The 114,755-nt window shown below is 59.0% G+C and carries 110 protein-coding genes (1 of these 110 cut by a window edge); 58 read left to right on the top strand and 52 right to left on the bottom strand.

Annotation, left to right across the window (positions count from 1 at the left end):
* On the top strand, nt 1–1,368 hold the 3' portion of the coding sequence (locus V8J84_RS05825) for a hypothetical protein (protein WP_339928919.1). Its footprint begins 702 nt before the window's first position; 1,368 of the gene's 2,070 nt are visible here — the last part of the coding sequence; its start codon lies beyond the left edge, outside the window; it ends in the stop codon at nt 1,366–1,368.
* Nucleotides 1,369–1,519: 151 nt separating this feature from the next.
* Here the strand turns inward: V8J84_RS05825 and V8J84_RS05820 are convergent, their stop codons facing one another.
* Together V8J84_RS05820 and V8J84_RS05815 are read right to left on the bottom strand one after the other, a co-directional pair.
* Nucleotides 1,520–1,876 (bottom strand): hypothetical protein, encoded by a 357-nt coding sequence (locus tag V8J84_RS05820; RefSeq protein ID WP_339928917.1) that lies wholly within the window; start codon nt 1,874–1,876, stop codon nt 1,520–1,522.
* Nucleotides 1,873–2,571 (bottom strand): DUF599 domain-containing protein, encoded by a 699-nt coding sequence (locus tag V8J84_RS05815; protein WP_339928915.1) that lies wholly within the window; start codon nt 2,569–2,571, stop codon nt 1,873–1,875. The genes V8J84_RS05820 and V8J84_RS05815 overlap by 4 nt, the downstream gene beginning before the upstream one ends.
* An 85-nt stretch (nt 2,572–2,656) precedes the next feature.
* On the opposite strand from V8J84_RS05815, the gene V8J84_RS05810 reads away from it, so the two are divergent.
* From V8J84_RS05810 to V8J84_RS05790, 5 genes are all read left to right on the top strand, one after another.
* On the top strand, nt 2,657–4,102 hold the full coding sequence (locus V8J84_RS05810) for an FAD-linked oxidase C-terminal domain-containing protein (protein ID WP_339928913.1): 1,446 nt from the start codon (nt 2,657–2,659) through the stop codon (nt 4,100–4,102).
* Between the two features lie 70 nt (nt 4,103–4,172).
* On the top strand, nt 4,173–5,297 hold the full coding sequence (locus tag V8J84_RS05805; protein WP_339928911.1) for an FAD-binding protein: 1,125 nt from the start codon (nt 4,173–4,175) through the stop codon (nt 5,295–5,297).
* Nucleotides 5,297–6,694 carry a glycolate oxidase subunit GlcF gene (gene glcF / locus V8J84_RS05800; protein WP_339928909.1) on the top strand — a complete coding sequence of 466 codons (1,398 nt, stop codon included), beginning with the start codon at nt 5,297–5,299 and terminating at the stop codon, nt 6,692–6,694. The genes V8J84_RS05805 and glcF overlap by 1 nt, the downstream gene beginning before the upstream one ends.
* Before the next feature lie 68 nt (nt 6,695–6,762).
* Nucleotides 6,763–7,566 carry a trypsin-like serine peptidase gene (locus V8J84_RS05795; RefSeq protein WP_339928907.1) on the top strand — a complete coding sequence of 268 codons (804 nt, stop codon included), beginning with the start codon at nt 6,763–6,765 and terminating at the stop codon, nt 7,564–7,566.
* A gap of 142 nt (nt 7,567–7,708) precedes the next feature.
* Nucleotides 7,709–8,179: an Hsp20 family protein gene (locus V8J84_RS05790; RefSeq protein WP_339928905.1), complete on the top strand. Its 471-nt coding sequence runs from the start codon at nt 7,709–7,711 to the stop codon at nt 8,177–8,179.
* 55 nt (nt 8,180–8,234) lie between these two features.
* Here the strand turns inward: V8J84_RS05790 and V8J84_RS05785 are convergent, their stop codons facing one another.
* The 3 genes from V8J84_RS05785 to polA form a co-directional block, all read right to left on the bottom strand.
* A complete protein-coding gene (locus V8J84_RS05785) occupies nt 8,235–8,714 on the bottom strand; it encodes a pyridoxamine 5'-phosphate oxidase family protein (protein ID WP_339928903.1) in 480 nt (159 codons plus the stop codon).
* Nucleotides 8,715–8,784: 70 nt separating this feature from the next.
* Nucleotides 8,785–9,084: a cupin domain-containing protein gene (locus tag V8J84_RS05780; protein ID WP_339928901.1), complete on the bottom strand. Its 300-nt coding sequence runs from the start codon at nt 9,082–9,084 to the stop codon at nt 8,785–8,787.
* Nucleotides 9,084–11,897 (bottom strand): DNA polymerase I, encoded by a 2,814-nt coding sequence (gene polA / locus V8J84_RS05775; protein WP_339928899.1) that lies wholly within the window; start codon nt 11,895–11,897, stop codon nt 9,084–9,086. The genes V8J84_RS05780 and polA overlap by 1 nt, the downstream gene beginning before the upstream one ends.
* A gap of 41 nt (nt 11,898–11,938) precedes the next feature.
* Here polA and V8J84_RS05770 point away from each other — a divergent pair, with 41 nt between their 5' ends.
* Complete coding sequence (locus tag V8J84_RS05770) at nt 11,939–12,400, top strand: hypothetical protein (RefSeq protein ID WP_339928897.1); 462 nt, start codon at nt 11,939–11,941, stop codon at nt 12,398–12,400.
* Here V8J84_RS05770 and V8J84_RS05765 read toward each other — a convergent pair.
* On the bottom strand, nt 12,397–12,576 hold the full coding sequence (locus tag V8J84_RS05765; RefSeq protein ID WP_339928895.1) for a zinc-finger domain-containing protein: 180 nt from the start codon (nt 12,574–12,576) through the stop codon (nt 12,397–12,399). The genes V8J84_RS05770 and V8J84_RS05765 overlap by 4 nt on opposite strands.
* 84 nt (nt 12,577–12,660) lie before the next feature.
* Here V8J84_RS05765 and V8J84_RS05760 point away from each other — a divergent pair, with 84 nt between their 5' ends.
* Nucleotides 12,661–13,587: an ABC transporter ATP-binding protein gene (locus tag V8J84_RS05760; protein ID WP_339929095.1), complete on the top strand. Its 927-nt coding sequence runs from the start codon at nt 12,661–12,663 to the stop codon at nt 13,585–13,587.
* Between the two features lie 48 nt (nt 13,588–13,635).
* On the opposite strand, the gene V8J84_RS05755 is transcribed toward V8J84_RS05760, so the two are convergent.
* Both V8J84_RS05755 and V8J84_RS05750 read right to left on the bottom strand, forming a co-directional pair.
* The gene (locus V8J84_RS05755) at nt 13,636–13,998 is read right to left on the bottom strand and encodes an HIT domain-containing protein (protein ID WP_339928893.1); all 363 of its coding nucleotides are present in this window, start codon (nt 13,996–13,998) and stop codon (nt 13,636–13,638) included.
* Nucleotides 13,999–14,005: 7 nt separating this feature from the next.
* Nucleotides 14,006–15,583, bottom strand: a complete 1,578-nt coding sequence (locus tag V8J84_RS05750) for a DUF5928 domain-containing protein (RefSeq protein ID WP_339928891.1) — start codon at nt 15,581–15,583, stop codon at nt 14,006–14,008.
* A gap of 151 nt (nt 15,584–15,734) precedes the next feature.
* Here V8J84_RS05750 and V8J84_RS05745 point away from each other — a divergent pair, with 151 nt between their 5' ends.
* The 4 genes from V8J84_RS05745 (at nt 15,735) to V8J84_RS05730 (ending at nt 20,275) form a co-directional block, all read left to right on the top strand.
* The gene (locus tag V8J84_RS05745) at nt 15,735–16,553 is read left to right on the top strand and encodes a sulfotransferase family protein (RefSeq protein ID WP_339928889.1); all 819 of its coding nucleotides are present in this window, start codon (nt 15,735–15,737) and stop codon (nt 16,551–16,553) included.
* 575 nt (nt 16,554–17,128) lie between these two features.
* Complete coding sequence (locus V8J84_RS05740) at nt 17,129–18,097, top strand: ABC transporter substrate-binding protein (protein WP_339928887.1); 969 nt, start codon at nt 17,129–17,131, stop codon at nt 18,095–18,097.
* Nucleotides 18,098–18,173: 76 nt separating this feature from the next.
* Nucleotides 18,174–19,202, top strand: a complete 1,029-nt coding sequence (locus V8J84_RS05735; RefSeq protein WP_339928885.1) for an ABC transporter permease — start codon at nt 18,174–18,176, stop codon at nt 19,200–19,202.
* A gap of 14 nt (nt 19,203–19,216) precedes the next feature.
* Nucleotides 19,217–20,275, top strand: a complete 1,059-nt coding sequence (locus tag V8J84_RS05730) for a quaternary amine ABC transporter ATP-binding protein (RefSeq protein WP_339928883.1) — start codon at nt 19,217–19,219, stop codon at nt 20,273–20,275.
* A gap of 36 nt (nt 20,276–20,311) precedes the next feature.
* On the opposite strand, the gene V8J84_RS05725 is transcribed toward V8J84_RS05730, so the two are convergent.
* A complete protein-coding gene (locus V8J84_RS05725) occupies nt 20,312–20,689 on the bottom strand; it encodes a GFA family protein (protein WP_339928881.1) in 378 nt (125 codons plus the stop codon).
* A complete protein-coding gene (locus V8J84_RS05720; protein ID WP_339928879.1) occupies nt 20,686–21,528 on the bottom strand; it encodes a 3-keto-5-aminohexanoate cleavage protein in 843 nt (280 codons plus the stop codon). The genes V8J84_RS05725 and V8J84_RS05720 overlap by 4 nt, the downstream gene beginning before the upstream one ends.
* Before the next feature lie 51 nt (nt 21,529–21,579).
* Between V8J84_RS05720 and V8J84_RS05715 the strand changes: the two genes are divergently transcribed.
* From V8J84_RS05715 to nagA, 4 genes are read left to right on the top strand one after another with little or no spacing between them, the layout of a single operon-like run.
* Nucleotides 21,580–22,311 carry a glutathione S-transferase gene (locus tag V8J84_RS05715; protein WP_339928877.1) on the top strand — a complete coding sequence of 244 codons (732 nt, stop codon included), beginning with the start codon at nt 21,580–21,582 and terminating at the stop codon, nt 22,309–22,311.
* A 57-nt stretch (nt 22,312–22,368) separates the two neighbouring features.
* Complete coding sequence (locus tag V8J84_RS05710; protein ID WP_339928875.1) at nt 22,369–23,370, top strand: SIS domain-containing protein; 1,002 nt, start codon at nt 22,369–22,371, stop codon at nt 23,368–23,370.
* Nucleotides 23,367–24,308: an ROK family protein gene (locus V8J84_RS05705; RefSeq protein ID WP_339928873.1), complete on the top strand. Its 942-nt coding sequence runs from the start codon at nt 23,367–23,369 to the stop codon at nt 24,306–24,308. The genes V8J84_RS05710 and V8J84_RS05705 overlap by 4 nt, the downstream gene beginning before the upstream one ends.
* A complete protein-coding gene (gene nagA, locus V8J84_RS05700; RefSeq protein ID WP_339928871.1) occupies nt 24,305–25,420 on the top strand; it encodes an N-acetylglucosamine-6-phosphate deacetylase in 1,116 nt (371 codons plus the stop codon). Before V8J84_RS05705 ends, nagA begins: the two co-directional genes overlap by 4 nt.
* Before the next feature lie 11 nt (nt 25,421–25,431).
* Here the strand turns inward: nagA and V8J84_RS05695 are convergent, their stop codons facing one another.
* From V8J84_RS05695 to V8J84_RS05655, 9 genes are all read right to left on the bottom strand, one after another.
* A complete protein-coding gene (locus tag V8J84_RS05695) occupies nt 25,432–28,662 on the bottom strand; it encodes an efflux RND transporter permease subunit (protein WP_339928869.1) in 3,231 nt (1,076 codons plus the stop codon).
* Between the two features lie 6 nt (nt 28,663–28,668).
* Nucleotides 28,669–29,913 (bottom strand): efflux RND transporter periplasmic adaptor subunit, encoded by a 1,245-nt coding sequence (locus V8J84_RS05690; protein WP_339928867.1) that lies wholly within the window; start codon nt 29,911–29,913, stop codon nt 28,669–28,671.
* Between the two features lie 175 nt (nt 29,914–30,088).
* Entirely contained in the window at nt 30,089–30,544 is a 456-nt protein-coding gene (locus V8J84_RS05685; protein WP_339928865.1) for a CIA30 family protein, read from the bottom strand.
* 3 nt (nt 30,545–30,547) lie between these two features.
* Nucleotides 30,548–30,937: a monovalent cation/H(+) antiporter subunit G gene (mnhG, locus tag V8J84_RS05680; RefSeq protein WP_339928863.1), complete on the bottom strand. Its 390-nt coding sequence runs from the start codon at nt 30,935–30,937 to the stop codon at nt 30,548–30,550.
* Nucleotides 30,934–31,221, bottom strand: coding sequence for a K+/H+ antiporter subunit F (locus V8J84_RS05675; protein ID WP_339928861.1), 288 nt, complete (start codon nt 31,219–31,221; stop codon nt 30,934–30,936). Before V8J84_RS05675 ends, mnhG begins: the two co-directional genes overlap by 4 nt.
* Nucleotides 31,218–31,718 carry a Na+/H+ antiporter subunit E gene (locus V8J84_RS05670; RefSeq protein WP_339928859.1) on the bottom strand — a complete coding sequence of 167 codons (501 nt, stop codon included), beginning with the start codon at nt 31,716–31,718 and terminating at the stop codon, nt 31,218–31,220. The genes V8J84_RS05675 and V8J84_RS05670 overlap by 4 nt, the downstream gene beginning before the upstream one ends.
* 1 nt (nt 31,719) lies before the next feature.
* Entirely contained in the window at nt 31,720–33,264 is a 1,545-nt protein-coding gene (locus tag V8J84_RS05665; protein ID WP_339928857.1) for a monovalent cation/H+ antiporter subunit D, read from the bottom strand.
* The gene (locus tag V8J84_RS05660; protein WP_339928855.1) at nt 33,261–33,671 is read right to left on the bottom strand and encodes a Na+/H+ antiporter subunit C; all 411 of its coding nucleotides are present in this window, start codon (nt 33,669–33,671) and stop codon (nt 33,261–33,263) included. Before V8J84_RS05660 ends, V8J84_RS05665 begins: the two co-directional genes overlap by 4 nt.
* A complete protein-coding gene (locus tag V8J84_RS05655) occupies nt 33,671–36,553 on the bottom strand; it encodes a monovalent cation/H+ antiporter subunit A (protein WP_339928853.1) in 2,883 nt (960 codons plus the stop codon). Before V8J84_RS05655 ends, V8J84_RS05660 begins: the two co-directional genes overlap by 1 nt.
* Nucleotides 36,554–36,830: 277 nt before the next feature.
* On the opposite strand from V8J84_RS05655, the gene V8J84_RS05650 reads away from it, so the two are divergent.
* The gene (locus V8J84_RS05650) at nt 36,831–37,538 is read left to right on the top strand and encodes a hypothetical protein (RefSeq protein ID WP_339928851.1); all 708 of its coding nucleotides are present in this window, start codon (nt 36,831–36,833) and stop codon (nt 37,536–37,538) included.
* Here V8J84_RS05650 and V8J84_RS05645 read toward each other — a convergent pair.
* On the bottom strand, nt 37,516–38,505 hold the full coding sequence (locus V8J84_RS05645; RefSeq protein ID WP_339928849.1) for an adenosine kinase: 990 nt from the start codon (nt 38,503–38,505) through the stop codon (nt 37,516–37,518). The two genes, V8J84_RS05650 and V8J84_RS05645, sit on opposite strands and share 23 nt — an antisense overlap.
* On the bottom strand, nt 38,502–39,146 hold the full coding sequence (gene nth, locus V8J84_RS05640; RefSeq protein ID WP_339928847.1) for an endonuclease III: 645 nt from the start codon (nt 39,144–39,146) through the stop codon (nt 38,502–38,504). Before nth ends, V8J84_RS05645 begins: the two co-directional genes overlap by 4 nt.
* A 78-nt stretch (nt 39,147–39,224) precedes the next feature.
* Between nth and V8J84_RS05635 the strand changes: the two genes are divergently transcribed.
* From V8J84_RS05635 to V8J84_RS05620, 4 genes are all read left to right on the top strand, one after another.
* Nucleotides 39,225–40,079: a bifunctional helix-turn-helix domain-containing protein/methylated-DNA--[protein]-cysteine S-methyltransferase gene (locus tag V8J84_RS05635; protein WP_339928845.1), complete on the top strand. Its 855-nt coding sequence runs from the start codon at nt 39,225–39,227 to the stop codon at nt 40,077–40,079.
* Between the two features lie 118 nt (nt 40,080–40,197).
* Nucleotides 40,198–40,845 carry an OmpA family protein gene (locus tag V8J84_RS05630; protein ID WP_339928843.1) on the top strand — a complete coding sequence of 216 codons (648 nt, stop codon included), beginning with the start codon at nt 40,198–40,200 and terminating at the stop codon, nt 40,843–40,845.
* Between the two features lie 112 nt (nt 40,846–40,957).
* Nucleotides 40,958–41,725, top strand: a complete 768-nt coding sequence (locus V8J84_RS05625) for a FadR/GntR family transcriptional regulator (protein ID WP_339928841.1) — start codon at nt 40,958–40,960, stop codon at nt 41,723–41,725.
* Between the two features lie 62 nt (nt 41,726–41,787).
* Entirely contained in the window at nt 41,788–42,288 is a 501-nt protein-coding gene (locus V8J84_RS05620; protein WP_339928839.1) for an aggregation factor core, read from the top strand.
* A gap of 72 nt (nt 42,289–42,360) precedes the next feature.
* On the opposite strand, the gene V8J84_RS05615 is transcribed toward V8J84_RS05620, so the two are convergent.
* From V8J84_RS05615 to V8J84_RS05595, 5 genes are all read right to left on the bottom strand, one after another.
* Nucleotides 42,361–42,918 (bottom strand): F0F1 ATP synthase subunit B, encoded by a 558-nt coding sequence (locus tag V8J84_RS05615; RefSeq protein ID WP_339928837.1) that lies wholly within the window; start codon nt 42,916–42,918, stop codon nt 42,361–42,363.
* Nucleotides 42,919–42,922: 4 nt separating this feature from the next.
* Nucleotides 42,923–43,450, bottom strand: coding sequence for a F0F1 ATP synthase subunit B' (locus V8J84_RS05610; RefSeq protein WP_339928835.1), 528 nt, complete (start codon nt 43,448–43,450; stop codon nt 42,923–42,925).
* A gap of 80 nt (nt 43,451–43,530) precedes the next feature.
* Nucleotides 43,531–43,755, bottom strand: coding sequence for a F0F1 ATP synthase subunit C (locus tag V8J84_RS05605; RefSeq protein WP_339928833.1), 225 nt, complete (start codon nt 43,753–43,755; stop codon nt 43,531–43,533).
* 58 nt (nt 43,756–43,813) lie between these two features.
* The gene (locus tag V8J84_RS05600) at nt 43,814–44,569 is read right to left on the bottom strand and encodes a F0F1 ATP synthase subunit A (protein WP_339928831.1); all 756 of its coding nucleotides are present in this window, start codon (nt 44,567–44,569) and stop codon (nt 43,814–43,816) included.
* A complete protein-coding gene (locus V8J84_RS05595; protein ID WP_339928829.1) occupies nt 44,559–44,900 on the bottom strand; it encodes an AtpZ/AtpI family protein in 342 nt (113 codons plus the stop codon). Before V8J84_RS05595 ends, V8J84_RS05600 begins: the two co-directional genes overlap by 11 nt.
* A 209-nt stretch (nt 44,901–45,109) precedes the next feature.
* Between V8J84_RS05595 and V8J84_RS05590 the strand changes: the two genes are divergently transcribed.
* Together V8J84_RS05590 and V8J84_RS05585 are read left to right on the top strand one after the other, a co-directional pair.
* A complete protein-coding gene (locus V8J84_RS05590) occupies nt 45,110–45,439 on the top strand; it encodes an ArsR/SmtB family transcription factor (protein ID WP_339928827.1) in 330 nt (109 codons plus the stop codon).
* A 268-nt stretch (nt 45,440–45,707) separates the two neighbouring features.
* Complete coding sequence (locus tag V8J84_RS05585; protein WP_339928825.1) at nt 45,708–46,364, top strand: hypothetical protein; 657 nt, start codon at nt 45,708–45,710, stop codon at nt 46,362–46,364.
* Here the strand turns inward: V8J84_RS05585 and V8J84_RS05580 are convergent, their stop codons facing one another.
* Both V8J84_RS05580 and V8J84_RS05575 read right to left on the bottom strand, forming a co-directional pair.
* Nucleotides 46,365–47,246, bottom strand: coding sequence for a DMT family transporter (locus tag V8J84_RS05580; RefSeq protein ID WP_339928823.1), 882 nt, complete (start codon nt 47,244–47,246; stop codon nt 46,365–46,367).
* The gene (locus V8J84_RS05575) at nt 47,246–48,121 is read right to left on the bottom strand and encodes a LysR family transcriptional regulator (RefSeq protein WP_339928821.1); all 876 of its coding nucleotides are present in this window, start codon (nt 48,119–48,121) and stop codon (nt 47,246–47,248) included. The genes V8J84_RS05580 and V8J84_RS05575 overlap by 1 nt, the downstream gene beginning before the upstream one ends.
* 110 nt (nt 48,122–48,231) lie before the next feature.
* On the opposite strand from V8J84_RS05575, the gene V8J84_RS05570 reads away from it, so the two are divergent.
* The 13 genes from V8J84_RS05570 to trmD all read left to right on the top strand — a co-directional run bounded on the left by V8J84_RS05570 (nt 48,232) and on the right by trmD (nt 57,201).
* Nucleotides 48,232–48,774, top strand: a complete 543-nt coding sequence (locus tag V8J84_RS05570; protein WP_339928819.1) for an FMN-dependent NADH-azoreductase — start codon at nt 48,232–48,234, stop codon at nt 48,772–48,774.
* Between the two features lie 51 nt (nt 48,775–48,825).
* Nucleotides 48,826–49,746 carry an alpha/beta hydrolase gene (locus V8J84_RS05565; RefSeq protein WP_339928817.1) on the top strand — a complete coding sequence of 307 codons (921 nt, stop codon included), beginning with the start codon at nt 48,826–48,828 and terminating at the stop codon, nt 49,744–49,746.
* A complete protein-coding gene (locus V8J84_RS05560) occupies nt 49,743–50,216 on the top strand; it encodes a hypothetical protein (RefSeq protein ID WP_339928815.1) in 474 nt (157 codons plus the stop codon). The genes V8J84_RS05565 and V8J84_RS05560 overlap by 4 nt, the downstream gene beginning before the upstream one ends.
* Nucleotides 50,195–50,689 carry a hypothetical protein gene (locus V8J84_RS05555; RefSeq protein WP_339928813.1) on the top strand — a complete coding sequence of 165 codons (495 nt, stop codon included), beginning with the start codon at nt 50,195–50,197 and terminating at the stop codon, nt 50,687–50,689. The genes V8J84_RS05560 and V8J84_RS05555 overlap by 22 nt, the downstream gene beginning before the upstream one ends.
* Nucleotides 50,690–50,846: 157 nt before the next feature.
* A complete protein-coding gene (ffh, locus tag V8J84_RS05550) occupies nt 50,847–52,346 on the top strand; it encodes a signal recognition particle protein (protein WP_339928811.1) in 1,500 nt (499 codons plus the stop codon).
* 164 nt (nt 52,347–52,510) lie between these two features.
* Nucleotides 52,511–53,041, top strand: coding sequence for a GNAT family N-acetyltransferase (locus tag V8J84_RS05545; RefSeq protein ID WP_339928809.1), 531 nt, complete (start codon nt 52,511–52,513; stop codon nt 53,039–53,041).
* Nucleotides 53,038–53,619, top strand: a complete 582-nt coding sequence (locus V8J84_RS05540; protein WP_339928807.1) for a GNAT family N-acetyltransferase — start codon at nt 53,038–53,040, stop codon at nt 53,617–53,619. The genes V8J84_RS05545 and V8J84_RS05540 overlap by 4 nt, the downstream gene beginning before the upstream one ends.
* Nucleotides 53,619–54,122, top strand: coding sequence for a GNAT family N-acetyltransferase (locus tag V8J84_RS05535; protein ID WP_339928805.1), 504 nt, complete (start codon nt 53,619–53,621; stop codon nt 54,120–54,122). Before V8J84_RS05540 ends, V8J84_RS05535 begins: the two co-directional genes overlap by 1 nt.
* Nucleotides 54,119–54,415, top strand: coding sequence for a chorismate mutase (locus tag V8J84_RS05530; protein WP_339928803.1), 297 nt, complete (start codon nt 54,119–54,121; stop codon nt 54,413–54,415). The genes V8J84_RS05535 and V8J84_RS05530 overlap by 4 nt, the downstream gene beginning before the upstream one ends.
* 51 nt (nt 54,416–54,466) lie before the next feature.
* Nucleotides 54,467–54,871: a 30S ribosomal protein S16 gene (rpsP, locus tag V8J84_RS05525; RefSeq protein ID WP_339928801.1), complete on the top strand. Its 405-nt coding sequence runs from the start codon at nt 54,467–54,469 to the stop codon at nt 54,869–54,871.
* A 98-nt stretch (nt 54,872–54,969) separates the two neighbouring features.
* Nucleotides 54,970–55,491: a ribosome maturation factor RimM gene (gene rimM / locus V8J84_RS05520; RefSeq protein ID WP_339928799.1), complete on the top strand. Its 522-nt coding sequence runs from the start codon at nt 54,970–54,972 to the stop codon at nt 55,489–55,491.
* 63 nt (nt 55,492–55,554) lie between these two features.
* Nucleotides 55,555–56,358: a hypothetical protein gene (locus tag V8J84_RS05515; protein WP_339928797.1), complete on the top strand. Its 804-nt coding sequence runs from the start codon at nt 55,555–55,557 to the stop codon at nt 56,356–56,358.
* A 36-nt stretch (nt 56,359–56,394) separates the two neighbouring features.
* Nucleotides 56,395–57,201, top strand: a complete 807-nt coding sequence (trmD, locus tag V8J84_RS05510; RefSeq protein WP_339928795.1) for a tRNA (guanosine(37)-N1)-methyltransferase TrmD — start codon at nt 56,395–56,397, stop codon at nt 57,199–57,201.
* A gap of 100 nt (nt 57,202–57,301) precedes the next feature.
* Here the strand turns inward: trmD and V8J84_RS05505 are convergent, their stop codons facing one another.
* On the bottom strand, nt 57,302–57,577 hold the full coding sequence (locus V8J84_RS05505) for a hypothetical protein (RefSeq protein WP_339928793.1): 276 nt from the start codon (nt 57,575–57,577) through the stop codon (nt 57,302–57,304).
* A gap of 485 nt (nt 57,578–58,062) precedes the next feature.
* Here V8J84_RS05505 and rplS point away from each other — a divergent pair, with 485 nt between their 5' ends.
* From rplS to V8J84_RS05490, 3 genes are all read left to right on the top strand, one after another.
* Nucleotides 58,063–58,437: a 50S ribosomal protein L19 gene (gene rplS, locus V8J84_RS05500; RefSeq protein WP_339928791.1), complete on the top strand. Its 375-nt coding sequence runs from the start codon at nt 58,063–58,065 to the stop codon at nt 58,435–58,437.
* 11 nt (nt 58,438–58,448) lie between these two features.
* Entirely contained in the window at nt 58,449–58,670 is a 222-nt protein-coding gene (gene rpmE / locus V8J84_RS05495; protein WP_339928789.1) for a 50S ribosomal protein L31, read from the top strand.
* Nucleotides 58,671–58,844: 174 nt separating this feature from the next.
* Nucleotides 58,845–59,516, top strand: coding sequence for a hypothetical protein (locus V8J84_RS05490; RefSeq protein ID WP_339928787.1), 672 nt, complete (start codon nt 58,845–58,847; stop codon nt 59,514–59,516).
* An 86-nt stretch (nt 59,517–59,602) separates the two neighbouring features.
* On the opposite strand, the gene V8J84_RS05485 is transcribed toward V8J84_RS05490, so the two are convergent.
* On the bottom strand, nt 59,603–60,931 hold the full coding sequence (locus tag V8J84_RS05485; RefSeq protein ID WP_339928785.1) for a DEAD/DEAH box helicase: 1,329 nt from the start codon (nt 60,929–60,931) through the stop codon (nt 59,603–59,605).
* A 354-nt stretch (nt 60,932–61,285) separates the two neighbouring features.
* On the opposite strand from V8J84_RS05485, the gene V8J84_RS05480 reads away from it, so the two are divergent.
* Nucleotides 61,286–62,095 (top strand): division plane positioning ATPase MipZ, encoded by an 810-nt coding sequence (locus V8J84_RS05480; protein WP_339928783.1) that lies wholly within the window; start codon nt 61,286–61,288, stop codon nt 62,093–62,095.
* Between the two features lie 129 nt (nt 62,096–62,224).
* Nucleotides 62,225–63,835, top strand: a complete 1,611-nt coding sequence (locus V8J84_RS05475) for an FMN-binding glutamate synthase family protein (protein ID WP_339928781.1) — start codon at nt 62,225–62,227, stop codon at nt 63,833–63,835.
* Between the two features lie 6 nt (nt 63,836–63,841).
* Here the strand turns inward: V8J84_RS05475 and V8J84_RS05470 are convergent, their stop codons facing one another.
* The 10 genes from V8J84_RS05470 to V8J84_RS05425 are packed head-to-tail and all read right to left on the bottom strand — an operon-like array spanning nt 63,842 to nt 76,180.
* Nucleotides 63,842–65,089, bottom strand: a complete 1,248-nt coding sequence (locus V8J84_RS05470) for a cytochrome P450 (protein WP_339928779.1) — start codon at nt 65,087–65,089, stop codon at nt 63,842–63,844.
* A complete protein-coding gene (locus tag V8J84_RS05465) occupies nt 65,086–66,201 on the bottom strand; it encodes a sulfotransferase family protein (protein WP_339928777.1) in 1,116 nt (371 codons plus the stop codon). The genes V8J84_RS05470 and V8J84_RS05465 overlap by 4 nt, the downstream gene beginning before the upstream one ends.
* Nucleotides 66,198–67,628 (bottom strand): AMP-binding protein, encoded by a 1,431-nt coding sequence (locus tag V8J84_RS05460; protein ID WP_339928775.1) that lies wholly within the window; start codon nt 67,626–67,628, stop codon nt 66,198–66,200. Before V8J84_RS05460 ends, V8J84_RS05465 begins: the two co-directional genes overlap by 4 nt.
* A complete protein-coding gene (locus V8J84_RS05455; protein WP_339928773.1) occupies nt 67,621–68,457 on the bottom strand; it encodes a hypothetical protein in 837 nt (278 codons plus the stop codon). Before V8J84_RS05455 ends, V8J84_RS05460 begins: the two co-directional genes overlap by 8 nt.
* Nucleotides 68,457–69,776: a hypothetical protein gene (locus V8J84_RS05450; RefSeq protein WP_339928771.1), complete on the bottom strand. Its 1,320-nt coding sequence runs from the start codon at nt 69,774–69,776 to the stop codon at nt 68,457–68,459. Before V8J84_RS05450 ends, V8J84_RS05455 begins: the two co-directional genes overlap by 1 nt.
* Nucleotides 69,773–70,864, bottom strand: a complete 1,092-nt coding sequence (locus V8J84_RS05445; protein WP_339928769.1) for a DUF3419 family protein — start codon at nt 70,862–70,864, stop codon at nt 69,773–69,775. Before V8J84_RS05445 ends, V8J84_RS05450 begins: the two co-directional genes overlap by 4 nt.
* Nucleotides 70,854–73,268 carry a PEP/pyruvate-binding domain-containing protein gene (locus V8J84_RS05440; RefSeq protein WP_339928767.1) on the bottom strand — a complete coding sequence of 805 codons (2,415 nt, stop codon included), beginning with the start codon at nt 73,266–73,268 and terminating at the stop codon, nt 70,854–70,856. Before V8J84_RS05440 ends, V8J84_RS05445 begins: the two co-directional genes overlap by 11 nt.
* Entirely contained in the window at nt 73,265–74,194 is a 930-nt protein-coding gene (locus V8J84_RS05435) for a UbiA family prenyltransferase (RefSeq protein WP_339928765.1), read from the bottom strand. Before V8J84_RS05435 ends, V8J84_RS05440 begins: the two co-directional genes overlap by 4 nt.
* Nucleotides 74,191–75,441, bottom strand: a complete 1,251-nt coding sequence (locus V8J84_RS05430; RefSeq protein ID WP_339928763.1) for a hydroxymethylglutaryl-CoA reductase — start codon at nt 75,439–75,441, stop codon at nt 74,191–74,193. The genes V8J84_RS05435 and V8J84_RS05430 overlap by 4 nt, the downstream gene beginning before the upstream one ends.
* A gap of 13 nt (nt 75,442–75,454) precedes the next feature.
* Nucleotides 75,455–76,180, bottom strand: coding sequence for a GntR family transcriptional regulator (locus tag V8J84_RS05425; RefSeq protein WP_339928761.1), 726 nt, complete (start codon nt 76,178–76,180; stop codon nt 75,455–75,457).
* A 203-nt stretch (nt 76,181–76,383) separates the two neighbouring features.
* Between V8J84_RS05425 and V8J84_RS05420 the strand changes: the two genes are divergently transcribed.
* Nucleotides 76,384–77,214, top strand: coding sequence for a bifunctional allantoicase/(S)-ureidoglycine aminohydrolase (locus tag V8J84_RS05420; RefSeq protein ID WP_339928759.1), 831 nt, complete (start codon nt 76,384–76,386; stop codon nt 77,212–77,214).
* Here the strand turns inward: V8J84_RS05420 and bhcR are convergent.
* The gene (bhcR, locus tag V8J84_RS05415) at nt 77,204–78,037 is read right to left on the bottom strand and encodes an HTH-type transcriptional regulator BhcR (RefSeq protein WP_339928757.1); all 834 of its coding nucleotides are present in this window, start codon (nt 78,035–78,037) and stop codon (nt 77,204–77,206) included. The two genes, V8J84_RS05420 and bhcR, sit on opposite strands and share 11 nt — an antisense overlap.
* A 171-nt stretch (nt 78,038–78,208) precedes the next feature.
* On the opposite strand from bhcR, the gene bhcA reads away from it, so the two are divergent.
* The 4 genes from bhcA to bhcD all read left to right on the top strand — a co-directional run bounded on the left by bhcA (nt 78,209) and on the right by bhcD (nt 82,645).
* Nucleotides 78,209–79,375, top strand: a complete 1,167-nt coding sequence (bhcA, locus tag V8J84_RS05410; RefSeq protein WP_339928755.1) for an L-aspartate--glyoxylate aminotransferase BhcA — start codon at nt 78,209–78,211, stop codon at nt 79,373–79,375.
* Between the two features lie 12 nt (nt 79,376–79,387).
* A complete protein-coding gene (gene bhcB / locus V8J84_RS05405; protein WP_339928753.1) occupies nt 79,388–80,341 on the top strand; it encodes a beta-hydroxyaspartate dehydratase BhcB in 954 nt (317 codons plus the stop codon).
* Nucleotides 80,342–80,403: 62 nt separating this feature from the next.
* Entirely contained in the window at nt 80,404–81,567 is a 1,164-nt protein-coding gene (gene bhcC / locus V8J84_RS05400; protein WP_339928751.1) for a 3-hydroxy-D-aspartate aldolase BhcC, read from the top strand.
* A gap of 112 nt (nt 81,568–81,679) precedes the next feature.
* On the top strand, nt 81,680–82,645 hold the full coding sequence (gene bhcD / locus V8J84_RS05395; protein WP_339928749.1) for an iminosuccinate reductase BhcD: 966 nt from the start codon (nt 81,680–81,682) through the stop codon (nt 82,643–82,645).
* On the opposite strand, the gene V8J84_RS05390 is transcribed toward bhcD, so the two are convergent.
* From V8J84_RS05390 to puuE, 4 genes are all read right to left on the bottom strand, one after another.
* Nucleotides 82,642–83,388, bottom strand: coding sequence for a sulfite exporter TauE/SafE family protein (locus V8J84_RS05390; RefSeq protein ID WP_339928747.1), 747 nt, complete (start codon nt 83,386–83,388; stop codon nt 82,642–82,644). The genes bhcD and V8J84_RS05390 overlap by 4 nt on opposite strands.
* Before the next feature lie 88 nt (nt 83,389–83,476).
* A complete protein-coding gene (locus V8J84_RS05385) occupies nt 83,477–84,802 on the bottom strand; it encodes a uracil-xanthine permease family protein (protein WP_339928745.1) in 1,326 nt (441 codons plus the stop codon).
* 77 nt (nt 84,803–84,879) lie between these two features.
* A complete protein-coding gene (locus V8J84_RS05380; RefSeq protein ID WP_339928743.1) occupies nt 84,880–85,365 on the bottom strand; it encodes an ureidoglycolate lyase in 486 nt (161 codons plus the stop codon).
* The gene (gene puuE, locus V8J84_RS05375; protein WP_339928741.1) at nt 85,362–86,774 is read right to left on the bottom strand and encodes an allantoinase PuuE; all 1,413 of its coding nucleotides are present in this window, start codon (nt 86,772–86,774) and stop codon (nt 85,362–85,364) included. Before puuE ends, V8J84_RS05380 begins: the two co-directional genes overlap by 4 nt.
* 153 nt (nt 86,775–86,927) lie before the next feature.
* On the opposite strand from puuE, the gene uraH reads away from it, so the two are divergent.
* Complete coding sequence (gene uraH / locus V8J84_RS05370; protein ID WP_339928739.1) at nt 86,928–87,281, top strand: hydroxyisourate hydrolase; 354 nt, start codon at nt 86,928–86,930, stop codon at nt 87,279–87,281.
* Here the strand turns inward: uraH and V8J84_RS05365 are convergent.
* Nucleotides 87,278–88,186, bottom strand: coding sequence for a LysR family transcriptional regulator (locus V8J84_RS05365; protein WP_339928737.1), 909 nt, complete (start codon nt 88,184–88,186; stop codon nt 87,278–87,280). The genes uraH and V8J84_RS05365 overlap by 4 nt on opposite strands.
* A gap of 99 nt (nt 88,187–88,285) precedes the next feature.
* Between V8J84_RS05365 and V8J84_RS05360 the strand changes: the two genes are divergently transcribed.
* From V8J84_RS05360 to xylA, 3 genes are all read left to right on the top strand, one after another.
* Nucleotides 88,286–89,518 carry a urate hydroxylase PuuD gene (locus tag V8J84_RS05360; RefSeq protein ID WP_339928735.1) on the top strand — a complete coding sequence of 411 codons (1,233 nt, stop codon included), beginning with the start codon at nt 88,286–88,288 and terminating at the stop codon, nt 89,516–89,518.
* Nucleotides 89,519–89,590: 72 nt separating this feature from the next.
* Nucleotides 89,591–90,610, top strand: coding sequence for a LacI family DNA-binding transcriptional regulator (locus tag V8J84_RS05355; RefSeq protein ID WP_339928733.1), 1,020 nt, complete (start codon nt 89,591–89,593; stop codon nt 90,608–90,610).
* Nucleotides 90,607–91,908 (top strand): xylose isomerase, encoded by a 1,302-nt coding sequence (gene xylA, locus V8J84_RS05350; protein ID WP_339928731.1) that lies wholly within the window; start codon nt 90,607–90,609, stop codon nt 91,906–91,908. The genes V8J84_RS05355 and xylA overlap by 4 nt, the downstream gene beginning before the upstream one ends.
* A gap of 87 nt (nt 91,909–91,995) precedes the next feature.
* On the opposite strand, the gene V8J84_RS05345 is transcribed toward xylA, so the two are convergent.
* The 4 genes from V8J84_RS05345 to V8J84_RS05330 all read right to left on the bottom strand — a co-directional run bounded on the left by V8J84_RS05345 (nt 91,996) and on the right by V8J84_RS05330 (nt 96,252).
* Complete coding sequence (locus V8J84_RS05345; protein WP_339928729.1) at nt 91,996–93,492, bottom strand: TRAP transporter large permease; 1,497 nt, start codon at nt 93,490–93,492, stop codon at nt 91,996–91,998.
* Nucleotides 93,489–94,061 carry a TRAP transporter small permease gene (locus V8J84_RS05340; RefSeq protein ID WP_339928727.1) on the bottom strand — a complete coding sequence of 191 codons (573 nt, stop codon included), beginning with the start codon at nt 94,059–94,061 and terminating at the stop codon, nt 93,489–93,491. The genes V8J84_RS05345 and V8J84_RS05340 overlap by 4 nt, the downstream gene beginning before the upstream one ends.
* A 69-nt stretch (nt 94,062–94,130) precedes the next feature.
* Nucleotides 94,131–95,171, bottom strand: a complete 1,041-nt coding sequence (locus V8J84_RS05335; protein WP_339929093.1) for a TRAP transporter substrate-binding protein — start codon at nt 95,169–95,171, stop codon at nt 94,131–94,133.
* A 196-nt stretch (nt 95,172–95,367) separates the two neighbouring features.
* Nucleotides 95,368–96,252 (bottom strand): helix-turn-helix domain-containing protein, encoded by an 885-nt coding sequence (locus V8J84_RS05330; protein ID WP_339928725.1) that lies wholly within the window; start codon nt 96,250–96,252, stop codon nt 95,368–95,370.
* Between the two features lie 127 nt (nt 96,253–96,379).
* Between V8J84_RS05330 and V8J84_RS05325 the strand changes: the two genes are divergently transcribed.
* The 8 genes from V8J84_RS05325 to V8J84_RS05290 all read left to right on the top strand — a co-directional run bounded on the left by V8J84_RS05325 (nt 96,380) and on the right by V8J84_RS05290 (nt 107,970).
* Nucleotides 96,380–97,204, top strand: a complete 825-nt coding sequence (locus V8J84_RS05325; RefSeq protein ID WP_339928723.1) for a phytanoyl-CoA dioxygenase family protein — start codon at nt 96,380–96,382, stop codon at nt 97,202–97,204.
* Nucleotides 97,204–97,929, top strand: a complete 726-nt coding sequence (locus tag V8J84_RS05320; protein WP_339928721.1) for an MBL fold metallo-hydrolase — start codon at nt 97,204–97,206, stop codon at nt 97,927–97,929. Before V8J84_RS05325 ends, V8J84_RS05320 begins: the two co-directional genes overlap by 1 nt.
* Nucleotides 97,926–99,653 carry an ABC transporter substrate-binding protein gene (locus V8J84_RS05315; protein ID WP_339928719.1) on the top strand — a complete coding sequence of 576 codons (1,728 nt, stop codon included), beginning with the start codon at nt 97,926–97,928 and terminating at the stop codon, nt 99,651–99,653. The genes V8J84_RS05320 and V8J84_RS05315 overlap by 4 nt, the downstream gene beginning before the upstream one ends.
* A 178-nt stretch (nt 99,654–99,831) precedes the next feature.
* Nucleotides 99,832–100,842: an ABC transporter permease gene (locus V8J84_RS05310; RefSeq protein ID WP_339928717.1), complete on the top strand. Its 1,011-nt coding sequence runs from the start codon at nt 99,832–99,834 to the stop codon at nt 100,840–100,842.
* Nucleotides 100,843–100,884: 42 nt separating this feature from the next.
* A complete protein-coding gene (locus tag V8J84_RS05305) occupies nt 100,885–101,817 on the top strand; it encodes an ABC transporter permease (protein ID WP_339928715.1) in 933 nt (310 codons plus the stop codon).
* Nucleotides 101,817–103,562, top strand: coding sequence for an ABC transporter ATP-binding protein (locus V8J84_RS05300; protein WP_339928713.1), 1,746 nt, complete (start codon nt 101,817–101,819; stop codon nt 103,560–103,562). Before V8J84_RS05305 ends, V8J84_RS05300 begins: the two co-directional genes overlap by 1 nt.
* Nucleotides 103,559–106,615: an alpha-mannosidase gene (locus V8J84_RS05295; protein WP_339928711.1), complete on the top strand. Its 3,057-nt coding sequence runs from the start codon at nt 103,559–103,561 to the stop codon at nt 106,613–106,615. Before V8J84_RS05300 ends, V8J84_RS05295 begins: the two co-directional genes overlap by 4 nt.
* A 185-nt stretch (nt 106,616–106,800) precedes the next feature.
* Complete coding sequence (locus V8J84_RS05290; RefSeq protein ID WP_339928709.1) at nt 106,801–107,970, top strand: M24 family metallopeptidase; 1,170 nt, start codon at nt 106,801–106,803, stop codon at nt 107,968–107,970.
* A gap of 389 nt (nt 107,971–108,359) precedes the next feature.
* Here the strand turns inward: V8J84_RS05290 and V8J84_RS05285 are convergent, their stop codons facing one another.
* Complete coding sequence (locus tag V8J84_RS05285) at nt 108,360–109,187, bottom strand: transferrin-binding protein-like solute binding protein (RefSeq protein ID WP_339928707.1); 828 nt, start codon at nt 109,185–109,187, stop codon at nt 108,360–108,362.
* A gap of 11 nt (nt 109,188–109,198) precedes the next feature.
* A partial coding sequence (locus V8J84_RS05280) for an Ig-like domain-containing protein (protein WP_339928705.1) occupies nt 109,199–114,755 on the bottom strand: 5,557 nt, incomplete at its 5' end.

Here is a 114,755-nt window from a genome sequence, read left to right as displayed (position 1 = left end):
GAACTGCCCGTTGATCTGCCCCACGGCGGGATGAATGTGTTGCAATTCACAACACCCGAGTTGAACGGCGAACTGACAGGCCGCAACAACACCGCTGTCGTCCAGATCAACGGCGTGCGTGACCGCCTGCGCGTGTTGCTTGTATCGGGGGAGCCGCATCCGGGTGAACGGACGTGGCGCAACCTGCTAAAGTCCGATAGCGCCGTTGATCTGGTGCACTTCACCATTCTGCGCCCGCCCGAAAAGCAGGACGGCGTGCCGGTGAATGAACTATCGCTTATCGCCTTTCCGACGCGCGAGCTGTTTCTGGAAAAGATTGACGAATTTGATCTGATCATCTTTGACCGCTATTCGCGCCGCGGCATCCTTCCCAGCGCCTATCTTGATAACATCCGGTCCTATGTGGAACAGGGCGGCGCTGTGCTGGTATCATCGGGGCCCGAATACGGCAGCGCGGAAAGCATCTATCGCTCGCCTTTGGGGGATATCCTGCCCGGTCGCCCGACGGCGCGGGTCTTTGAAGAAGCGTTTACCCCGACCCTGTCAGACATCGGCCAGCGTCACCCCGTGACCGAAGGGCTTGAAGCGCTTTACCCGTCCCAAGACGACGATGTGCCCGGCTGGGGTCGCTGGTTCCGCCATGTGGAAGTCACTGTGCCGGAGACCGCCACGACGGTCATGAACGGGTTGAACGATCTGCCGCTTTTGACGCTGGAACGTATCGGCGAGGGGCGCGTGGCGCATATGGCATCCGACCAATCCTGGCTGTGGGATCGCGGCTATGAAGGGGGCGGTCCGCAGTTGGAACTTCTGCGGCGTCTGGCCCACTGGATGATGAAAGAGCCTGAGCTTGAGGAAGAGGCCATGTGGGTTGAGCCCAACGGCCAAACCATGCGCATCATCCGCCGCACGCTTGATCTGGAAACAGGAGATGTGACAGTGATCGGCCCTGACGGCAGCGAAACCGTGCTGACCTTGGACGAGGTATCGCCGGGAAGGTATGAAACGCTATGGGATGCGCCTGAAATGGGCTTCTATCGCTTGGCGGACGATGACACCGAAACCGTCATTGCGCTTGGACCGTCAGCGCCGCGTGAGTTTGAACAGACTATCGCCAGCGGTGACCTGCTTCAGCCGTTGATTGACAGCACGCGTGGTGGAGTCATCCCCGTTTTTGCTGGCGATATCGACATCCGCAGCGTGCGGGCCGGCCGTCCTGCCGCCGGGCGCGGCTGGATCGGTATTACCCCACGCGACGCCTATCGCACCGCTGATATCTCGATCACGCCGATCTTACCTGCATGGGCCTTTTTGCTGCTGGCATCGCTTTTGATGGTTGGCGCATGGCTGCGCGAAGGGCGCCGTTAGCCGCACGTATCGTCAGCCATTGAATGACGTCTGGAATATCGGGGGCACGGCGGACTTCCGCTGCGGCCTGCGCCCCACAAGACTGCTGGTCCTATTGCGTTCAATCAAGCCGATAGGACCGCATTTCCTGAAATCCAGAAGGTGAAAACGGTTAGTCCGGCAATGCGAACGGCATTGGATCATCGTAGTAACCAACCACATTATCACTGACCTGAATAAAGACGGTGGTGATGCCGTCAGGAATGGCGATGCCTGATTGCGAGCGCGTGAAGGGTTGTTCGTTCACATGCGGATGCGCCAGCGGGCGGGTGCCCAGCACCTGACCATCCGCATCCAGAACCTGCCAGCCGTCAGCGTAATCATCCCAGCCCGTGTCACCGTGCGTGATGGTCACGTCAAAGCGCCATGTGTCACCGTTTTGGGTGGCAACAACGCCAACCACCTCGGGCTTATCGGCCCAAGCGGGTGAGGCAATGACAAGGAGCGGGATCAGGACAAGCTGTTTCATGTTCTCTTGCCTAGCAGAATATCGCGCGGGATCGACGCAAATTCCCGTGACCAGACGATGACCCCAACGGCGACCGTGGCAACCAGCAGCGGCACTGGACCCAAAAGCCATGCAAGCGCGCCCATTGCAAAATACATCGACCGCAGCCCGCGGTTGAAATTCACCGCGGCCCGCACATTCAACGCAGCCGCCTGCATCGCGCGTGGCATGGCTTGGGGATCAGCAGGGTCGTTTGGCACAGACCCCATCATCACCGAACAATAGCCAAACACACGGTTCGCCCAGACAAACCGCAGAAATCCACTGGCCAGTAGCAGCATCACCAGCGCCAGTTTGATCTGCCAGATCACGGCAGGCACGTCCTGTGCTGTCACCTCTGCCGCGACACCGCGCAACGGATCGGTATTGGCGATCAGGGCCAGCACACCGCCGATTGCAAACACGCAGGTGGAGGCAAAAAATGCCGTGCCCTGCCGCAAGCCATTCAGGATCTGACTGTCGAAAATACGCGGCTCCCGCCCGACAAAGACGCGCATCCATTCATGGCGGTTCTCGCCCATCAGCTTGGTCACCGAAGGGCGGTTTTGCGGCGGATGTTCGATCAACCAGCCGACAGCCAGCCACATCACAATAAGGGAAACGGCAGCAGCCCAATCCAGCAGGGACAGCAGCGATAAATGGTCGAGAAATGTCATGTGGTTTACCTAACGACCACAAGAGACTTGCCATAGCGCAAAATTGGTTATATTTCTTTACCAATCTACAGATGGAGCGATTATCATGGACATGCCGACCCCAGACGCCAGCATCATTGCCCGCAAATCTACCATCGTTGAGCGGCTGCAATCCGTCTTGCCGCACGACGCTGTAATCCATGATGAACGCGAAACCCGCGCCTACGAATGCGACGGGCTTGCGGCTTACAAATGCCCGCCCCTTTGCGCAGTACTTCCGTCTTCGACGCAGGAAGTGGCCGCCGTGATGAAGGTCTGCCACGAGATGGGCGTGCCTGTTGTGCCGCGCGGGTCCGGCACATCGCTTGCCGGTGGCGCAATGCCCACCGCTGACGCCGTGATTCTTGGCGTGGCGCGCCTGAACGACGTGCTGGAAACCAGCTATGAAGATCGGATCATCCGTGTGCAATCGGGCCGTACGAACCTGAGCGTGACAGGTGCTGTGGAAACGGACGGCTTTTTCTATGCGCCTGACCCGTCAAGCCAGCTTGCCTGTGCCATCGCAGGTAATATCGCGATGAATTCCGGCGGGGCGCATTGCCTGAAATACGGCGTGACTACCAACAACCTGCTGGGCGTGACGCTTGTGCAGATGGACGGCACGATCGTCGAGATCGGCGGCGGACATCTGGATGCGGGTGGGCTTGATCTACTCGGTGTGATCTGCGGGTCCGAAGGTCAACTGGGCGTGGTCACCGAAGCGACGTTGCGCATCCTGCACAAACCAGAGGGCGCGCGCCCGATCCTGATGGGGTTCGACAGCGCGGAGGCCGCTGGCACCTGCGTGTCCGATATTATCAAGGCGGGCGTGCTGCCCGTCGCCATCGAATACATGGACCGCATGTGTATCGAGGTTTGCGAGGCGCACGCCGGTGCGGGCTATCCACTGTGCGAGGCGCTGCTGATCATCGAGGTTGAAGGCTCCCCCGCCGAAATTGACGAACAGCTTGCTGTGATCAAAGACATCGCCGCAAAACAGAACCCAAACACGATGCGTGAAGCGGCCAACGCCGAAGAGGCGGGCCGCATCTGGCTGGGTCGCAAGTCGGCCTTTGGCGCGATGGGCCAGATCAACGATTACATGTGTCTGGACGGCACCGTGCCTGTGAACGAATTGCCAAACGTCCTGCGCCGTATTGGCGAGCTTTCCAAAGAGCACGGTCTGGACGTGGGCAATGTGTTTCACGCGGGCGATGGCAATATGCACCCGCTGATCCTATACAACGCCAATACCCCCGGCGATCTGGAACGCTGCGAGGCGCTGGGTGAGGAAATCCTGAAACTGTGCGTCGAATATGGTGGCTGCCTGACGGGCGAGCATGGTGTGGGCATCGAAAAGCGCGATCTGATGCTGTATCAATACGACCCCGCTGATCTTGAGGCGCAGATGGCGGTGAAGGACGTGTTTGACCCCGCATGGCTGCTGAACCCGTCAAAGGTGTTCCCGCTGGCCACAAGTGCCGCACGGCGCGACGGCAAGCAGGCAGCATAAAGGGCGTTGCCCGCTTGGCCCGAAAGGGCCAACTCACCCCGGACTTTCTCTGACCAAAAGAAGCAGGCTGATGCACACAACCGAAGACGACATTGCGCAGGCGATTGCTGCGGCCAGCGGCCCTTTGCAAATTATCGGCGGCGGCACCCGCCCCGTGGGGCAGCCCGCCGTGGGCGAGGCTTTGCCTCTGGCGGGTCTGTCCGGCGTCACACTTTACGAACCGGGCGCGCTGACGCTTGTCGCCAAAGCTGGCACGCCGGTGTCCGAGATCGAAAAGATACTCGCCGCCGAGAACCAGCGCCTTGCGTTTGAACCGATGGACTTTCGCACCCTGATGGGCACGGATGGCACGCCCACGATTGGCGCCGTGGTGGCTGGCAATGTGTCCGGCCCGCGCCGGATTGCCGTTGGCGCGTGTCGCGACTTTTTGCTGGGCGTGCGTTTTGTCGACGGCAGCGGACAGGTCGTCAAAAACGGCGGGCGCGTGATGAAAAACGTGACCGGCTACGATCTGGTCAAGCTGATGTGCGGCGCTTACGGCACGTTGGGGGCATTGACCGAGGTATCGTTGAAGGTGATGCCGATGGACGAAACATCAACCACGCTGCGATATGCCGGACAGGACGTGGCCCAATCCGTCGCGTTGATGTCAGCCGCACTTGGCACCCCGTTTGAAGTTACGGGCGCGGCCCGCAAGAACGGTGATACGTTGCTGCGGTTGGAAGGCTTTGCGGGATCGGTAGCTTATCGTGTCGCGGAATTGCAAAAGCGGCTGGCGTCATTTGGAACCGCAGAAGAGATCACAGATGCCAAAGCGCAAAACGACCTGTGGACAGCCCAGCGGGATGTGACCCGATTTGCGGATCGCGCTGTCGTTTGGCGCGTGTCCTTGCGCCCGTCCCATGCTGCCGGATTTGTGGAAGGTATCGACGGCATCGATGTTGATCTGGATTGGGGTGGCGGATTGCTGTGGATCGCAGCGCAAGACGGCGCGGACCACGAAGCGATCCACCACAGCCTACAGGATGCAGCCGCGAAAACCGGCGGGCACGCGACGCTGATCAAAGGGCCAGATGCGCTGCGCGCCGCTGTGCCGACGTTCCAACCGCAAGAACCAAACCTTGCCGCAATCACCAAAGGCCTGCGGGCCAAGTTTGATCCGCGCGGCATTCTGAACACCGGGGTCATGATCTGATGCAAACGACATTTACGCCCCAGCAGCTTGAAAACCCTGCCACGCAACGCTCGAACGAGATTTTGCGCGCCTGCGTTCACTGCGGTTTTTGCACGGCCACTTGCCCGACCTATCAGGTGCTCGGTGACGAGTTGGACAGCCCGCGCGGGCGCATCTACCTGATCAAGGATATGCTGGAAAACGAACGGGTGCCGGATGAAAAGACGGTCAAACACATTGATCGCTGCCTGTCCTGCCTGGCCTGCATGACGACCTGCCCGTCCGGCGTGCACTACATGCACCTGATCGACCATGCCCGCGCCTATATCGAAGACAACTACAAGCGCCCCCTGTCGGACCGTGCGCTGCGCTGGGTGCTGGCGCGTATCCTGCCCTATCCCACCCGCTTTCGTGTTGCGTTACTGGGGGCCAAGATCGGGCGGCCATTTGCGCGGCTGATGCCGGATGCACGTTTGCGGGCGATGCTGGAAATGGCACCCAAGACGATCCCGCCTGTCAGTCGCAATGACGACCCGCAGACCTTTCCCGCGGCCGAGAAAAAGATGCGCGTGGCTCTGATGACCGGCTGTGCGCAAAAGGCGCTGAACACCGATATCAACGACGCGACTATTCGTGTGCTCACGCGTTTGGGGGCAGAGGTGGTGGTGGCCGAAGGTGCCGGATGCTGCGGCGCGCTGACCCATCACATGGGCAAGGAAGGCGAAAGCCACGCCACGGCCGCGAAAAACATCCGCGCCTGGGCTAAAGAGATGGACGCAGGCCTTGATGCGATCGTGATCAACACCTCTGGCTGCGGCACAACGGTCAAGGATTACGGCCATATGTTCCGCAATGATCCCGCGCTGGCCAAAGACGCCGCCCGCGTGTCAGCCATCGCCAAGGACGTGAGCGAGGTTTTGATGGACCTGCTGCCGGACGGTGCGCCGCAGATTGATACCAACATTGCCAAGATGGGCGTCGCGGGCACGGATGCACCGCGCCTGCCGTCCACGCCCGAAACCGGTAGTGGCGCGATCAAGGTTGCCTACCACGCGGCCTGTTCTTTGCAGCACGGTCAGCAGATCAAGACCTTTCCAAAGGATCTGTTGAAGCGTGCTGGCTTCACCGTTCTGGAACCCGCTGACAGCCATCTGTGCTGCGGGTCCGCAGGCACCTACAATCTGATGCAGCCGGAGATTTCCAAGCAGTTGAAGGCCCGCAAGGTGCAGACACTTGAAGCGCTCACGCCCGATATCATTGCCGCTGGTAACATCGGGTGCATGATGCAGATCGGCGGGGCCACGGACGTCCCGATTGTTCATACTGTTGAATTGCTGGACTGGGCCACTGGCGGGCCAAAGCCTCCTGCACTGACCAACGGTGGCAGCACTGCACCACAGGTTCCAATTCTGCGCTAAGGGTCACACAAATGCCCCACAGCGCGGGCAAAAGCGGGCAAGTTGCACCAAAACGACAGGCCCGCTTCATGCTTTTGCGACCACTTCTTCTTGCGCTTATGGCGCTGACCCTGCCCGCAGCAGCGCAAGAATCGCGTCTTGTGACGCTGGAAACCGGTCAGGACAGCCGCGGTTGGGAGGCTGTGGGCAGGCTTGATATTTCAGGCAAAGGGTTCTGCACCGCAGCCCTGATCGAGGATAATCTGATCCTGACCGCCGCGCACTGTGTGTATGACTATGACAATAGCCTGCTGACCGCTGATCGTTTCACGTTTCAGGCCGGTTTGCGCAATGGACGGGCAGAGGCCACGCGCGGCGTCACCCGCTTTGTCGCCCACCCCGACTATCTGGCCGACGGGCCCACCGCGCGGGTTGACGGCATTGCGATGGATATTGCCGTTCTGGAACTGGATCGCCCGATCCGCCATAGCCGCGTGCAGCCGTTTCCTGTTGCCGCCGAACCGCAGCAAGGCGATCAGGTGGGCGTGGTATCTTACGGTCAAGGCCGCGAAGATCTGCCAAGCCTGCAAGAGGTTTGCTCTGTGCTGGGGCAAAACAGCGGTGCAATCATCATGACGTGCGACATTGAGCGCGGCTCAAGCGGATCACCCGTATTTGCGGTGCGTGACGGCCGTGCGCAGATTGTTTCGGTCATTTCCGCGATGGCCGCTGTCGAGGGCGAAAAAGTGTCTGTTGGCACGTCTTTGGGCCAGCCCTTGCGCGAATTGCGGGCGCATTTTGCGACCATCGGACCTGCACGCATTGGCGGCACGCAGCGGATCATCCTGAACGGTGAACGCAACGACACGGGCGCGAAATTCGTGCAGCCCTAGGCGGTTTCGCCCCCCTTGAAACCTGAAATTGCGATCCCCAAATAGGGGTCACGGGGATGCCCATACGGGGCCTCGTAAGAACCAGCCTGTCCCATACGGGAAGGCGCAAACACTTGTTATCGCTTTGAAAAGGATGACCCAAATGCGTTCATTTGATATGACACCCCTTTACCGTGCCACCGTTGGCTTTGACCAGATTGCAGACCTGATGGATCGCGCGCTGGCCTCTGACGTAGGCAACACATCTTACCCGCCCTACAACATCGAAAAGACCGCCGACGACAGCTGGCGCATCTCGATTGCTGTCGCCGGTTTCGCGGAAGATGACCTTGCGATCGAAGTGAAAGACCGCGGCCTGATCGTGACTGCCAAGAAAGCAGACGACGACACAGCCGAGCGGACATTCCTGCACCGTGGCATCGCGACCCGCGCGTTCGAGCGCCGCTTTACGCTGGCCGATCACGTGAAGGTCACTGGCGCAAGCCACGCCAATGGCATGTTGCACATTGATCTGGTTCGCGAAGTGCCGGAAGCGCTGAAACCACGCCGCATTGCGATCTCGTCTGCGAAAGACAAGAACGCCAACCTGATTGAGGAAAAAGCGGTCAACTAAGCCCGCCTGATCCTGAATACCGAAACGCCCCGCAAATTTGCGGGGCGTTTTGCGTTTAGAATGTCAGTGACACTTGCGTGCCGGCATCCGGCATCTCGTCGGTGATATTGGCTTTCATGATCTCATAAAAGAACTTCAACCCGCTGGTGGATGTCAGCCACACTTCGGCGCTTTGCGGTGTGAATTTCAAAAGGCGCAGGTCCGGGTCCTGCTTGTCTTCTTCATACCACGCCGCGGCAATCGGGCTCCAGATTTCATCCACCTTGGCGGGGTTTTCAGTCACCTCAAGCGTGCCGGTGATATCGGCATAAAGGCCGGTGCCGCCGTCTGCGACCACGAATTTCGCAGCTTTCGCGCCGTCGCTGGTATGGTCCACCAGATGCTGGCCCGCTGCCGACAGAAACCAGATCGCGCCTGGCTTGTCGTCGTCAAAATTGGGTGACATCGGCATCAGCTTGCCATCGCTTTCAAGGCCAAGCATGCCAGCGCGGACATCTTCCAGACGATCGTAAAATTCTTTCTTGTGGTCGGACATCTATGGGTCTCCTTTGCGTGGTGGCCAAAAGGCCTTCCCCACTCAACCCACAAGGCGCGCAACTGTTCCGCTAGGCCGCTGGTTCTTTTAGCTCCACCTCGACAAAGGTCATTGCCGCGTCACCGTCATTGACGACATTATGTTCGACGCCCTCGGCACGGCGATAGGCTGTCCCTGCGGTGACGGTGGTTTGCGTCGATGTGCCGTCAGGATGCTCCAGCAACATCGCGCAATCGGTCACCGCGGTAATCACGTAGTCATAGCCGTGCGTGTGCCAGCCCGTCTCTGCCCCCGGTGCGAAATCAAACCGCGTGACCCGCACCCGCGGATCATCAATCAACTGCGTGGCTTTGGCCTGCGGGCGGGTCATTAGTGCGCCTCGGCCCAATTATTGCCCTGCCCTGCATCCACGGCCAGCTTGACGTCCAGCTTTACAGCCGGATCGGCGGCGTTCTCCATCACGTCGCGGGCGACGTCGATCAGATCATCCACCGCGCCCTTCTCGACCTCGAAGATCAGTTCGTCGTGGACCTGCAACAGCATCTTGGCAGGCAGATCGGCGATGCGCGCGGGCATCCGGACCATCGCGCGGCGGATCACATCAGCGGCAGTGCCCTGAATAGGCGCATTGATCGCGGCCCTTTTGGCAAAGCCCGCCTGCGGCCCTTTCGCCCCGATCTCGGGCGTGTGGATTTTCCGGCCAAACAGCGTTTGCACATATCCGTTGTCTTTGGCATCGGCGACCGTCTTGTCCATATAGGCGCGGATACCGGGGAACCGTTCGAAATAACGGTCGATGAAGCCCTGCGCCTCGCTGCGGGGGATGCGCAAATTGCGGGCCAGGCCAAAGCCGGAGATGCCGTAAATCACACCAAAGTTGATCGCTTTGGCCTGACGGCGAATGTCCGGCGTCATCTCGTCCAGTGGTACATCGAACATCTCGGACGCGGTCAGCGCGTGAATGTCTTGGCCCTCGGCAAAGGCCTGTTTGAGGGTGTCAATTTGCGCGATATGCGCCAAAATTCGCAATTCGATCTGGGAATAGTCAAGCGATACCAGAACCTTGCCGTCTTCGGCGATAAACGCCTCACGGATACGACGGCCCTCTTCGGAGCGGACAGGAATGTTCTGCAAGTTCGGATCGGTGGAGGCCAGACGCCCCGTATTGGCACCGGCGATGGAATAGGACGTATGCACGCGGCCCGTGTCGGGGTTGATGTGGTCCTGCAACGCATCGGTGTAGGTCGACTTCAGCTTTGACAGCTGCCGCCAGTCAAGGATCAGGCGCGGCACATCGTGCAGCGTCGCCAAATCCTCAAGCACATCGACGCCGGTGGAGTAGTTACCGGTCTTGCCCTTCGCGGGTTTTTTGCCGTCGGGCATTTCAAGGCCCAATTCATCAAACAAAATCTCGCCCAACTGCTTGGGCGATCCCACGTTGAATTTGCGGCCAGCCTTTTCCTGAATTTCGTCCTCAAGCTGCGCCATCTTCTGCGCAAAGCCGTTCGACATGCGCGACAGCGTATCGCGATCTACCTTCACGCCGTGCCGTTCCATCTGCGCGAGCACAGGCACCAAGGGCCGTTCAAGCGTTTCATAGACAGTCGTGACCTGCACCTGATGCAGCTTGGGTTTGAAAATCTGCCACAGACGCAGCGTGATATCGGCGTCCTCGGCGGCGTATTTCACGGCATCATCAATCGCGACCTTGTCAAAGGTGATCGCGGACTTGCCTGTCCCCAGAAGCGGCTTGATCGGGATCGGCGTATGCCCAAGATAGCGCTCCGACAGCAGGTCCATACCGTGGTTATGCAAGCCGCCGTGCATGGCGTAGGACATCAGCATCGTGTCGTCGATCGGGTCGACCGTCAGACCAAGATTGGCGAAAATCTTGGCATCGTATTTCATGTTCTGCCCGATCTTGATGACCGCCGGATCAGCCAGCACAGGGGCCAGCATCTTCAGGCATTCGTCAAAATCCATCTGCCCTTCGGCCCGCGCATCGGACCCGAACAGATCATCCTGTGCCGCCGCCTTATGCGTGAGCGGGATATAGCAGGCGTGCCCTGCCTCAACGCAAAGAGAGATGCCTACCAGCTCGGCGCGCATTTCGTTCAGCGCCGTGGTTTCGGTATCAATCGCCACATAGCCACGTTCGTTGATACGGTCGATCCAGACCTGCAATACATTGGCGTCACTGACCTTTTCATACGTCGCCTCGTCGAACGATACCTGCTCGGGTTCGGCTACATCGCCTGCGGGGGCCTTGTCTTCGATCACCGGAGCCTCGGCGCCCAGCCTGTCCGCAATGCGTTTTGTAACAGTGCGGAACTCCATTTCGGCCAAGAAACCCAGCAGGTCGTCGACCACAGGGTCCTTCACCTCAAGGCTATCCAGATCAAACGGCAGGTCCATCTCGCAATCCAGCTGGACAAGCCGTTTTGAAAGCTCGATCTGTTCGCGGTGTTCGATGAGGGTCTCGCGCCGTTTGGGCTGTTTGATCTCGCCCGCGCGGTCCAGCAGGCTTTCCAGATCGCCGTATTCGTTGATCAACAACGCCGCCGTTTTGATACCAATCCCAGGCGCACCCGGCACGTTATCCACGCTGTCACCGGCAAGCGCCTGCACATCCACAACACGCTCCGGCCCGACGCCGAACTTCTCGACCACACCGTCACTGTCGATCCGCTTGTTCTTCATCGGGTCGAGCATTTCCACGCCGCCACCCACAAGCTGCATCAGATCCTTGTCCGACGACAGGATCGTCACGCGGCCCCCTGCGTCTCGCGCCTGATGGGCCAGTGTGGCGATGATATCGTCCGCCTCGAACCCCTCGATCTCTTCGCAGGCGATGTTGAATGCCCGCGTCGCATCGCGGGTCAGCGGAATTTGCGGGCGCAGGTCTTCGGGCATCGCATCGCGATTGGCCTTGTACTGGTCATACATGTCGTTGCGAAACGTGTGGCTGCCCTTGTCAAAAATCACCGCGACATGCGTTGCGGCATCAGGGCCGGTGTTTCCTTCGACATATCGCTGCAACATGTTCACAAAACCGCTGACCGCACCCACGGGCAGCCCGTCAGACTTGCGCGTGAGCGGTGGGAGCGCATGATAGGCGCGAAAGATAAACGCGGACCCGTCGATCAGATGCAGGTGGCAGCCTTTGCCGAATGCTTGTGTCATGTCGCAGGTCCCCTTGGCGCTTTGGTCAGAAAGGTTTTGCCATGTTCCGTCCCTGCCTGCTAGTCGCGATCTTTGCTGCTTCTGCGGCGAACGCCCAATCGCAAACGTCCTGCGCGATGACGTTGGATCAATCCAGTTGCAACCGCGTGGTCGCCTGCGTTGGCGATCAGGGGCGGTGGTTCAACGGGCGCGCCTTCGGGCGTGGCTCTGGCACATTCGCGGGCGTGATGAACGACGGTGTCACCTGCTCTGGCACATGGAAATCACGCAATATTCTGGGCATGGGGCAGGCAGACGTGATCTGTGACGACGGGATGGAGGGCCGTGTGTTCTATACCTATCAGGATGAACAGACCGGCACCGCTGTCGGGTCGGGCATCACGCGGGACGGTCAGGCGATTGACATCTGGTCCGGCAATAACGTGCTGGCATATCTGCGGGCCCAAACCGGCGAACCGGTGGCAGCCCTGCCTTGCATCACAGGAGCGATCCCGCTGAGCTAGACCTTATCTTCAAACGATTTGTGCACGATTTTGGCATCGCAATACATGCACTCGGTATAACCGGTATCTTTGGGGATGGTGTACCACACGCGCGGATGACCCAGCGCGCCCTCACCCCCGTCACAGGCCACGCGCCATTCATTGACGATACGAATCTCGGGTGCGGGCGTAGTCATTGATGCGGGCCTATCGGTTGTGTCGCGTTGAACGTCTTGATACCGCAGGCGTGCAGCGGGGGAAAGACACCTATGACCGACAATGTGACCGAAAACGCCATCGAATTGCGCGGCTTGCGCAAAACCTACGCCGCGACCGCCCGGTCAGAGGCCAAAGATGCCCTCAAAGGCGTTGATCTGGACATTCCGCGCGGATCGATCTTTGGCCTGCTCGGCCCTAATGGCGCGGGCAAATCCACGCTGATCAACATCCTCGCCGGTCTGGTGAACAAGACCGAAGGTTCCGTAAAAATCTGGGGCTTTGATCAGGATGTGAACCCACGCCAGTCACGCGCCGCCATTGGCATCATGCCGCAAGAACCCAACCTTGATCCGTTTTTCACCCCCGGCGGGTCGCTTGATGTGCAAGCGGGGCTCTACGGCGTGCCAAAATCGCAGCGCCGTACAAAAGAAATCCTCGACCTGATTGGTTTGGCCGATAAAGAACATGCCTACGCCCGTTCCCTGTCGGGCGGAATGCGTCGGCGCCTTCTGCTTGGCAAGGCGCTTGTCCACTCCCCGCAAATCCTCGTGCTGGATGAGCCGACCGCAGGCGTGGATATCGCCCTGCGCAACCAGCTTTGGGACAATGTGCGCGATCTGAATGCCCAAGGCATGACCATTATCCTGACGACCCACTACCTCGAAGAGGCCGAAGAGATGTGCGACGACATCGCCATTATCAACCATGGCGAAGTCATCGTGCGCGACAGCACAGCGAACTTGTTGGGGCGTCTGGATAGTAAGACGCTTGTCGTGCAGCCAACCCAGTCAGCGCCCGTTCCCGCCCTGCCCGATGGGATCACAGGCCAGACCCGTGACGATGGCGCACTGGCCTTCACCTACAGCAGCGCCAAGACGTCCGCCGATACGATCCTGAATATTATCCGCGACGCTGGCATCAGCATCCGCGATATCAGCACAGAACAGTCTGACCTTGAGGACGTATTTCTAGAGTTGACGAAAAGCTAACGGGATGGCGGGAGGGATGCCGCGGCACGCGCATGTCTCCCAGCCGTTTTACTTCGGCAACATTCGTCCCAACTGTGTGCCACCGATGATGTGCATATGAAAATGCGGCACATCCTGCACGCCGTGCCCGCGTGTGTTGGCAATCGCGCGGAAGCCTTCATCAACGCCAGTCACTTTACAGACCTCGGCCACAGCGGCAAAGAATCCCGCCTGTTCCTCAGCAGACGCCGCAGCCGCAAAGTGATCAAGGCTTACATAAGGTCCTTTCGGGATCACCAGCACGTGCACCGGCGCTTGCGGTTGGATATCTTCAAACGCCAGCGCATGATCGTTTTCAAATACGGTCTTGTTCGGGATCTCCCCGCGCAGGATTTTGGCAAAGATATTCTGGTCGTCGTAGTCAAACATCAAGATTTCCTTAGTCCACAAACAAATAAGGCGTTTCGGCCAGCGTCATTGCAGTTTCATCGTCCACATCCAAAAACTTGGCCAGTGCGGCCGCGTTTTCCGCAACCTCTGCACCTTGTCGCAGCCGCATGACATTGGCAAAGCCCGCGTCCCTGATCCGCTCGCTCTCATAGCTGACATCATTGCGGATCGTGGGCAGAAGGCGGGCAATCACGTCCTCAGACGTCTGTTCACCCGCCAGCCCGACACGCCGCGCGTGGCCGATCAGATAGTCATCGGGAAAATCGCATTCGATCTCAAGCAATCGCGTTGTCGCACGATCCGAAAAGAAGTCCTGCATCAGATCAATGTTGGCGGTATCCAGGCAAATCACCAACCGCCTACGGCCGTAATGATCAAACAGCATCCGCATCAAGGCGCGCCTGTGCCGTGTCCGCTTTTCCAAAGTGGATTGCGCGCCACCCAGATCAGGCAGGTCGGTGCCGTCTTCGTTGAACAGATACTCCAGCGCGGGCAGATCCGTGTGTTCCTTGATCCCCGCAACCAGCCGCTTGGCCACATGCCATTTCTTACAGGCGATAATCAGGAGTTCCCGGTCACGCCCCAGCGTGGTTTCGTTCTCCCAAAAGCGCGAGCCAAACCGCCGCCCGATCCGGCCACGGCCTGTGACAAACTTGAACAGGTTGCGGCCTTCATTGGTGATCGTGAAATCGTCACGGTCCGACGCGTAAACAACGCCAAGTCTGTCCTTAAGCTCTTTGGCCTCAGGGCTGATCTTGCGGGCAAACAGCCCCTCTTGCCCCAGCAGAAGATCATAGTGGTCATTATAAAACGTCACCGGCATCCCATAGTCGGTGAACATCAGAAAGGTCAGCGTCCGGCTGCGGATTTCCTCGCGCGGCACGACGTGGCGCACCAGTGTCTGAAAGAACGTCTCGTCGGGAATCCACGTTGTGCGGAAGAACTTCATCACGTCTTTGCGTTTGCGCGTAAAGTCCAGAATCCATTCGATGGTCCGTCTACGCAGGCACCACCACTGGCTGCCGATCATGATCTGCAAATCGGCAGGCACCTCGCGCGTGATGCCCAGTTTGCGCTGTGCCCAAAAGCTCCAGTAAAACAGGCGCTTTTGCGTACGTTCATTGAACCAGTGCCGGTAGATCAGCCGCTCTTCGCGGAAACCGGTCTTGATCCAGTCGCTGCGGAAATAGTCAAAGCTTTCCACGTAATCCACGTCATCGGCATCCAGAAAGTCGTGGGCATATTTTGCCGATTTGATCGCCATGCAATCACCCGACACCATGTAAAAATGGCTGGCCCGTGGGAAGGCATCAACGGCCGCTTCGACCGCGTGCAGCGTGGCCTGCACCAGCGACCATTCCCCCCAACCGCATTTGATCCGTGTCTTTGCAAAAGCGACGTTGGGATTGTCGGCCAGACCATCACGAATTTGGGCGTATGCAGCCTTGGGTGCGCGGGCATCAAAGTGGATGGCGATATAGTCACCGGCTGCCGTCAGTTGCTCTGCCTGCCGGATAATCGCAGCAGGGTCTTTGTGACACAGCAAGATAAACGCAATTTTCGCCATACTCTTAACAAGATCGCCTGTATATTCCGTGATTATCACCTTTTCATACAGTGATGCGACGCAGAATTGACATAGATTATTTTCATCGTCGCCATAACGGGCTAAAACCCCGCAAGACGCCCCGCCGGGGCCGGTTGAGGAAAGAGTATTTATGGGTTTTCCAGGCACCTGGATGACGAACAGCGAAAGTGTGGTGTACCGCGTGGTACCCAAATGCGCCTGCTCGACCATCGGCCAGATCATGTATTATTCCGACCACGGCGAATTTTTTGATGGCGATATTCACGATGCCAAGCAGGGCATGCACAAATGGGCGATGGATGACAGCCAGCCGCTGATCACCACCAATGTGAAGAACCACAATTCTTATGCGTTTACTTGTGTGCGCAACCCCTACACGCGCATCCTGTCATCGTTTTTCGACAAGATTTGCGGCATCCAGCGCAACGGGAAATACTACCGTGGCAACCTTGTTCCGTTGCTGATCCAGAAATACGGGATTGAGGTCGGCAGCCCCGACGACGGGTTTGAATTTGACCAGATCAAATCCTTCCGACGTTTCCTGCTGTTTGCCCGCGATACCATCCGCTGGCGCCGCCCAATGGAGCCTGACATCCACTGGTCGGCCATGTCCGGTCACATCAGCACGTTCATCGTCAACGGTGGCCGTTACGACAAGATTTTCTGGACCGAAAGCTTCAACGACGGCATGCAAGAGGTGCTTAATAACATCGACACACCCCAGCCCGTCGATCTGGCCGCCATCCCGCGCTTTAACGAAAGCGAAGGGCACGGGCCAAAGCGCCTTCATCCGGTTGAGGATTACTTCGACGATCTGTCGATGCATCTCGTCTATGAGATCTACAAAAAGGACTTCCACCTTTTCAAATACGACTTTGAAAATCCGGCCAACAAGATGCCGGTGGGTGAGATTGACCTGAACGAAGTACACGCCAAACTGGGTGAGTAATCCTGCTCGGACGCTGCAATATGACCGTCAGCACCCCCGAAATGGGCTTTATCACACCAATTTTGCGCAAGCCCCGCGAAATTACGATACCGCCGCAATGCTCAACTTCTACTGGCATTGATGCTGCAAAGCGGGGGGCAACCTGTCGCGATCTGTGCATTGCAGCCCCTTTGATTGTTGCACATTTAACCAAATGGGGCGGCCGATCTGATCGTCTGCGCTGCCCCGATTGATGGAATAAACGAAAGACTGGAACGCAGGCCAAACGTGATTGCACACCGCTTCGTGAAAACATGGTGTTAACATTCGCGGCCCCATTGCTTTATGGTGCAGACCGACGGCGCGCACACATAGATCATCTGCCGTGTGACATGACGCCAACGCCGCGAGGATCGCGCGGCGCACCAGATTTACCGATCATCATCTGATGAAAGGACACGACATTCCGGCATGGCACCCGCCGCACCGGATACATTTGCCCCGATACACACTGTATTTCGGGCCGAAACCGCGCCGAGAGCCCACGGCGCGCGTGGCGACATAATAGGGCCAGAACGACCTAAGGGAGACGACGAATGAAAAGCAATTTGATGAAAGGTGCAGCAGTTGCCGCACTTTTGACATCGGCATCTGCGGCACAGGCCGAATGTGGTGACGTGACAATCACAGAAATGAACTGGGCCTCATCGGCTGTTGTGACAGCTGTCGCATCGTTCCTGATGGAGCAGGGCTATGGCTGTTCGGTACAAAAAGTGCCGTCCTCCACAGTGACCGCGATCACATCCATCACAGAAACAGGCGAGCCTGACATCCTGACCGAGGTGTGGGCGAACTCCACCCCCGCCTACCCCGGCCTGATCGAAGAAGGCAAACTGGTTGAGCTGGCAGACGTGCTGTCTGACGGCGGTGTCGAGGCATGGTGGATTCCTGCCTATCTGGCCGAAAGCAACCCGGAGCTGACAACATGGGAAGGCATCATGGCCAACCCAGAGCTGGTTGGCGGCAAGTTCCATGACTGTCCGTCAGGCTGGGCCTGCGACATCATCAACAACAACAACCTGATCGCACTGGGTGCCGAGGACAGCGGTCTTGAGCGGTTCCAGCACGGGTCCGGCGAGACGCTGCAAACATCCATCGCCGCGGCCTACGCCGAAGAAGCGCCGTGGTTCGGCTACTACTGGGCTCCAACAGCCGTTCTGGGCAAATACCCGATGGTTGCTGTTGAGGTTGGCAGCTACGACGCTGACGCGCACACCTGCAACGGTGACGTTGACTGCGCCGATCCATCCTTCTCGGCCTATCCTGCGTCCAAGGTTGTGACGGCCGTTGCCGGTGGTTTTGCAGAGCGCGAGCCTGAGGCCGCAGCACTGATGGCCAACGTCAGCTTTACCAACGAACAGATGGGTGAAGTGCTGGCATGGCGTCTGGACAACAACGCGTCCTATGACGAGGCCGCGGTCTACTTCCTGACCAACTACACCGATGTCTGGGCCGAGTGGCTGGACGACGCCGCGAAAGAGCGTCTGTCGGCTATCCTTCAGTAAGCCGGACCATCCGAATAAAGTGCCTCCTGCCGGTATCGGTGGGGGGCATTTGCATGAATAAGGGGACAGGGGAAAAATGGCCTTTTACGACAAATTAGTAGACACACTCGGCCTTAGCGACTGGTGCGGCGAGGCCGGCGACGGCGCGCCCCTTTCAATGGCCGATCTGATGGCGCAAGCCGGTGGTGGTGAGGTCGAAGGCCCGCTGTTCCCGTTCCCGTCGCTTGATAATCTGAACGAAAGCTGCAGCAGCATCATCCAGTCCCGCGACGTGACCAAAGGGATCGAAGAGGGGTTTCTGGCCGCAAAGCCTGCCCTCAAAACCGTACTTGATCCGATCACACAGCCGCTCAGCTGGTTACTGGACGGCGCGCTTTGGATGTTCGAGGCGACACCGTGGTGGGTCATGGTGCCGATCCTTGTGGCGATCTCGTGGTATGCTTCGCGATCCAAGCCTGTGACGATTTTTGTCTTTATTTCCATCATGCTGCTGGGTCTGGTCGATCACTACGATGTGGCGATGCAGACGCTGTCGATCATCTTTGTCTGCACGACCATATCCGTGCTGCTTGGCGTGCCCATTGGCATTGCCATGTCCAAATCAGACAGGTTGCAGCGTGGCACAGTTCCCGTTCTCGACCTGCTGCAAACGCTGCCGACGTTTGTGTATCTCATCCCGCTGATCTTTCTGTTTTCGGTGACGGAATCCAAACTCTACGGCATCGCGATTATCCTCTACGCCATTGTCCCCGTCATTCGCCTGACCGACCTTGGCATCCGCCTTGTGGATCAGGACGTGATCGAGGCGGCCAACGCCTTTGGCATGAACGACCGCCAGAAACTGTGGCGCGTGCAACTGCCCTTGGCGCTGCCCAACATTATGGCTGGTATCAACCAGACCATCATGATGTCGCTGGCCATGGTTGTGATCGCATCGCTGGTGTCTGCACCGGGGCTTGGCGTGAACGTGCTGCGCGGTATCCGTAACCTTGAACTGGGTGTGGGCATTGTGGCTGGTATCGGCATTGTGCTGCTCGCTGTGATCTTGGACCGCGTGTCCAAGGCCGCACTGACACGGGTCGATATGACCCGCGTGAAACACTAAGGGGGGCTGGGCAAATGACAGAACCAATGGTCAGCCTGCGCGGGCTTTATAAAATCTTCGGCGCGAATGACAAAGATATGGTGGGCCATGTCAAAGACGGCATGAGCAAAGAAGACCTGTTGGCGCAGCACAAGCACGTGCTGGGCCTCAACGATATCAATGTCGATATGCAGGCCGGAGAGATCACCGTGGTGATGGGCCTGTCAGGCTCGGGCAAATCCACGCTGATCCGGCACCTTAATCGCCTGATCGAACCCACTGCGGGCGAGATTATCGTGCAGGGCAAGGACGTGATGCAACTGTCCGAGGATGGCTTACGCAAAGCCCGGCAGGAAAAGATGTCGATGGTGTTTCAGAAGTTCGCGCTTCTGCCACACAAAACCGTGCTGAAAAATGCAGGCATGCCCCTGTCTGTGCGCGGCCATGACGAGGATGCGTGCGACAAGGAAGCCCAGAAATGGCTTGAGCGTGTGGGCCTTGCCGGATTCGAAAACCACTATCCAGCCCAGCTATCGGGCGGCATGCAGCAACGTGTGGGTATTGCCCGCGCGCTAACTGCCAACACCGATATCATGCTGATGGACGAGGCGTTTTCGGCACTTGATCCGCTGATCCGCACCGACATGCAGGACCTGTTGCTGGAACTGCAAAAGGAACTGCACAAAACAATCGTCTTTATCACCCACGATCTGGATGAGGCGCTGAAGCTTGCGGACCATCTCGTGATCCTGAAAGACGGCTATGTCGTGCAGCAAGGCGAGCCGCAGCATATCCTGCTGAACCCCAATGACCCTTACATTGAAGACTTTGTCAGCGACATTAACCGTGCCCGCGTGCTGCGCGTGCGGTCGATCATGACACCGCTGGAAAACGGTCAGGTGCCAGAGGGCGCGCATGGTGAGGTCGGACTGAACGACACGCTGGAAAGCATGATCGGGCGGTCTGGTGGTGACACGTCACACGCCTATGTCGTGGTCGATGACGGTCAGCCTGTTGGCACCCTTGATATGACCGCATTGGTCCGTGCTCTTGTGCCGCGCGTGGCACCAGAGGACGGTGCGCGCAACTACTGACACAAGATATTGGCGGCGCGCCGGATGGGTGCGCCGCTAATCTTCAGACCGATCCCGTGGGTAAACATGTGTTCCCACAAATGGTGGCAACACGGCCTCGCGGTGGATGGCCCAGCTTTCGTATGTCGGGCGGAACTGGTCGGGGCAGTCAAACGTGCCAAGATGCACTTCCACCTCATCCCCGCTTTGCGCAGAGACAGATGACCCGCAGGCCGGGCAGAAATGGCGGCCACGATAGGCGGCTGTATCACCTGTGACGCTGACAGCCTTTGCCGGAAAAATCGCAGCGGCATAAAACAACGCGCCGTGGTGCTTGCGGCAATCCATGCAGTGGCAAATTCCCACGCGATCAGGCGGCCCATCGGCAGTGATCCGCACCGCCCCGCATTGGCATCCGCCTGTCGATTGGATCATGCCACTCCCGCTGGACGCAGGCCAAGCATCCTGCGGGTCTGGTCAATTGTCGCAACGGGCCTGTCATACTTGGCACACAGATCAGCCGCACGCGCGATCAAGGCTGCGTTCGACGGGGCCAGCGTATCACGATCAAGCCGCATGTTATCCTCAAGCCCCGCGCGGGTATGCCCGCCTGCCGCAATAGCCCATTCGTTGACGATCACCTGATTAGGACCAACGCCCGCCGCACACCAAAGCGCATCGGGCGCGCGGTCGCGCATGATCTTCACGTAAAAATCAAACACGTCCTTGTCGGCAGGCATGGCATTTTTGACCCCCATCACAAACTGCACGTAAAGCTGACCTGGCAGCACGCCGTCCTTATGCTTGGCGATGGCTTGCAGAATGTGGCTTAGGTCAAAGGCCTCGATTTCGGGGGTGATGTCATAGCGCGTCATCTCGGCGGCAAGCCACGCGACCAGATCAGGCGGGTTTTCATAGACGCGGGTGGGGAAGTTATTTGATCCCACGGACAGCGACGCCATGTCGGGCCGCAAGGGCAGCATTCCGCCCCGCTCCGCCCCCGCGCCTGACCGCCCGCCGGTCGAAAACTGGATGACAACGCCCGGGCAATGCTTTTCCAGACCCTCTTTCAGCGCCGCAAAACGATCAGGATCGGATGAAGGCGTTTCGTCGTCGTTGCGCACATGCGCATGGATGATCGACGCCCCCGCCTCAACCGCCGCATGACTGCTTTCGATCTGTTCGCTGACCGTGATCGGCACAGCCGGATTGTTGGCCTTCGTCGGGACAGAGCCGGTGATTGCGCAACACAGGATGCAGGGGGTCTTGGTCATATCAGGATCACCAGTTATTGCCTTTGTGCGACGACCCTAGCGCAAATTTTCATGGCAAGCCAAGGTGCGCGGGTCGCATCCCGTCCGTCATCTGCTAAGCTGATGGCGAACCGCCTCAACACCGGACAGATCATGCGCCCGATCCTTTATTCATTCCGCCGCTGCCCCTACGCGATGCGCGCCCGGCTTGCCATCGCATCGGCAGGCTTGGTGCCGGAACACAGAGAGATTGTTCTGCGCGACAAGGCACCGGCGTTTCTGGCAGCTTCACCCAAAGGCACTGTGCCAGTCGTCAAAGACGGTGACACGGTGATCGAAGAGTCGCTTGATGTCATGCTGTGGGCGCTTAGGCAGTCCGACCCCGATGCGCTTTTGGACATGCCCCGCGCAGGGTTCGATGTAATCGCGACCAATGATGGCCCGTTCAAGCACGCGCTGGATCGAACGAAATACCCTGACAAATTCGGATCAGACCCCGCGCAGGCCCGCGCCGCAGCGCAGGACTTCCTTGATCAACTTTCCCAAACGCTTGGCGACAAAGCATTCCTTTATGGCGACAGCCCACGGCTGGCGGATTACGCCATTCTGCCGTTTGTGCGCCAGTTTGCCCATGTGGACAGGGCACGGTTTGATATTGATGCCCCTGCCCCCGTGCGGCACTGGCTGGATGCCTTTCTGGCGTCGGATCATTTCGCGGGCATCATGCAGAAATACCCCAAATGGCATGACGGCGATCCTGTCACCCTCTTTCAAGACGCGCCACGCCCCACCGCACCGGCCTGACAGGCGATAGACGGCGCCCACATTTTGCGGCAAGACTTGACCGAATGGATCACACCAATGCCCACAGATAACCCCGCACCCGGCCAACACATGGCCGCCGAAGCCGCCGAGGCGCTTGCCGTGTTCTGCAAGGCGGCCACGAAGGACATTCGACTGGACGCCAAGCAGCCCACTGCGATCTTCACCATCGCGCGGGGGTCGTCCGACGCTGCGGCCAATATCCTGTCGTATGAATTCATGCGCGAATTGCAGATACCTGTCACATCGCTGCCCCCATCGGTGTTTTCGCTGGGTGACGGCGTATCGCTGAACGGGGCCGCCGCGATGATCGTCAGCCAGTCGGGGGCCAGCGATGATCTCGTGCAATCCGCCAAGGGGGCTCGTGCGGGCGGCGCGGCTGTTGTGGCGATCACCAACCACACAGACAGCCCCGTGCAGGCGCAATCCGATGTGACGATCCCCATCGGCGCAGGTCAGGAAAACGCCGTGCCAGCGACCAAAACGGTGACCGGATCTATTGGTGCCGGTATGGCCTTATTGGCTGCATTCAAGCCTGGTTATCGCGACAAAATTGCAGGCGCCGTTGATCAGTTGCGCGGTGCGAATGTCACGCACCCCGATGCCCACGATCTGCGTGCGGCATTGCTGCGCGCGCGCCACGTGTATGTCATCGGGCGCGACACCGCCTTTGGTGCAGCACACGAGATTGCGCTGAAGCTCAAGGAATGTTGCGCCATCCATGCCGAGGCTTATTCCAGTTCAGAGGTCCTGCACGGCCCGCTCCAGCTTGCGACGAACCCACTGATGGTGCTGATCCTTGATAATGGGGCACCATGGGTGCAGGACAGTCTGGATGAGGCCGAGGCCCGCTTTCGACAGGTTGATTGCGATGTGCACAGGATCAGTCCAGCCGATCTTGGGTTGCCGCAGCTTTTGCCACCAGCCGCCGCTGCCGTTTTGCTGGCATCGCTCTACCCTGTTATCCTTCAAACGGCGCTGGCCCTAGGCCTTGATCCGGATGCGCCTGAGACTTTGTCAAAAGTCACCCAAACCACATGACGACGCGGGCCGCTGACACAACGCACGCGATTGCGGCAGGGATCGACATCGGCGGCACCAAGATTGAAGTGCAGGTGTTCGACAGCGCATGGACGACGATTGCACGCCAGCGGGTCGCGACGCCAACGAATTATCCCGCCCTTCTCACGGCGGTGACCGATGTTATTGGCTGGGCACGGGATCAGTCCGCATCGCCGCTGCCTGTCGGGATCGGGGCTGCTGGTCTGGTCAATCCGGCAACGGGCCTTGCGCTGGCGGCCAATCTGCCAGCCTCGGGCCATCCGTTTCCGGCAGACATCGCCGAACATGCAGGCCAGCCTGTCACCTATATCAACGACTGCCGCGCCTTGGCTGTGTCAGAGGCCGTCTTTGGCGCAGGTCAACCTTACCGGACCGTGGCATCTATCATCATGGGCACAGGCATAGGTGGCGGGATATGCATCGAAGGGCATATCTTGACCGGCCCAACCGCTACCGGCGGGGAACTTGGTCACACAGCCGCGCCCGCGCATGTTGTCGCCGCCCATAACCTGCCTATCGTGCAATGCGGCTGCGGGCGTATGGGGTGCATTGAAACGCTTGTCGCCGGGCCCGGCCTGCAACGGATTGCCAAACATCTGACAGGTGCCGACCTGTCACCACAAGAGATTGCCGCCCGCCGTCACGACGATATGGCGCAGGTCTGGGATGTGTGGTGCGCTCTCGCGGCTGAACTGGTTTTGGGTCTGACGCTGACTGTCGACCCTGACGTGATTGTTCTGGCAGGCGGGCTAAGCCGCATCACGGGGATCGCCGATGATCTGGCAAAAGCAGCGGCTGCCGCGCAGTTTGGCGGCTTTGGCATACCACCGATTGTATTGGCGCAGGGCGGTGATGCCAGCGGCGCGCGAGGTGCAGCCTATGTCGCTTGGCAAGACCAGCACGGGGCAAACGCATGAAAGGCGTTTGGCTGACACCCTCATCTGCTTTTGATGGTGCTGATATCATCACAGGGCGCTCCTACCTCGTGAATGACGGGCAGGTCACGGATGAGGACGATCAGCGCGCCGATGCCATCGCATTACAAGGATGCCTGACACCGGGGTTTGTTGATCTACAGGTCAACGGTGGTGGCGGCGTGATGCTGAATGCAACGCCTACCGCCGACGGGATCAAAGCCATTGCCGCAGCGCACCGTCAATTTGGCACCACACATATCCTACCCACAGTCATCACCGACGACCCCACCGTCTTGGACCGTGCGGCCACGGCTGCGATAGATGCCTACACGCGTGACGTTTGTCTTGGCCTTCATATCGAGGGGCCGCATATCGCAATGGCGCGGCGTGGCACACATGATCCGGCCTTCATCCGTCCGCTTGATGATACCACGATCACTATTGTCCAAAGACTGCGCGACAAAGGCGTGCCTGTGAAAATCACCCTCGCGCCAGAGGCCGCAACGCCTGCGCAAATCACACTACTGGCTGGCATGGGCGCAATCGTATCGCTAGGCCACACAGACGCAACTGCCGAAATGGTCGAGGCCGCGATTGCGGCGGGGGCGACCTGTGCCACTCATCTCTTTAATGCGATGTCGCAAATGCAAGGCCGCTCTCCGGGGGCTGTCGGGGCGGTTCTTGGCGGGGATATTGCCTTTGGTATCATCTGCGACGGTCACCACGTGGACAACCGGATGATCCGTCTCGCACTGCGGGCGGCTGGACCGGACGACAGGGCTTTTCTGGTCTCCGACGCGATGGCCACGGTTGGCGGGCCGCCCGCTTTTGAGCTTTATGGTAAAACAATCACGCTCGAAGATGGTCGGTTGGTCAATGCGGACGGTAATCTGGCAGGTGCGCATACGACAATGGCCGAAGGAGTGCAGCGCCTGACCGGACCTATTGGCGTTGATCTGTCACGGGCGCTACGCATGGCGGTCACCACACCCGCGGGGCTGATCGGCGCGCCACATCTGGCCCGACTGGTCGGCCAACCTGCTCAGGACGTGCTGATACTGGATCATCGCAACGTAGCGCTATCGACACTTGCGGATCACATCATCGGCTGACCCGTCACACGCTATTCCGCGGCAATCGGCCCGGTCTTGTCATTGTGATCTACGGCCTCGGTCCGGTCCGGCTTGGACGGCACAACCCAAGATACCACCGACATAATCGCTGTCACGATATGATGCTGAGCCATAAAGATCGCGGGCACCGTCAGCACGATGATGAACGTCCCGATCAGCACGCCATACCCGATCGATACAGCCAGCGGGATCAGGAACTGCGCCTGCAACGACGTTTCCATGATCAAAGGGTAAACGCCAAGGAACGTGGTCAGCGATGTCAGCAGGATAGGCCGGAACCGCTGCTTAGTGCCTTCGATAACCGCCTCACGGGCCGTCATGCCATCGGCGATGTGTTCGTTATAAACGTCCACCATCACAAGCGAATTGTTAATCACAACGCCAGCAAGTCCGATGATCCCGAAGATCGACAAAAGGGAAAGCGGAATGTTCAGGATCAGGTGGCCTGTCACGGCCCCAATCAGACCCAGCGGGATCGCAAACATCACTACAATCGGCTGGACATAAGACCGGAACACCAGTGCCAAAAGCGCAAAGATGATAAACAGCGCAATGCCAAGCGCTTGGCCAAGTGCGGCTTGTGCATCGCCCTGCTGGCGTTGCTCACCGCCCAGTTCATAGAGAAGCCCGGGGGTCTGTTCCTGCAACTCCGGCAGAATTTCACTGACGATGACCTGATTGACCTCGCCACTGGTTGCCACGGATGTATCAAGATCCGCCGTCACGGTCGTAATCTGACGTCCATCGCGGCGCAGGATTTGGGTGGGTGCTAGCCCCTCGCGCACGAAAGCAACCGTGCTCAACGGGATCAAATCACCATTTGGCGTGCGGATTTGCGTATCCAGCAGATCGGCCAGACTGTCGCGTTGGTCTTTTGGAAAACGCACGTTCACTTCGACATTGTCCGCACCGCGCTGCACTGATGTGGCCTCGATCCCGAAGAAACCGGCGCGGGTTTGCTGGGCGAGCGTTTCAAGCGTCACACCGTATAGCGGGGCTTCTGCGCGCAACGCCAGATCGTATTCCAGCCGCCCCGATGAATCGTCATCGCGGATCGCAAAGACACCCGGGATCGCGCGCAGGCTGTCCCGCAGCGATGCGACCACGGGCGAGATGTCCTGCCCGTCAGGCAACGATAATTCGATAGCAACGGGATCGCCCGCGCCAATCAGCTCTGCCGAAACGGTCAGCTTGTTGACCGATGCGACCTCACCAATTTCGGCGCGCCAAAGGCGTTCGAATTCGGATGTTTCCCACGTGCGGCGCGTGGGGTCGGTAATCTGCACGATGACATTGGCCAGCGTTGCGCCATCAGCCGCGCGCCCGCCTTCGGGGCCGCCACCGCCGACACCTTGGCCAACAACCATATTCAGCCCCACGATCACAAGCGGCGCACCTTCTGGCAGGTCGGCTTGTATCTGCGCGCCCGCACGCTCTGCGGCTAGCCGCACGTCATCGGCCACACGCTCGGTCATGGCGAAGGTGGTGCCATCTGTCATTTCGATGCTGGCTGTGACGAAGTCAGCTTCAATCGAGGGGAAGAAGTTGAATTTCACATACCCATGCACAAGAAGACCAACCGTGCCCATCATAAGCGCCACCGACAGCGCGATAGGGATCAGGATCGCAAGCCCCTTGGTCGTCAGTCGCAGCAACGCATCCAGCGGCACGCGGATGAACCACTGCAATACCGCATCAACGATGCCGCGCACAAAACCCAGCGCCCGAAACACGATATTAGGGCGATAGTCCGACGACACATCCAGCGACGACAGATTGCGCGGCAGGATCACCAATGCCTGAAAGAGCGACAACGTAAGAACCACGATCACCACAATCGGAATGTCGATCAAGAATTTGCCCAACGTGCCGGGCAGCTGGGTAAGCGGCCAGAACGCCACAATCGTCGTCAGCGTGGAAAAGATGACCGGCACCGCAATGCGCTGCGTGCCTTTGACCGCGGCCTCAACAGGCGACAAGCCCTTCTCGCCGTTACGGTAGATGTTTTCGCTGACAACAATCGCGTTATCCACCACGATTCCGATGGCTAGGATGAAGCCGAAAAGCGAAATCATATTGATCGACACGTCCAGCGCGCCAAGCACGATAAACGTGGCCGCAAAGGACACCGCAATGCCAACGGCGGACCAGAACGCCAGCCGGATATCCAGAAACAGCGCAAGACACAGGATCACCAGCGCAAGGCCGATGGCCGCGTTTTCGACCAGCAGATCGATGCGGTCTTGCAAATCATCCGCATCGTTTTGCCAGACCGTCGCATTCAGCCCGGGGTTCAACGAGGGAACGAAATTGTCCTGCAGATAGGCACGTGCGTCCGCCACGATATCAAGAACCTGCTCGTCGCCAACACGGAACACATTGACCGACACAGCCGGCTCTCCGTTGAAGGTCGCGGAAAGGTCCGAGTCCTCAAACCCGTCGTTTACCGTTGCGATGTCGCGCAGATACACCTTGCCACCCAGATCATCGGTGCGCACCACAATCGCCTCGAAATCGGCGCGCGTATAGTTGCGGCCCGTGGTGCGGATCGGGATCGTGACGGTATCGGTATCAATTGACCCGCCGGGCAATTCCAAAGACCCCGACCGGATCGCAAGGGCAATTTCGTTCAGCGTCAGCCCGTAAGCCTGCAGCGTATCGCGGCTTACCTCGACCGAAATTTCATAGTCGCGGGTGTTGCTCACTTCGACGAACGAAATGCTATCAAGCTGCGCCAGCTCGGTTTTCAGACGCTCTGCTTCCTGCTTCAGAACGACCTCGGGCACGTTGCCATGCACCGCAATCTCAAGAACACGGCTGGAGTTGTCGGCTTGCACGACCACGGGGTCGTTAGCGTCGTCAGGAAATACGGTGATCCGGTCCACTTCGGTTTTGATGTCGTCCAGTTTTTGCTGGATGTCCTCGCCGCGCAGGAATGACACTGTGACACCGCCGCGGCCTTCACTGATGGATGCGGTCAGGCTGTCGATCCCGTCAACGCCAGACAGTTGATCCTCAATCGGGCGGACAATGCTTTCCTGAATTTCCGTGGGCGACGCGCCGGGATAGCTGACAGAAATGCTAACGGTATCCAGCGTGAAGTCAGGAAACGTCTTTTGCGGCATGCCAAGCGCCGTCAGCGCGCCAAGGATCACGACAAACACCATCGTCAGGTTTGCAGCGACAGGATGTTCGGCCATCCAGCGGATCAGCGTTTTCATATCCGCTTACTCCGTGTCGGCAGAGGATGACCCCTGCCCCATCTGACTGGCCGAAACATCGCGCAGCGGCATGCCTTCGGTGACACCCGCAAGCGTGGTGCGGATCAGGCGCGTATCGTCGGGCCAGTCATCTATGCGCACGTAAGTTGTTTCACCATCCACGTGGATCGGCTGGGCCACCAAGGTCCTCAGTGTGCCTTCCTCGCCTTCGCCCGGCTCAAACAGCCAAAGCTCATTGGCATTGCGCAGCGCCGTGGTGGGGATAGCATAGGTGTTTTCCTGCCGCACGCCGTCAATCTCAACGCTTGCAAAGGCATTGATCAGGGCCGGAGGCGTGCCGTTGGCCAGCGCATCGGCATTCATCAGGCGCGGGTTGGCAATGTCATCAATCTCGACCGTTGCGCTGAGCGTGCGTGTGCGCGAATCCAGTGCCGGATCAACGCGGGTCAGATGCGCATCCCATTCATAGACCTGACCCGAAAATGCCACGCTGACCCGCGCCTCGGCCATCCCATCGCTGAAAAGGCCCGGGATGAGTGCGGCGTCAGCTTCACGGATCGGGATGACGACTTCCATGCGGTCGTTCGTATAAATCTCGGCCACCGCCTGACCAGCGGCGATCACGTTGCCGACCTCTTGCGATTTCGACCGCACGGCCCCGCTGAACGGCGCGACCACGCGCGTATTACCAAGTGCGATCTCTGCCGATTGGCTGGCCGCACGCAAGGAATTCAGGCTGGCAATCAGTTCGGCCTCTTGCGACTGCAACTGATCCAGCGCCTGCTGACTTGCGACACCGCGTTCGCGCAGTTCCGTGGTCCGCGTCAGTTGCGAACGGGTCAGGTCAAGCCGCGCCTGCGTTGCCTCGATGTTGGCCTGCGTCTGGTTCAGATTGGCCTGTTGGGCGGTGTTGTCGATCTCGACCAGTACATCACCCTCGTCAAACCGGCCCAAGCCCACGATGGCCGGATGCAGGTCGGCAATGCGCCCGCCTACGGATGTGGAGACAGTAATCTGGCGATAGGGTTGAATGAACCCGTCGGCCCGCAAAGGCAGCGGGCGGTCAAATCGTTCCACTTCAAGCGTTTCAACAAGGGCCACAGGCCGTTCAACGGCAGCAATCTCGACCACCTCGCGGTTTTCGCCAAGATACCGGAACCCCGCCACCCCGCCAAAAATGATTGCCGCTGCAATGACCAGCCACAGTGTTTCCCGCAGGAAGGTCGCAAAAATCCGAAGTGCTTTTTTCAAAATACTATTCCTTGCGACCCAACTGGTATGTCATGGATTAAACGCCCGCAGCGGCGGTTAAGTTGCGAACTGATTAGTTTAGTTACGCGGGCCGCACTGTTTCAGATCACTTGCGACATGCAAAAAGGCCGCCTGAGTGGGCGGCCTCTCATAAATTTCTGCGATCGGGGTGCGTCTAGTAGAGGGCGACTTGCGCCACAGCAATATCGGCTTCCATCACCTCGCCAACGGCCAGAATGCCGATCCGGCGCAACTGGGCAGGGTCAAATCTGGCTTCCGTGTTGTTGCTTTCAAACGTGGCAAACGGGAAGCGGATGGTCGTCCATTGCGCGGGCGCTTGAAATCCTGTGCGAAAAGACTGCCAAGGACGGCTCAGCTGGTCGGTCCGCAGCCGGACATCGTAGTCCTCTTCATTTCCGATGACGTCTATGGCGATCCCCGTCCACGCACTCACATCGTCGCGCAGATCGGCAGCCATCTGGATAAAGCCACCGTTGTTATCAAGCGATACATCCCCCGTCAGCCGTGTCGCCGCGCGTCCGGCCACCTGCTCTTGCGTGATCTGGCCGCTTGAAACGCCGCCCATGACGGTGTCGGCGACGAATTCCCAATTCAGATCAAGCGGCTCCATGTCTTATTTCGCCTCGATCTCGAAGTGTTCGCGGTCAGCTTCGGGCACATTCAACGTGGCCCAAGTGTCATCGCGCGGCGGGAGCGGCGGTGTATCGCAAGCGCGGCGGTGGATATTCACCTTGGCAATGAAATTGGCCGAGATTGGCGCTGTTACAAACAAAAACGCCATAATCAGCGCCTCGTGCAGTGATCCCTGCCCAATGGTGAATGAATAGATCATCGACCCAAGCAACATGGCACCAATGCCCACGGTCCCCACCTTGGTCGGGGCGTGCAGGCGGGTCATGGGGTCGTTGAATTTCAGCAGGCCAATGACGCCCACCAGCGCAAAGCCCGCACCGATGAAAAGGCAGATGGCCGCGGCATACGTTCCGATCACGTCCCAGCTCATTCGATGATATCCCCCCGCAGCACAAACCGCGCATAGGCGACGGTGGATACAAAACCAAGCATCGCGATAATCATCGACGCCTCGAAAAAGATCTGCGTGCCTTGGGAAATTCCCAGCAGGACGATCAGGCCGATGGCGTTCACGACCATCGTATCAAGCGCAAGGATGCGATCGCCGGTCGTTGGCCCAATCACCAGACGCAGCATCGACATAACCTGCGCAAAGGCCACCACGCAAAAGGCGACAATCACGGCAAGGTCCAACAGATATTGGGCTTGGCTCATACGAAAATCTCCTTCAGGCGGGCCTCGTAGCGGGTCTTGATGTCGTTGCGCACGCTGTCAGGATCATCGGTGTGCAGGACATGGACAAGCAGCGAATGGCCCTCGTCCGACAAATCGGCAGATACCGTGCCGGGGGTCAGCGTGATGGTCCCTGCCAGCATCGTGATCGCCTCTGGCTGCTTAAGGTCCAGCGGGATCACGATCCACGCGGGCTTCAGTTTGCTATTGGGCACCGTCAGCACGATCCACGCCACCTCGACGTTGGCCACCAGAATATCCCAGATCACCACAAAGATGTATTTGATCATCCGGCCCCAGTGGAACTGCTTGGGCTGGTCAGGCCACCAGACAGCGGTGCCGCGCGGAATAATCACGCCAAGGATCAGGCCAAAGACCAGCATTCCCCATGAAAACTGGTTCTGCAAAAGCAGCCAGACCACGGCCAGAAGAACGGTCAAAAGCGGGTGCGGGAAAAGCCAGTTGAACGCACGTGTCATATCAATACTCCCCCGCTTTCGCATCGCTCAGCTTGCCAGGCGTGTTCAGCACCGTGTCGATGTAATCGCGCCCGTCAAAAAGCTGCTCTGCAATGGTTGTTGAATAGGCCGTGACCTGACCGGCAAAGACCGTATGCGCCACCAGAAGGGCGAGCAAGCCGCCAACCGCAGCAAACGACAAAGCTGAAGGACGCTCTGCTGGAATATGATCATCCGGCAGCGGCACGCTGTGCGCCTTCCAGAACACAACACTGCCCGCACGACCGAAGCCGACGACGGCGACAAGGCTGGAGATTAGCACAGTGGCCCAGATGACAGGACGCATCGCGGTGTCAAAACCGGCATCCAGCAACAGCAGCTTACCGATAAAGCCAGACAGTGGCGGCAATCCGGCCATTGCGATGGCAGCGGCAAAGAACATCCCCGCCGTCAGCGCGGCCCCTGCTACGGGCGGTTGCGAGCTAAGCCACAAATCCTTGCGACCTGCGCGCACAAGGTCTGTGATCAGGAACAGCGCTGCTGCGGCAAGCGTGGAATGCACGATGTAGTAAAGCGCCGCCGCGATACCGGCCTGCGTGAACATGGCAATGGCAACCATCACCATCCCCATGGACCCGATCACCGAAAAGGCCACCAGCCGGTCCAGTTGCCGCGCCGCCAGAATACCGACCATGCCCACGGCCAGCGACACCAATGCGGCTGGCAGCAGCCAATCCCCGTGCAGACCTGCCGTCGCCTCAAGGTCCGGCGGGAAGATCATGGTATAGACACGGATGATCGCGTAGGCGCCCACCTTGGTCATGATCGCAAAGAGGGCCGCGACGGGTGCAGGCGCCTCGGCATAGCTGGACGGCAACCAGAAATGCAGCGGCACAAGGGCCGCCTTGATGGCAAAGACCAGCAACAGAAGTACGGCAGCGATGCGAATGCCTGCACTTTGTTCGGGGTTGATGTCACGCACACGCTCGGCCAGATCAGCCATGTTCAGCGTGCCCGTGTCGGCATAAATCGCGCCCAGCGCAAACAGGAAGAGCGTTGATCCCAGCAGGTTAAACAGCACGTATTGCACGCCCGCATGCAGCCGCTTGTTACCGCCCGCGTGGATCATCAGACCATACGACGCGATCAGCAGAACCTCGAAGAACACAAACAGGTTAAAAAGGTCACCGGTCAAAAACGCACCCATGATGCCCATCAGCTGGAACTGGTAAAGCGCATGGAAATGCCGCCCGCGATCATCCCAGCCAGAGCCGATTGCATAAAGCAGCACAAACAGCGACAGCACGGCCGTCAGCAAAACCATCAGCGTGGACAGCCTGTCACCGACAAGCACAATCCCGAACGGGGCCGCCCAGTCACCGGCCTGATAAAGCATGACAGTGCCGTCAGACGTTTCCCACGCAAGCCCCGCCGTAATGGCGATCAGGGCCAGCACACCCGCGACGGAAAATACGCGCTGGATGCCGATGTGATAGCGGGCCGCAAGAACAATGAACGGTGCCAGCAGTGACGGCAGCACCACCGGAAGGACAAGCCAATGTGTCATGCCACACCTCCGGTCTTGGTATCGCGGATCGGCGTGTCATCCGCTTGTGGCGTCATAAGCTCTTCGGGGAGATCATCAGGCACGCCGCCTTCGGGGTCGTCCACATGATCGTCATTCCCGCCCAGAAACGCGCCCAGCGAAATCATCACCACCACGGCCGTCATCCCGAACGAGATCACGATGGCAGTCAGGACAAGCGCCTGCGGAAGCGGATCGGTATAGGTTTCCGCATCCGTCAGGATCGGCGGCGCACCGACGACAAGGCGACCGGACGCAAACAGGAAAACGTTTACCGCGTAGGTCAGCATCGAAATGCCCATAATGACGGGGAAGGTGCGCAATCGCAGCACAAGATAAATGCCAGCGGCGGTCAGAACGCCAATCGCTGTCGCAACAAGAAGCTCCATCAGACGGTCCCCCCTGCTGGTGACTGCGGCGCGGTATCATCATCCCGTGACGGGTCAACGTCCATCGCATGATCGTTGTCAGGCACATGCGCACGGCGCGCCAACCGCGAGAAACTTTCCAGCGACAGCATCACAGCACCCACAACGGCAAGGAAAACGCCCACATCAAACAAGGCAGCTGTGGCCAATTCAAACTCCTGAAACGGCGGAATACGGACATAGGTGAAATCTGATGTCAGGAACGGTTTGCCAAAGAACCACGACCCCACACCGGTCAGACCCGCAACCAGCACGCCCGCACCAATCACCCCGTGATAGGGGTAGCGCAAGCGGTCGGACGCCCAGTTAAAGCCGCTTGCCATATACTGCATCACAACACCAATCGACACGATCAGACCCGCGATAAAACCGCCGCCCGGTTCATTGTGACCGCGCAGGAATATGTAAAAGCCCACCAGCATGACAACGGGCATCAGCACGCGGGTCAGCACCACCATCATCATCGGGTGCATGTCGCCCGCGCGTGGCTGGTCCGGCTTGCGGTTCAACAGGCGCGCGCGCACGGGGCCGTTCAGCAAGGTTTCGGTCAGCGCATAAATCAGCAGCGCCGCGATCCCCAACACGATGATCTCACCAAAGGTATCAAAGCCACGGAAATCCACGAGGATTACGTTCACCACATTGGTGCCGCCGCCGCCCTTGTAGGAATTGGCCAGATGGAACTCTGAAATCGGGCTGCCGACCGCGTCGCGCAGCAGATAGTGATAGGCAAGTCCTGTCGCCGCAACACCACCAACGATCGCGACCGCCGCATCACGCACGCGACGTATTGCACCGCTTTCCTTGGGCGTCTGGTTTGGTAGGAAGTTCAGCGCCAGCAGCAGAAGGATGATGGTCACCACTTCAACCGTGATCTGCGTCATCGCCAGATCGGGCGCACTGAAATAGACAAACCCGACAGAGACCATCAGACCCACAATCGCGATCAGGATCAATGACAGCAAACGGTTGCGATGCATCATCACCATGCCCACGGACGCGGCCACCAGCATCGCCCAGCCCACCACTGGCACAATGCCAACGGGCTGTATCTCGCGCGTGGCAGCGCCGACAACACCGGACGCATAGGCATAGTAGCCCGCACCGATCACGGTGATCAGCATCACGGCGGCGTAGCGTGTGAAGGCACCGTTATGGATGCCGTGAACAGTCTTTCGGGCCAGCCCGACCATATCGGCAATCAGTGCCTCGAACATGGTTTTTGCCTCTGGCCGCGGTGTTGCCTCCCACAGGCGCGACAGCGGTTTGAACAGCAACAGCACGATCAGACCGCCAGCAATGGCCACCATCGACATATAAAGCGGGACATTGAAGCCATGCCAGATTTTGATGTGGTAGTCCGGCACCTCGGCGGCACTACCAACAACAGCTGCCGTGATCAGGTACACCAGTTCCTCGACCAGCATCGGTGCGACACCAATCGCGACCACAAGAACAACAAGGATCGCAGGCGGCAACCACATCCCGGGACCGGGATCATGTGGCTTGGCAGGATAGCTTTCGGGATCACGCTTTTTACCAAGGAACGTGTGACCGATCAGACGGAAGCAATAGGCCGCCGACATGAGCGACCCGAAGGTCACCAGCGCAGGCACCAGCCAGTCAGGGCCGAAGAGATAGGTTTTTTCCATTTCCTTGAGCATCATTTCCTTGCTCAGGAAACCATTTAGTAACGGGATACCCGCCATGGAAAGCGCAGCCAGAGTCGCAATGACAAAGGTAATCGGCATCAGGTGCCGCAAGCCGCCAAGGATGCGAATATCGCGGGTCTTGGTCTCGTGGTCGATAATGCCCGCCGACATAAACAGCGCCGCCTTGAACGTCGCGTGGTTCATGATGTGAAACACAGCAACCATCGCGCCAAAGGCCGTACCGGTGCCCAGCAGCATCGTGATCAGGCCCAGATGCGACACGGTAGAGAACGCCAGTAGCGCCTTCAGATCATGTTTGAACAGCGCAATCACCGCGCCCAGCACCATCGTGATCAGCCCTGCGGTGGTGACGATGTAAAACCACTCCGGCGTGCCGGACAACGCGGGCCACAGTCGTGCCATCAGAAAGATGCCCGCCTTTACCATGGTGGCCGAGTGCAGGTAGGCCGACACAGGCGTTGGGGCCGCCATCGCGTGCGGGAGCCAGAAGTGGAACGGAAACTGCGCCGATTTTGTAAAACAGCCTGTCAGGATCAGCAAGAGTGCAGGCACATAAAGCGGGTCCGCCTGTATCAGATCGCGGTTTTGCAAGATGACGGACAGATCGTAGCTGCCCACGATATTGCCCAGAATCAGCAAACCACCGATCAGCGCCAGACCACCCATACCGGTCACGGTCAGCGCCATCCGCGCGCCCTGACGGCCCTCTGGCAGATGCTTCCAATAGCCGATCAGCAGGAACGACGACAGCGACGTCAGTTCCCAGAAAATGAGCAGCAACAGGATGTTATCGCTCAGCACGATACCCACCATCGCGCCTTGGAACAGCAGCAGGTAGGTAAAGAACTCGCCCATATTGTCTTTGCGCGACAGATAACTGCGGCCATAGGCAATAATCAAAAGTCCGATACCAAGGATCAGCGTGGCAAAGAAAAAGCCCAGTGCATCTAGCATCAGATTCACGTTCAGCCCAAGGATCGGTATCCAGTCAAACCGCGCCGTGACCACCTCACCTGCCAGAATGGCGGGCAGGTTTGTCATCAGGCCGACAAAGGCGATTAGTGTCACCGTAAAGGTCACGCCAGCGCAGGCCTGTCGTCCGGCCTGATTCATCAAACCGGGTAAAAGCGCACCCAAAAACGGCAAAGCAACGATGAGGAAAAGAGACACGTGAACTCCCGAATTAAGAAGCGCTGACATGCGCGGACCCATGCATCAGGTCGCGCCCTTTCTGATGTGAATTCGGATAAATCACAAGCCAGACGGCACGCAGACCATGCCATGTCCCGGAAATTCCTCCCTCTGGCAATCAAAATGGGGCATTGACCCTGCTTGGCAAGGGATCGTGATTGCTTTTTTGACAAAAATCGTCGGGATTATCAAAACTGGCCAACAGACGCATCGGGACTAGGTAAATGGCGCGGCGCAAATAGACGGGGCGGGCCCAGTGACAACTGTATTAATCATCGGAAGCGGGCCAAACGCGGTTGCGGCGCGTGAATGGGAGCGCGGCCCGTTTGACCGGATCGTGGCGATCAATAACGCGTGGCGCGTCCGGCCCGATTGGGATGATCTGATCCACCCCAGCGACTTCCCCGACGCGCGCAAGCCGGACGATCTGGCAGGGGGGCAACGCATCATCACGGCTGACGACTACGTGCCCCTGCAAAACGCCTTTGGCGGCTTTGTTTACGCAGGTGGCACCATGGCCTTCACCGCTGCCTACTGGGCACTGGCCGCGTCGAAACCGCGCGTGATCGCGATGATTGGCTGCGATATGGTCTATCCACCGTCGGGCAACACGCATTTTTACGGCACAGGCACCGCTGACCCTTTGCGCACCGACATCAGCCTGCGGTCACTTGAGGCCAAATCAGCGCGCCTTGCAACACTTGCCGCACGTGAGGGCTGTGCCATGGTAAACCTATCCGCCGATGCAAGCCGTCTGACCTTCCCGCGCGCGCAACCTGCGCAATCCGCCGCGTGCACGCCGCTAAATTACAGCGCAACAAAGGTCGCGGCGGCCCTCAAAGAAGAGGACCGCCTTGGGTATTACGTACCATCAGGCAAATACTGGAAAGAAGAAGATCGCTTTGATCCCGCCGCCATCGACGCGCTGGATCAGATGTGGCTCAAAGCAGGCCAGCCTCTTTGAACAGGACCTTCAGATCAGCCTTAGGGCGTGGGCCGATGTGGCCGATCACCTCGGCTGCGGCAATCACGCCCATACGCCCGCAGTCCTGCAAAGACCGCCCCTGCGCCATGCCAAACAGGAACCCTGTCGCAAACTGATCGCCAGCGCCTGTCGCATCAACAGGGGTCACGGGCGTCACCGCCGCCTCAACCTGCTCGTCCCCGCGCCGCAGGATTACCGGATCACCAGAGCGCGTGCAGACAACCGTCTCGCAATGCGCCGCTGCCTTGTCCAAAGCCTCTGCCAGATTGTCGGTCTGGTAAAGCGTGGTCCACTCGTCCTCGTTGCCCAGCACAAAATCCATGTCGTCGGTGATCAGGCGCTGGAAGTCTTCGCGGTGGCGGTCGGCACAAAACGGATCAGACAGTGTGATCCCTGCCTTGCCACCGGCCTCGCGCATGGCCTGTGCTGCCGCGGCAAAGGCTGTCTTTCCTTCGGGCTTGTCAAACAGATACCCCTCAAGAAACAGGATTTTGCTGTTAGCAAAAATCTCGGTCGCAACATCGTCCTGCCCCAGATCGGCCCCTGCGCCCAGATAGGTGTTCATCGACCGCTCACCGTCGGGCGAGACAAAGATCATCGATCGCGATGTCGGCGCTTCTGCCCCAGCAACCGGAGCGTTCGGGAAAGCTGTGCCTGCGTCTTCCATACCCTCGGCATAGAAGCGCCCCAGCGCATCGTCCTTCACCTTGCCGATAAAAGCCGTATTCAGGCCGAGGCTACCCAGTCCTGCAATCGTGTTTGCCACCGATCCGCCCGGCGTTTCGGTCCGGTCGGACATTGCGGCATAAAGCACCTCGGCGCGGTCGCGCTCGATCAGTTGCATGATGCCCTTCTCGATCCCCATCTGGTCGAGAAACATATCAGGGGCGCTGGCGATCACGTCCACGATGGCATTGCCGATCCCGATCACATCATAAGAACTCATAGGTTTTTATCCTCGAACTGGCACAGGTCGCGTATCAGGCAGGCCGCGCATTTGGGTTTTCTGGCGACGCATGTATAGCGCCCGTGCAGGATAAGCCAGTGGTGCGCGTGTAGCTGGAAATCGGCTGGCGTGTGGTCCTCGACCGCGCGTTCTACCGCGTCCACGTCTTTGCCTTTGGCAATCCCCGTCCGATTGCCCACGCGGAAAATATGCGTGTCCACCGCCTGTGCAGGCTGGCCCCACCACATGTTCAGCACGACATTCGCCGTTTTGCGCCCCACACCGGGCAACGATTGCAGCGCGGCGCGTGAATTGGGCACCACGCCGTCATACTCATCGACCAAAATCTGGCTGAGCTTGATGACGTTCTTTGCCTTTTGCCGGAACAGACCGATTGTCTTGATATGCTCCGTCACCCCCTCGATCCCGAGATCGAGCATCTTCTGCGGCGTATCAGCCACCGCAAAGAGCCCGCGCGTGGCCTTGTTCACGCCTTTGTCCGTAGCCTGCGCCGACAGGGCCACAGCCACCACCAGCGTATAGACATTGACGTGCTCCAACTCCCCCTCCGGTGCGGGGTCGCTGGCGTGGAACCGCGTGTAGATCTCGCGGATGGTATGGTAATCAAGTTGCTTTGGCATGGGCACTCTATGCCCTGCCCTGCGCCTTCCCGCAACATTCGGGTCGCATGGTGTGACACCAGCGCCTATCTTCGTTTCATGGAACAGGAAAACACATATCATTATGCCGTCATGGCCCGCGCGATTGAGGCGATTGACGCCGCCGATGCGCCTTTGACACTCGAAGACCTTGCCGGGCAGATGAACATGTCGCCTGCGCATTTTCAGCGGCTCTTTTCGCAGTGGGTCGGTGTCAGCCCCAAACGCTACCAGCAATATCTGGCCTTGGGCCACGCCAAGACCCTTTTGCGCGACCGCTTCACCACGCTGGCCACCGCCGATGCGGTGGGCCTCTCCGGCTCTGGCCGCCTGCACGATATGTTCCTCAAATGGGAAGCGATGAGCCCCGGTGACTTCGCCAAAGGCGGCGCGGGCCTCACGATCTATTGGGGCTGCTTTGAAAGCCCTTTTGGCCCCGCCATCATCATGGGCACCGACAAGGGCATCTGCGGCATGGCCTTCACCGCCGAGATGGGCGAGGACACGGCCATGGCCGACCTGACGCGGCGCTGGCCGCATGCGACGTTCACAAAGAACCCCGACTTTCTGCGCCCGTGGGCCTTGACCGCTTTGGGTATGGACCAAGGTGACGCGCCCACGCCGCTCTATCTGATCGGCGCGCCGTTCCAGCTCAAGGTGTGGGAAGCGTTGCTAACCATACCCACCGGTCACGTCACCACCTATTCGGAAATTGCCGCCACCATCGGCAACCCAAAGGCCGTGCGGGCTGTGGGCACCGCCGTGGGCCGCAACCCGATCAGCCTGCTGATCCCCTGCCACCGCGCCTTGCGCAAATCAGGCGAGTTGGGCGGCTATCACTGGGGTATGAAGGTCAAGCGGTCAATCCTTGCGTGGGAATCAGCGCGTGCCGATACGGCCTTGCAAAGTGCCTGATATTAGGCGGTTTATCGCCTGACACCCCCGCGCTATTGGATAGCATCACCCACCCGTGCCATATGTTTGTCATCCCAAGCGCACTGGTTTGCGCATCCCACAAGACTGGACACGAACAATGACATTCGCAAAATTTCCAACCCTTCTGGCCGCGTCTTCGCTGGCTTTTGTTGCTGCCTGTGCCGGTGGCCCGAACAACAATGAAAACACCCAAAGCGGCGCTGTGGCCGGTGGTCTGATCGGTGCCGTTGTGGGCGCTGCTACAGGCGACACCGCCGCTGAGCGCCGTCAGGGCGCGTTGATCGGCGCGGCACTTGGTGCGGCCGGTGGCGCTGCAATCGGCAACCAGCTTGACCGTCAGGAAGAAGAACTGCGTCAGGCACTGGGGAACAACGTGGGCATCGTGAACAACGGTCAGAACCTGACCGTGACGCTGCCGCAGGACATCCTGTTTGCCACCGATAGTGCGACGCTGACAGGCGCGCTCCAGAACGATCTGGTGGCCGTGGCTCGCTCGCTTAACAACAACCCTGGCACAACGGTCAGCGTGATCGGTCATACCGACAACGTGGGCGAGGCTGGCTATAACTTCGATCTGTCCCAGCGCCGCGCACAGGCCGTGACATCCGTGCTGATCAACGCCGGTGTATCACCGTCGCGCCTGCGCACTGTTGGCCGTGGTGAAGATCAGCCGATCGCGTCCAACCTGACCGCCGATGGCCGTCAGCAGAACCGCCGCGTCGAGATCGTGATCACGCCAAACTGATCGCACAGCACTGCGACTGAATTGGGGGAAGGGCTGCCAACCGGCGGCCCTTTTTCATTGCGACACCCCGACATTGGTCATATCATTTGACCAATTAAAGCGAGGTCCGCGCATGCCGTTTGAAACCGTTCAACAGGAAAAGCTATCCCACGGTGTGGTGCGCCAGATCGAAGGGCTGATCCTGCGCGGCATCCTGAGACCGGGTGAAAGACTTCCGTCAGAACGCGAACTGTCCGAACGCATGGGCGTCTCGCGTCCATCCCTGCGCGAGGCGCTACAAGACCTGCAAGACCGCGGATTGTTGGCGTCACGCGCTGGTGCGGGCGTCTTTGTGGCTGACGTGCTGGGCAGCGCCTTTGCTCCCGCGCTTGTCACGCTGTTCGCGACCCATGACGAGGCGGTTTTTGACTACATCAGCTTTCGCCGCGATATGGAGGGGCTGGCGGCAGAACGGGCAGCGCGCATGGCCTCTGACACGGATCTTGCGGTGATCCAGACGATCTTAGACAAGATGGAAACCGCCCACGGAAAGCGCAATCCGGCGGACGAGGCGCAGCTTGATGCGGATTTCCACCTCGCCATTATCGAGGCCAGCCATAACATCGTCATGCTGCATATGATGCGGTCGATGTATCAGCTTTTGCGGGAGGGGGTCTTTTATAACCGCTCCATCATGTTCAAGCAGCGCATGACGCGCGAAAACCTGTTGGACCAACACCGTGCGATCAATTCCGCACTTCAGGCCCGCGATCCTGACGGCGCGCGCGCGGCTGTGGCGGCACATCTGGACTATGTCGCTAAAGCCCTGACAGACCAGCAAAAGGCCGACCGGAACGAAGTCTTTGCCAAGAAGCGCTTTGAACACGAGGCGGGACGCTAGGCAGGTTTGATTCGTTCTAATGGTGCGCTACCTAATTTACGTGCTAAATAAGGATGATCCTGATGCGCCTGATTGCTATCGCCGCCTGCCTGACAGCCGCCCTGCCCGCACATGCCGACTTTGCGCTGACCTTCCGGGACGGTGCGCCGAAAGATCGGTTTGAACTGACAGGCATGGACACTTGCGGGATTGGCGCAGCACAGCTGACGATTGATCTGGCGGGATCCGCTGGCGGGCTCATCTTTGACGTGACCGCCGAGGGCGCGGGCGTCGAGGTGTTCCAACCACTTGAGGTTGTCGCAGGGCGTGATCGGCTATCAGCGCTTCCCACGGTGTCTGACGGTGACACGATGATCCAGTTTGATCTGTCGGCGCTAGCCGGTGATCCTGTGTTGGCCTTTACCGTCGATCTTGATGATACCGGCGCCACACGCCAGATCACGGTCAGCGGCGCCGAGATTGCGGGTGCCAGCGCCACGATCAGTTGGCCTACGGGTCAGATGACAGGCAGGTTTGACGCATCCGCAACCGCTATCTTGGCACAGACCGCCTGCACATCCTGATCGCCAGATAAGCAAAAGCCCGCGTGTCAGGTGACACACGGGCTTTTTGATATTGGTCTGACAGGGCGCTGGTTAGTGCAGCTTGGCCCCGACCTGATCAATCGCGTCATCAATCAGCGTATCTTTTCCGGCAGCATCGGTCTGCTTGGCCAGAATGTCGTTGGCAGCACCAACGGCCACGGTGACGGCCTGATTGCGGATATCCTTCACAGCGGCGGCTTGGGCGGCAGCGATCTGCTCTTCCGCGCCAGCCAGACGGCGTGCAACGGATGATTTGATATCTTCTTTGGCCTGCTCGCCTGCGCGGTTCGCCTCTTCTTTGGCGTTGGCAACAATGCGATCGGCCTGCGCCTGCACATCTTTCTGCTTGCGCTCGTAAGAGGCCAGCAGCGACTGCGCTTCTTCACGCAGGGCACGGGCTTCGTCCAGCTCGGCGCTGATGGCGTTCGCACGCTTGTCCAGCATACCGCCCACAAGGGTTGGCACTTTGAAATACAGCAGCACGCCGACGAAGATGATGAACGCGATCAGAACAACAAAGTCGGTGTTCTGCAGCGAAAAGAACACATCACCGGCAGCAAGCGCCGGGCTTGCCATGGCAGTGAAAAGGGCGGCGATCAGAAATCTCATGGTGCTACCCTTTCATCCTTGCGTTCACAGCGGCGGTGACAGTCTTGGCATCAGCCGATCCACCCAACGCTGCGACCAGTTCTTTGGCCGTGTCCTTGGCAACCTGCTTGATGCTGGCAACGGCACCGTCACGAATTTCGGCAATCGCCGCTTCGCTTTCGGCGGTCTTTTCCGCGATCTTTGCATCAGCCTTGGCCAGTTCCGCATCCAGGTCTTTCTGGATATCGGCCTTGGCGGCGGCGACAATCTCGTTGGCTTCAGTTCGCGCGTCGGCCAGTGCCTTATCATAGGCGGCTTCGGCGTCGACAGCCTTTTGCTTCAGCTCTTCGGCTGCGGCAATATCGTTTGTGATCGTGCCTGCCCGTTCCGCCAGAACCGACCCGATACGGGGCAGTGCGACGCGCGACAGCACGAAATAGGTTACGACCAGCGCAACCAAAAGCCAGAAAATCTGGTTTGGGAAGGTGCTGAAATCAAGCTGCGGCATGCCCGCGCCGGTTTCGGCTCCGTTTTCTACAGTCTCTGTTGCCATGATGGCCCCCAAAATTCCTTGGTAAGTTACCGGTCAGGGCGACGTGCGCCCTGACCAGCCGTAAGGATATTGGTGTGTTCTTAGACTGCGAACATCAGCAGAAGAGCGACGAGGAACGAGAAGATCCCCAGAGCTTCTGCGAATGCGAGGCCGATGAACAGTGTTGCTGTCTGCGAAGCAGCAGCGGATGGGTTGCGCAGTGCGCCGGCAAGGTAGTTGCCTGCCACGTGACCAACACCGATAGCGGCTGCGCCGGAACCGATAGCTGCGAGACCTGCGCCGATGTGTGCGAGTTGACCTTCCATGAGAATTCTCCTTACGATTGGAAGTTAAATCAAGCGGGGGTCGTCCCCGCCCGAATGCTTAGTGATGCGGGTGCAATGCGTCTTTCAGATAGACGCATGTGAGGATCGTGAAGACGTAAGCCTGAATGCCGCAAACCAGCACCTCAAGCCCGTAGATCGCAACGATCCCCAGAATGGACAGTGGGCTGATCAGCAGCAGTGCTGCAAAGCCCGCGAAAACCTTGATCACGGCGTGACCGGCCATGATGTTGCCTGCCAGACGAATGGAGTGGCTGACAGGACGCACGAAGTAGGAAATCACTTCGATGATGGCGATGACAGGGCGCAGGATCGCTGGCGCGTCCTTCATCCAGAACATGCCAAGGAACGATGCGCCGTTCAGAACAAAGCCGATCACGGTGACGGCGATGAACACGCCAAAACCAAGGATCGCCGTGACCGCGATGTGCGATGTGGGCGAGAACGACATTGGCAGCAGCGCCAAATAGTTGGAAAACAGGATGAACACGAACAGCGTCATGATGTAGGGGAAGTATTTCGCGCCTTCCTTACCACAAACGTCTTCGACCATCTTGTAAATGAAGCCGTAAAGAAGCTCGGCGATCGACTGAACACGACCGGGCACGATGGACCGGCTGGAGCTACCCATCACGAACAGGGCGATGATACAGGCCACAGCAATCGCCATCCAAAGCGTCGCGTTCGTGATTGTGAACATGCCAATGGCACCGTCACCGAACAGCGGCTTGATGATAAACTGATCAAGCGGGTGGAATACCAGACCGCCGCCTTCTTTGGCTTCTTCAGTCGCCATGTTTTTCGCCCTCATCGTCACTGACCGCGGCCAGTTGTTTCTTCTGCACTTCCTTGGCCGACCGCATCATGGTGTTCACACCGGCGGCAAGGCCCAGAAAAATGAAAAGCACCAGAAAGATCGGGAGCGTCCCGAACAGGTAATCCAACCCGTATCCAATGCCAAAGCCGATCCCAAGACCGGCGACCAATTCAATTACCATCCGCCACGCAAGCTGCGCTTGGGAGTATTTCTCGTCCGAGTGGGATTTGACCTCAGGCGCGATCCGCTTTTCCGCCAGTTTCGCCTCAAGGGCTGCCAACTTGGCGCGGTGATCATCCTGTTCAGACAAGGCACACGCCCCCCTCAGATGTTGCGCAGGGTTTATGACCGCGCGCGGCCCGAGTCAACACAGGTGCGTGAACCACATAAGGTGCTGATATTATTGAATTTTGAATTTCGCGCAACGCTAACGAGAGAGGCCATTTACTGCAGAATAAGCTGTTTATGATATTCAACCATCTGGTTGACGTTTCGCGGGCTTTGGCCCAGATGACGCCAATGACCCAGCAACTTGACATTGTCTTCTCGGCGCTTGCCGATCCGACCCGCAGGGCGATCCTGTCGATGTTGCTTGAAGACGATATGGCCGTCACAGACGTGGCAGAGCCGTTTGATATCTCGCTCGCAGCGGTCTCCAAACATCTGGGTATCCTGACAGCGGCGGGTCTTGTGTCTCAGGAAAAGCGCGGTCGCGTGAAGTGGTGCAAGCTGGAACCTGACACCCTGCGCGAGGCGTCGGTGTGGATGCAAGGGTTCGGGCAGATGGGCGGGCTTGATCTGGATGCGTTCGAGCGGTTCCTGTCAGCAGAGCTGCGCGACACGCCCTGAAAATTCGTTTTCCCATAAGAAAAGGCTGCCTGCTTGGGTCAGACAGCCTTTAGGTAATGCGACGATCTTGGGTCGATCAGAGCACGAATTGCACAATCGCAAGGACGATGACGACGAGACCAACAAGATAAATAATGCCACGCATGGGGTATTCCTTTCATATATTTCACTGATCAAACGCGCTGCCCCCCGTCCGGTTCCCGCAAATCGCGCAAAATCTGAAAATATGCTAAAGTCGCAGCCATCTTTTTCATAAAAGAGGTATTTCATGCGCTATTTTTTCATGACCGCCGCCCTTTGCCCGCATCTTGCACTGGCCCAAGGTGCCTGCCCCGCAACGTTACCTGCCCCTGATCCGTGTATGATTGGCACGTGGATGGGTGAAAACACGGCAGGTCAGCGGATTTACGATATGATCCAAAGGAATCCGCCCCCCGGCGTGGACCGCACGACCATACCCGTGCCACCTGCGATGCTGGGTATCACGATCTTTGAGGACGGGTTCTACGCAACATTGCCGCTGCATACGGAGGCCGGTTGGACCGATGTGTCAGAGCACGACACGGTGGCCGTTCAGATGGATCTCAGCGTGGGATCGGAGTTTGGTCACATCTGGACAGAGGGCGGTCAGCTGAAATTCTGCACCACGGGCGAGAACCTTGTGACGCTGCTAACCAAAGCGCAAAGCGGTCTGGGCGGTGAGGGTGAAACCGTCACGTCACCGCTGGGCGATCCCGCGTTCCGGCCTCGCATCGGGTATAACTGTAGCGGTGACTTCATGGACTGGACCGTGCAACTGCCCGCGCCGATCAATACCGTCGCTTACAATCTGCAAAAGTTTGATGAAGACCGTTTCAGCGACGAATGGCGCGATCTTCTGGCGATCCGTGGCGATCTTGTGATTGATCCGTTTGTGATCGAATAGCTATCCATCGTCCCGCAACAGCATCAGCAGGGCGACAACAGTCAGCAGCAATCCGGCGGCGACCCAAACGGACGGCAGCTGTCCCCCAAGGGCTACGTCCCAGACGATCACCCAGCTTGGTGTCAGATAGGTGTAGGCCATCACCTTTGACGATGGCAGCCGCAGGGCTGCAAACTGCAACAGCACAAAAGTCGCGGAACTGGCAAATAGTCCCGTATAGGCGATGGTGATCCAGACAATCGCGGGGAGCGTGGACCAGTTGGTCGCACGTAGATCATTCCAGCCAACCACCGTGAGAATAAGCGAGCCTGCCAGCAAAACACCGAAGCTGAACACAAGCGGCGATTCCCCTCGGTTCAGCTTGCGCACCAGCGGTGTGTAAACCGCATGCGCCATGACGCCCCAGAAATAGATCGCCTCGCCCTGCCCGATCTCGAACCGCATGATTGCCGCAATATCTGCGCGAAAGATCACCCAGATCGCACCAACCCCGCCGATCAGCAGGGCCACGGCCATGCGCGCGGTCAGCCGCTGGCGTAGCAACAGCCAGCCGAACCCCGCCGCAAGGATCGGCGTCAGCGTAAACACGGCGGCGGCACTCACGGGTGGTGCGGTCTTCAACCCTTCGAACATCAGCACAAAGTAGGTCACAAAGAACACCGCCAGCAGCGGATAGCGCCACGGGGCCGCACCATCAGCGGGTTTAAAGCCAACAGTGGCAAAGGCAACGCCACCCACGATCACCGTCGCCAGCCAGAACCGCACGACATTCAGCGCAAGCGGCGTGATCTCGTTGGCGGCCAAGGCGCCCAGTGCAAAAGACCCCGCAACCAGCAGGGAAAACAGCAGCATGGCAAGATGGCCCGCGCGGGCAGGTGGCATCAGGCGTCCCACGCCTTGGCGGCTTGCTTGATCGCCTTGAGTGCTGCCTGCACCTTATCCGTGCGATGCAGGTCCACATGGGTGACCAGCCACATCGGCGTGCGCCATTCGGCGCGGGCCTCTGTCACCTCGTGGAAGTTGCCGTCCTTGATGATCCAGCTTGGCAAAAAGCCGATCCCGGCACCTGCAATCACGGCCTCGGCCATGACTGCGGTTTCATCGGCACGGAAAACGATGCGGTCCGATGGCACCAGTTGTGTGATCCAACTGTTCCACGGCGCGCGGCTTTGTGGATCATCGGTCCCGATAAAGCTGTGATTGACCAGATCCGCATCATCTTTCGGCAGACCATGCTGCGCGACATAGCTTTCGGCGGCGACAAGGTGCATTTGCGGGGTGGCCAGCGCCTGCACGACATTATCCGGCTCGTCCGGTGCCGCACCGCCACGGATCGCGACATGGGCCTCACCGTATTCAAGGCGAAACAGACGCTCGCCGGTCAGGTAACGGATGCGCAAAGCGGGGTAATCGGCCTGAAGCCCTGCGATCACTGGCATCAGCAGCGATGAAAACGCGGCCAGCGTTGTGATCGTCAGCTCGCCCGATACACCGGCCCCCTGCCCTTTGATCCGGCTGGCCAGCTGACTGAACTGTTCGTCGGTGGTCTGGGCCACCCGCAGCAGATCATTGCCCGCCTCGGTCGCGGTGTAGCCGCGGGCATGTCGCTGGAATAACTTCACACCCAGCCGTTCTTCCAAGGCGTCGATATGGCGGATCACGGTGGCGTGGTGGACACCCAGCACATCAGCAGCCCCGCTGACGGTGCCGTTACGCGCCACTTGAAAGGCGGTGCGAATTTCATCCCAGTTGTCCATGTGGCATGTCCCGACTGTGCATATTCAAACATCTAGTAGCATTTTGTGGCCATTTCGTTCGTAAGCGCAATCACTAAGTTGACGGTTAAGCCAAACAGGAGCTTTCCTTCATGATCACGTCTATTCTTCATATCGACGCCTCTGCCCGCCACGACGACAGCGTCAGCCGCGCCACAACGGCGCAAATCATCGCATCACTGTCGCCGACGTCAGTTGTGCACCGCGATCTGGTCGCCGAACCGCTGCCACACGTCGACGCCACATGGGTCGCGGCCCGCCTCGTGCCTGAGGACGAACGCTCGGACACTGAGCGGCAGAGCCTCGCCCTGTCCGATGCGCTGGTGTCCGAGATCATGGACGCAGATACACTTGTCATCGGCATGCCGATCTACAACTTTGGGATGCCCGCCGCACTCAAGGCTTGGGTTGATCTGGTCGCCCGTCCGAAGGTGACATTCGCCTACACACCCGACGGCCCCAAAGGGCTGGTCGAGGGCAAGAAGGCGATTGTTGTCGTGGCCTCCGGCGGCGTGAAGATGGACAGCGTGGCCGACTATGCGACCCCGCATCTGCGTCAGGTGCTCGGCTTTCTTGGGATCACGGATGTCACGTTCATGTCCGCCGACGACGCCGCTCAGCGCTACGCGGCCTGATGCCAGCGCGATCTTGACCTTCATAATGCTCGGTGCCTACCATCGCGCATTATGCCACAATCCCTTTCCCGCCAGCAAAAATTCTGGAACCTCTATGCACGGTTGATGCAAAAACCGGGGCTGGCCTATGTCAGACCGCTCTGGCTTGCCCGCCCTTTGGTGACGCTTGACGCCATCGTCGCGCATCGCACCCCGCGTGGGTTGCGCCTGACCGACACCAGACTGACCCATGACGATAGAAGCGTTCCGACCACCCGCTGTGCCATGTCCGACGCGCAAACACGCGGCACACTGCTTTATCTGCACGGCGGCGCGTTCATGATCGGCAATCTGCGCCAGTATCGTCATCTTGTGGCCCATTTGGGGCACAAGTCCGGTCAAAGGGCCGTCTTCGTGGATTACCGCATGGCCCCCGAAGACCCCTACCCCGCAGCATTGGACGATGCATTCACCGCCTATCAGGCAACGCTCGCCGATCCTGACAGCGGCCCGATCACCCTTGTCGGTGACAGTGCCGGCGGTAATCTGGTGCTGGCCCTTGTGCTGCGGATCAAGGCGGCGGGCCTGCCGATGCCCGCGGCCGTCGTAGCCTTTTCGCCGATCGTTGATCTGCGTCTGATCAATCCCAGCCTGACGGCCAATGCCAAGTCCGATCATCTGGTCCCAATGTCGTGGGGCCGTCGTGGAGTAGTGGCCTATCTGAACGGCCACAGCGCTGACGATCCTTTTGTATCGCCGCTTCTGGGTGACTTCACCGGCGCGCCGCCTGTGCTGATCCAATATGACACCACCGAGGTCTTATATGATGACGGGCGCATGATGGCCCAGCATCTGCGCGATGCAGGCGTTGATGTCACCGAACAGACCCAAACCGGCTGCACGCATGTCTGGCAACTGAATGTGGGACGCTCCCCCGAAGCGACCCAAAGCGTCAAAGCCGCCGCCGCATTTCTGAAAGATCACCTGCCATGAAGGTCACGCATAACACCCCGGACATGCTGATCGTCGATCACCGCCCCGTTCTCCTGACCGTCGTGCTGGGCGTTTTCGTGCTGATTTACGTCGGCGTCGCTTTCGATGGGCTGCGCACAGGGCGCTACGGGCTGGTAGCGCTGATGATTTTTCTGACGTTTGCCATGTATTATATGCTCAAGATCGCTTCGACCCGCGTGCGGCTCACCTTTGATCGCGCGGCCAATCAGCTGACAATCCGGCAGAAATCAACCAAAGGCGTGCAGGTGTGGGAGCATCCCTTGAACACCATTGGCCGCGCCCGCGTGAACGTGCAGCAAGGTGAAACGGATACGTACCGGCTCGAGATCGATTTCACATCCGGCATGGACGCCGGATATTCGCACCCCGTCACAACAACCTTTTCCAGCGATCCGGGCGTGCGAAACGCGGCGGATGCCATCAACACATGGTTGGAGACGCAACAATGAAAGTGGTCGAGATTACCGGTGACCAGATCATCCTTGATGACACGCCATGGTTCTTTTCACTGATCTTTGCAGGCTTCTGCCTTGTTCTGCTTGGTGTCGGGATGAGCATGATCTTCGGCGGACAGGCCATCAAAGGCATCTTTGTCTTCGGCCTCGGCCTGCTGGTCGGGGCCGCACTGACACTGATCGCCCGCCGTGCGCGCATCTATCTTAATCGTCCGCTTGATCTGCTGGAAATCCGCACCCGCACCTTTCGCGGCAATACAATTGACCGCCACCGCCTGTCGGACCTGCGCACGGCGATTGTGCAAAGCATGGGTGGCGACAAACAAACCCACCGCCTCGCATTTATGCTGGACACCACAACCGTTCCAGCCACAGGTGCTTATACCAGCGGCAACAAGGCCCACCTTGCCCGCGATGCCGTGAACGCATGGCTGGCATCGGTTGACTCCACCGCGCCCCGCGAATAAACGCTGCTTCATATCCGGATGGCCTCAGCTTTCCGGTCCTGTGCACCATACAGGATCGCCACCAGTCAGCGCGTTGCGCCCACTGGTGCGATTGTCGTTTGGCACATGGGTTCTTATCTTGGGGCCATAGGGAAACGTCACGAAGGGCACCGCTCATATGTTTGAAAATCTGTCAGAACGCCTCGGATCAGTCTTTGACCGCCTGACCAAGCAGGGTGCCCTGTCCGAAGATGATGTGAAAACCGCCCTGCGCGAAGTGCGCGTCGCCCTTTTGGAAGCAGACGTTTCGCTGCCCGTCGCCCGCGATTTCGTGAAAGCGGTGCAGGAAAAGGCCACAGGTCAGGCCGTCACCAAGTCGATCACCCCCGGCCAGCAGGTCGTCAAGATCGTGCACGACGAACTCCAGCATGTGCTGACCGGTTCTGAAGAGCCCGGCGCGCTGAAGATCGATAACCCGCCTGCCCCGATCCTAATGGTCGGCCTGCAAGGCTCGGGTAAAACCACCACCACCGCGAAACTCGCCAAGCGTCTGAAAGACCGCGAAGGCAAGCGCGTCCTGATGGCCTCGCTCGACACCAACCGCCCGGCCGCGATGGAACAGCTTGCCATTTTGGGCAAACAGATCGGTGTCGATACACTACCTATCGTTAAAGACGAGGATCCCGTCCAGATCGCCAAACGCGCCAAGACACAAGCCTCTCTTGGTGGCTATGACGTCTACATGCTCGACACTGCGGGCCGCCTGCACATCGACCAGGAACTCATCGCGCAAGCCGCCGCCGTCCGCGACGTGGCCAACCCGCGTGAAACCCTGCTGGTCGTTGACGGCCTCACAGGTCAGGACGCGGTGAACGTCGCACAAGAATTCGACGACAAGATCGGCGTCACAGGCGTGGTCCTCACCCGCATGGACGGCGACGGTCGCGGCGGTGCGGCCCTCTCCATGCGCGCCATCACCGGCAAGCCGATCCGCTTCGTGGGCCTTGGCGAAAAGATGGACGCCATTGAGACGTTCGAGCCATCGCGCATCGCAGGCCGTATCCTCGGCATGGGCGATATCGTCGCCCTTGTTGAAAAAGCCCAGGAGACCATCGAGGCCGAACAGGCCGAACGCATGATGAAGCGCTTCCAGAAGGGCGCGTTCAACATGAACGATCTCAAGATGCAGCTTGAGCAGATGATGAAAATGGGCGGCATGGAAGGGATGATGGGCATGATGCCCGGTATGGGCAAAATGCAAAAGCAGATGGACGCCGCTGGCATGGATGACAGCATCCTCAAGCGTCAGGTCGCCCTCATCAACTCCATGACCAAGAAAGAGCGTGCGAACCCTGCCCTCCTCGCCGCGTCCCGTAAGAAACGCATCGCAAAAGGCGCCGGCCTCGAAGTGTCCGAGTTGAACAAACTCATCAAGCAGCATCGCCAGATGGCCGACATGATGAAAAAGATGGGCAAAATGGGCAAAGGCGGCATGCTCAAGCAAGCCATGAAAGGCATGATGGGCAAGGGTGGCGGCATGCCCGACATGAACGACCCCAAAGCGATGGAAGAAGCTGCCAAAGCCATGCAATCCCAGATGCCACGCGGCGGTATGCCCGGAATGGGTGGCGGCATGGGCCTGCCCCCCGGCCTCTCCGGCTTTGGAAAGAAGAAATAACCGATGCCATTCACGCAGTATCATTTTGCCAAAAATACTCCCGCCGGAGGCTCCCACGCCTCCGCTCGCGGGCGGCTGATGCTGTGCGAGAACGCGACAACACGCGCCAAGAATTCAGCCGCGCGTCAGCGCGTCCGTTTGGTCAAACTGCGCGGGGTCACGCCATGACGCTCGTCCCGCAATGCCCCACCCTCACCACAGACCGCCTCACCCTGCGCGCGCCGCAGGAAAGCGACATCGCCGCTGTCGCCGCCTTCTTTGCAGACCCCGTCCGCTCGGTTGGCTTTGGCGGTCCCGAAGACGAACACACCGCATGGCGTTGGTTTGCGTCCATGATCGGCCACTGGCACCTGCGCGGCTACGGCTTCTGGTTTGCTGATCTGCACGACGGCACCCCCGTTGGCATGACCGGTCTGTGGAACCCGTCTGGCTGGCCAGAGCCTGAGTTAGGCTGGGTGCTTTACGCCAACGCCGAGGGCAAAGGCTACGCCGTCGAAATGGCCAAAGCCGTGCGCCATCACGCCTACACCACCATGGGCTGGACCACGCTGACCTCCAACATCGTGCCGGACAACGACAAATCCAAAGCCGTCGCCCGCCGCCTTGGGGCCAAGATGGAACGCGTCTACGAAAATCCTGCCATGGGCACAGATGAGCTTTGGCGTCACCCCGCACCGCATGAGGTTGCAGCATGAGCGATACACGTCTGCCATGGGAAACCCTCCCGCAAGGCCAAGCCGCCGTTGCCGTTGAACGCATAGGCCAGGCCCTGCCCCGCATCGCCACGGACCGCACCGTGATGCGTGGCCCTTACATGGAAGATTTCGACATCTTCGCCGATCTCTTCACATCCGACCGTGGTCGTTACGTTGGCGGGCCGCTCACACGCGAAGGCGCGTGGGACGACTTTATCCAGCTCACCGCAAGCTGGATCCTGCGCGGTGCCGGCCTTTGGACAGTCGAGGATATGAACGATAAATCGGTGCTGGGTTTTGTCCTGCTCGGCCACGAAACCGGCGATCCCGAACCGGAACTGGGATTCCTCTTCACCGAGGAAGCCGAGGGCAAAGGCTATGCGTTCGAGGCCGCCGAAAAGGCCCGCAACAACGCGTGGAACGCGCTCAGCTTTGACACACTGGTCAGCTATATCGACCCACAAAACGACCGCGCCATTGCTCTGGCCACCCGCCTTGGTGCCGTCCGCGACGAAAGCGCCGACCATGACGGCACGCACACCTACCGCTACCCCCGTCCGGAGGTGCCAGAGGTCTGATGCACACACTCACCACCCAGAACCTGACTCTGCGCCCTTACCAGCGGTCCGACTTCGACGCCTACGCCGCGTTGATGACGGGCCCGCGCGCGCAGCATATGGGTGGTCCGCATGACAGTGACGGCGCGTGGCGCAATTTTGTGAATGATGCCGCGTCTTTTACGCTCAACGGCTTCGGTTGCTTTATCATCGTTGAAGATGCCACGCCGGCAGGCTTTGCTGGTATGATCCAGCCGCCCGATTTTCCCGAACCCGAAATCGGATGGGGCCTCTACGACGGTTTCGAAGGGCGCGGCATCATCACCCGCGCCGCCCGCGCGATCCTCGACGATGCCTTCGCGACCACAGGCCGTGATAGTTTCGTGAGCTACATCACACCCGATAACGCTGCCTCGATCAAAGTAGCCGAACGCTTGGGCGCTGTGCGCGACGATGCAGCAACGCCGCCCGCAGGCTGGAACAGCCTTGTCTACCGCCACACACCAAAAGGGGCCGCCGCATGACCGATACCACACAACGCGCCGCTGATATCCTCAAGGGTCACCGCGAAAGCATTGACCGCCTTGACGCGATCCTCGTCTACACGCTGGGTGAGCGTTTCAAGCACACCCAAGCTGTCGGCGTTCTCAAAGCCGAACACGACCTTCCACCGTCCGATCCTGCCCGTGAAGAGGCACAGATCGCACGGTTGACCGACCTTGCAACACGGGCCGATCTTGACCCGGAGTTTGCCAAGAAATTCCTCAACTTCATCATCGAGGAAGTGATCCAGCATCACAAACAACATCAATCCTAAATCCGGCGGCAAATGTCGCCTCACATTCTGCCAATCAAAGGAAATACTCTCATGGCTATGAAAATTCGTCTCGCCCGCGGTGGTTCTAAAAAGCGCCCTCACTATGCAATCGTCGCCTCCGACAGCCGCATGCCACGCGATGGCCGCTTTCTGGAAAAGCTGGGCACATATGACCCCATGCTGCCAAAAGACAGCGAAGACCGCGTGAAAATGAACATGGAGCGCGTGAAGTATTGGTTGGGTGAAGGCGCACAGCCTACCGACCGCGTGTCGCGTATGCTTGAGGCCGCTGGCGAGCTGCCAAAGAAAGACCGCTCCAACCCCAAGAAGGGTACACCGGGCAAAGCTGCTCAGGCGCGCGCCGAAGAAAAAGCATCCAAGGCCGCTGCTGCTGCCGAAGCTGCTGCTGCACCTGCCGAAGAGGCACCTGCAGAAGAAGCCGCTGCCGAAGAGTAAGCTGTTTTGCGGTGCGGGGTCTGCAACGATCCCGCACCATGCCGCCTCCCCGCTAATTCGCAAAGGCCCCCGCGGGCTTTCGCAAAGGAGCGTTTCACATGACAGATCGCGTGACAGTCGGATCCATCGGCGGGGCGTTTGGCGTCCACGGCGAAGTGCGCCTGAAATCCTTTTGCGCAGAGCCGGCAGCGATTGCCGACTACGCGCCGCTTTACACCGAAGCCGGGCAGACCTTTGCCCAGATCGTGCTGACCGGTCAGACGAACAACGGCCTGACCGCCCGCGTTGACGGTATCGTCACGAAAGAGGATGCAGACGGGCTGAAAGGCACGGTTCTGCTGGCTGATCGCGCAAATCTGCCTGCGCTGCCTGACGACGAATACTATTACGCTGATCTGGTTGGCCTCACCGTGCTGGATACAGGCGGTGCGACGCTGGGCACCGTGAAGTCGGTGAACGACCACGGCGCTGGCGATCTGCTGGAACTGATCGTGCCGGGCCAGTCCGAAACCGTGCTTTTGCCCTTTACCCATGCGGCTGTGCCGACTGTTGATCTGGCCTCTGGCCGGATTATCGCCGATCCGCCGGACGGTCTGTTTCCCGAAATGCGCGACGACTAGCTTTACCGGCACTGCATTTGCAGGGCATAGTCCGTCCGACCCGTCCCTTCAAAGGCAAGCGCCATGCAGCAGGTTCTGCTTCACCCCGGATTTCACCGCACCGGCACCAGTTCCATGCAGCATTTTCTGTGGCGCAATCACGAGGTGCTGGCCCCGCATGTATCGCTGATGATGCTGCGCCATATGAAACCCGTGATCCGGCAATGCGGAAAGTTTTCGCTGACCCGCGACCCGCTGGATTTGCTGGAACTGGCCGAAATGCTGGACACGGCTTTTGCTGAAAATCCTGTGCCGGACGGACGCCACCTGATCATGAGCGCCGAAGGTCTGTGCGGCCAAATGCCGGGCCGATCCGGCGTACCGGATTACAGCGCGGCGCCCATGCTGGTGCAGTATCTGACCGGATACCTGACTGAAAAATTCCCGCAGGCCAACACCCGCGTCATCATGTCGACACGCGCGCCGGATGAATGGCTGGAAAGCGTTTATCTTTACCAGCTCCGCATGACGCGGCTGACAATGGATAGCGACGCATTCGCTGACACATACCGCGCCGCATCCGATCTGGATGGCGTGATGGAACAGATCGCCGATCTGGTTGATCCGATTGATGTGTTGTTCCTGCCGCTGTCCGATGCCACCCGTCACCCCAAGGGGCCGGGCTGCGCGTTACTTGACCAAATCGCGGTCCCTGACACGCTGAGGGCAGCACTGATCCCTGTGGGGCGCGGCAATGAAAAGCCTGACGATTACACACGCCAGCGCTTTCTTGATCTTAACCGTAGCGATCTGACCGATGCCGAGGTGGCCGGGCTCAAGACCACCATTGCGGAGCAGGCCAATCTGGGTGGCTGGAAAAAGCACTAGCTTTCCCATCCGCCTGATTTGCCGTAAGCGACCCTCATGACCCAAGACGCCAATTCACCCAAACACCGCGCCATCGGGCGCAAGTCGATCCGCGCGACGCTTCAGCCGCGCGAATTGATGACCGACACGCCCGAACTGGCTAAGGCATGGATGGCGCAGGTCATCACGCTCCTGCCCGGTGCATTTCCCGGTATTTTGGGCGAAAGCCTGACCGGGCGGGCCTTACAAGAAGGCCTCTGGCAGCTTCAGACCTATGACTTGCGCGAATTTGGCGTGGGCAAGCACCGCAACGTTGACGACACACCGGCCGGTGGTGGCGCGGGTATGGTGCTACGCGCCGACGTGTTGGAGGCCGCGATCCTTGCTGCACGGGCCAAAGCCCGCGGCACCATGCCCTTGATCTACCTGTCCCCACGCGGAAAACCGTTCGATCAGGCGATGGCGCAGGGCCTTGCGCAAACGGACGGTGCTACTTTTCTGTGCGGGCGTTTCGAGGGGATTGATGAAAGGGTGCTGGATCACTTCGACATTATCGAGGTCTCGCTGGGTGATTTTGTGATGACGGGCGGCGAACTGGCCGCGCAAGCCATGATCGACGCCACGATCCGTCTGCGCCCGGGCGTTCTGGGCAACTTTGCCTCAACCGAGGAAGAAAGCTTTTCCGCAGGTTTGCTGGAGCATCCCCAATACACCAAGCCCGCTGAATGGCAGGGGCGCGCCATTCCCGACGTTCTTTTATCCGGCAATCACGCCAAAATCGCTCAGTGGCGCCGCAGCGAGGCAGAGCGGATCACCCGCGCCCGCAGGCCCGATCTGTTGGGTCTGCCCGATACGGACGACTAACCGACCGATTGCCCACGCCAATTTTCGACAGCACAAACGAAAACTGGCGCACCAATGAAGGCGCGCCAGCTTTGTCAGGTTAGGCTAGAAGCCTGAAACCTTAGGAGTCTGTCATTGTGTCCAGACGCGATGCGACTGTGTCGTCATCAAAGCCGTTGCACAGTACAGCGATCTCGCCCACGACTACGTCGTCCTGCATCTGCTCTTCGACTTCGGCCACGATTGCGGACAGTGCGATCTCTTGGTCAGCGATGTCCAGTGCGCCGAACTCTGCGCATGTCATTTCTACGGGATCGGCGTGGCCGTCTGCGAATGCTGCTGTCGATGCGACTGCTGCTGTGATGCTCAGGGCGGCTGTTGCGATGATATTTTTCATTTGTCGTCTCCTTCGTTTATTGTTCTGCAGTGTTGCAGTTGTTGTAGTAACGGGCGCCGGGCCAATTAAGTTCCGGCAGTGATGCAAAAGAATCTGGGCCGAGCATGATTTTGGCACCTTAAGCGCAGAGTTGTGAACTTAACTATCTGATAAATATACAGAAAATTCTCACAAAACCGTGTTCGACTATTCTTGAAACCAAGTCCCGATCTGCCGCGCAAAACAACTTGATGAACACTACAAGGCGGCTTATACGCAGCCATCGCTGGTTTCATGTGTGATTCCGGCGGTTGGTTTATGGCACCACCCGGATACTGAGCGCAGCTTCGTTGTTGCGGACCTCACCGGGCAGGCCGGATAACCGCACATAGGATTGACGCAATCTCTGGCGGGCGCGCATGCGCGGACCCGATAACGACGCAGAGCAATGGCGACACGATAGTGAGACGCGGGATAACCCGTGCCAGTATATAAAGGAGCGCATCATGAACGTGATCGCACAAATCGAAGCGGAGCAAATCGCTGCGCTGGGGAAAGAAATCCCCGATTTCAAAGCGGGTGACACCATCCGCGTCGGTTACAAAGTGACCGAGGGTACACGTACCCGTGTGCAGAACTACGAAGGTGTCTGCATTGCACGCAAGAACGGCAAAGGCATCGCCGGTTCGTTCACAGTGCGCAAGATTTCGTTTGGTGAAGGTGTGGAGCGTGTGTTCCCGCTGTATTCGACCAACATCGACAGCATCACTGTTGTGCGTCGCGGTAAAGTCCGTCGCGCCAAGCTGTATTACCTGCGCTCGCGCCGTGGTAAGTCCGCGCGTATCGCAGAAGTCACCAACTACAAAGCGCCAAAGGCGTAAGGGGTCCGGTCATGAAAAAAGATACACATCCCGATTACCACATCATCGACGTCAAAATGACCGATGGCACAGTGGTGCAGATGAAATCCACTTGGGGCAAAGAAGGCGATACAATGTCGCTGGATATCGACCCTTCCGTGCACCCTGCATGGACCGGTGGCGGCACACGTCTGATGGACGCCGGTGGCCGCGTGTCCAAGTTCAAGAACAAGTACGCAGGTCTGGGCTTCTAAGCACACGCACTGCACAAAGAACCGACAATCGCCCTTCCTGTTTTACAGGAAGGGCGATTTGCGTTTGTGGCCCTCACTTTGGCAAAGGTTGCGGGCAAAGCCTCGCAGCCCGTTGACATAGCGACCTGAATTTCGTGCCCTGTTACTACAGTTTAATCTATTAAGGACACGATCATGGTATTCAGAATGATAGGCGTCAGCGCTGCAATAGCAGCTTTAAGCGCATGCGGCGGGGCTAGCACGTCATCGAATGGTGGAGAAAGCGCGGGCTTCTTTGACGCAATCGAAGAGAACACGGTGGTCAGTGACGGTATCTTGTTAGACGTCGTCTTGCCCGATGCCGCCACCCGCGCAACACGCACAGCAACCTTGCGCCGCACCGTCAATGCGTTCGAGGTTCTCAATGAGAATTTCGATGCGACGACTGACCTCCCGTCATCGGGCACGGTTGGCACCACGTATTCGGGCAATCTGACGTTCGCGATTGGGGCCGATGAGGGCTTTGAGACAGTGGATGGTGATGTGGTTATCACCGCTGACGCCAACGCGATGACGTTCAACGGCACGCTGTCGAACCTGTCGCTAGAGCAAACCGACGGCAGCATCGTCGCACTTGGTGGTGAGATCCCGATTGAGACGACGATCCGCAACGATGAGGCCATTACGTTTGACGGCACAATGTTTGGCAATGTCACGAACGATGGCGACACAGCCGTTTTCGCGGGTTTGCTTGACGGTGCGTTTGTCGGCGAAAACGGCAGCGATGTTATCGGGCAGGTCTCGGGTGACGTGATCAGCGACGGCGAACGTATCGCCATCAGGGGCTTGATGACAGCAGAAAACTGATAGAGCCGCTTGGCGCTCATCCATTAGACCAAACAAAAAGGACCCGCCATTTTGGCGGGTCCTTTCTAACTTGATGCTAACTGCTATCAGGCGGCGTTGCTGCGACCACCGCCGCCGCTGCGTGGTTTGCGTCTGCGGTTGCCGCCGCCGGGCTTACCGGCGTTCGCGTTTGCGGGCTTGCCGCCCTGCCCGCCGCGCCCTTGGCCTTGGTTTCGGCCACCGCCGCCACCACCACGTCCGCGACCACCGCCGCCGCCGTTGGGCTTTTTCTTCTGACCGGGCAGGATTTCCCACGCGGTGCCGGATGCGACTGGAATGTCTTCCTTCATCGCCTTCTGGATATCGCGCAGATCGATCATCTCGTCTGGTGCGCAGAACGCAATCGCTGTGCCATCGGCCCCTGCCCGCGCGGTGCGGCCAATCCGGTGGACATAGTTTTCGGCCACGTTCGGCAGGTCGTAGTTATAGACATGCCGCACACCCGGAATGTCGATACCGCGCGCAGCCACGTCAGTGGCAACCAGCACACGGACCTTGCCTTCCTTGAAGGCCGTGATCGCGCGCTCGCGCTGGCCTTGGGATTTGTTGCCGTGAATAGATGCGGCAGCAAAGCCCTTTTTCTCAAGGAACTTATACAGCTTCTCGCAGCCGTGCTTTGTGCGGCCAAAGACCAGCGCTAGCTCGTCACGGTGCTCATCCAGCAACTCGACCAGCAACTCGGACTTCGCCGCTTGCGCCACATAGTGCAGTTTCTGGTTGATCCGCTTCACCGCCTGCCCCGGAGGGTTCACCTGCACGCGCACGGCGTCGGTCAAGTAGGCATCAGCCAGTTCCGCCATCAGTTTCGGCATGGTGGCCGAGAACATCATGGTCTGACGCTCTTTTGCCAGCAACGGCGCGATCCGGCGCAACGCATGGATAAAGCCCATGTCGAGCATCTGGTCGGCCTCATCGAGCACCAGATAAATGGTTTCGTCCAACCGCACGGCGCGACGGTCAATCAAGTCGATCAGACGACCCGGCGTCGCGACCAGCAGGTCAACGCCGTTCGCCAGACGCTTGGTCTGCGCCACGATGCCCGCACCACCGACGACCAACGCAACCTTCAGATGGCTGCCCTTGGTGTAGTTTGTCAGGTTATCGGCAATCTGCTTGGCCAGTTCGCGCGTCGGCGCAAGGATCAGGCCGCGCACGGTTTTGGGGTTGGGCTTGACGCCCGCTTTCATCAGCGCATCGATCATAGGCAGGCCGAACGCTGCGGTTTTACCCGTGCCGGTCTGCGCCAGACCCATCACGTCGCGGCCATTCATGGCGTGCGGGATCGCTTGGGTTTGGATCGGGGTGGGATCAACGATCCCCTGTTCTTTCAGTTTCGCAACAAGTCGGGGCGCAAGGCCCAGCATATCAAAATCCATAGTGTCTTTCTTGGCGGGAACAGCCCGCACATATAGGTTCAGGACTGCCGCACGATGCAGCAGACCATAAGCAGGTTGCGCCCAAATGCTGACGGGGACGCGTCGCGCGTCGCTGCCGATCAGGCGCTGGACCCCCTGCGTGATGTGGGAACCGGAAAATCAATCGACGCCTTGCAGTGTTCCTCAAGAACACGCTCTGCTCACGCGGCAGGGCGTCGGTTGATGTGCAAATGGGGCTTTGTGGCGTGCATGTCAACAGCCGCGTTAAAATGCGTGCAGATGTTCGCCTGCGCTTTTCAGCGGCCATGCACCCCCCTATAAGAACGCCAAAACAATAGACCAAAGGGCAGTGCAGTGGCGCATATTATCGTTGTTGGAAACGAAAAAGGCGGGGCGGGGAAATCCACCGTTTCGATGCATGTGGCAACGGCCTTGTCGCGGATGGGCCATAAGGTTGGGACGCTGGATCTGGATTTGCGCCAGAAAACGCTGGGCCGCTATATTCACAATCGCCGTGCGTATCTTGAAAAGCAGGACATGGCGCTGCCCACACCCGATTACCACGATCTGCCAGAGGTTGATGCCGCCACGCTTCCCGAAGGTGAAAACATCTATGACCACCGCCTGTCGATGGCCGTGGCCGGGCTAGAGCCGAATAACGATTTTATCCTGATCGATTGTCCGGGGTCACATACACGTTTGAGCCAAGTTGCGCATAGCTTGGCCGACACCCTGATTACACCACTCAACGACAGCTTCGTGGATTTCGATCTGCTGGCCCACGTCGATACCGAGGGCGAGGACATCACTGGCCCGTCGGTCTATTCGGAAATGGTTTGGAACGCGCGCCAGCTGCGGTCCAAAGCGGGGCTTTCCCCCATCGACTGGATCGTGGTGCGTAACCGCATGGGTGCGCAAGCCATGGTCAACAAGGAAAAGATGGAGCGCGTGATCAACAAGCTGTCCAAGCGGATCGGCTTTCGCACCGCCCCCGGCTTTAACGAGCGTGTGATCTTCCGCGAACTGTTCCCGCGCGGTCTGACCCTCTTGGACCTGCGCGATCTTGGCGTGAAGGGCATGAATATCTCAAACGTGGCGGCCCGCAACGAACTGCGCGGCTTGATTGGCGCGCTCAACCTGCCGGGCGTAACGGTCGAGTTCTGATCCGCAATGGGCAGCAGGCTGATCCCCTGCGCCATCGCCGAATTGAGCCTTTTGTCCCGCGCATTAGTGGTTGCCTTTAGACTTGTGAAAGTCATTCTGGGGTAAGCCACAGGCAAAAGGGGCCGCTGCATGTCGAAATATCTGACCGAACAACGCTATTACACTTTCGTGGGCGTGGGGGTGCTGGCGGTGCTTAGCCTGCTGGCCATGTTCTGGTCCGGCTGGATGGTCATCCCGTTTGTGGTGTTTGCCTTCCTGACGGCGCTTGGCTTCAAGGACATCAACCAGAACCGACACGCGATTTTGCGCAACTATCCGGTGCTGGGGCATGTCCGGTTCCTGCTGGAATGGATCAGACCCGAGATGCGCCAGTATTTTCTGGAAAGCGATTCAGAGGAAATCCCTTTCAGCCGCGATGACCGCTCGCTCGTGTATCAACGCGCCAAGGGGGATGAGGACAAACGCCCGTTTGGCACGCGCGAACGGGTTTACGAGGCGGGTTACAGCTGGCTCACCCACTCCATCGTGCCGACGCATTTTGAAAACACCGATTTTCGCGTACAAATTGGCGGCTCGGCCTGCAAGAAACCTTACAATGCCTCGCTTTATAACATCTCGGCGATGAGCTTTGGGTCACTGTCGGCCAATGCCATTTCCGCGCTGAACCAAGGCGCCAAAATGGGCGGCTTTGCCCATGACACCGGTGAAGGCGGGATCAGCCGCTATCACCGTGAAGGTGGCGGCGATCTGATCTGGGAAATCGGGTCGGGCTATTTTGGCTGCCGCACCAAGGACGGCCAGTTTAACCCTGATCGCTTTGCCGAACAGGCCGCCGACGACCAGATCAAGATGATCGAGATCAAACTCAGCCAAGGGGCCAAGCCCGGCCACGGTGGCGTTCTGCCAGCAGCCAAGATCACACCCGAAATCGCAGAGGCGCGGGATATCGAGATGGGCAAGGATTGCGTGTCGCCCGCGTCGCACCCCGCGTTTTCCGACCCAATGGAACTGGTGCAATTCATCGGCCAGTTGCGTGAATTGTCAGGCGGCAAGCCGATTGGTTTCAAGCTGTGCATTGGTCACCGCCGTGAATTTATGTGCATCGTGAAAGCGATGCTGGAAACCGGCATCGCGCCCGATTTTATCGTGGTCGATGGCACGGAAGGCGGCACTGGTGCGGCCCCGGTCGAGTTTTCAAACCACGTCGGCATGCCAATGGTCGAGGGGCTGACGTTTGTGCACAACACGCTGCGCGGCGCTGGCCTGCGCGACGAGATCAAGATCGGTGTAGCGGGCAAGGTCACATCCGCGTTTGATATCGCCCGCGCACTTGGCCTTGGGGCCGATTGGTGTAACGCCGCGCGCGGGTACATGTTCGCTATCGGATGTATTCAGGCGCAGGCCTGCCATACCAACCACTGCCCCGTCGGCGTCACCACCACCGACCCCGAGCGCCAAAAAGCCCTACACGTCGAAACCAAAAGCAAACGCGTGGCACGGTTTCATGCCAACACACTTGAAGCACTGGGCGAAATGGCCGGGGCCGCAGGTCTTGATGATCCACGCGATTTCCTGCCCTACCACTTCATGCAGCGTGACGGCGACAGCCAGATGAAAGAAGGGTCTGATTCCTTCCCCTATCTGGAAGAGGGGTTCTTGCTGCGCGATGGCGATGACAATCCCGAATATCGCAAGCGCTGGAAGCGCGCCAACGCACATGACTTCGCACCACCCGAGTAGCAGCGCCTAGCGCCAGTCGGGCTGCATCCAAAGCGGGCCTTTATGGCGAAGCGTCATTCCGGGGTCCGGCTGCGCCGCCGTGGGGTCGACGGGCATAAGCGAGACATTGTCATGTAGCGCCGCAATGACCGCCTGCCCGATCCACTGCGCCAGATGCAGCCCGATACACCGATGCTGCCCCAGCCCGAACGGCAGATAGGCATGCCGGTGACGCCCCTGCGCCGCATCAGAATCAAAGCGCGACGGATCGAAAACGTCAGGCGCGGGAAAGACCGCATCATTGCGGTGCAGGAGGTAAGGCGAAATTAGCACATAGCTGCCCTTGGGAATGTCAAAATCGCCGATCGTGTCAGCCACGACCGCCCGCCGTTCGATAATCCAGATGGACGGATAAAGCCTGATGGTCTCTGCAAAAATCTGCTCTGGCGGGGCCTTTGCCGCCTCGGGATCAAGCCCGCAATGCCACATGGCCCACGCGAGCGCGTTCGCGGTTGTTTCGTGCCCCGCAAGCAGGAGCGTGACAACCGCGTCGCGCAACGCCTGATCGCTCAAGCCCGCATCGCCGCCCGACTGCATCAGCAGTTGTAGCACATCGTCCTGCGCGGTCCTGTCGTCGCGCCGTGACGCGATAATGTCCAGCACGATCCGGTCCACCTCTGCCAGCGCCTGCCGAAAGGCACGGCGATGAAAGCGGGGCGACAGGTTCGACAGATTAAGCGGCGCTTGGATCCGCCGCCACGTGTCGTCCAGAATGACGGCCAAGGCGGCCTCGATCCTTGCCGCCTGCACGTCCGCACCAAAAAGCAGCCGCGCCACGATCCGGCAGACCAGCGTCATCATCTCGTGCACCACATCCACAGGCCCGCCCTGCGTCCGCCAAATCGACAGCATCTGATCCGTCATCTGCGTGATCACGGGTGTGTAACGGCGCACCGCATTGGGTTGCAGCAACGGCTGGATCAGGGTGCGGTGCTGCGCCGCCTCGGGCCCTGCGGATAAAAGACTGGCACCGCAGGATTTGGCGATTTGCCCGACGCTACGGGTGCGTTTGTCATACCGATCCGCGTGGCGCGAAAGCACGTGCGCAATGGCATCAGGATCGTTCAGCAAATGCGCAATGATCGGGCCAAACCGCAGGCGAACGATATCGCCGTGCGTCTGAACAGAGCTTTGCAGAAGCCCGATGGGGTCGCGCTGGAATGCGGGCCAGACACCCGACACAAAACGCCCGCGCGGGCCTGGCGCGCGTGTCATTTCGGATAGCCCCACGTTTCAAAGCTGCGATGCCAGCGCCGCGCCACCAAAGCGCGATCATCCGGCGACAGCGTATCAAACCGGTTCTTTTGATAGCCTTCCAGCGTATCGACATAGGCCTGAAGCTGCGGCCGAAAGCTGTCAAAATTCTGCAGGCCCAGTGCATCATAAATGCCCCCCACTTGCCCAACCGGATCGGCAGTCAGATCGTCATAGCGCACCTCGTCGAAATGCCCCCGCGGGATCAAGTCACGGTCAGCAAAATACGCGTCGTACATCGCGGTGTAGCGGCGCAGGATACCCTCATCAATCGCGTCCAGATCGGGGCGCTGCATATAGGTGTACCAGCCCGCCGTGTCGAAAAAATGCCGCTGCGACTGAAACACGCGATAGGGGTCGCGGTGGATATGCACAAAGCGCGCGTCGGGAAACATCTCAAGCAACAGCTTGATGCGGGCGGTGTGTGGTGGCGATTTCATCACCAAAGGGCGCGAACAATTGAGCGACAGCTTTTTCACAAACGTCACAAAGGCGTCTTTCCAAGCAGTCCGCACATCAGGATCAGCATCCGCAAACGACAGATGTTTCTCGTAGTGGCCCATCCGGTCGGGAAAACTGGTGCCCAGATAAAGCGACGCGCCGGTCATCAGAAGCGGCGCAAATTCATCCTCCTGCGGGGATGCAAAGCTCATCGCCATATTGTCCATCGGACGGGTCGCGGGCAAAAGCCCCGCCATTAACCGAGATAGGGCGTTTTCGGTGGTCAAGAACGTCAGCGGGTTCACCACCTGATATGTATTGGGATAGTTGAACTGTGCGGTGTCCTGCGCCATCAGATCGTGCAGCAAGGTGGTTCCGCTGCGCCAGTGACCCAAGATGAACAGCGGCGGCGCAACGTCGCCCGCGCTGTCGATCTGTTTGCCAAAGCGCAGCCTCTCGATCCCCGCAAATGCCGAATTGCCAATGCTGGCTGCCGTGACAGCCGCGGCGCGGTGCAAATAGGCGGGCGAGATGCGAAAGCCGTTGGCCGCCAGCACCTTGCACCACATCCCGAAGGTGATCCCTGTCAGATAGTTATGGCCCAAAGACCACTTGTGCTTCAGCTTGCTCATCCCGCGACCCCCAACTGTTTGCGCAGGCGTTTAAGGTCGATCTTGGACCTGTGCCGCCTGTCCATCGGCAGCGATGCGCAGTGCCGGACGTCAGTTATGCCAAAGGCAGCCGCTGCAGTTACCCAGTCAGGCAATCGGGCGACCTGCCCCGCAATCGCGAGGATGCCGCCGCCGGATGTCGGCACCAAAGCCGCCGCATCAACGCCGGGCCAAAGGCGTGCCGCCGTCTCGATCGCAAAGGGATAAAGCGGGCCTTGATCTGTTTGCACAGCCGAACCGTGACGCCCCAACAGCCACAGGCGCCCCTGATCGTCCAGATAGCCCGCGTCGCCTGTCCGGTGCCAAATCGTGTCGCCATCCCGCACCTTGTTTTCCGCGTTATGCGCGGGATCAAGATAGCCCGCATTCACGTGATCCCCTGCCACCTGAATTTCATCATCCACGATCCGCACCGCGACCGCAGGGACCGGCGCACCCGCCAGCAAGCCTGCGCCTCCTTGCATCGCCGTCACGTCTTTTGCGGTCATCGTCGCAGTTTCCAGATGGGCAATCGGCTCGGCCTCGGTAGATCCGTAAACAGCCGTGACACCAAGCTGACCATCATGCGTCAGACGCGCCACCAGATCGGGGAACACCGGCCCGCCGCCTGTGAAAAGCGTATGAAGTCCGCGCGGCACGTCCCCGTTGACCAGCGTTTCGCACAACGCAGGGGGCAGCAACGCACGGGTCGCGCCAGTGCTGTCCATCCATGCGGTCAACCGATGCGGAGTAACCCGATCAAGCTGCGACATTTTCCAGTTCGGCAAAATCGACGTGCGCCCTGCCGCCAGATTGATCAGCACAAAAACAGGAAACGCGACCAGATCACGCTCGGCCTTGGCACTTTGCAACAGCGGGGCCACCGCATCGTGTTGCGCCATCAGAAATCCGTGGCTGCGCGGGATCGCCTTGGGCTTGCCGGTACTGCCGGATGTGAAAGAGATCAGCGCGAGGTCTTCTGCATTGACCTTTCCGACGCCGACGCCACCGCCCCCAGTTTGTTGCGGCGTAAACAGCGGCACACGCCACAGAGCAGGCAGAAGCTTCAGCGCGCGATACCCGCCACTTGCACAAATGCCCGTCACCCCCGCCGTCGCAATCGCATTGCGCAGGCCGGCAAGGCCCATCGCAGGTTCCGGCAGCACCGCGACAGCCCCCAGACTCCAGATCGCGGCAAGGCTGGCATAAAGATCGGGACCAATCGGCATCGCGATCAGAATGCGGTCCCCCTGCCCCATGCCGCGCGACGCCCACGCAGCAGCAAGCGCCCGCGCACGCGCATCAAGCTGATCAAAACTGATGTCGCGGCCATCAGCATCCACCAGCGCCGTGTCCGGCCCATGGGCCGCGACAGCTTGTGCAAAGGCAGTGAGCAGCGTGTCAGTCAAGCGACCGGCCCATCAATGCATAGCGCCGGAACACATGTGCGTTGTTCATGCCTGACCGGATTGCCGACAGGTTGTCATCATGCATCAGCGCATGGATCGCCGTTTTAAAGCCCATCGCGCGCGCCGTGTCATAAAACCGCGACGACAGGGCGTGACCCGCCCCTTTGGTCAGACTTGCATAGGTCTTGAGGATCACAGACGCGGGCTGCGGACCTTCGGCGTAGTTTGGCATGCCAAACAGGAAACCCTTCAGATCGCCCTGCGCATCGCGCGCGAAAAGGATCAGGTCAGGCTTCAGCATCGGCACGAACGGCATATACATGGCCAGAAAATCGGGCAGGCTGATGTCCTTGTAAAACGGATTGCCCGCAAAGGCCTGGCACGACAACGCATGCACCTGCGCGAACAAAGCCTCTGGCGCGGTGCCATCCCATGCCATGATCGAAAACGCATCATTCGGGCCGGGCGTGGTGACCGGAATATCCGAGAGCGCCACGGCGGCTGAAAAGTAGCTGCTAATTGGCGTGAAGCCTGCTCGCGCGAATGCCTCCAGATCCTGCGGCTTGCTTGTGGGCTCCATCAGGAATGGCGCGGACCCGTCGCCTTCGGTGACAAGGCGATAACTGTGCCACGTATCGCCCTCCATCGGGCCGATCAGCCCCTGCGCACCTGCCGCCTTGGCGACAGTGGCGGCCTGTTCGATAACAGCCACACCATCAGCGGCAGTGTCGCATTTCAGCTTGGCAATCGCCATCGTGCGCCGCCCGTCCCAGTCGGGGGCATCGGGATAAAGCATCAGTCGCGCATCGCCGTGGATGATTTCCTGCATCATACCGCCCCTGCCAGATAAACCTGATAGGCATAGGTTGCGGCAGGCACAGCCCCGGTGACAAGGGTCATCCGCGCCGCACGATGATCCGCAAACAGCCCGCGCCCAAGGATCGCAGCGCCCAGCGCCACAAGCGCACCAGCCACGCAGATCATCTGCATGTCACCCGCCCAGGCGATCACCACTCCATTGCGCGGGATCAGCCACATATAGACGATGAGCAACACCAAGGCCGTGGCCAGACCAGCCGCCATTTGGGCTACGTGGCTGCGCATGGCCAGCACGGTCAACCCCACTGAAAGCCCAACCGCGTGAACCGCGTAGAAGCCAAGCGCATTCAGCCCCGTCAACAGCCCGACCGACAGCCATGCGAAACTGGCAAGGGCAAGGGCCGCGACGATATCAAGCTCTGGATAGGCCGCTTTGCAGGGGTTCGTGCGCCGCGACAAAGCGTGGGCCACAAAGACCAGCAGCGGCAGCACCGTATTTTGCAGCGCCGTCACCGACAGCAGCATAAACGCCGAGATGACATAGACGCGGGCCGCATGCTTCGTCAGCCCAAGGCGCGGGGCGGCGGCAAGGAACACAAGAATAGCCAACGCAAACAGCGCCATAATCACCAGCAACGTGGCAGGCGGGCTGTTCATATGGCTTTCCAAAAACACCATGATGCCCGCGGGCAGGAAAAAGTTGTCAAACCCGCGCCAGCTGTCGGCCTCGACCAACGTGCCAAAGGCCGCGACGATCAGCGCCAGCAAGATGACGTTCCCGCGTCCCACATCAGATAGCAGAAGTAGACAGACCATCGACGCGATCAGCGCAATCAGGAAAAACGCGACAGAGCCTTCGATGCTCTTTTGCCCCTCCTCGATCGTGAAGAACCGGCGGCCATAATGGCTTCCGGTCAGGGCGGCAGCGGCATCGGCCAGCGTCAGGATCGCGATGGGCAGGATATAGAGCAGCGCATTGCCGTTCGACAAAAGGAACACCGTGCCGACCGCCAGCGCCAGAAGGATATCACCATAGGATTGCCGTTCGACACCGTGCAGCGTTTCACCAATCCCGCCCTTGGCAAAGCGCGGCAGGCGCAACACGACCATCACGGCAAGCGTCAGGCCCACGAGCATAAACACCGGCCACCGATCCCAGAACAGCCACGGCAGCGTCATCGCATAAAGCCCCGTGCCGATATGCACCAGCTTGCGCTGCACCTCTGCGTTCAGACCCCAGCGGGCCGCGTAGTGGCGCACAACCACCATCAGCCCCAGCAGCACCGCGACCGATGCCACCGCAATCGCGATTTGCAGCGCCGCGTTCATTGCACCTCTTCGATCACAAAATCCGAATAGAAGAACGCCTTGTCCTGTCCCTTCAGGTCATTCTCTTTCGCGGTCAACGTTTTGACCTTTCCCGCGCAAGCATCAGGCACACGGCGCGGGGCCATCATGTTCCAATAGACCAGCCGCGCTTGCGGGTTGGCCGCTGAAAGGATGCTGCCATAGACCTGCGCAAACACATCCGGCGACATGTATTCAAAGATGTCGGACAGGTTGAACCCGTCCGCCTTTTCCCCCGCGCCGATGAACGCCTCCAACGATCCAAGGCGGATGTCCAATCGGTCCAGACGGCTGCGGATCACATCGTAATGCTCTTCGCGCCACGTCATTGGCAGGGCATCGCCATGCGTGCCCTTCATGATCCAGTGCAAATAGGGGTTTTCGGCGGGGTCCAGCGTGATCGCCGCGTGCCTGATCCGGCGCGTGACGTGATCGGCCACAGACCCTTCGACGTGGTCAAAGAATGCCTTATCGCGCCCCATCCGGCCCATCATGAACCGCGAGAAGAAGACGTTCAGCAGCAGCTTCCAGCGCCAAGTCTCGAAGCGATCATGCAGGAAGTCGGCACGCTCCTCCGGCGGGCGGCTCACGAATATGTCGTCGATGGTTTTGCGCGAATGGGCGAGCGGAAGAAGCCGCGTGCGAAAGATGCGGAAATAGCGTTCAAACTTGCCAGCACCGCCAGCGCCATGTGCCTCGACCAAGGGACGCAGGTCACGCCAGAATGCCGCTGTCTCGGTATCGACCTCGGCCAAGGCGCGGTCCAGCAGTGGCCCTCGCGCACCAGACCGCGCGCCCATGAGGATCAAAAACTCCGCGTGGTTCAGCGCTTTCATCGCGCCAATCCGCAAGTGCAGGCACGCAATCTGCGCGGGCGACAAATCGACCACAACCACCCGTGCGGGATCGAGCGTCAGCATCGCCAGCGCGTTGTCCCCCGCCGAACAGATCGACACCAGCGTCTTGCCCGCCTCCTGTGGCAGCGCGGCACAAAGCACGTCCGCATCCTCCCACAATTGGGCATAGCGGATGTGGTCGAAATTCGCCTTACCCGCGATCTCAGACGTCATTCTTGCGCACCTCGCCCGTGGCCCCGTTCACCTGCAACTCCTCGCCGTCCTGCACCCAAAGCGTGGCGTCTTTGAGGCCGACAACACACGGGATACCCAATTCGCGTGCGACGATGGCCGAATGTGACAAAAGCGACCCGCGTTCCACGACGACGGCCGATGCGTTGGAAAACACCGCGATCCAGCCCGGATCGGTGTGGCGCGCGACAAGGATGTCCCCCGGCGCCAACCTTTCGGTGCGCGGGTCGCGGATCACGCGGGCGCGGGCTGTCACCGTGCCAGCGGAACAGCCGGTGCCTTGGCGGGTCTGGCCGGTTTGCGGGGCCGCTTCTTTCGTTGCGGTCGGCGCGTAAATCGCGGGGCCACGGATTTCGATCCGTTCCGCCGGATCATCACGCTTGGCCGATGCCGCGTCCTGCGCCTGCCGCATGGCCACAATAGATTTCAGGTCGGGCGAGAGGCCAAACCCCTCGACCGCGCCCAGCACCTCGGTCGTTGTCAGGTGGAACACATCACGCGGCGCGTCCAGCAGATCACGCGCGGCAAACTCGCGGCCCAGCGCAAGGAAGACCTGCCGCGCGTGGCCAAAGATTCGCGTCCGCTCAAAGCGCAGGTTTTCGCGGTCGCGCACGCGGGCCTTTGTCCAGCGGATGATATGCTTGGCGATGATGCGTCGGACAGGATTTTTGGGAAACAGCGTAGCCCAGTCGGGATCGTTCGCCGCATTATGCGTCACCGCAGGCCGCTGCGCATGGGCTAAGACCGCGTAGATCAGTTGCGACGGGTCGTCGGTCAGCGGGATTGATTCCAGCTTTAGCTCTTCCGTGCAGCGGTCCCCAAATTTCGCCAGATAGCTGTAATACTCGGCCTTCAGATCAGGATGATCGTCCAGCGCCGCGACAAACCCGTCCGCCTCCAGACCGTCCGGCACCATCGCACCCATCTTGGCAATGCGCTGCGCAGGTTCGGCAGACACGATATCGCCCTGCCCGATCATCACATCGTTATGCAGCGTCAGCCCGTCCGCACCCAGCCACTTTTCCAGCATGTTCCGCGACGCGCCAAAGGCGATCATGCACAAAAAGTCATTGACCAGCGGCGCGTCCCAGCGATCCAGCAGCGTGCTTTCAATCTGGCGATATTCGGCCGCCAGTTGCGTTGGGGTGGCGGTCTCAAGGTCCAGATCAGAGTTCAGCGCCGCGTTCAGCCGCGCATAAAACCCACGCCGCGTCGCGGGCAGACGGATCGCGGACCAAAGCAGACGTAGGCCAACATAGCCCACACGACCATATTCGCGCACCTTTGCCAGACCGTTCAGATCGTCAGGTCCAATCACGCTGGTGATCTCGTCCGGCATCGGCTCTGACACGCCCATCATCGTTTCCATGTAAGAGCGGTTCAGCGCAAAGCCCGGCAGCAGCGCCAAGGCGCGATACCAGTTCACAAGGTTGTAGTAGACCCGCCCGTCAAGTCGCCCCAACATGTTGTCAAACACGGCCCCGTTGGCCGCAATCGTGGCATCTGGCACGCCCAAAAGGCCCACAAACGCGCGATAGACACGCGCGTACACATGCACGGCAAAGGAATAGGTCAGCGGGCTGACCATGCCCGGATAGCTTTCCACGATGTTGGAATTATCAAAGATTGTCAGCGCCTGATCGTCGTTGGCCGCTGGGCGCAGCGCCGTCGTGATAGGTCGCGCTTGCAGGATGTGCAGACCATCCGCATCTATCGCCCATTCGATATCCTGCGGCGAGCCGAAATGCGCCTCGGCGCGGCGGGCCAGATCGGCGATGGCATCGACCTGCGCAGCGGTCAGGATCGGATCGTCCGGCGCCTCTTCCCCCACGATCCATGTCTGCCCGTCCACCTCGCCAGAGACAAGCGCATCGCCCAGCCCCGCAACGGCGGAGATCACGACCACCCCACGGCGGCCCGACACAGGATCAGCAGAAAACGCGACACCGGAAAACGCGGCCTCAATCATGCACTGCACGACAATGGCGGGGGCCTGCGCCTCACCGCCGGATTTGACCGCACGGTAGGTGGCGACCGTGTCGGAAAAACCCGATTGCCAGACCTGTTTTGCAGCCGCCAACACCTCGCTGCCAGCGACATTCAAAACGCTGTCAAACTGCCCCGCGTGGGAATGATCCGCGCCGTCTTCCGCCTGACCTGACGACCGGACTGCATAGGGACCATCGCCCAGTGCCTTCAGTGCCTTTGCCAGCGCGGGTTTTAGCCCTGCCTGCGCCACTGGCCCTGTTTTACCAGCACGAAAGGCATCCGGCGCGATCACAAAAAAGGCAGGTGGCTGGAAACCGGCAAGGCGAAGCTGTTCCAGGCTAGCGGCCTTGCCACCGACCTGCGCCGGATCGGTCACGCCGGTGTTGATGAATGTCACAGGATCAACGGGACAAAGCCCGCCGTGGCATAACAAAAGAATACCCACAGACCGGCGGCGGCATCGATCCGCTTTTCGTTGGTTTTGCTGGGGTCCGCGCCATAGGCCCGTGCCACAAACGCGGCCAAGCCCGCACCAATCAGCGCCAGAATGGTCACGGCGATAAAGTCTCCGGTTGCAATCCCCACGCCGATTAACAGCACCGTAGACAGCGCAAGAAGCCCCTGCCAGATCAGGCTGACCTGCGCGGGCCCCCAAAGCCCCGAATAGGTTTCAACGCCGACACGCTCGCTTTGAGGTGCCAGCATCTTGCGTCCGATCTCAAGCAGGCACCCGTTCACGAATGATAGCGCGATAAACAGCCACAGGGCCGGATGCGGCCCGCCATGGGGCAGCCATTCAATGCCCGTCAGCATGATATCAAGCAGCGGCATGATGGCCATATGGCTGAGCAGGTAAGCAATCGGTCGCGCCTTGAGCCAGCGCGGCACACCAAATTCCAGTGTCATCAAAAACAGCCACAACCACACCAAAAGCAGCAGCCAGATCAGCCCCGCGCCGTAAAGAAGCGCGATAATGATCGCCAGAAACAGTGTTCCGACCCCCAGTGTGACGATCAGGCGAAGCGTGACGATCCCGCGCGGGATCGCGCGTTCGGGGCGGAACAGACGATCGTCCTCAACGTCCTTGATCTCGTCGGCGACACGCATCTGGAAGAACACCAGAAACGCAAGGCAGAAGCCTGTGACGTAAGCCCCAAAACCCGGCACCGCGCGATCAGCCAAGACCGCCGATATGGTAATGGACGCAGCCGAAAACACCGCCAGCAATGGGACAGTCTTGAATAACGGGAACCGCTCGACCTGATACAGCCAGAGCCGTTTGGACAGCTTCATTTTGCGTTCGTTGAGGTGGAAATCTGTCATCTGTGTCGCGCCAGTTTTTCATGTGCATTCGTAAAGTCGCCCGCCGCGATGGCCGCAACAATGGATATTTCACCGCAAAGGCAAAGGGCCGCTGTGACCTCGGCCAGTGCCGGACCGTGGCCTGTGCCTTGCAACCCCATGATCCCAAGGCCCGCGCTTTGGCTGGGCAACCCCGTGCCGCCGCCTACCGACCCGACAAGGATATTGGGCATCGTGACCGAGCAGAATAAATCCTCGCCCCGCCGCTCCATCCGCGTGAAGCCCACGGCGCTTTCAGCTACGCAGGCTGCATCCTGTCCGGTTGCGATGTATAGGGCAGCCAGCCCGTTGGCGTAATGCGCCTGCGCGCCCATCTGTCCTGACAGAAGCGATCCCAGATTGGCCACGCGGCCATAGTCCAGCATCGCATCGACCGTCGTACCAAGGCATTTTGCAACGACATCGCCCGATAGCGTTACTGAGGCCGACACTTTGCGGCCCCGTCCTGTCAGCAACCCCAAGGCAGAGGCTTTCTTATCGCCCGAAAAGTTGCCCTCGATATACCAGCGGTCGATCAGCACGTCACACTGCGCTGCGATCTCCTCGCATAGCGCGTGGGTCGCAATCGTCACCATGTTCTGACCGGATGCGTCGCCGGTGCGATAGCGGCAGATCAGGAACACCACATTGTTATCCAGTATCGGCTCTATCGAAACCAGCGTGCCGTGGCGGGTCGTGGCCTCTGCCGCGGATTTGAGCCGCTCGACGTTTTCAACCACCCATTCCACAAACAGGCCCGCCGTGATCAATTTATCAAAGACAAAGGCTGGCGTGCGAATGACCCCCTCGTAAAGCACCGCCGTGCTGATCCCGCCTGCCTTTGACGCGGCATAGGCCCCCCGCCCGTAGGACGCGACAAGCGCGGCCTCGGTTGTGGCAAGCGGCACGTGATAATCCCCCGATGCATTCAGCCCGTTGATCCGCAGAGGACCGATGACACCCACAGGCACCTTCACCGTGCCGATAAAATTTTCGATGTTCGGGCTGTAGGTGGCGGCCTGCCGGATCGTCTCGGGGTCCGCAATGGGGGTCGGATCACCGCCCAACCGCGTCCAATAGGCGGCGATGCTGCGCGGCGTGGCGTTGCGCACCGGCCTAAGCGTGCGAAACTTTGTGTCCCGACGCTCCATCTGCTGCGCCAGACCGATTTTAGTGTAACGATCGCGCAGGCGGCGCATCATTTCGGTGATGTGAAACGGGATAATCATTGCAGGTGATATTTCAAATCTGGTGAAACCTGTGTTTGTCCAGCAGGCCAAGGATCATGTCTTTTGCATGGGTCCGGTGGGCATGGTGAATGGACCGCGCACTGGCCCCGTCGCCTGCTGCAATGGCATCATAGACACCACGATGATCGTCGCAGGATTTCACCGGTGCTGGCCGCATATGCAGCGTAAGTGCGCGCGCGCGCCGCACCTGATCCACCATCATCCCCACGATGCCAATGACCCGCGAATTGCCACCAAGCCGAACCAGTTCAGCGTGGAACCTGTCATCTGCCGCAGCCCAGGCAACCCTGTCATCATCGTCCAGAGCTGCCTGCATTTCACTGATTGAAGCAGCAAGCTCCGCCAGATCATCTTTCGTGTAGCCTGCCTGTGCCGCGCGTTCGGCTGACAGGCTCTCCAGCTCGGTCAGCACATCGTAAACATCGCGCATATCAGCAGGTGACAAAGCCAGCACGCGCAACCCCTTGCGCGGGCGCATTTCTACCAACCCCTGCGCCTCAAGCATCAACCCCGCCTCGCGCACAGGTGTGCGGGACATGCCAAGACGGTCGGCCAATTCGCTTTCCAGATGGTCGGTGCCAGCGCCAAGCTCACCCGCAAAGATCATCGCACGCAGTTCTGCCACGGCGCGTTGGGTGTTCGATTGCGGTTTTCGACTGCCATCCATGCCGCGCGCCCCCATGATTTTGCATTCAAGTGCTGCTGTGGGTTCAACCATAACCAATCCGACGCATTTGACTACCTGTCGCTGCATCTTTCAGCACATTGCCAAGCCTGCCCGAAATCGCGGCATTTATCCGCGTTCGATGCCAAATTCATCCGCATTATCAAAGCATCCCGAAAGGTCCTGTTGCGGTTATGCGGGTGGCCCGTCTGCGCATCGCCACACATACTCAAGGCTCTTTTATTCAGGACGATCATATGGCGCCTTCATACTATGCCCCGCGTGGCGGACACCCCGGTCAAGACCAGTTGCTGACCGATCGCGCGATCTTCACAGATGCCTATGCGGTGATCCCCAAAGGGACGATGCGCGATATCGTCACCAGTTTTCTGCCGTTCTGGGATGACACGCGCCTTTGGGTCATTGCCCGCCCGATGACCGGATTTGCCGAAACCTTTTCGCATTACATCATGGAAGTGGCAGCGGGCGGCGGGTCTGACAGGCCGGAAACGGACGCCACGGCGCAGGACGTGCTGTTTGTCGTTGAGGGCACAATCGCGGTCACGGTTGACGGGACAACGCATAACCTTGCGCCGGGCGGGTATGCCTATCTGCCAGCCGGAACCGATTGGACGCTGCGCAACACATCGGGCGAAACCGCGCGGTTCCACTGGATCCGCAAAGCCTTTGAGGCGGTCGACGGCCTTGATCGCCCCGACGTGATCATTGCCAACGAACAGGATATCGCGCCCACTGTGATGCCCGGTACGGATGGCAAGTGGGGCACCACACGCTTTGTCGATCCGGCTGATCTGCGCCATGATATGCACGTCACCATTGTTACCTTTGAACCGGGCGCGGTGATCCCGTTTCTGGAAACGCATGTGATGGAACACGGGCTTTATGTGCTCGAAGGCAAAGCCGCCTACCGGCTGAATTCCGACTGGGTCGAGGTCGAGGCAGGCGACTACATGTGGCTGCGCGCCTTTTGCCCGCAGGCCTGTTACGCGGGCGGGCCGGGAAAATTTCGCTATCTGCTGTATAAGGACGTGAACCGCCACATGGGGCTGCGTCCGCTCACGCGCTAGTGCTGCCCCCTATCGCGTGGGTCAGCTCGGCGGCGGCGTCTTTGACGTGTTCGCTGAACCGCGCCACGTCATCCGGCCCAACCCGCGACACCGGACCTGACACCGAAATGCCTGCCACGGCCTCTTGATGACTGTCAAAAATCGGGGCGGCGATACAGCGCATGCCAAGGTTGCGCTCTTCCCCGTCGATGGCAAAACCGCGCGCGCGTGTGCGGGTAAGGTCCGCGGTTAGTGCATCAGGCGAGGTGAGCGTGAATTTAGTGAAATCTTCCAGCGTGCGCCCGTCCATCCACCGCGCAAACCTGTCTTCATCCATCTGCGCAAGCAACGCCTTACCGATCCCCGACGCATGCATTTCAGACAGCGTGCCAGGCGGAAAAAACGCACGGATCGACGCATGGGTTTCGACCTGACTGACAAACATCACGCGTCCGTCCTGCGCGATCCCAAGGTTCGCCGTCTCACCGGTGGCTTCCATCAGACGCCGCATGATCGGCCGCGCCCGTTCGACCAGCCCTGTGCGGCGCAAAAAACGCGCGCCAATGACAAACGCCTGCGGCCCGATGTGCCAAAGCTGCTCGTGCGGATCGAATTCGACCAACCCGCGCCCCTCTAGCGTCACAAGGATGCGATAGACGGTGGCTGGCGACTGGTCCATCTCATCGGCAATGGTGGTCAGCGCCTTGCCTTGCGCCGCACTCAGATATTCGAAAACCTGCATCGCCCGATCCAGCGACTTGATCGTGTTCTGGGCCGTTTTGTCGTGCCAATCCCTTGGCCGTCCGCGTGCGCGACGCGCTGTCTGGGTCGGATTATCGCTCATGTCGCATTCCAAAAACACAAAACTGAAAATTGCATTCACAATGTGAAAAATCCAAACACCTGTAAAGAAACAATTTTCCCGTCTACTCCCACTTTGAAAAATAATTTCAAAAAAATTTCCAAAGGCAACACCCCCCGTTACACCTCCATCCATACCGAGGAGGACACCGTCATGAGCTTTCAGAACCCTGTATTCATTCCCGGCCCGACAAATATCCCCGAGGCGCTGCGCAAAGCCTGTGACATGCCCACCATCGATCACCGCTCGCCGCTGTTTGGGGATATCCTGAACCCCGTGCTGGCCGGTATCCGTCAGGTTTTGAAGTCCGACAGCGCGCATGTGTTTGTGTTCCCTTCCACCGGAACCGGCGGCTGGGAGACGGCGCTGACCAACACGCTCTCGGAAGGTGACAAGATCCTCGCGGCCCGCAACGGTATGTTCAGCCACCGTTGGATTGACATGTGCCAGCGTCACAAGCTGGACGTCGAAATCGTGGAAACGCCTTGGGGCCACGGGCTGCCAGCGGATAAATACAAAGAAATCCTGAAGGCCGACACAGACCACAGCATCAAAGCCGTGCTCGCCACCCACAACGAAACCGCGACGGGCGTGAAATCCGATATTGCGGCGGTGCGGGCCGCGCTGGACGCCGCAGGGCACCCTGCGATGCTGTTTGTCGATGGCGTGTCCTCAATCGGATCGATGGACTTTCGCATGGACGACTGGGGCGTGGATGTCGCTGTGACCGGCTCGCAAAAAGGGTTCATGCTGCCTGCCGGACTGGCCATCGTCGGGTTTTCAGACAAAGCCTATGCCGCGACAGATACGGCCCGACTGCCGCGCACGTTCTTTGATATCCGCGATATGGAAAAGGGATATGCCGCCAACGCGTTTCCCTACACGCCTCCCGTTGGGTTGATGAACGGCCTCAAGATGTCGCTTGATATGATCGCGGCAGAGGGGTTGGAGAACGTCTTTGCCCGCCACACCCGCATCGCCACCGGCGTGCGCCATGCGGTGGACGCGTGGGGCATGCAGCTGTGCGCCGCATCGCCCGATATCTACTCCGATAGCGTTTCGGCGATCCGGACGCCCGCAGGCTTCAATGCCACAGATATCGTGACCGTTGCGGCCGAAAAATATGGTATGGCCTTTGGTGTCGGGCTGGGAGAGGTCGCCGGCAAGGTGTTCCGCATCGGTCACCTCGGCATGCTGACGGATGCGATGATGCTCTCGGGTCTGGGCGTCGCCGAGATGGTGATGAAAGACCTTGGTCTGGACATCAAGCTGGGGTCCGGCGTGGGCGCCGCGCAAGAATTCTACCGCTTTGGATCGTAAGGAGGCATCGCAATGGATATCCCCACCTATCAGGACATGCTTGACGCGCACGAACGGATCAAGCCGCATATCAACCGCACACCGATTCGCACCTCTGCCTATCTGAACGAGCTTGTCGGGGCCGAGCTGTTTTTCAAATGCGAAAACTTTCAAGAACCCGGCGCATTCAAAGTGCGCGGTGCGTCCAACGCTGTGTTCGGGCTCAGCGATGCGCAGGCCCGCAACGGGGTTGCTACGCATTCGTCCGGCAACCACGCGTCTTGCCTGTCCTATGCCGCGATGCGCCGTGGCATCCCGTGCAATGTCGTGATGCCGCGCACCGCCCCTCAGGCCAAAAAGGACACGGTGCGCCGCTACGGCGGGGTGATTACCGAATGTGAACCGTCGACCACATCGCGCGAGGAAACCTTTGCAAAAGTGCAGGCCGAAACCGGCGGCGATTTTGTGCACCCCTATAACGATCCGCGGGTGATTGCGGGGCAAGGCACCTGTTCGAAAGAGTTCATGGAACAGGTAGACGGGCTAGACATGATGGTCGCACCCATCGGTGGCGGCGGCATGATCTCCGGCACCTGCCTCACGCTGTCGACACTGGCCCCCGAGGTGCAGATCATCGCCTCAGAGCCGGAACAGGCCGACGACGCCTACCGCAGCTTTAAGGCGGGTCACATCATCGCCGATGATGCGCCCAAGACCATCGCCGACGGGCTCCTGGTGCCGCTGAAAGAGCGGACATGGCACTTTGTGTCCAACCACGTCACCGACATCCTGACTGCGTCCGAGGACGAGATTATCGACGCGATGAAACTGTCGTGGAAACATCTTCGCATGGTGATCGAGGCCAGCTGTGCCGTGCCCATGGCCACGATCCTCAAGAACAAAGAGATGTTCGCAGGCAAGCGCGTCGGCGTCATCATTACGGGCGGCAATGTCGATCTGGACACGCTGCCGTGGCTGACGCCCTAGCGCACACCGACACACCCAATTCAGGGCGGCGCGACCGCCCGCAATACAAACGGAGAGATGCAATGAAAGACCTGACATCATTTGACGACTTCGAAGTGGGCTACGACATTCCCGCCAAGCCCGGCATGGACGAGGCTGACATCCAGACGCCTTGTCTTGTGCTGGATCTGGACGCGCTGGAGCGGAACATCAAAAAGATGGGCGACTACGCCAAATCCCACGGGATGCGCCACCGTGTGCACGGCAAAATGCACAAGTCTGTTGATGTGGCAAAGTTGCAGGAAGACCTCGGCGGGGCTGTGGGTGTGTGCTGCCAAAAGGTGTCAGAGGCGGAAGTTTTCGCGCGCGGCGGCATCAAAGATGTGATGGTGTCCAATCAGGTGACGGCCCCCGATAAAATCGACCGTCTGGCCCGCCTGCCCAAGCTGGGCGCACGCGCGCTGTGCTGCGTGGATGACCCAGATAACGTGGCCGATCTTTCTGCCGCAGCCGTCAAGCACGGCACACAAATCGAATGTCTGGTCGAGATTGACTGTGGCGCGGGCCGCTGCGGCGTCACGACCACGGAAGATGTGGTCAAGATTGCCAAGATGATCGACGCGGCGGATGGCCTGAAGTTCGCAGGCATTCAGGCCTATCAGGGCGCGATGCAGCATCTGGACAGCTATGATGAACGCCAATCCAAAACGCAGATCGCCATTGATCAGGTGAAAGATGCGCTGGCAGGTCTGAAGGATGCCGGTCTTTCGTGCGATATCGTCGGCGGCGGCGGCACGGGATCGTATTATTTTGAAAGCAACTCGGGCGTTTTCAACGAATTGCAGTGCGGGTCATATGCCTTCATGGATGCCGACTATGGCCGTATTCTGGACAAGGACGGCAACCGGATCGACGAGAATGAATGGGAAAACGCGCTTTTCATCATGACAACCGTAATGAGCCACGCCAAAGCCGACAAAGCGATTGTTGATGCCGGCCTCAAGGCGCAGTCCGTAGATAGCGGCCTGCCGACTGTGTTTGGCCGCGATGATGTTGAATACGTCAAATGCTCTGACGAACATGGGGTGGTGATGGACCCCGACGGTGTTTTGAAGGTGAATGACACGCTCAAACTGGTGCCGGGCCACTGCGATCCGACCTGCAACGTGCACGACTGGTATGTGGGCGTGCGGGACGGCAAGGTTGAAACCGTCTGGCCTGTATCCGCCCGCGGCAAGGCCTACTGAGCAAATGGTTTCGCCCCTTGTCGGGGCGATCCACCGGGGGGCTAGCCCCCCGGACCCCCCAGAGTATTTCCGGCAAAATGATACATGAGCGCCGGACAAAGGAGTGACACAGATGCACATCGTCCCCGAGCGCGACATTCCCGATCTTCTGACACGCGAGGCGTCATTTGATGCTGTCGAAAACGTCTTTGCGGCGATGGCGGCGGGGGATGCCTATAACTTTCCTGTCGTGCGCGAGGCGATTGGCCACGAAGATGCGTTATACGGGTTCAAGGGCGGCTTTGATGGCAAGGGCATGGTGTTGGGCCTGAAGGCCGGTGGCTATTGGCCCAATAATCTTGAAAAGCGCCAGCTGATCAATCACCAGTCCACGGTCTTTCTGTTTGATCCTGACACCGGCAAGGTCGCGGCGATGGTGGGCGGCAACTACCTGACCGCACTGCGCACCGCGGCGGCGTCATCGGTGTCGATCAAACATCTGGCACGCAAAGATGCCAAGGTCATGGGGATGGTCGGGGCGGGGCATCAGGCCACGTTCCAGCTGCGTGCCGCGTTGGAGCAGCGGGAGTTTGAAAAGGTGATCGGCTGGAACTACCACCCCGATATGCTGCCCAATATCGCAAACGTCGCGCAAGAGGCCGGTGTCCCGTTTGAGGCCGTGCCGCTGGAACGGATGGTCGAGGCGGACGTGGTCATTTCCATCACATCCACATTTGCGCCATCCATCATGGCCGATCACATTGCACCCGGCACGCATCTGGCGTGCATGGGCACCGACACGAAGGGCAAGCAAGAGGTCGAGGCTGCATTGCTGGCGCGCGCCACGGTCTTTACTGACGAGGTTGCGCAATCGGTCAGCATCGGTGAGGCGCAGCATGCAGTGGGTGCAGGGATGATCGCGCAAAGCGACGTGCACCAGATTGGCGCGGTCATCAACGGCGCGCATCCGGGCCGGACATCCGATGATGAGATCACGATTTTCGACGGCACAGGTGTGGGGCTACAGGATCTGGCCGTGGCGGCAAGGATTGTCGATATGGCGATCAAGGCCGGAACGGCAATCGAGGTGGATTTCTAGAACAGGCGGATCAGAAACACCGCGCTCATCCCGAAACCGATGGCGGCAATCAGCAGGCGCAGGGCGTGTTTGGGGATCATCCGCGCCAGTGGTGCGCCCACAAATCCGCCAGCGGTGGCTGCCACCATCATGGCAAGCGCCTGAGGCCACGCGACCAGCCCTGCGATAGCAAAGACCGCGACCGAAATCGTTGACAGCACAAACGACAGCCCGTTTTTCAAGCCGTTCATCCGGTGAAGATCGGTCATGCCCCACAGCGCAAAAAGCGCCAGCAGCACGATCCCCAGCCCGCCGTTGAAATAACCGCCATAGATGCTCACCATGAAAAGTCCGGCAGCGCCGTAGGGCGTCACGGCGCTGTTACGGGCGGCGGCCCATGCGCGGATGCGGTCACCAAACAGAAAGATCAGCGTGGCCGCCAGCAACAGGACCGGCACGATCAGGCTGAACGCGCGATCTGACGATACCAGCAACAGCAGGCTTCCGGTTGCAGCGCCCGCAAGCGTCACAAGTGTCAAACGCAGCAAGAGCGCGCGGTCAAAGCTGCGCATCTCGGGCAAGAAGCCCAAGGCCCCGCTGGCATAGCCGGGAAAGACCGCCACGGCGCTTGTCGCGTTGGCAATGACGGGCGGCACGCCTGTGAAGATAAGCGCAGGTAAGGTGAGGAACGTGCCGCCACCCGCCACCGTATTCAGCGCACCCGCCGCAAAGGCTGCGACGATCAGGATAAGAAGATCAATCATATGGATGCCTTGCACGAGAAAAGGGCGGACCGAAAATGGCCCGCCCCTTCCTATGTTCTTTTCGATCGCTCAAAACAACGCGAACCGCTTAGTGCGCGGGGGCGACGTCGTCTTCTGGCAGGACAAGGTTCAGCACAATCGCCATCAGCGCAGTTGGCGCAACGGCGGACGTGGCCAGAACCTTTACCACGCCGGGCAGGTACTGCACGGCTGTCGGCACAAGGTTCAGCCCCAGACCAAAGGCCAGCGAAACGGCGATGATCACCATGTTGCGGCGGGTCATGTTGACCTCGGTCAGCATGTTTAGACCAGCCGAGGCCACCATGCCGAACATCACGATCACACCACCGCCCAGAACAGGCAACGGCATGGAGGCGATGACAGCACCAACCTTGGGCACAAGGCCGCAGACGATCATGATCAGACCGGCGATTGTCACCACGTGGCGGCTCATGATGCCGGTCATGCCGACGATGCCGACGTTCTGGCTGAACGAAGTATTGGGCAGACCACCAAAGACGCCCGCAACAGCAGTGCCCAGACCGTCGGCATAGGTCGCACCTGCAATCTCTTGGTCAGTGGCCTCACGCTGGGCACCGGCCTTGGCTGTGGCGGATGCGTCGCCCACGGTTTCAATCGCAGAGACGATGGATACCAGAGTGACGGCGATCACCGCGCCAAGGTTGAACTCGAACCCGTAGGGCAGCGCCTGGATCGACGTGATCCAGGATGCACCTGCGACCGCGCCAAAGCTGACCATGCCCAGCACCCACGCCAGCGCGTAGCCAGCCAGCAGACCGATCAGGATTGCTGCGTTGGACAGCGCGCCTTTTGTGAAGAATTTGAGCACCAGCGACACGATGATCACGGTCAGCGCGACCGACCAGTGCATTAGCGAGCCAAAGCTTTCGGCGGCCATCTGGAAATCAGCGGCACCACCGGCGGCGTATTTGATCGCAACAGGGATCAGATACAGACCGATCGCAAGGATCACGAGGCCGATGACAAGCGGTGGAAACAAGAACCGCAGCTTGTCGATGAACGCGCCAAGGATGAAGTGCACAACACCGCCGATGATGCAGGCGGTCAGTGCCACGCCCAGACCCATCGTCGCGGCAATGCCTGCCAGCACGCCCACAAAGGCAAAGCTGGTGCCCTGCATAATCGGCAAGCGTGCGCCAACAGGGCCGATGCCAACGGTTTGGAACAGTGTCGCAACACCGGCAAACAGCATCGCCATCTGGATCAGGTAAATCTGCTCGGGCCCGCCAAAAGCAAGGCCAGCGGCGCCTGCCACGATGATGGAAGGTGTTACGTTTGATGCGAACATCGCCAGAACGTGTTGCAGGCCAAGCGGCACGGCCTGCGTGATCGGCGGCGTCGTATTCGGATCGCTATAGGTCATATCTGTCATTGTCGTTAAGTCCCCGTTTGTCTGTCATTTGCCAGTCTTGGTGCTGGTCTGTGGTGGTTTGGTTTGGTTTGGTTTGGTCAGTGAGTGATCTGGAACGGATTATCGAACCAGTGTTCTTGCAAATTCGGACCCTCTCCGATCCGGTCTACAACTGCGAAAAGGCCGGGCGACGCCAGCGGCGTCAGCACTCCGTGCCATGTATTGCGGTGGTAATTCACGCCCTGCCCCGGTGCCGTGATAAAAGCTTGCGGGTCGTGCGGCGCGCCGTCCTTGTCAGCGGCCACAACCACAACAAAAGGATCAGCGGTCATCGGGATGAAGGCCTGACTGCCCTCAGGGTGCCGTTCCATCATATCAAGCGTGATCGGAAGGCTACGTGCCTCGGACTGGAACAGGCTGATCCCGGCCCGACCGTCTGCAAAATCCATCGCGGCACGATCATGAAACCGGCCACACAGGCCTTGGTTGATGATCTTGTCAGGCGCGCCAGCGATTTCAAGCACATCGCCAAAGGGGGCAAATGCATCCGCCGAGAGCGGCCTGAGGATCAATGTCCGCGTCATCCGCCCAGCTTGTCCAGGAGGCGCAACTCCGCGATCCGCTCGACCTGTTTGCAGGCGGTGGCAAATTCGGTAGCACTGTCATTGGCGATCCGGCGCTGGAAGGCCTCAAGGATCGACGCCTTGTCGTTGTCTTTGACGGCGATGATGAACGGGAACCCGTGGCGCGCGACGTATTGCGCGTTGAGGTCCTGAAATGTCGTGCGTTCGGCGTCTGTCAGCAGGTCCAGCCCTGCGCCTGCCTGCTCTGACGTGCTGTCGGCGGTCAGTTTGCCTGCGGCGGCCAGCTTGCCCGCAAGATCAGGGTGGGCATTCAGCACCCCAAGCCGTTCCTCGTCCGATGCGCTGCGGAATACGCGGCACAATGCCTGATGCACGCCGCGTGCGGTGTCATGTGTCGGCCCCAGATCAAGCGCGTGCGCCCGCTCGGCGATCCACGGGCTATGCTCAAAAATGCCGCCAAATTCAGCAACAAAGGTATCGCAATCCATCTGGCAAGGCCGCTGCCCCTTGGGCGCGGGATGCGCTTGCGCCCAATGGTCGGCAATCTGTTCACGGGTGGCAAACCATACGCCGTCGTGCCCGCGCATATAGTCCAGCACGCGCTTCAATGCCGCCGCGCGCCCCGGACGCCCCATGATCCGGCAATGCAGACCAATGGACATCATCTTGGGCGCGCCTGCCTGCCCTTCAGCATACAGCACATCAAAGCTATCGCGCAGATAGCTTTCAAACTGGTCACCGGTGGTGAAGCCCGCCTGAATGCCGAACCGCATATCGTTGCAATCCATCGTGTAGGGCACGATCAGCTGGTCATTATCGCGGAACTGCATCCAATAGGGCAGATCGTCGGCGTAACTGTCAGCGACATAGGCAAACTGCCCCGTTTCAGCGACCAGCCGCACGGTATTGTTGGAACACCGCCCCGTGTACCAACCGCGTGGCGCTGCGCCTGTGATTTCAGTGTGCAGGCGGATCGCCTCGGCGATTTGCGCGCGCTCTTCGTCCTCGGGCATGTCCTTGTGTTCGACCCACTTCAGCCCGTGGCTGGCGATCTCCCACGCGGCGGCCTGCATCGCTGCAACCTGTTCAGGTGCGCGCGCAAGTGCTGTTGCCACGCCGTAAACAGTGACAGGCAGGTCTGCCATCATCCGGTAAAGCCGCCAGAACCCTGCACGCGATCCGTATTCGTAGATCGATTCCATATTCCAGTGCCGCATCCCCGGCCACGGCTGCGCGCCGGTGATCTCGGACAAAAACGCCTCTGACGCGGCATCACCATGCAAGATATTGTTTTCGCCGCCTTCTTCGTAGTTCAACACGATCTGAACGGCGATCTTTGCCCCGTCCGGCCAGTTGGCCGCAGGCGGGGTTGCACCATATCCGGTCATGTCACGAGGGTAGCGCGGCACGGCGATCTCCTTTTGGGTCGGCTATCAGTAATCCAAAACAATGGCTTTGTTTTTCAAATAATAGACGAAACAGCCTTTTGTCCGGTCTGCTTTGCACGCAATGTGACCTTAAGGCTATGCAATCGGCAGTTTGATCACAAAGGAGGCGATGCCATGACCGGCTATCTGACTACACATGTTCTGGATACGGCACGCGGCTGCCCTGCTGCCGGACTGAAAATCGCGCTCTATAAACTGGACGGTGACACCCGCAGCTTGCTGATCACACTGACCACCAACGACGATGGCCGCACGGATGAACAAATCCTGCCCGCCGACAAGTTCGAGATCGGCACCTACGAGCTGGAATTTCACGCAGGCGCATATCTGGATGCGATTGGCACCCCGCCCGAGGATCCCCGTTTTCTGGATGTGATCCCGATCCGCTTTGGCATGTCAGAGGCCGCGCACTACCACGTGCCGTTGCTGCTGTCGCCGTTCGGATATTCCACCTATCGCGGCAGCTAGACCTCGCGCACGGCGGCGCTGATCCGGTCGATCACATAATCCATGAAAAGCCGCGTTTTAGGGTCCTGCCGTTTGCGGTGGGTGAAAAGACAGGCCATCTGGATCGGTTCCGGTGGCGTCTGGCTTGCCACCGCCACAAGACGGCCCGCTTTCAGGTGATCGGCCACTTCAAACAGCGGTTTTAGGGCAATCCCCTGCCCCGTCAGCGCCCAGTCGGTCAGCACATCGCCGTCATCGGATTCGTAACGCCCCGTCACACGGTATTTGCGCGGCCCCTCGGGCGTTGTCAGCCGCCACTGGAACTCTGTCGCGCCCGGAAACCGCAGGTTGAGACATTCGTGATTATGGGCAATCAGATCATCGCCGGATGCGGGGTTGCCACGGTCTGCGATATAATCGGGCGACGCGCATAATACGCGCTCCACGTCCGCGATCTTGCGCATCCGCAGGTTGCTGTCCTCGGGCTGGCCCAGAAAAAACGCGAGATCAAGCCCCTCGGTTGTCAAATCAACGCGCCTGTCGGTCAAACGCAGCCGCACGCTGACTTCGGGATATTGTTCCAGAAATCCGGGCACCAGCGGCGCGATCAGTCTGCGCCCCACGCCAAGCGGGGCCGCCACATAAAGCGCGCCTTTGGGATTTTCGGTGATATTGACGACCTGCGCCTCGGCGTTGTCGACAGATTCAAGAATACCGCAGGCCCCGCCGTAAAAGGCTTTGCCCTGTTCGGTCGGCGTCAGGCTGCGCGTGGTGCGCTGGAACAGGCGGACGCTCAGGTGGTCCTCAAGCTGGGAAATCCGCGATGACGTCACCGCCGGCGAAATTCGCAAATCGCGCCCCGCCGCCGACATGCTGCCAAGCTCGTACACACGCACAAAGGTGCGGATATTATCCAGATACGACATTCTTCTGCATTTTTTGAGACTGCTTGACCATACAACATAATAGCCGAACAATCATCTTTCGCCTAGTCTGAACAGCGACGCCGGATAAGGGACTGCATCATGTATGATATGGCTATTTTATGGGACTGGATCGCGTTTTCGGTCCGCTGGCTGCACGTCATTACCGCGATGGCTTGGATCGGTGCGTCTTTCTATTTCATCGCGCTTGACCTGATGCTGAAACCCAACGCCGCCCTGCCCGAAGGCGCATCCGGCGAAGAATGGGAGGTCCACGGCGGCGGGTTCTATCACACTGTCAAATACATGGTCGCCCCCGCACGGATGCCAGAGCATCTGACATGGCACAAATGGCAAAGCTACAGCACGTGGTTGTCAGGTGCTGCACTATTGATGATCATCTACTGGGTAGGCGGCGAGATTTACTTGCTCGACCCGACCAAAGCTGACTTATCGCTCTGGCAGGGTATCGCGATTTCCGCCGGATCGTTGACCATCGGCTGGCTGGCCTACGACGCGATGTGCAAATCGCCGCTGGCCGATCGTCCGACCCTTCTGATGCTGCTTTTGTTTGTGGTTCTTGTCGTGATGTCGTGGGGCTATAACCAGATTTTCACAGGCCGCGCGGCGCTGCTGCACTTGGGCGCGTTCACCGCGACGATCATGACCGCCAACGTATTTTTCCAGATCATGCCGAACCAGCGGATCGTTGTGGCCGACCTCAAGGCGGGCCGCACGCCGGACGCAAAATACGGCAAGATCGCCAAGGTGCGGTCGACGCATAACAACTATCTCACCCTGCCCGTCGTGTTCCTGATGCTGTCCAACCACTACCCGCTCGCGTTTGGGACGACCTATGCGTGGGTCATCGCGTCGTTGATCTTTCTGACCGGTGTCACCATCCGCCACTATTTCAACACAATGCACAAAACCGGCAGCGGCCCGCATTGGACGTGGGCGGTGACGGTCCTGCTGATGATCGTGATCGCATGGCTGTCCACATTTTCGGACACGGGCGACGCTGCTGTCGCAGACGGCCGCGATCTGACACCTTATGAACAACAGTTCGCGGATGCCGCAGGCTTTGACGCGGCTTACAACACTGTCATCGGCAACTGCTCCATGTGCCACGCCAGAGAGCCGTTCTGGGACGGTATCAGGTGGGCGCCCAAGGGCGTCTATCTGGAAACCCAAAGCGATGTCGCCCGCCACGCCGAACAGATTTACCTGCAAGCAGGCCGCAGCCACGCCATGCCGCCACCCAATGCCATCCAGATGGACCCGGCGGCACGTGCCACCCTTGTTGACTGGATCCGCAACGCCCGCGAGGGCTGATCCACACACCAATCATCAAAATGATTGACGTTCCTCATTTTTGCCGTCATTGACGCCAGAACGGAGGATATGATGACGCGCCCAACCATTCACGACGTGGCCAAAGTCGCAGGGCTTAGCCTTGCAACGGTGGATCGTGTTCTGAACAAGCGCGGCGGTGTAGCAAACAAGTCCATCCAGAAGGTGGCGGACGCCATCGCGCAAACGGGGTATGTCCGCGACATCGCCGCTGCGAACCTGTCGCGCGGACGGGAATACCGCTTTGCCTTTGTCCTGCCGGACAGTGCGACGTCATTCATGGGCCTGCTGCGCGATGCGTTGATGGCGGAAAGCAACAGGTTATCGGCCCAGAAAATCCGCATCGATATTCTGACCACGCAGGCGTTTGATACGGCCAGCCTTTTGACGACGCTGCGCACGCTCACCCCTGCCACAACCGACGGCATCGCCATGATCGCCCCCGAAACGCCAGAGGTGCAGACCGAGATCGCACGGCTTGCCGCAGACGGAATCAGCGTTGTTTCACTGGTGTCCGACCTGCCCCGTACAGATCGCCACGCTTACGTCGGCCCTGATAACGTGGCCGCAGGACGCACAGCAGCCACCTTCATGGGTAAGTTTATCCGCGCTGATGCAGGCCGCGTCCTTGTCATCGCAGGCAGCCTTGCGGCGCGCGATCACATGGAACGCGTGATGGGGTTTCGCGCCGTGATGAACAGCCGCTTCCCTGCGCTTGATCTACTCCCCGCCGCACAGGGCTTTGACGATGCCGCGACAGTGCGCGCATTGGTGCGCGATGCGCTCTCGGATGGCCCGCTCGCTGGCATTTATGCCGTTGGCGCTGGCAATCGCGGTGTACTTGATGCGCTGGCAAATCAAGCCGACCGCCCCGTTGTGATCGCACATGAACTGACCGTCGTGTCGCGCAGCGCGCTGCAATCGGACGACTTCGATCTTGTGATCGACCAGAACCCAACTGCTGAGGTACGTACCGCAATTTCCATCATGCAGGACCTCAGCGATGCGCAATCGGTCACGCCCACGCAGGGCGCGATCCCACTGAATATCTTTATCCGGGAGAACATCACATGAGCAGCTATTTTGAAGGCATTGATGCCGTCACCTTTGAGGGCGCCGACAGTAAAAACCCGCTGGCTTTCCGCCACTACAACCCTGACGAAGAGATCATGGGCAAGCGCATGGAAGATCATCTGCGTTTTGCCGTGTGCTACTGGCACAACTTTGTCTGGGAAGGCAACGATCCCTTTGGTGGCCAGACCTTTGACCGCCCGTGGTTCCCAGCCGATACCATGGACCTTGCCAAGGCCAAGGCCGACGCTGCGTTCGACATGTTCCGCATCCTTGGCGTGCCCTATTTCTGTTTTCACGACCATGACGTCCGCCCAGAAGGTGCGACACTACGCGAAAGCCATGATCGCCTTAACGAAATGGCCGATTACTTTGAAGGCAAGATGGCTGATGGCGGCTCCAAACTGCTGTGGGGCACCGCCAATATGTTTTCCAACCGCCGCTATATGTCAGGCGCCAGCACGAACCCCGATCCTGATGTGTTCGCCTATTGCGCATCCACGGTGAAGGCCTGCATGGATGTCACGCATCGCCTGAACGGTGAAAACTACGTCCTCTGGGGGGGCCGCGAAGGGTATGAAACGCTGCTCAACACCGATCTGGACCGCGAATTGCAGCAGATGGGCCGCTTTTTGCAGATGGTTGTCGACTACAAGCACAAGATCGGTTTCGACGGCGCGATCCTGATCGAACCCAAGCCGCAGGAACCCACCAAGCACCAGTATGACTACGATGTGTCCACGGTTTACGGCTTCCTTAAACGCTTTGGGCTGGAAGAAGAGGTGCAGGTCAATGTTGAACAGGGCCACGCCATTCTGGCAGGTCATTCCTTCGAACACGAATTGGCAATGGCCCGTACGCTGGGCATTTTCGGGTCCATCGACATGAATCGGAACGACTACCAATCCGGCTGGGACACCGACCAGTTTCCGAACAATGTGCCAGAGGCGGCTCTCGCCTATTACGAAGTGCTCAAGGCGGGTGGTTTCACCACAGGCGGCACGAACTTCGACGCCAAACTGCGCCGTCAATCGCTTAATGCCGAGGACCTGATTGCCGCACACGTGGGCGGCATGGACGTCTGCGCACGCGGACTGAAAGCCGCCGCCGCGATGATCGAGGATGACGCCCTGGAAGCGCCGCGGCGCGAACGCTATGCCGGTTGGGAAACTTCTGGCCATCTGGCCGTCGGCAACACGCTGGACCGGATCGCGGCACAGGCAGAAGACGGCGGGCTTGATCCACAGCCGGTATCTGGCCAGCAGGAAAAGCTGGAAAACATCGTGAACCGCTACGTCTAGGGCACCAAAGCCGATCCGGCTGGGCATGGTTGGCGGCAGGCATGCAATGTGTTGATGCCTGCCTGCCTCAGCCTCTCAAGGAGCGCGTCAAAGCGGTAACAGCAACAGCGTGATGATAGGAAAGACAAGCAGCAGGATCACGCGGGTTACGTCAGAGGCCACGAAATACAGGACCGCGCGGTAGGTTTCGGTGATCCGTGTCGCGCGGTCCATCGCGTTGATGACAAACAGGTTCATGCCCACAGGTGGCGTGATCAGCCCGACCTCCACCACGATCAGCACCAGAATACCGAACCAGATCGCAGTGCGTTCAATATTGATGCGGTTCAGCGCCCCGTCCGACACGCCACGCAACCCAATCTCGCGGGTCATGTCGCGGCTCAGCTCTTGCCCGCTGGCCAAAAGGGATTGCGCCTGCGCCAACAGTGCGGCGGGCGCGTCAGTGCCAGCGGCAATCAGATCGGCAAGGCGGGCCGATTGCAGTTCCACCATACTGACAAAGCTGAAATCCAGCCCTTGCACGATGGGCCAGAAGATCGGGATCGTCAGGAGGATCATCGACAGGCTGTCCATCAAACAGCCCAGCAACAGGTAGAACACCAGAATGATGACCAGCACCGTCCACGGGTTCAGACCGCTACCCCCGACCCACGCGGCCATGTCCTGCGGCAACTGCGTAAGCGCCAGAAACCCGTTGTAGAACGCAGCCCCCAGCACGATGAAAAAGATCATCGCGGTGGATCGTGCGGTCACGTAAAAGCTGTCCGCAAGCGTCAGCCGCGTCAGACCACCTGCGCGGAAAGCGATCAAACCTGTGCCAAATGCGCCCACGGCGGCGCCTTCGGTCGGGGTGAACCAGCCTTGATAGATGCCGCCCACGACCAGCACAAAGACCAGCAGAACAGGCCAGACGGCGACCAGCGCCTTCATCCTTTCGGCCATCGCCACACGCGCTTTGGTGCCAGCCGCGTCAGGGTGCAGGCGCACGTAGATCGAAATGGTTAGCATGTATCCCACGGCCGCCAACACACCGGGGATCACGGCGGCAAGGAACAGTTTGGCGATGTTTTGTTCGGTCAGGATCGCGTAGATCACCAGCACAATGGAGGGCGGGATCAGGATGCCGAGTGTCCCCCCTGCGGCCAGTGTCGCCGTTGAAAAGCCACCCGAATACCCATAGCGCCGCAATTCCGGCAAGGCGACGCGGCTCATTGTGGCGGCTGTGGCCAGTGACGACCCGCAGATCGCGCCAAACCCCGCGCAGGCCCCGACCGCTGCCATCGCGACACCGCCCCGACGATGACCCAAAAAGCTTTCTGCGGCTTTGAACACAGCCTGGCTCATGCCGCCCAGCGTAGCGAAATGCCCCATCAGCAGAAACATCGGGATGATCGAAAGCGAGTAGTTGGAGAACGTGGTGTAGGTTTCGGACTTCAGCCGCGCAAGCGGGACGCTGGTATCGCCGGTGATAATCGTCAGACCGACCAGCCCAACAAGGAACATGGCCAACCCAATCGGCACCCGCAGAAAGATCAGCACCAGCAGCACTGGAAACGAGATGACACCGATGGCAAGATCCGTCACCGGTCCGGCTCCGCTTGCTCTGGCAGGATCGGCGTGCCGCTTGCAAATTCGACCACCCGTGCCACCGCAATATAAATGGCGATGACGGCCCAGCCTGTCGCGGCCACAAGACTTGCGGCATAGGACCACCAAACCGGAAATTGCAGAATGAACGTGGTCTGGCCCGACGCTTGTTTGCTCATCATGCCTTGCGCCAACTCATAGGTGATCACGGTCACAACTGCGGCAAAGACCAGTGCCGTCAGGACCCGCAACACAGTTTGCGTCCTGTCTGACAGGGCCGAAGTAAAAATATCGACAGAGGCATGTGCGCCGTGCAGGTGACACAGCGGCAGAAACGCAAAAACGACAAAGGCCATGCCCGCTTCGACAATTTCATAGGCACCGGCAATCGGGCCAACACCGCTTGCGATCAGCGTGGCGGCAAGATCGGGGGCCAAGCCTTGCACCGCATCGCTGAACAACACGTTGTTCAGCATGCGCCCCAGAATAGACAGGCATGTCAGCACGATCAGACCCGACAGTACCATGCCACCCAACACGGCAAAACCCCGTGCAGCTTTTTCCATGATGGCATGCATCGCCGCTCTCCGATGCGGTCAGTGCCGCAGTCCGTTCAATGACTGCGGCATGTGATTTTATTCAAGCGCGCCGGTCACGCCCGCGCAATCACCCGACATCAGCGAACGCGCCTGATCAATCAAGGCCCGACCGTCACGGCCCTGTGCGTCCATCTCGGCGACCCACGTGTCATAGACCGGATTGACCAGCGCCTGCCATTCGGATGTGTCGGTAATGGCGATGATGTTGTTCCCCAGATCGACCGCAATCTCGCGGGCGGGGGCATCTGCATCAGACTGCACGCCACCGGCAAAGATTGAAAATTCCAGACCGGAGTTTTCATCAATGATCGTTTGCAGGTCTTCGGGCAGATCGTTGAACACGTCTTTGTTCATCGCCAGCACAAATGTCAGGTTATACAGCGCGGGGCCCTCAAACTCGGTGTGGTTTTCAACCAGTTCGGGGATTTTCAGTGATGACGTGACTTCCCACGGCACAGTCGTGCCATCGATCACACCCTTGGACAAAGCCTCTGGCACGGCGGGCACAGGCATGCCCACAGGGGTTGCGCCTGCCAGCTTCAGCAATTCGTTCACAAGGCGCGATCCGCCGCGAATGTTCAGACCCTGCAAGTCGGCGGGCGTCTCAACGGGATCGGCGGTGTGCAACACGCCGGGGCCGTGGACCCATGTGCCCAGCACCTTCACGGCGGCAAATTCGTCATCCGCCATATGCTCTTCGTACATGGTCCAATAGGCGCAGGACGCGGCGCGCGCATCGTCGACCATGAACGGCAATTCAAAGACTTCCGTGGTCGGGAAACGGCCCGGCGTGTAGCCTACGACGGTCCAGATCACATCGGCCACACCATCAATCGCCTGATCCATCAGTTCGGGCGGGGCACCGCCAAGCTGCATGGACGGGAAGCGGTCGATCTTGATCCGGCCATCTGACGCCTCTTCGATATTGTCGGCCCAGACATCAAGGATCAGTGCGGGCACATTGGCCTGCGCGGGCAGGAACTGATGCAGCTTCAGCGTGACGTCCTGCGCGGCTGCGCCGGTTGCAAAAATTGCCGTTGTGGCCACGCCGCCAAGCAATTGCTTGATCGTTTTCATCGACATGAAAGTTCCTTTCATACAAACCGCAAACCGCCAAATGATATGCGGTATGCAGGCAGATCAGGCCGCAAGCCTGCGCCCTCCAACACAGCGGGCGTCCTTTGAAATCGAGTATATGGCACAGTGCTCTGACAGGGTCATCCGTTTTCTGCGTCGCCGTTGCCGCAGCCGCAGCATGGGCCTGATGCACAGATCATGACCGTGCACCGCCGCCGCGTGGCACCTGATCGGAAAGCTGGAACGGGTCGCGCTGGTTTTCCAACCGGTAACGCCGCGGGGTTGTGCCGTATTGCCGCCTGAACAACCGGTAGAAATAGCTGCTGTTGTCGAAGCCACAATCCGCGACAACATCTTCAATGGCACGCTCATCACTGCGCAGCAGGTGCGCTGCATGTTCGATGCGCACCTGATTGATATATTCCGACGGGGTCATGCCGGTGTAGGTCTTGCAGGTGCGACAGACATGTTCGTGACTGCGCCCCGCCACCGCAATCAGCCCTGCTGCCCCCTTGCTGAAAACACTGCGAGACTGCGCAGCACTACAGGCCTCGGCAAACCAGCGCGGCGCGTTTTGCAGATCACCGCCCGTGATATCCACCACCCGATTGGTCAGCACGAGCAGAAATTCCTCGATCCGCGCAAGCGTTCTTGGGGCCGTTTGAAGCTGCCGCGCGATGTGGACAGCCCGTGCAAAGCGGGCCGCATCAAGCATATGTGTCTCGGGCAGGCGCGCGCGGCTGTCAAAAAAGGCGGATGCAATCGTGTCGGCATAGCGGGAGGTCAGATGCTGCGCGGTTTCCACACGAAACATCACGTTGATAATCTGGCACCCGTTGGCGCGGTCTGCGCTGAAGGCATGCACATCCTGCGGTCTGACAAATGTCAGGTGCCCTGGCTTCAATTGCTGTGTGTCGCCGTTCACCCAATGGCTTGTCTGACCGCTTTCGATCAGAAAAACCTCATAGAAGTCATGGTCGTGGGCCGCGTCGGGAAATCGTTTGGACAAGGACTTGCGTGCGAAATGAAACGCCTCGTCGGGGCGGATGTAGCTGTCGATCAGGAACGTGGTTTTGCGCATACCACAAGATTAGCAAATAAATGCTGCCCTGCGGCACATAAATATCAAATAAGTGCAAAATTATGTCAAAGCACGTTAGTGACTCCTGCCGCGCCCTGCTCAACCATACCACGCAGGAGGGGATGTCATGTTAGTGGAAAAGCAAGACCTGAGCTTTGCGCCTGTGCCACAGCACGCGGGGCTGAAACTGACCGCAGACGATATCGCCAGCTACAATGCCAACGGGTTTGTGCAACCGTTTGACGTGTTCTCGCCCTCAGAGATGGTCGCGATCCGCGGCTATGTCGACGGGCTGATGTCCGCCAGCGGCGATGCGGGGCACTACGGCATCAACTGTTATCAGGCGCGCCTTTCGGGGCTTTACGATATCGCGACAGACCCGCGTATTCTGGATCACGTGGCCGACATCATTGGCCCCGATATTCTGTGCTGGGCAACGGCGATCCTGTCCAAGAAACCGCACGATCCCAAAGCCGTGCCGTGGCATCAGGATGCGTCGTTCTGGGCGCTGTCCCCTGCCCGCACGGTGACGGTCTGGCTTGCCATTGATGACGCTGATGCGGAAAATTCCGCGATGCGCTTTATCCCCGGCACCCACGATCAGGGCGCGATGGGCGTGCAGTCCACTGGCGCCACGGCAGTTTTCCACAAGGAAACCGCCAACGCCGAGGCATTGGGCACTCCGTTCACGAATACCCTCAAAGCGGGGCAAATATCGCTTCATGCGGATATGTTGGTGCATGGATCATTGCCCAACACGTCTGATCGCCGCCGCTGCGGGTTTACACTGCGCTATTGTCCGCCGTCCGTGCAGATCACCGATCCCGCGTGGGCCAGCGGGGTCGAGGCGATCCTGTGCCGTGGCGATGCAGGCGCGTGGAAGACCCACCCCCGCCCGACCAACAATGACATCACGCAAACCACGTCACCGCATGTTGTGGGGAATAACTGATGCAGGTGAAGTGGTATGGACACGCAGCATTCGGCCTGACGCCTGACAGCGGTCCGCGCATCATCACCGATCCATATACGCCCGAAGGCGTGGGCTATGCCCCCATCACAGACACCGCCGATCTGGTGATCATCTCATCGGATGACGACAGCGCCCATTGCCGCGCTGACCTGATTGCGGGCGACCCAACAGTCGTGAACGCGCTGACCGTGGCGCAAAACGGTGGGGCGACCACGGCCTTGAACATCAACATCACGGCGATTGAAGCGGCCGAGTGGGACCACCACCCCGAACACGCCGTGCCGGGCCAGAACGGCATGTATCGTTTCACGCTCGACGGGATCAAGTTTGCGCATATGGGCGATGTGGGAAATCCGCTGACCGACGCGCAGCAGGCGTTTTTCGAAGACACCGACGTGCTGTTCGCGCTGGCTGGCGGGTATCTGACGCTGGAACTTCCCGATCTGATGGAGATGATCCACCGCACCAGACCCAAGCTGGTCATCCCGATGCATTTCCGCACGCTTACATACCGGCCACGCAATACGATGTGGATCGAAAGCTTTCTGAGCCATTTCAAAGAGGACGACATCGATTTCGCCTTTGGCTGCGAAACAACACTTACACAAGATGACCTGCCGGACCGCACCCGCGTTCTGGTCATGGACTACGCCCGCGAGGGCCAACATGAGGGCAATGGCCCGAAACTGGGAGGAACGACATGAACCTTACGAAAACGCTTTTGGCATCATCGGCCATGGCGCTGGTCGCCACGGCAGCCTTTGCGCAGGATGTAGCCCGCGAAAACACGGTCATTTTTGATCTGGATCGCACCATTCAGGACCCCGAGAACTTCAACTGGATGACACCGGGCACCAAGCGGATGCACGGCGCGCACCAAACCATGTGGGAGCCGCTTTTCATCCTGAACTACGGCACTGGTGATCTGGACCCTTGGCTGGCAACCGGCTTTGAACAAAACGACGAAAGCACCGAGTTTACGATCACCCTGCGCGACGGCGTCGAATGGTCCGACGGTGAGGCGTTCAACGCCGATGATGTGGTCTTTACGACCAATATCGCCATGACCAACGAAGACATCTCAAGCCGCGAAGCCAGCACGATCAAGGCACAGGTGGCGAGCGTGGAAAAAATCGACGATCTGACCGTGAAATTCTCGCTCAACGCGCCAAACCCGCGCTTTGTTGTCGAAAACTTCGGCGTGCGGATTTTCGGATCATTTCTGATTATGCCTGAACACGTCTGGAACGGTGAGGATGCAGCCACGTTCGCATTCAATCCGCCTATCGGCACAGGACCCTACACGTTCTCGTCCGCGGCATCGAACCGCGCGATCTGGGACCGGAACGATGATTGGTGGGGTGCCAAGACAGGCTTCATGGATCTGCCCGCGCCAGAGCGTGTGATCTTCCTTGAATCTGGTGGTGAGGAAAGCCGCGCGCAACTGATGGCGTCCAACCAGCTTGATGCGGCGCAGAACGTCACTGTCGGCACGTTCGAGGCTATTCAGGCGCAAAACCCTAATGTCATCGCGTGGTATGCCGACTATCCGTTTTCCGCCGCTGACCCTTGTGCCCGCCAGCTTGAGATCAACACAACCGTCGCGCCGTGGGATGACCCAAACATGCGCCGCGCCGTTGCCAATATCATCGACCGCACGCAGATCGTGAATGTGGCTTACGAAGGCACGACAACGGCATCCGAAACCATGTTTGCGCAATACGGATCAATGGCCCCGTTCATCGATGCCGTGCTTGAGGCGGGCTACGGTCTGTCAGCCACTGCGGATGTGGACGCCGGACAGGCGCTGATCGAAGAGGCAGGCTGGACCCGCGACGGTGACTACTACACCAAGGACGGTGAAACGCTTTCGGTTGATATCCACGTGAACTCTGCCTCGACCGAATACACCCGCACGATTGATGTGGTGGTCGAACAGCTGCAACGCTCAGGCATTGATGCCAAAGCCGTGCCAGTTGAAAACGGCGTGTTCTGGGGCGAAGTCCTGCCGTTTGGCGCCTACGAGATGTCCTATAGCTGGCTGTCATGCGGATCGGTGAACGAACCATGGGCGTCGATGGGCCGTTACACCGTCAAAGACGTGGTGCCGGTTGGCGAACGCTCTCCCGGTTTCAACAATACCGCCCGCTGGGATGGTGACGCGGCTGAGGCCTATTCCGCCATCATGGAAGTGATCGCGGACAAGCCGCTGGGCGACGAGGATATTCCGACACTGGTGGCCGATGCCTACGCCCATCTGGATCGCGAAATGCCGTTCATCCCGCTGGTGCAGGCGGCTAAGCTTTTGCCCATGAACGAGACATACTGGACAGGCTGGCCCACCGCCGACAACTACTACAACCATCCGTTCTTCTGGTGGAACCACACCCACCAGATCATCCACAATCTGGAACCGGCTGGTAACTGATACCTCCCCGAGCGACGAGGACCGGCGCAAACGAACGCGCCGGTCCGACACTTACGCATATGACGACAGTTCGACATGGCGGTGCACGCGCAGTGCACGTCCGGTGCACGCAAATCACAGCCCCGTTTTGCCATTTCCAACCGCCGCCTCGGCCCGCATCTGTGACAGGACCTGCCCCATGGGACGCATCCCCAGATCATATCTCATCAATCGCGCCGTGACCTTCGTGCTGACGATCCTGATCGCCGCGACGATCATTTGGATCATCCCGCGCCTGTCCCCTGTTGACCCCGCCGAGATCGCATTGGGCCGCATGGCCGCCGGTGCCGGAGCGGTTGAAAACTCCGAGGAAATACTGGCCCAACTGCGCGCGAACATGGGGATCGATCAGCCGTTTTTTGTGCAATATTTCAAATACATCACCGGTGCGTTGGTGTTTGACTTCGGGCTGTCGACTGCGGCCTTCCCGACCCCTGTGTCCACGCTGATCCTCAATGCGCTGCCGTGGACGATGGGCCTGATGATCCTGTCGCTGCTGATCACGTTCTTTATCGGCAACCTGCTGGGCGCGCTGATGGTCTGGGAACGCTCCCCCAAGCTGGTAAAGGTCGCGATCCCCGCCGCGATGGTCTTCACATCAATCCCGCCGATCCTGTCGGGCCTTTTGCTGATGTGGGTCTTTTCCGCCAAACTCCAGTGGTTCCCCCTCACCGGCGCCTATTCGATTTTTGTCGAACCCGGCTGGACATGGGCGTTTGTGAAATCCGTGCTGCATCACGGCTTTCTGCCCGCGCTTTCCATCGTTGTTGTGACCTTTGGTTTCTGGGCCTTGGGCATGCGCGGCCTGATGATCGGCGTGCAAGGCGAAGACTACGTCAAGCTGGCCGAGGCCAAGGGTCTTCGTCCGCGCTACATCCTGTACCGCTACATGATCCGCAACGCGATCCTGCCGCAGATCACCGCATTCGCGCTCAAGATCGGGTTGCTGATTGCGGGGCAAGTTCTGGTGGAACGCATCTTTGCCTACAATGGCATGGGCAAGCTTCTTTACGATGCGATCCTCAATCAGGATTTTCCGGTCATTCAGGGCGTCAGTTACGTGATTATTCTGATCACAGCCCTGTCGGTGTTTCTTGTGGACCTGCTTTATCCCTTCATCGACCCCCGCATCCGGCACGAGACTGCATAAGATGATGCACCCTTTGGACACCCTCCGGGAAAGGCGCGCAGTATGACCAGCCAAGACAACGTCCCAATGACCCGCGCCGAGAAACGGCAGGCCCGCCGCATCCGGCGGTTTGACAATCCGTGGCTGAACCCGAAACTGATGTGGGGCGCGGGTCTGTTGCTGGCGATTATTTTGATTGGCCTGATCGGGCGTTTGCTCTGGAATCTTGATCTGGTGTTCACCGGATCGGCGCAATTGAAATTGCCGCCCGTAGGCTTTGAAAACCTGCGCCGCCAGCCCGGTGTCTGGGATCATCCACTTGGCACCGACGGCGGCGGGCGCGATATGTTGGCGCTGATCATTATCGGCGCGCCGAATACGCTTTTCGTTGGCCTGCTGGCGTCACTCATCGGGATGTCACTGGGGATTTTCTTGGGCTTTTCGGCAGGTTTTCTGGGCGGACGGACCGACGATGTGATCCGCGTGGGCGCCGACGTGATGATCACGATCCCGCCGCTGCTGATCCTTGTCGTGTTTCAGTCTGCCTTTGGTGATGTGACCCTGACCATGATGGCGCTGCTGATCGCGGGCTTTGTCTGGCAATCGCCCACCCGCCTGATCCGCGCCCAAGTGCTGTCGATGAAGCAATCGGGCTACGTGCAGATGGCGCAACTGTCGGGGGCATCCACGCGCCACATCATGTTCCGCGAGATGTTGCCAAACCTTGTGCCTTACCTCTTCGGGTCGTTCATCGCCTCTGTCACCACAGCGATTGTTACGGCTGTCGGGCTGGAAGTGCTGGGCCTTGGCCCGCAACGCATCCCGACACTGGGCCGCACAATTTATGAGGCGATCAACGCAGGCGCACTGATCCAGAACCTGTGGTGGTGGTGGGGCATCCCGACGCTGCTGTTGGGTGTGATGTTCATCGGCCTGCTGCTGATCAATCTTGGCCTTGATGAAGTATCCAACCCCCGCCTGAGAAAGCTAAGCTGATGCTGGATAATGCGCCCACCGATAAACCGGTCCTGACGCTCAAGGACCTGTCGATTGAATTTCCGACACCCGCTGGCGTGGTGCAGGCCGTCAAGGCGTTAAGCCTTGAAATTCACAAAGGCCGCCGCGTCGGGTTCATCGGTGAAAGCGGGTCGGGAAAGACCACAACCGCATTGGCCGTCATGCAGATGCTGGCCGAACCGGGTCGCGTGTCTGGTGGCACGATTGAACTGGCGGGCACCGATATTCTGAACCTGTCAGAAGAGGATATGCGCCGCACCCGTCTCAGCCGCGTGGCATATATCCCGCAAGGGGCGATGAATTCGCTGAACCCTGTCATGCGGGTCGAACCGCAGATGTGGGACGGCATCATCGCACATGAAGGCACCCTGCCGCGCGCAGAGCTGAAACGCCGTTCGGACGCCGCTTTGGAAAGCGTCGGACTGCCCCTGCACACCGCCGATCTCTACCCACACGAATTGTCCGGCGGGATGAAGCAGCGGGTTTGCATTGCCATGGGGATCATCCTGAACCCTGAACTGATTATCGCAGACGAACCTACATCGGCGTTGGATGTGGTGACACAGCGGCAGGTGATGCAGACGCTGAAAGCGATCCAAAGTGATATCGGATCGGGTCTGATGCTGATCGGGCATGACATGGGGCTGATGGCCCAGACGGTGGACGAGCTGGCCGTGCTGAAGGATGGTGAGTTGGTTGAACATGGCACGGTGCAGCAAATTCTGACCGCGCCCGCACACGCCTACACGCAAGACCTGATTTCATCAGTGCCGCTTGTCGGGGGTGAAAGCTTTCTGAATCCTGATGCCCGCGCCAAAGCCCCGAAACGCGCATCAAGCGAGCCGCTTTTGCGCTTTGAAAACGTCCGCAAGGATTATGGCACCGTCACCGCTTTGCACCCGCTATCGTTCACGCTGCAAGGCGACACGCCGCAGATCATTTCCATCGTTGGGCAATCGGGATCAGGCAAGTCGACGATGGGGTCGATCATGCTGGGATTTAACCCGCCCAGCGAAGGTCAGGTGCTGTTTGAGGGGCAGGATGTGGCGGGCATGAACGCCAGCCAGAGCCTTGAATTTCGTAAAAACGTGCAAGCGGTCTTTCAGGATCCCTATGCCTGTTTCAATCCGTTCTACCGCGTGAACCACGCGTTGAGATTTCCGTTCAAACAGTTCGGCCTGCAAAAAAGTCCCGCACATACCCAACAAGCGATGGAAGAGGCCTGCGCCGCGGTCGGGCTGGACCCCGATCTTGTGCTGCAGCGCTACCCGCATCAGCTGTCCGGCGGGCAACGTCAGCGGTTGGTGGTCGCACGGGCGCTGATGTTGTCGCCGAAACTGTTGATTGCGGATGAACCCGTGTCGATGGTTGATGCATCCCTGCGCGCGTCGATCCTGTCGAACATTTACGATCTGAAAGACAAATACGGGATCAGCATTCTTTATATCACACATGATCTGGCAACCGCCTATCATGTCAGCGACTATGTGATGGTGCTGTTCAAGGGCAATGTGGTTGAATCCGGCCCGCCCAAAGAGGTGATCGGCGCGCCGCAGCATCCTTACACCCGTCTTTTGATCGATAGTATTCCCTGGCCCGACCTTGAACGTAGCTGGGGCGACGGGCGCGCCGACTGGGACCCGACGCAGCTTGAGGCCGAAGCCGCCAAGGCCGATCCCGTGATGCGCGGTGCGGTGGCCGGATTTGACCTGAAAAGCAGATGAAACGCGGCTGGCCCTTTACCGCCGAAAAAATTGCGGCGCACTTGCAGTTGATCGCACCATATGTCCATCGGCACAGCGCACCGCTCCCGCATTTTCGGGTTCTGCCGCTTGACGGGCCGACGCTGTCACCACCGATCTGTGCCGATCACGCGCAGTGGGATGAAATCCCTCACGAGACTTACTGGGGACATGCCGATCTGAACTTTGTGATGAAGTCCTCAATTCGCGTGCCTGACAGTTGGAGCGGCGATGATCTAGCCCTGCATCTGCCGCTGGGCGTGCTGGGGGACGTGTTCAATCATCCTGAGGCACTGGTCTACGTCGATAACACCCCCATTGGATCGGCGGACAGGTATCACCACACGATCACGCTTGATCCTGCGCTGGCCGATGGCCGCGACCATGTGCTGTCCCTGCACGGCTGGACGGGACTGGCCGGATGGCCGCCCGATCCACATTCTCGCTCCAAGCTGCTGATGGGCTGGCCCGCAGTGGTTCAACGCGACCCGGCGCTTTTGTCGTTTGTGCAATTGGCCAAGGCTGCGCTGGACAGCGTCAACGTGCTGGATACCGAAACCGGAACGGCACTGCTGGACTGCCTTGATAGCGCCATGCGGCTTTTGGATACGCGCGACCCGATTGGTGATGCGCTTTATGCCTCGGCCCCCGCCGCCTTGGATCATCTTCGAACCCAACTGCCCTTGGCGGGACCCGCGATGGACGTCACGCTGCACGGCATCGGCCACGCGCATATGGACATCGCGTATCTGTGGACGATCGATCAGATCAGGCTCAAGAACGCGCGCACCTACACCAACGTCTTGAGATTGATGGAGGCGGATCCTGATTTCCGGTTTTCGCATTCCCAGCCGCAGCTTTACGCCTATACCGAAACCGATCACCCCGCTTTGTTCGCCAAGATCAAGGCCCGCGTTGCCGAAGGCCGCTGGGAGGTGATGGGCGGCATGTGGGTGGAACCGGACCTGAACACCACCGGACCCGAAGCACTGATCCGGCAACTGGTCTTGGGACGCACCTATTTCCGCGACCGGTTCGGTGATGTGGAAACGCCAGTCTTGTGGCTGCCAGACACCTTCGGCTTTCCCGCCCAAATTCCGCAGTTGATGAAGCTGGCCGGTCTGGAGTGGTTTGTGACCAACAAACTGAACTGGAACCAATGCAACCCCGTCCCATGCTCGACCCACCATTGGGAGGGGCTGGATGGTAGCCGCGTGCTGGCCCACATCCTGACGACGCCACGCGACGTGCAATACCTGCCGTTTCCCACCAATTACAAAAGCGATTTGTCCGCGCCAGAGGTGCTTGGCACCGTCACCCGCGCCACATCACCGGACAATCTGCGCGACCTGCCGATCTGCTTTGGCTATGGCGACGGCGGCGGTGGCCCGACCGAAGACTTACTGGCCAAGGCACGCGCCTTTGGCGACATGCCAGGTATGCCGCGCTTTCGCTACAGCAGCGTCCGCGCCCTTTTTGCCGCCATCGCCGACACCACCGACCTGCCTGTCTGGCGCGGCGAGCACTACATGGAAGGCCACCGCGGCACCTATACATCGCAAGGCTGGATCAAGCGTGCGAACCGCAAGGCGGAGTGGGCCTTGCACGAGGCCGAGGCGCTGGCGGCTATGGCGGGCCACACCCCTGATCTGTCGCAAGCGTGGCAGTTGCTGTGCCTCAACCAGTTCCACGACATCATCACCGGCACGTCGATCACGCCGGTTTTCGAAGAAGCACGCCGCGACTATGTCACCATCGCCACACTGACCGAGGCCGCAGCGCAAAAGGCCGCGGACGCCCTGCGCTGTGACACTGCCAGCGTCATAAATACCGCCCCGACCGCTGGTGCGCGTCTGGCCACTATTCCCGATGCAGATCCCGCGATGGGCCAGCCGACAGCCGACGGTGTGCTGGTGCATTTCCCTGATCTGCAACCCTACGCCGTCACCGCCATTGCATATGCCAGCCTGCCCGATGCGCCTGTCACCATCAGCGAACACGACACGGGATACGTTCTGGAAAACGGCCATGTGAAAGTGGCCCTTTCCACGACAGGCACGCTGGATAGCGTCTTCGATAAATCAGCAAAGCGCGAGATCCTGACAGACGGCACCCCCGGTAATCAGCTTATCGCTTTTGAAGATCGCCCGATCTGTTGGGATGCGTGGGACATCGACCCCAGCTACGAGGACCGCTGGGATATTGTGACCGGAGACACCAACGCACAGATTACCGAAACCGGCCCTCTACGTGTGGCTATCACATTCACAACCCGCTGGCGATCAAGTGTGATGACACAAACCGTGCGCCTGTGCGCCCATTCCGCCCGCGTTGATTTTGTAACGGACGTGGATTGGCATGAAACCCACACGCTCTTGAAGGCCGCGTTTGACACGACAGTGATCTCTGACCACGCCAGTTTTGATACGCAATGGGGGCGGGTGACGCGTAGCACACGCCGAGACACCGATTTTGACGCTGCACGGTTTGAGGTGCCCGCGCAAAAATGGGCCAACTTGCACTATGACACTCACGGCGTCGCCGTTCTGAACGATTGCAAATACGGCTATGATGTTTTGGGCGGGCGCATCCGTATCACCTTGATCAAATCCGCCACCGTGCCGGACCCACAGGCCGATCAAGGCCCGCACCAGTTTACCTATGCCCTCTTGCCATATGCCGCAAATAATCCTGCCCTGCTCGATCACGAGGCTTATGATCTGAACGCACCCTTGCGGGTCTTGCCTGCGGGCGGGAAAAACGCCCCTGTCAATCGCCCCCTCGTCCAGTGTGCCGCGCCCAATGTCGTCGTGGAAACGGTCAAACCTTCGGACACTGGCGATGGCGTCGTCATCCGGATTTTCGAGGCACACGGCCAAGCGACAGATACGACCATCCAACTCAACGGCTCACTCAAAACCGCAGCGCGTGTGACCATCTTTGAGGATCACATTAACGACTTGGCATTGATTGATGGGGCTATCCCGCTATCCGTTGGTGCGTTTGAGATTATCACACTGCTGCTGCGTCCCTAGCCAGCCGCCTCACTGCTGATGAAACTGCCCAAGGCTTCACTGCCTAGATATTTAATACGGTTTGGCCCACTGTTTGGCTGACCACTACAGTTATCGAAACGGACCGTCGCAGCTATGACCGAGTATCCACAAATCTATAGCCTTCGTTGGAGCAACCTCCTCGATCATCGCGATGGCAGACGCTCATGATACAAAATGCCCCCGTACGCGGCTTTGCCCCGTCCGAATTCGCGACCCGCACGCAAAAGGCGCAAGACCTTATGGCGGCAGATGGGCTGGATGGTCTGCTTTTGATGTCCGAAGCAGAGCTTGCCTATTTCAGCGGCTTCCAGACCCCATTCTGGCAAAGCCCCACAAGACCATGGTTTCTATTCATTCCCGCCAGCGGCAAACCAGTCGCTGTGATCCCCGAGATCGGTGCCGACCTTATGCGGCGCGGTTGGCTTGAAGATGTGCGCACGTGGTCCGCCCCGCAACCGCATGATGACGGGATCAGTTTGCTGACTGAATTGCTTTCACCGCTGGCCACGGCTAAGGCCCGCCTTGGCATTATGAAGGGTCACGAGACGCATCTACGCATGCCACTGTCAGACTGGGAGCGGTTGCTAGCCGCCCTGCCCGGTCTGTCCATCGCCGATGCCACCGGACTTGTTCAGGGCCTGCGCATGGTCAAATCCGACGCCGAAATCGAAAAGTTGGCCCATATCTGCGCCATCGGATCAGCAACATTCGCGGCCACGCCTGACTTCGCACGTGAAGGCATGGCCCTTGATGCGATCTTCCGCGAGTTTCGTCGCACCGCGATTGGCTTGGGGGCTGATAACGCACCCTACGTGGTTGGTGGCGCTGATCAGGGTGGGTATGCCGACGTCATTTCTCTCCCCTCTCAGCGCCCGCTGCGCAAAGGTGATGTACTGATGCTGGACACCGGCTGCACATGGGATGGTTATTTCTGCGATTTTGATCGCAACTGGGCTATCGGTCACGCAGATGACGCCGCCCGCCGCGCCTATGACGTGCTGTGGCGTGCAACCGAGGCCGGCATCGACGCCGCACATCCCGGTGCCACATGCCGCGATCTTTTCCATGCCATGTCGCGCGTGATCGCTGAACTTGACGAAAGCGGCGGCGCTGTCGGACGTCTTGGCCACGGCCTTGGCCTGCAACTGACAGAACAGCCGTCCCATGCCGCCTTTGACACGACCGCATTGCAGGAAAACATGGTGCTCACCATCGAGCCATCCGTGACATACGGCAACGGCCTGATGATGGTGCACGAGGAAAACATCGTGATCACAGACGGCTCCCCCCGCCTGCTCACCAAACGCGCCGCACCAGAATTGCCGATAATTTGAGGCAATTGGGTAAGGGCCATTTCGGGCACGTGTCGATAAAGCGCGTGAGGCTTAGCTCACACTGCAAACATAAAACGCTAAGCTGATAAATGGTGCCCGGGGGCGGAATCGAACCACCGACACGAGGATTTTCAATCGGTCTTAAAATGAAGAAGAGTCACCACAAAAACCCAAATGTCGCCATGATAACTTGTTGATATAGATATAATAATTTAGATAAATCGCCAAGACAGCCCAAATACCGCCAACTACAACCACACGTCGGTTGTTACCCATGTGCTACCCAAAACCCCGCACGTTGCAAAATCTGATACTCGCGCAGAGCCTCCCGCCTGGTTCAAGGTTTGATTGTTTCTGATCACTATGACTACTCGTCATATCCGTCCGCGTTACTTCCCGATAAAATCCCCAAAGATGCGCAGGTTCCCAGTGGCTGTGTCGTCTGCGACAAATACACCGCCTGCCTCATTCCCTGTGGGACCGAAGAACGCTCCGTTTGTGCTGGTGACTGCGCCCGCGCTGATGGTTGGAAGAGTTGCAGACATGACGGCGATTGTGCCGCCGTTGAATGTTGCACCGGTGATCGTGGAGCCTGTGATTGTGACCGTTGCCACATCCGTCACATTGACCGCCGGTGTAACGCCGTTGGTCTGTGTGCCGTTCAAGCCTGACAGGGTTGTCGTGACGCGGTCAGTGCCAAAGTTCGCAGCTATCGTGGCATCTCCGGTCAGGTCAAAAAGCGCTGTGCCATTTTGAATTGTGACTGTCGCAGGGCCGGTCATTGTGACTGATCCGCCGGGTAGATCAGCGGTAGGCGTGACCGCGCCCAGCACGCCGATTGTTGCGTTGCCGGTTGTCGGGGTCGCGATGTAGCGGGTCGAAAAAGAATTCGCGCCTGCTTGCAGGGCAACGGTGCCCCCTGCAGTCAAAGTGATAGCGCTACGGTTCGCATTAATCGCGCCAGACAGCGTGCCGATATTAGCTGTGTTACCCGCACGGTTCAGCGTCCCGGTCAGGGCCGACGTTGTCCGCGCACCCGTATCAAGCGACGCGGCTGCAAGTGCAGCGCTTTGTTGTGATGCTGTATCGCCTAATGTGGCAAACGGTGTTGGCGTTGCTATTGGTGTGCTTGCCCCGCCACCGCCACAAGCAGCGAGAGTGCCAAGAGCAGCAATGGTAAGCCCAACGGGACGGAGCATATTGATCAATCGTGTCATGGGATACTCTCCTAGAGAAACTGGAAATCGTCGACGCTCAGGTCGGCGGTAGTCAGGCCTGCGAAGTTAATCGTCGTGCCTTGATCAGTGAAAGTCGCCACGCCAGCCACATCGCTGACTTTGGCCAGCGCTGCTACTCCGGTAGTGATGCCAAAGCCGTCAAGGAGGATCGTATCCACGCCGCTTTGGAAATCTGCCCCGGTGACCGTGGAATTCGCGGGATTGGCAAAATCGAGCGCCAAAGTGCCAATCGTATCGGCCCCGTCGTTTGTCGCAAAGACGAACGTATCGGCACCGCCGCGCCCTTCAAGCAGGTCATCGCCCGTACCACCCGCGATCCGGTCAGCCCCGCCGACATTGGTCGATACGTCACCCACAATCACATCATTGCCCGCATCGCCGTTCAACGTATCATTGTCATAACCGCCAACGATAAGGTCGTCATCTGAGCCGCCGGTGACAGTGTTGTTGCCAGACAGCAACCCGATCCGGTCGTTACCTGTACCTGCATTAACAACGTTATTTCCACCGGAATCAACGATAAGATCAGCACCTGCGTTGCCAGTGATTGTATCATTTCCAAAACTACCGGTAAGTTGATCGTCACCAGTACCGCCAATCAATGTCCCGCCACTGCGCTCACTGAAAAGAATGCGCGGGGCGTCGATGGCTGTCACGTCTATCGTAATCTCACCGGTAACAATGTTTCTGGCGCTGTCGCCTAGTTCGTAGCTGACGGTTGTAGTCCCGCTAAATCCTGCCGCTGGCGTAAATTGGATCTGATCGCCGATCGCCACGACAGTCCCGCCATTGGGATCGCTGCCGTTCAGCAGGGCAATAGCGTCTCCCTCTGGATCGGAATCATTTAAGAGCACAGAGATGCTAACTGAATCGCCTGCAAGAACGGTGGCGGTGTCTGGGCCCGCAATCGGTGCTTCGTTAACCGCGACAGGAACCACAGTATTGAAGTCAGTCGCAGGATCAAAGTTAAGATCAAAAGCCGGAATATCTTGTGTTGCATCGGCAAACGCAGGGTCACCGGACAACGCTACATCCAGCACTGTTGTCTCAAATTCAAATGTCCCGGGAACCAAGCCCGCACTCAAGGCAATCTGCTCGGCAGCGGCGCGGTCTACAGGATCCAGATCATCAAGTGTCACAGCATTCACTGGGAAATTCAGATCGGTAAATGTCTCGGTGCTTTCGCCGTCAAGGTAGTCAAAGAAGGACTCGGCATCGGTGATCCGCCAAGCGTCAGCAAATGCGCCGTAGAGTTCTGTCGCAGCAATAGGTAGCGTCAGGACAGTCCCATCGCGTAACGTCAGATCGTTCTGGCTATCGCCATCTGCGTTGCCGAACAGGCCTTCGACATTGCCGGCACGATCCGGTGCGAGAAAGTTCTGGATGGTCAGGAAGTCGGTAAAGCCAGTTCGCACCGCGACGACGACGCCGTCGCCAAATTCATTGGTAATAATATAGGTGTTAAAGTTGCGGTAAACGCTTCCCGTGCCCACCGCGATGGTCGCGCCGTCGCCCAATTCAACCGCATTGCCATTTATGACCAAAGGCACATCACGGTCGGCATAAATACCGACGGCAACATTGCCCAGCATTGTGGCAATGGCAGAGTTAACCGACACAAGATCGTTGTTGGGCAGCGGCGACTGGCGGACTTGGAACTGGAAGTCGTCGTCCGTCCCTTGGAACATGATGAACTCGCCTACCGCTTGAAACGAATATCCAAGACTGTCGAAGGTCTGGATATGCGGATCGCCACCTGTTCTGGGGCGCGGTGCGGCCTCGGGAGAGTCTGTGTCGCCGCCGGTAGTCGCCTTAATAAGTTCCTCGGCGGTGGTGTCGGGGGTCAGTTCGAAGACTGGTTTGCGTGTGGGAACAGGTGCGTCTGAGCTCTTTTTTGCGTCTTCGAGAACTTTCTCGGCCTCCTCAAAATATGGAGGTGTCTCATTGAATGCTTTGTATGCTTCGAGTGCAGCTTCGATGCCAGCAATGCCACCTTTCAGCGCCTTTACCTTACTACCAATTACAGCAGAGAATACAACCTCTCCGACCTCTTTGAATGCGTTGAACATGTCCTTCTGAAAATTATCACCGGCCTCACTTCCTCGACCCAGCCGAGCGTCATGGGTCCCGCTCCCTACGGGCGGTCGTTCTGGTCCAACTTGCTCGGCAGGTGTTCCGTAGGTGTTATCAACCATAGCTCCAGTCGCGTCTACGAATGACAACGGAGAGTTCAATGCGAAACGGTAAAGGTTTTCTGGATCACCACGTATGAAGAGCGGATCTTCACTAATAAACCTAGCTTGTTCGCTCGAATATGAGCGCGCGCGCATGAATGTCAGGTCATCAGAATCCTCTGAAACACCAAATGCACCATTAAACTCAAAGTCGTTTGCCAGACCTTCGACCTCGGACAGTTCTGATCCAAAGGGGGTGTAGGCGTAGCTGTTGGCGATGGCGCCGTTGGTGCCTGTTAGGGTTGTGACAGACCCGACCGCGTCAGCGTCATAGAACGCTGTTTCGCCACCGATTTCGGCAGAAGCGAGACCGAGGCCGTGGGTGTAGGTCGCGGATAATGTACCGCCAGAATACTCGGACACCACGTCGCCCAGACCGAACGGATCGACCAGATATTCGGTTGCGACCCCATCAACGGTTTTGCCCACGCGGTTGCCGAAAATGTCGTAGGCAAAAGTCAGCACTGTGCCATCTGCTTCGATTAGGGACGTAAGGCGGTTATCCAGATCGTAGGTGTAGGTTGTTGTGTCCGCGCCTTCGACCTTGGACGTCATGTTGCCATCGGCGTCATATGTAAAAGTGGCCGCCCCGACTTGGGTGTATTGGTTCAGCGCATTGGCCACGTACTGTGTCGCAACTCCGTCTTCGACAACGCGGGTGCGGTTGCCGGACGCGTCATATTCGTAGACCAGTGCCTTATCAGCGAAGTCGGCGTTGGTTGACGCAAAACTGGCCGATGTCAGTTGGCCGATTGCGTCATAGCCATAGGTCCATGTGCCGTCTTGGCTTTCGTTGGTCAGGCGCTGGCCCGCGACATCATAAGTATACGCATTGAACGAATTGATCGACGCATCCGGTGCTTGGTTTTCGATGCGGGTCAGGCGATCTGCGCTGTCATAAGTAAACTCTGACACCGTGCCATTGCCGTTCACTTCGCTGATCAGATTGCCTGCGCCATCATAGGTATATACAACAATCTGGCTATCGGCATCGCGCAAGCCTATTAAGCGGCCAAGCCCGTCATAATCATAAAACACGTTGTAATCCGCACCGTCCGACATAGACGCACGGAGCCCTGCATCATTATATGTGAACGACAGCGATTTGCCTGTCGGGTAATCCAGTGAAACCACACGGTCAGCAGCATCATAAGACAGTTGGGTCGTGCCCTGATCATTAGTGGCAGAGGTCATCCTGCCTTTGGTATCATACACATAACTTGTAGGTCCGGCAGAACTGTCGGTTTCAGATAACAAGCGCCCGCGTGCATCATAGGTATAGTCGACATCATCACCGCGACGGTTTGTGTAGCCCGTCAGATTGCCTTGGGCATCATAGTTGAAATCAAGTGTCGTCCCATCCGGCCAAGTGGCCTGTGTGATGCGACCACCAGCATCATAAACAAAACTGCGTGTGTTGCCACCCGCATCAGTAAAGCTGAGGGGGTCATCGCCATCACCGCTATAGGTAAAGCCAAGCTCTGCCATATTGGCATCCGTGATCTTGGTTAGCCGCCCTGCGTCATCAAATTCAAACTGCGTTTCGGTGCCATCGGGCGCGCGTACACCTGAAATGTTGTCAAGGTCATCATAGATGATCTCGGCGCCGCCACCTGCACTATTGCTGATCCGCCCCGCCACATTACCTGGCAGCAGATCAATCTGAGTCGCGTTACCCGCACCGTTTGTGACCGTCAGGCCACCCGCGCCGTCATAATCAAAATTTTCAGTCTGTAAGCCGTTGCCGTAGCTGGCATCGCTGAGCCGTCCCAACGCATCGAACGTGAACGCGCTTGTAATATCGCCGGGTGCGATGGATTGAGTCAGATCACCTTCGCTGTTGTAAGCGAACGATGATTGCCCGTCTGGCCGTGTGACCGACGCAAGCCGACCCTGTGCATCGTAGTCCAAGGTCGCGGTGTTGCCGTTTGTGTCTTCGATCACAGTGATCGCACCGCTTGCATCACGAGAGAATGACAGCCCTGCGCCATTGGGGCCGTCGAGGCTTGTGATCTGCATGGCCGCATTATGGCTCGCTGTCACCTGAAGCCCATCGGCCATGATCATACGGATAAACGTGCCTTGCGCATCAAACCTCAGCTCTGCATCGTCTGCCGTCAGAATAGAGTACCCCGTTGATGTTTGCGTCAAAGTTCCGTCAAACCCGCCTGTTGCCCGAAACTGGCCATCTATCCCTTTTGAAAACACAGGCCGCGCAGCAGTTGAAAGGCCAAACGCATTACCCGAGAGAGCAACAGCGCGGCTGGCTGAATATGACACCGTGTAAAGTGCTGCAGCATCAAGCCCTAAAGACTGAAGCGCGCCAATATCCGTCAGGCCGCGCAATTCAAGCACATCGCCATCAATCGCAAGACCGATATCAGCTATCGTTGACCAACCCTGCCCCAGTGACCCCAGCTGGCCACGTTCTTGGATCGACCCGAAATCGCCAGCGACTTCGATGGCGAAAGCCAATGCAGCGGTCGCACTTGACGTGTCTAACCCAAATGACCCAAATCGCGCTGCGTTGCCAGACAATGCATCATTCAGTGACCCGATTGTCGTGCCAAGCTGGGCCGTCAAATTCGCCTCGAGCCGTTCAACAGTGCTTGCGGCGATAAAGTCGGGCTGAATTGCAGCCGCGCGTGCCGCAATACCCGTAAGCGCATTGAAATCGGCAAGCTGGGCTGTGACGCCCAGTGTCGACAGCGGCCCCGCTGCCCCTTTGATTGTGATATCAATCGTTTCGGTGTTCCCGACGTCGATCCCTCTGGCCAGCACAAAGGTCGTATCCGCAAAATTGCGACCAAGCCCATCGGCCACAAGGCCGCCATTTGCAGAAACGGCAATCAGATGGGTTTGCGCATCAGTACTACCATCGGCGTTAGGCAGGCCACCGATACCTGTGACATTCACATTCAACTGGGCCGTTCCCAGCGCACCAGGAGTCAAAGAGGGCGAAAGATTAAGTTCAAGGTAGACAAAGTCGTCGATGCGCAGGTCTGTGATCGGGAAAATATCGCCACTGTCAAATTCAATCGACGTGATCGTGCTAGAGTTGCTGCCTTCAAAATCATAGAAATCTGAAATCCTAACGCTGTCGTCATCGACAAATATCGTCAGGTCAAAGCCATTGCTTTCGAAACGAAGGTCGTCGGGGGTGATGCCACCTTCAAAGCGTATCCGTCCGCCGCCTCCACCGGAGCCGAAAATGGTATCTACTCCAAAGTCAGGACCAAAGATATAAGTATCGCGACCGGCACCACCGTAGAATTCGTCGTTTCCGCCAAGACCGACTAAGGTGTCGTCTTGT

The organism is Yoonia sp. 208BN28-4, from assembly GCF_037543925.1.
GTDB lineage: Bacteria > Pseudomonadota > Alphaproteobacteria > Rhodobacterales > Rhodobacteraceae > Yoonia.
The sequence above is the reverse complement of the archived record's forward strand: the minus strand, read 5'-3'. Positions and strand labels throughout refer to the sequence as shown.

What these genes read in the sequence shown, in the direction of transcription:
- V8J84_RS05450 (WP_339928771.1), bottom strand. Translation starts at nt 69,776, where the DNA reads ATGAACGCGGCGCTGCAAATCGCGATTGCGGTGGCATCGGTCGCGGTG.
- V8J84_RS05300 (WP_339928713.1), top strand. Translation starts at nt 101,817, where the DNA reads ATGCTGGATAATGCGCCCACCGATAAACCGGTCCTGACGCTCAAGGAC.
- V8J84_RS05805 (WP_339928911.1), top strand. Translation starts at nt 4,173, where the DNA reads ATGCACACAACCGAAGACGACATTGCGCAGGCGATTGCTGCGGCCAGC.
- V8J84_RS05670 (WP_339928859.1), bottom strand. Translation starts at nt 31,718, where the DNA reads ATGACACGTGCGTTCAACTGGCTTTTCCCGCACCCGCTTTTGACCGTT.
- V8J84_RS05515 (WP_339928797.1), top strand. Translation starts at nt 55,555, where the DNA reads ATGCAGCAGGTTCTGCTTCACCCCGGATTTCACCGCACCGGCACCAGT.
- V8J84_RS05580 (WP_339928823.1), bottom strand. Translation starts at nt 47,246, where the DNA reads ATGCCACCTGCCCGCGCGGGCCATCTTGCCATGCTGCTGTTTTCCCTG.
- V8J84_RS05435 (WP_339928765.1), bottom strand. Translation starts at nt 74,194, where the DNA reads ATGACAGATTTCCACCTCAACGAACGCAAAATGAAGCTGTCCAAACGG.
- V8J84_RS05285 (WP_339928707.1), bottom strand. Translation starts at nt 109,187, where the DNA reads ATGACACGATTGATCAATATGCTCCGTCCCGTTGGGCTTACCATTGCT.
- V8J84_RS05335 (WP_339929093.1), bottom strand. Translation starts at nt 95,171, where the DNA reads ATGAAAACGATCAAGCAATTGCTTGGCGGCGTGGCCACAACGGCAATT.
- V8J84_RS05430 (WP_339928763.1), bottom strand. Translation starts at nt 75,441, where the DNA reads ATGATTATCCCGTTTCACATCACCGAAATGATGCGCCGCCTGCGCGAT.
- V8J84_RS05485 (WP_339928785.1), bottom strand. Translation starts at nt 60,931, where the DNA reads ATGGATTTTGATATGCTGGGCCTTGCGCCCCGACTTGTTGCGAAACTG.
- V8J84_RS05675 (WP_339928861.1), bottom strand. Translation starts at nt 31,221, where the DNA reads ATGAGCCAAGCCCAATATCTGTTGGACCTTGCCGTGATTGTCGCCTTT.
- V8J84_RS05585 (WP_339928825.1), top strand. Translation starts at nt 45,708, where the DNA reads ATGCGCTATTTTTTCATGACCGCCGCCCTTTGCCCGCATCTTGCACTG.
- V8J84_RS05305 (WP_339928715.1), top strand. Translation starts at nt 100,885, where the DNA reads ATGACCAGCCAAGACAACGTCCCAATGACCCGCGCCGAGAAACGGCAG.
- V8J84_RS05545 (WP_339928809.1), top strand. Translation starts at nt 52,511, where the DNA reads ATGACGCTCGTCCCGCAATGCCCCACCCTCACCACAGACCGCCTCACC.
- nth (WP_339928847.1), bottom strand. Translation starts at nt 39,146, where the DNA reads ATGCCAAAGCAACTTGATTACCATACCATCCGCGAGATCTACACGCGG.
- V8J84_RS05795 (WP_339928907.1), top strand. Translation starts at nt 6,763, where the DNA reads ATGCTTTTGCGACCACTTCTTCTTGCGCTTATGGCGCTGACCCTGCCC.
- V8J84_RS05290 (WP_339928709.1), top strand. Translation starts at nt 106,801, where the DNA reads ATGATACAAAATGCCCCCGTACGCGGCTTTGCCCCGTCCGAATTCGCG.
- V8J84_RS05575 (WP_339928821.1), bottom strand. Translation starts at nt 48,121, where the DNA reads ATGGACAACTGGGATGAAATTCGCACCGCCTTTCAAGTGGCGCGTAAC.
- V8J84_RS05630 (WP_339928843.1), top strand. Translation starts at nt 40,198, where the DNA reads ATGACATTCGCAAAATTTCCAACCCTTCTGGCCGCGTCTTCGCTGGCT.
- V8J84_RS05445 (WP_339928769.1), bottom strand. Translation starts at nt 70,864, where the DNA reads ATGACGTCTGAGATCGCGGGTAAGGCGAATTTCGACCACATCCGCTAT.
- V8J84_RS05615 (WP_339928837.1), bottom strand. Translation starts at nt 42,918, where the DNA reads ATGAGATTTCTGATCGCCGCCCTTTTCACTGCCATGGCAAGCCCGGCG.
- uraH (WP_339928739.1), top strand. Translation starts at nt 86,928, where the DNA reads ATGACCGGCTATCTGACTACACATGTTCTGGATACGGCACGCGGCTGC.
- ffh (WP_339928811.1), top strand. Translation starts at nt 50,847, where the DNA reads ATGTTTGAAAATCTGTCAGAACGCCTCGGATCAGTCTTTGACCGCCTG.
- V8J84_RS05570 (WP_339928819.1), top strand. Translation starts at nt 48,232, where the DNA reads ATGATCACGTCTATTCTTCATATCGACGCCTCTGCCCGCCACGACGAC.
- V8J84_RS05815 (WP_339928915.1), bottom strand. Translation starts at nt 2,571, where the DNA reads ATGACATTTCTCGACCATTTATCGCTGCTGTCCCTGCTGGATTGGGCT.
- V8J84_RS05695 (WP_339928869.1), bottom strand. Translation starts at nt 28,662, where the DNA reads ATGAAAACGCTGATCCGCTGGATGGCCGAACATCCTGTCGCTGCAAAC.
- V8J84_RS05750 (WP_339928891.1), bottom strand. Translation starts at nt 15,583, where the DNA reads ATGGCGAAAATTGCGTTTATCTTGCTGTGTCACAAAGACCCTGCTGCG.
- V8J84_RS05565 (WP_339928817.1), top strand. Translation starts at nt 48,826, where the DNA reads ATGCCACAATCCCTTTCCCGCCAGCAAAAATTCTGGAACCTCTATGCA.
- V8J84_RS05355 (WP_339928733.1), top strand. Translation starts at nt 89,591, where the DNA reads ATGACGCGCCCAACCATTCACGACGTGGCCAAAGTCGCAGGGCTTAGC.
- V8J84_RS05505 (WP_339928793.1), bottom strand. Translation starts at nt 57,577, where the DNA reads ATGAAAAATATCATCGCAACAGCCGCCCTGAGCATCACAGCAGCAGTC.
- V8J84_RS05620 (WP_339928839.1), top strand. Translation starts at nt 41,788, where the DNA reads ATGCGCCTGATTGCTATCGCCGCCTGCCTGACAGCCGCCCTGCCCGCA.
- rpmE (WP_339928789.1), top strand. Translation starts at nt 58,449, where the DNA reads ATGAAAAAAGATACACATCCCGATTACCACATCATCGACGTCAAAATG.
- V8J84_RS05735 (WP_339928885.1), top strand. Translation starts at nt 18,174, where the DNA reads ATGGCCTTTTACGACAAATTAGTAGACACACTCGGCCTTAGCGACTGG.
- nagA (WP_339928871.1), top strand. Translation starts at nt 24,305, where the DNA reads ATGAAAGGCGTTTGGCTGACACCCTCATCTGCTTTTGATGGTGCTGAT.
- V8J84_RS05590 (WP_339928827.1), top strand. Translation starts at nt 45,110, where the DNA reads ATGACCCAGCAACTTGACATTGTCTTCTCGGCGCTTGCCGATCCGACC.
- V8J84_RS05475 (WP_339928781.1), top strand. Translation starts at nt 62,225, where the DNA reads ATGTCGAAATATCTGACCGAACAACGCTATTACACTTTCGTGGGCGTG.
- bhcR (WP_339928757.1), bottom strand. Translation starts at nt 78,037, where the DNA reads ATGAGCGATAATCCGACCCAGACAGCGCGTCGCGCACGCGGACGGCCA.
- V8J84_RS05765 (WP_339928895.1), bottom strand. Translation starts at nt 12,576, where the DNA reads ATGACTACGCCCGCACCCGAGATTCGTATCGTCAATGAATGGCGCGTG.
- V8J84_RS05785 (WP_339928903.1), bottom strand. Translation starts at nt 8,714, where the DNA reads ATGTCCGACCACAAGAAAGAATTTTACGATCGTCTGGAAGATGTCCGC.
- V8J84_RS05725 (WP_339928881.1), bottom strand. Translation starts at nt 20,689, where the DNA reads ATGATCCAATCGACAGGCGGATGCCAATGCGGGGCGGTGCGGATCACT.
- V8J84_RS05560 (WP_339928815.1), top strand. Translation starts at nt 49,743, where the DNA reads ATGAAGGTCACGCATAACACCCCGGACATGCTGATCGTCGATCACCGC.
- V8J84_RS05555 (WP_339928813.1), top strand. Translation starts at nt 50,195, where the DNA reads ATGGTTGGAGACGCAACAATGAAAGTGGTCGAGATTACCGGTGACCAG.
- V8J84_RS05745 (WP_339928889.1), top strand. Translation starts at nt 15,735, where the DNA reads ATGGGTTTTCCAGGCACCTGGATGACGAACAGCGAAAGTGTGGTGTAC.
- V8J84_RS05465 (WP_339928777.1), bottom strand. Translation starts at nt 66,201, where the DNA reads ATGAGCAAGCTGAAGCACAAGTGGTCTTTGGGCCATAACTATCTGACA.
- V8J84_RS05325 (WP_339928723.1), top strand. Translation starts at nt 96,380, where the DNA reads ATGTTAGTGGAAAAGCAAGACCTGAGCTTTGCGCCTGTGCCACAGCAC.
- V8J84_RS05710 (WP_339928875.1), top strand. Translation starts at nt 22,369, where the DNA reads ATGCCCACAGATAACCCCGCACCCGGCCAACACATGGCCGCCGAAGCC.
- V8J84_RS05705 (WP_339928873.1), top strand. Translation starts at nt 23,367, where the DNA reads ATGACGACGCGGGCCGCTGACACAACGCACGCGATTGCGGCAGGGATC.
- V8J84_RS05770 (WP_339928897.1), top strand. Translation starts at nt 11,939, where the DNA reads ATGTTCCGTCCCTGCCTGCTAGTCGCGATCTTTGCTGCTTCTGCGGCG.
- V8J84_RS05660 (WP_339928855.1), bottom strand. Translation starts at nt 33,671, where the DNA reads ATGGAGCTTCTTGTTGCGACAGCGATTGGCGTTCTGACCGCCGCTGGC.
- V8J84_RS05470 (WP_339928779.1), bottom strand. Translation starts at nt 65,089, where the DNA reads ATGACACGCGCGCCAGGCCCGCGCGGGCGTTTTGTGTCGGGTGTCTGG.
- glcF (WP_339928909.1), top strand. Translation starts at nt 5,297, where the DNA reads ATGCAAACGACATTTACGCCCCAGCAGCTTGAAAACCCTGCCACGCAA.
- bhcC (WP_339928751.1), top strand. Translation starts at nt 80,404, where the DNA reads ATGAAAGACCTGACATCATTTGACGACTTCGAAGTGGGCTACGACATT.
- mnhG (WP_339928863.1), bottom strand. Translation starts at nt 30,937, where the DNA reads ATGAGCTGGGACGTGATCGGAACGTATGCCGCGGCCATCTGCCTTTTC.
- V8J84_RS05740 (WP_339928887.1), top strand. Translation starts at nt 17,129, where the DNA reads ATGAAAAGCAATTTGATGAAAGGTGCAGCAGTTGCCGCACTTTTGACA.
- V8J84_RS05635 (WP_339928845.1), top strand. Translation starts at nt 39,225, where the DNA reads ATGGAACAGGAAAACACATATCATTATGCCGTCATGGCCCGCGCGATT.
- V8J84_RS05315 (WP_339928719.1), top strand. Translation starts at nt 97,926, where the DNA reads ATGAACCTTACGAAAACGCTTTTGGCATCATCGGCCATGGCGCTGGTC.
- polA (WP_339928899.1), bottom strand. Translation starts at nt 11,897, where the DNA reads ATGACACAAGCATTCGGCAAAGGCTGCCACCTGCATCTGATCGACGGG.
- V8J84_RS05665 (WP_339928857.1), bottom strand. Translation starts at nt 33,264, where the DNA reads ATGACACATTGGCTTGTCCTTCCGGTGGTGCTGCCGTCACTGCTGGCA.
- bhcA (WP_339928755.1), top strand. Translation starts at nt 78,209, where the DNA reads ATGAGCTTTCAGAACCCTGTATTCATTCCCGGCCCGACAAATATCCCC.
- V8J84_RS05610 (WP_339928835.1), bottom strand. Translation starts at nt 43,450, where the DNA reads ATGGCAACAGAGACTGTAGAAAACGGAGCCGAAACCGGCGCGGGCATG.
- V8J84_RS05420 (WP_339928759.1), top strand. Translation starts at nt 76,384, where the DNA reads ATGGCGCCTTCATACTATGCCCCGCGTGGCGGACACCCCGGTCAAGAC.
- trmD (WP_339928795.1), top strand. Translation starts at nt 56,395, where the DNA reads ATGACCCAAGACGCCAATTCACCCAAACACCGCGCCATCGGGCGCAAG.
- xylA (WP_339928731.1), top strand. Translation starts at nt 90,607, where the DNA reads ATGAGCAGCTATTTTGAAGGCATTGATGCCGTCACCTTTGAGGGCGCC.
- V8J84_RS05295 (WP_339928711.1), top strand. Translation starts at nt 103,559, where the DNA reads ATGAAACGCGGCTGGCCCTTTACCGCCGAAAAAATTGCGGCGCACTTG.
- V8J84_RS05730 (WP_339928883.1), top strand. Translation starts at nt 19,217, where the DNA reads ATGACAGAACCAATGGTCAGCCTGCGCGGGCTTTATAAAATCTTCGGC.
- V8J84_RS05625 (WP_339928841.1), top strand. Translation starts at nt 40,958, where the DNA reads ATGCCGTTTGAAACCGTTCAACAGGAAAAGCTATCCCACGGTGTGGTG.
- V8J84_RS05365 (WP_339928737.1), bottom strand. Translation starts at nt 88,186, where the DNA reads ATGTCGTATCTGGATAATATCCGCACCTTTGTGCGTGTGTACGAGCTT.
- V8J84_RS05535 (WP_339928805.1), top strand. Translation starts at nt 53,619, where the DNA reads ATGCACACACTCACCACCCAGAACCTGACTCTGCGCCCTTACCAGCGG.
- V8J84_RS05605 (WP_339928833.1), bottom strand. Translation starts at nt 43,755, where the DNA reads ATGGAAGGTCAACTCGCACACATCGGCGCAGGTCTCGCAGCTATCGGT.
- rimM (WP_339928799.1), top strand. Translation starts at nt 54,970, where the DNA reads ATGACAGATCGCGTGACAGTCGGATCCATCGGCGGGGCGTTTGGCGTC.
- V8J84_RS05320 (WP_339928721.1), top strand. Translation starts at nt 97,204, where the DNA reads ATGCAGGTGAAGTGGTATGGACACGCAGCATTCGGCCTGACGCCTGAC.
- V8J84_RS05600 (WP_339928831.1), bottom strand. Translation starts at nt 44,569, where the DNA reads ATGGCGACTGAAGAAGCCAAAGAAGGCGGCGGTCTGGTATTCCACCCG.
- V8J84_RS05685 (WP_339928865.1), bottom strand. Translation starts at nt 30,544, where the DNA reads ATGGAGCCGCTTGATCTGAATTGGGAATTCGTCGCCGACACCGTCATG.
- bhcB (WP_339928753.1), top strand. Translation starts at nt 79,388, where the DNA reads ATGGATATCCCCACCTATCAGGACATGCTTGACGCGCACGAACGGATC.
- V8J84_RS05425 (WP_339928761.1), bottom strand. Translation starts at nt 76,180, where the DNA reads ATGGTTGAACCCACAGCAGCACTTGAATGCAAAATCATGGGGGCGCGC.
- V8J84_RS05715 (WP_339928877.1), top strand. Translation starts at nt 21,580, where the DNA reads ATGGCAAGCCAAGGTGCGCGGGTCGCATCCCGTCCGTCATCTGCTAAG.
- V8J84_RS05810 (WP_339928913.1), top strand. Translation starts at nt 2,657, where the DNA reads ATGGACATGCCGACCCCAGACGCCAGCATCATTGCCCGCAAATCTACC.
- V8J84_RS05540 (WP_339928807.1), top strand. Translation starts at nt 53,038, where the DNA reads ATGAGCGATACACGTCTGCCATGGGAAACCCTCCCGCAAGGCCAAGCC.
- rplS (WP_339928791.1), top strand. Translation starts at nt 58,063, where the DNA reads ATGAACGTGATCGCACAAATCGAAGCGGAGCAAATCGCTGCGCTGGGG.
- V8J84_RS05790 (WP_339928905.1), top strand. Translation starts at nt 7,709, where the DNA reads ATGCGTTCATTTGATATGACACCCCTTTACCGTGCCACCGTTGGCTTT.
- V8J84_RS05645 (WP_339928849.1), bottom strand. Translation starts at nt 38,505, where the DNA reads ATGAGTTCTTATGATGTGATCGGGATCGGCAATGCCATCGTGGACGTG.
- V8J84_RS05390 (WP_339928747.1), bottom strand. Translation starts at nt 83,388, where the DNA reads ATGATTGATCTTCTTATCCTGATCGTCGCAGCCTTTGCGGCGGGTGCG.
- V8J84_RS05820 (WP_339928917.1), bottom strand. Translation starts at nt 1,876, where the DNA reads ATGAAACAGCTTGTCCTGATCCCGCTCCTTGTCATTGCCTCACCCGCT.
- V8J84_RS05720 (WP_339928879.1), bottom strand. Translation starts at nt 21,528, where the DNA reads ATGACCAAGACCCCCTGCATCCTGTGTTGCGCAATCACCGGCTCTGTC.
- bhcD (WP_339928749.1), top strand. Translation starts at nt 81,680, where the DNA reads ATGCACATCGTCCCCGAGCGCGACATTCCCGATCTTCTGACACGCGAG.
- V8J84_RS05330 (WP_339928725.1), bottom strand. Translation starts at nt 96,252, where the DNA reads ATGCGCAAAACCACGTTCCTGATCGACAGCTACATCCGCCCCGACGAG.
- V8J84_RS05455 (WP_339928773.1), bottom strand. Translation starts at nt 68,457, where the DNA reads ATGCAGGAAATCATCCACGGCGATGCGCGACTGATGCTTTATCCCGAT.
- rpsP (WP_339928801.1), top strand. Translation starts at nt 54,467, where the DNA reads ATGGCTATGAAAATTCGTCTCGCCCGCGGTGGTTCTAAAAAGCGCCCT.
- V8J84_RS05340 (WP_339928727.1), bottom strand. Translation starts at nt 94,061, where the DNA reads ATGGAAAAAGCTGCACGGGGTTTTGCCGTGTTGGGTGGCATGGTACTG.
- V8J84_RS05530 (WP_339928803.1), top strand. Translation starts at nt 54,119, where the DNA reads ATGACCGATACCACACAACGCGCCGCTGATATCCTCAAGGGTCACCGC.
- V8J84_RS05780 (WP_339928901.1), bottom strand. Translation starts at nt 9,084, where the DNA reads ATGACCCGCCCGCAGGCCAAAGCCACGCAGTTGATTGATGATCCGCGG.
- V8J84_RS05360 (WP_339928735.1), top strand. Translation starts at nt 88,286, where the DNA reads ATGTATGATATGGCTATTTTATGGGACTGGATCGCGTTTTCGGTCCGC.
- V8J84_RS05490 (WP_339928787.1), top strand. Translation starts at nt 58,845, where the DNA reads ATGGTATTCAGAATGATAGGCGTCAGCGCTGCAATAGCAGCTTTAAGC.
- V8J84_RS05380 (WP_339928743.1), bottom strand. Translation starts at nt 85,365, where the DNA reads ATGACGCGGACATTGATCCTCAGGCCGCTCTCGGCGGATGCATTTGCC.
- V8J84_RS05310 (WP_339928717.1), top strand. Translation starts at nt 99,832, where the DNA reads ATGGGACGCATCCCCAGATCATATCTCATCAATCGCGCCGTGACCTTC.
- V8J84_RS05385 (WP_339928745.1), bottom strand. Translation starts at nt 84,802, where the DNA reads ATGACAGATATGACCTATAGCGATCCGAATACGACGCCGCCGATCACG.